We start from the raw sequence: 113,177 nt of genomic DNA, 5'->3' as shown, positions 1-113,177 counted from the left end.
CGCAGAACAACGGGGTCTTGTCACCGGTGATCTGCATCGGCACGATCGGGTCGTATTCCCCCTCGCCATCCGCGGCCCCGTCGAGGTGAGCGGCCAGGGCACGCACGGTGGGGGCCCGCAGCACGGTGATGATCTGCAGGCCGTCCGCGCCGAGGCGCTGGGCGACCAGGGAACGCAGACGCAGGATGTCGAGTGAGGTGCCACCCAGGTCGAAGAAGTTGGCGGTGACACTCATCCGGTCGGGGTCGGTGTCGAACATCTCGGCGTAGATGCCGACGAGGACTTTCTCCGTGTCGCCCTTGGGCGCGGTATAGCCGCCGAGTCGACGCAGAAGCAGGTCGTCGACGACGCCCTTCACCTCGTCGTACGCCCCTGCCTCCAGCCGCTTGCGCATCAGCGCGCGCTGGATCTTGCCGAGGCTCGTCTTGGGGAAGGCGTCCTTCGGCAGCGGCAGGATGAGTGCGGGCCGGAAACCCCAGTGCATGACGACGCTGCTGCGCACCGCGCTCAGCACCCGGTACAGGGCGAGCTCGTCGCCGTCGGCGCACTCCGGATGGAAGGCGACCACGAGTTGCTCGGTGTCGCTGCCGGGGGCGCGGGTGGGGAAGGCGGCGACAAACGAGGGGGCTACGTCGTCGAGGCCTTCGAGCAGTGTCTCGATGTCGTGGCTGAAGTAGTTGACGCCATTGACGATGACGCTGTCCTTGGTGCGCCCGACGAGGGTGAGCCGACCGTCGTCGATCCTGCCGAGGTCACCGCTGCGAAACCAGCCGTCCGGGGTGAAGGCGTCCCGTGTGGCCAGCTCGTTGTTGTAGTAACCAGCCGTGATCATCGGGCCGTTGAGCTGGAGCTCGCCCACCCCGCCCTCAGGCAGTTCGCGGTGCGTCTCGTCGGCGATGCGGATGCGCAGCCCCTCGACGGGCCGTCCCAGGTTGGCGAACTCCTGCCCCTGGTCGGCGGCCGGGAAATCGACGGAGTAGATGCTGCCGGCGCAGGTCTCCGACATGCCGAATGCGGGCCACAGGGCGTCAGCACGCAACCCGTACGAGGCGAAGCGGCTGAGGAAGGTCTCGCCGGTGGTGCGGACGACGGCCTCGCCGCCACTGATGACGTGCCGTAACCGCGACAGGTCGATCTCGTCGCCGTTCTCCTCGTCGAGCCGGTCGGCCTGCGGGTTGATCAGCCCAACAGGAAGTTGGGGGTGAAGGTCATGGTGACGCCGAAGCCGGAGATGATCCGCAGGAAGTTCAGCGGCTCCTGGAGCACTACGGGCGCTTCGACGTGCAGTTGGGTGCTGCCCGCGTACAGGGGCAGCAGGTGGCATTCGAGGAGGGCGGCGACATGGTCGAAGGAGACCCAGTTGAGGCTGATGTCCTGGGCAGTCAGCCCGTGGTAGCCGTTCTTGGCGGCCATGGAGGCGAGCAGGTTGGCGTGGCTGAGCATCACGGCCTTGGAACTGCCGGTGGAGCCGGACGTCAGCACGAGGACGGCGTCGTCCTTGGGATCGGCCTCGTGGAAGGAGTCCGCGGGGTGCTCGGCGCGCAGATCCTCCAACGGGACGACGGACAGGCCCTTGGCACGCGGGAGTTCGGCGGCGAGGGTGGCACTGGTGACGATCAGCGGATGTCCGAGGAGGGTGTCGACGTGCGTCAGCTGGGCCGCCCACCGCTCCGGGTCCCCGCCCAGGGCGGCCATCGGGCAGGGCACGAACCCGCCGAGCTGGCAGGCCCAGAACGCGGCGAGGAACTCCTGCGGTTTCTCCAGGAGCAGGACGACCTTGTCCCTTGGCGCGAGGCCGCGTTCCCGAAGGCCGGTGAGGACCGAGCGGGCCTCGTCGAGGAGGCCGGAATAGCCTTGCAAGGGTGCGTCCTGGTCGTCCGCGCCCCGCGGGTAGCGCAACCCGGACTCCATGTGGTCCCGGGCGGCGTCGCACAACAGGTCCACGATGGTCCGCGTCCTCGTCACGGCTGTGGTCATGCGGGATGCCTTCTTCCTCTTCGTCGGCCGTCGTGCCCGGGATCGCCGGAACGGCATGCCGAACGGTGTACGGAAAGTCGTTCGGACGTGCTGGTGAGTCACGCACGGCCGCGCACGGATGAGGCGGCGGCGAGAGCGGCCGGGAAAGCAGGGAGGCGGCGCGGCGGGCGCGGCCCTCGCCAGAGAGCAAATAAACGGAAGGGTCAGATCCGATTTTCGCCGGCTGATTGGGCAAGCACCTGTTCATGACCCCCCGCCGGCCAGGCCAGTCCCCGGAGCCACGACATCGGGGCTCCGAATGCGCGCCAAGAATAAGAACCGACGGTCGGGCTTGTCAAAGAGCTAAAGAGGAAGCAGAAAGTGCCGGAAAAAGGGAAAAAAGCCCGCCAAACCTCACTGAACGTGAGGGAGAACACACTGGCCGGACGGAGTTCTGCGGAAAATCAACAAAGGAGTCCCATTTCCGACCTGCGCGTCATCGATCCAGGAAACTTGCCCGTCACATTGCGACTTCCGGATGCACCACAAAATAGCCCTGTGACGTTTTTCCTGACGGAGGGCGTAAGCAATCGAGACATGTATCGAAAGGGGCAGCGCGACATCCAGATCCTCCCCTTCCGAGCGTGTGTGACGGACCCTCCGGGCTTCGACGGCTACGCCTGCGCCTGCGCCTGCGCTTGCGCTTGCGCTTGCGCTTGCGCTTGCGAGGAGATCAGCTCCAGGTGGCCCAGGTCGTGCAGGTCGTGCAGGTCGAGGATCTGGAGGCAGAGGCGCCGGGAGCCGGCCTCGGCGTAGCGGCCAGTCGTCCCGACGACCTCGGCGGAGGATCCGGCCAGGCCGTTGGACCTCAGCTCGTCGGCCTCGCGGCCGATCCCGGCGGGTCGGTTGAGCTACCCCGAGTTCCGCAGAGTCCGCCGGTCACGGTTTCAAGCGGTCACCAGTCCCACTTCTGGACTCCGCCAGCGGTTTTGCAGTGCCTGTACTCGCGCTCAACCCCCGCTACGCCTGGGCCATCGCCAACCGTGGATTAGTGCACCGGCTGGCAGGCCGCCACGGCCCAGCACGCCGGGATATCGAGCAGGCACTCGTCATCGCACCGGAAAGGGCGGAGTATCTGCTGCAGAGAGCGATGCTCATCAGCAAAGTCGACGGGGTTCGCGCTGCGGCCGACGCCTGGCGATCCGCATCTCAGTGCTCGATGGATTCCAGCGATGAATACGGCTTACTCGCAGCCTTCTTGGCCGCCCTCTCGGCGGGAGCGTCGGATGAAGCGAACACCACGTTCCAACGGTTCATCAGCCAGCACCCCAATTCCAACACCACAACCGACGCAGTGCAATATCTGCAAGAACTCGCTGGCTGTCCCCGCGTGCCCCAGGACAATGTCGACCGCTACCGTCGTACGCTCGCGAACCGCTTGATCGAATTGCGGGCATAGCCACCCCCTCCGCCGCCGAAGGGCACGACCTCGACCAAGACCTCGGACCTCCTCGAATCCAACGACGGATCTGTCACTACTCACGCCCAGCGGCGCCGCCGGTCCCGCCTTTCCTGAAGACGCCGTGCAGCGGCAATGGGGCTCTGCCTGCGCCCGCAGGCAGAGGCTCACGCTCCCCCGACTTCCAAGCACTGGTTCAAGCCGAACCTGCCGACTGGCAAGGACCTCTCAGGTCCAGGACTCAGAAACGAATCGTCATTTGGTGCGGCCGGACATCCCGCCTACAGTCCCCCTACCTTCCACTACCCGAGGAACGACAGGCGAACCTGACGGTTGACGTTGTCCTTATTGGTATCCACCAGGCACACCGACTGCCACGTCCCCAGTTCCAGCCGCCCGGCGATGACCGGCAGGGTGGCGTGGGGTGGGACGAGGGCGGGGAGGACGTGGTCGCGGCCGTGGCCGGGGGTGCCGTGGCGGTGCTGCCAGCGGTCGTCGGCGGGGAGGAGGGTGTGGAGGGCGGCGAGGAGGTCGTCGTCGCTGCCGGCGCCCGTTTCGATGACGGCGATGCCGGCCGTGGCGTGCGGGACGAAGACGTTCAGGAGACCGTCCCGGCCGGCCGCCGCCTCACGGAGGAACGCCTCGCAGTCGTGGGTCAGGTCGACGACCCGTTCGCGGGAGCCGGAGGCGATGTTGAGGACTCGGGTGGTGAAGGCATCGGACATGCCACCATTTTCGCGCACCCTGGGGGCGCTGCGCGGAAGCCGACCGTCCGCGCCGGGAGCGTCTCACTCGGTGATACGTGACATCCACATCGCGAGACGCCATTGACCGTGTGCGGACCGGCTGGCTAGCTTCGCCGCATGTTGCGTTCGGTCATGCTCACTTCGCGCGGTCACATCGACCTGCTGCGGGTGGCCTCCGCCGCGTGTTGTCGCGGCTGCTGACGCCTCTTCACCCCCTTTTCCCCTCGGCCTGCGCACCACCCCACCCGCACGTCTGACCAGCCGGGTTCGCCGAGCGATCCGTCGACCGGTCGACGGCGCGGTGGCAGCGCACGGTCACCCCCACCGGCGTTCTCCCCCGAGGCCCCGAGGCTCTGAAGGTCGCGAAGGTCGCGAAGGTCGCGATCAGCACCCTCGGTATGTCGTTGTTCGCCGGAACTCCACGCCTTCCTCGGCCTGATCGTCCACGCCTTCCGGGGCCTGATCGCCGACTTCGTCGTCCGCTCCTTCGAAAGGCTGCTGCCGCATGGCGACCGACGTTCACCGGCCGGTGACCACGAAGAGGGTTCACCCGGCCCCCGCGATCACCCCCACCCCGCCCACATCTCCCCTCACCCTCACCCTCACCTCTGCCTCTGCCGCTTCCGCGCCCTACGCCGTGCACGTCGAGGGACTGACCCGCTCCTTCGACGGCCGTGCCGTCATCGACGGTCTCCGACTCGACGTCCGGCCTGGCGAGTTCGTGGCCCTGCTCGGCCGCGACGGCTGCGGCAAGTCCACCCTGCTGCGCGTCCTCGCCGGGCTCGACCGCAGCATCGAGGGCACGGTCCTGGTGCCACGCCGCAAGGCCGTCACGTTCCAGGCACCGCGGTTGACGCCGTGGAAGAGGGTGTGGCGGAACGTCCTGCTCGGTCTGCCGGGCAGACCGGAACGCTCCCTCGCCGAGCAGGCGCTCACGGAGGTCGGCCTGGAGCATCGCTCCGGCGCCTGGCCCAAGACGCTCTCCGACGGAGAGGCCCAACGCGCCTCCCTGGCAAGGGCGTTGCTCCGCGATCCCGATCTGTTGCTGCTCGACGATCCGTTCGGCGCCCTCGACGCGCTCGGCCGGATCAGGGCACGGCGCCTGCTGGGCGAGTTGTGGCAGCGGCGCGGCTGCGCGGTGCTCCTGGTCACGCACGACGTCGAGGAGGCGGTGCTGCTCGCGGACCGCGTCCTGGTGATGGACGACGGTGCCATCGCGTACGAGACGCCGGTCGACCTGGACCGGCCCCGCGACATCACCGACCCCCGCTTCGCCGAGCTGTGCGGACAGCTCCACGAACGGCTGGGCCTCGACACCACCGCCGAAGCCGCGTGAGTTCACCACCGGCTGGCCGCGCCCCCGGCGAAGGCCCGACCGACCTCCGCGCGAGCGGTGACAGCCGTACGCTCGTCGACCGGCACGTGGATGTGTGTGTCCGGCCTCGGGAAGATCCGCGCCCCCTCCACGGTTGGTAGAAGCGTGAACAACACGCGTGAGGTCGAGGTGGTCGTCATAGGCGCCGGCCAGGCAGGTCTGGCCGGCGCCTATCACCTGCGCCGGACCGGTTTCGAGCCGGAGCGCGACTTCTTGGTGCTGGACCACTCCCCCGGCCCGGGCGGCGCCTGGCAGTTCCGCTGGCCGTCGCTGACGTACGGCAAGGTGCACGGGATGCACGCGCTGCCGGGCATGGAACTGACCGGGGCCGATCCCGCGCGACCCTCCGCCGAGGTCGTCAGAGAGTACTTCGACTCGTACGAGCACGCCTTCGACCTGCGGGTACGGCGTCCGGTGGACGTCCACGCGGTGCGTGAGGGGGCGGGCGGACGGCTGCTGGTGGAGACCTCGGACGGTGGGTGGTCGACGCGGGCGCTGATCAACGCGACGGGCACCTGGGACCGGCCGTTCTGGCCGCGCTATCCCGGTCAGGAGACGTTCCGGGGGCGGCAGTTGCACACCGCCCAGTACCGGGGGCCCGAGGAGTTCGCGGGGCTGCGGGTGGTCGTGGTGGGCGGGGGCGCGTCCGGGACGCAGCATCTGCTGGAGATCGCCCCGTACGCCGCCGCGACGACGTGGGTGACGAGGCGTCCGCCCGTGTTCCGCGAGGGGCCGTTCGACGAGGGCGCGGGACGGGCGGCCGTCGCCATGGTGGAGGAGCGGGTGCGGCTGGGACTGCCGCCGAAGAGCGTCGTGTCGGTGACGGGGCTGCCGCTCAACGACGCGGTCCGGCAGGGCATCGCGGACGGCGTCCTGGACCGGCTGCCGATGTTCGACCGGATCACGGCCGACGGAGTGAGGTGGGACGACGGCCGCCGTGTGGACGCCGACGTCATCCTCTGGGCGACCGGCTTCCGCGCCGCCGTCGACCATCTGGCGCCGCTGCGGCTGCGCGAACCCGGCGGCGGCATCCGCGTCGACGGCACCCGCGCGATCGCCGACCCCCGGATCCATCTGGTCGGCTACGGCCCCTCGGCGAGCACCATCGGTGCCAACCGCGCCGGGCGTGCGGCGGTCCGGGACATCAGGCGACTGCTGGCGAACGAGCGGGCCGCCGCCGTCTGACGTCCCGATCCGACCCGGCAGGATGTCAGCGGAGCGCCGGTGAGGGAGGCGGGGTGCTCGCCTCGGCGGTCGGCGACGGCTTCTTCCGGTTCTGGTTGAACTCGGCGACGTTGCGCAGGTGTTCCTGGTAGTTCGCCGTGAAGCGGGTGTCGCCCGGCTTGACCGTGACGAAGTACAGCCAGTCGCCCGACGTCGGATTGACCGCCGCGCGCATCGCCGCCTCGCCCGGGTTGGCGATCGGCGTGGGCGGCAGGCCCATGCGCCGGTACGAGTTGTAGGGACTGTCGATCTTCGTGTCGCCGACGGTGGTGTCCAGCGTGGAGCGGTTCAGCGCGTAGTTGATGGTGGAGTCCATCTGTAGCGGCATACCGCGCTCCAGACGGTTGAAGACGACCCGGGACACCCTGCCCATGTCCTCCTCGGAGGCCGCCTCGGCCTGGATGATGCTCGCGATGGTGACCGCCTGGTAGACGTTCATCGCGTTGCGCTGCGCCCCGGCCGTGACCTGGCCGCCGTTGAACTTCTTGTTCGCGGTCTCGACCATGCCCGTCAGCAGGGACTCGGGGGTCGACTTCTCCCGCAAGGGGTACGTCGCCGGGAAGAGGTAGCCCTCCGGGTTGCCCTCGGCGTCGTCCGGGAGCATCAGTTTGGCCTTGACCAGGGACTTCTTGGTGGATCCTGCGGGCAGGGCGAGGGCCTTGTCGACGGCTTCGTAGACCTGGCCGGAGCGCCAGCCCTCCGGGATCACCAGTGACGTCGGGCGCTCGGCCGCGCCGCCACCGCCTTCCACGCTCAGCAGCGGCACCGCCACGGCGGTGGCCGCCACGACGGCTCCGGTCGCGATGAGGGCGGCCCGGCCCCGGCGCGTCAGTCGAATCGTGCTCCGTGGCGGAGTGTTCATCTGCATGCGGGCACGTTAACCCGCATACCACCTCAAACCCGGCATATCTTCATCTTGTCGGTTCCAGTTTCGGCGCCTCCGGCACCTCGCGGCCCGGCGTCAGCCGCGCGTCCCGCCGTACGAGCGCCGCGTACCGCCCACCGCTGCGCAGCAGTTCCTCGTGTGTACCGCGTTCCACCACACGGCCGGAGTCCAGTACGACGATCTGGTCGGCTTCCCGGACGGTGGAGAGCCGGTGGGCGATGGTGACCGTGGTGCGGTTGGCGGACAGCGCGTCGATGGCCTGCTGCACCGCGTGCTCGGTACGGGTGTCGAGAGCGCTGGTCGCCTCGTCGAGGATGAGGACCGGCGGGTCGCGCAGGATGGTGCGGGCGATGGCGAGGCGCTGCTTCTCACCGCCGGAGAAACGGTGGCCTCGTTCGCCGACGACCGTGTCGTAGCCGTCGGGCAGGGCCGCGATGTGGTCGTGGATCTGGGCCGCCCGCGCCGCCGCGTGGAGCTCCTCGTCGGTGGCGTCCGGTTTGGCGAAGCGCAGGTTGTCGGCGACCGAGGCGTGGAAGAGGTACGTCTCCTGGGAGACGACACCGATACCCCGGGCCAGTGTGTCGAAGTCCAGGTCGCGTACGTCGACCCCGTCGAGGGTGACCCGGCCGCCCGTGACGTCGTACAGCCGCGGCACCAGGCAGCCGAGCGTGGACTTGCCGGCGCCGGTCGGCCCGACGACGGCGAGGCTGCCGCCGGCCGGGACGGTGAGGTCGATGCCGTCGAGGATCGGGCGCCCTCTGCCGTGGCCTCCCCGGTTTCCGTCGACGCCGTGCTTGGCGTCGACGCCGTGCTTGCCCTCAACGCCGTGCTTGCCGTCGTCGCCGTGCTTGCCGTCGTCGCCGTCGTAGCGGAACTCGACGTTCTCGAAGCGGATTTCGCCCTTGACCTGGTCGAGATGGACCGGGCGCTCGGGTTCGGTGATGTCGATGGGCAGGTCGAGGTACTCGAAGATGCGCTGGAAGAGCGCGAGCGAGGCCTGGATCTGTACGCCGGTGGACAGCAGGCTCACGGTCGGCCGGAACAGGTTCTGCTGGAGCGAGACGAAGGCCACGAGCGTGCCGACCGAGACGGACGGACCACCCAGCTGGAGCGCGATGCCGGCGGTCCAGTAGATGACGGCGGGCATGGCGGACATGACGACGGTGATGACGGCCATGCGCCAGCGTCCGGCCATGTTGACCCTGACCTCCAGGTCGACGAGCCCTTCGGACTCCTCGGCGAAGGACTTGGTGAGCGAGTCGGCGCGACCCATCGTGCGACCGAGCAGGATGCCGCTCACGGACAGCGACTCGGTGACCGTCGCGGCCATGGCGGCCATCTGGTTCTGGCGCTGGGTGGTGATCTTCTTGCGTTCGTTGCCGACCCGGCGGCTTATCCACACGAACAGCGGCAGCAGGAGCAGGGTGACCACGGTGAGCCGCCAGTCCAGGGCGACCATGGCGATGACCGTGGCGATCACGCTGGTGGTGTTGGAGACCAGGGAGGTGGCCGTCGAGGTGACGGTCGCCTGCATGCCGCCGATGTCGTTGGCGATGCGGGACTGGACCTCGCCGGTACGGGTCCGGGTGAAGAAGGCGAGCGACATGCGCTGCAGCCGTCCGTAGACGGCGGTGCGCAGATCGTGCATGACCCGCTGGCCGACGGTCGTGGAGATCAGCGTCTGCAGGACACCGAAGATGCTGGTGAGGACCGCGCTGAGGATCATGCCGAGCGCGAGCAGGCTCAGCAGGCCGGTACGGCCCTCGGGGATCGCGGTGTCGAGGATCTCCTTGAGGAGAAACGGTGTGGCGACCGACGCGAGCGACGCGGCGCCGACGAGCAGGCCGACGATGGCGAGTCGACCGCGATAGGGGCGGAAGAGTTTCAGGATGCGGCGTACCTGTCGGGGCTGGTCCTGCGAGTGGCCGGACGGCCCCCAGGTGGGTTCGTGGTCGGGACGCATGGGCTCCTACGGGAGGTGAGACGGGTGAGGAAGGTTCCGCGAGATGGACTCGCGGAGCTTAGCTCATTGTTACCTATGCTCACAATGAACATGGTCCTGATATTGTTCCCGTATGACCACCCCAGACGCCGACGGGCTGCTCGCCGAGCAGTTGCTGCTGCTCACCCGCCGTGTGCACCGCATCCAGAAGCGCCACCTCCAGCAGAGCGGGTTGGAGATCACCCCGGCGCAGTCCCGGCTGCTGCGCGCCCTTGCCCACTACGACACGCCGCCGCGCATGGCCGATCTGGCGGAGCGGCTGGAGGTCGTCCCCCGGGCCGTGACGACCCTGGTCGACGCGCTGGAGGAGAGCGGCCGGGTACGTCGGGTGCCCGATCCCACCAACCGGCGGGTGATCCGGATAGAGGTCACCGACGAGGGCCGCAAGGTGCTGCGGGAGCTGCACCATGCGCGGCGTTCGGCGGCGGAGGAGATCCTGGCGCCGCTGGCGGACGATCAACGCGGAGTGCTCGGGGGGCTGCTCGACACGTTGATCGACGGGGCACCGGCGGCGGAGCGGCGCTGCTGAACGAGCGCACGCGAAGGGGCCCGGCGCAGAGTGCTGCGCCGGGCCCCTTCATCATGGGGGAGAGCGGAGAAAGAGAGGTCAACTCACTTCAGGCGCAGGCTCCTTCGCCTCCACCTTGGAGAGCGCGGGAACCTCTGCCTTCGCGGGCGCCTCGGCAGTCGTGACGGGGGACTCGGCAGTCGTGACGGGAGACTCGGCCGGCCGGTCCCCGTCTCCGGAGGGCTCGTCCTCTTCCTCCACGAACTGGATCTCCCCGTCGAGCATCTTCTTCGCCCGTTCGGTGTCCAGTGCGCCCTCCCACTTCGACACCGCGAAGACGGCCACGCAGTTGCCGAGGAGGTTGGTGACGACGCGCATCGAGTCCATGATGCGGTCGACGCCGAGGAGGAGCGCGACGGCTCCGGCGGGGATGGCGCCCAGCGAGGAGGCGGTCGCCGACAGGGCGAGGAAGGCCGAACCGGGTATACCGGCCATGCCCTTGCTGGTCAGCATCAGGACCAGGATGACGGTGATCTGCTGGCTGAGACTGAGGTCCACCCCCACGGCCTGCGCGATGAACAGTGTGCCGATGGAGAGGTAGATGGACGCGCCGTCGAGGTTGAACGAGTAGCCGGTGGGCAGCACGAGGCCCACGGCGTCGTCACGGGCGCCCGCCTGCCGCAGCTTCTGCATCATGCGCGGCATGACGCTCTCGCTGGAGGCGGTGCCCAGCGCGAGCAACATCTCCGCGCGGGTGTAGCGGACGAACTTCCACAGGCTCAGCCCGGTCACCAGCTTCAGCGCGACACTCAGCAGCACGAGGAAGACGAGGGCTACGGCGTAGCAGAGGATGATCAGTTTGGCGTAGGTCTTCATCACGCCGAGGCCGTACTCGCCCACGAGGTGGACCATCGCGCCGAACACGGCGAGCGGTGCCAGCTTCATGACGAAGCCGACGATCGCGAAGATGACCTCCTGAACCTGCTCGATGGCGGGCAGGATCTTGGGCACCTTGGTGTGGCCGAGGTGCAGCAGCGCGGCGCCGACGAGGCAGGCGAGCACGAGCACCTGGAGCAGCGAGTTCTCGGCGAACGCGCCGACCGCGCTCTGCGGCAGCGCGTTCAGGATGAACTCGCCGGTCGTCGGCAGTTCGCCGCCGGCGGTCTTCGCGTCGACCGCCGAGGTGTCGAGCTTCGAGGGGTCGACGTTCATGCCCGAGCCGGGGCCGACAACGTTGGCGGCGATCAGACCGATGAGCAACGCGGCCGTCGAGGCGACCTCGAACCAGATCAGGGCCTTGAGCCCGATCCGCCCGAAGGCCTTGAGATTGCCGGCCTTGGCGATGCCGACGACGACCACGCAGAACACCAGGGGCGAGATGACCGTCTTGATGAGGCGGATGAAACCGTCGCCGAGCGGCTGGAAGGTCGTGGCCGTGTCGGGCCACAACCTTCCGACGACGATTCCGAGCACAAGCGCGACTCCGACTTGTGCGAACAGTGAGGTACGCAGCATGCGTGCGACGCGTCGCGGCAGGGACGGTACGGACTGCGGCACGGGCACTCCTCCGAGGGGATTTTCTGACATGCGGAAAAGCACTTCCGCGCGGATCACTATCGGGGAGTTCTCGCTCGTGGGGAAGACCGCCATGTTTCGCCGATGTAAATCATCGAACAGACTTCACATCGCACGCATTCGTCGTCAACAGCCCATCCGGTCCTCCGTCAGCACTCCCTGTACGGAGACCAGCGAACGGTCGTAGCACCCGTTCGATCCGTACGTCCGGTAGCGCTCACTCGTCGTCCCGACCGCATGCCGCTGGTCACGCGGCACGGACGCCGTGTACGTGGCGTCACCCGTGTAGGTGTCGTCGAGCCGGGACCACGCCGTGCGCCGCCCGGCCCGCGTCTCGGTGACCGTCGCACGGTCGCCCAGCGTGAGCACGGTCCGCAGCCGGTCGCCGACACCGAGCGTCGTCGTTCCGTCCATCGTGTACGACCGCTGGACACGCGTCGTCCGAGCCGGTCCGCGTCCGCCCTCGTCGACGGTGACCGTCTCGTCGTCGCTCCACCTCGCGTCGAGCGCGTCCGGGTTCTCGCCGTCCGACCAGGTGTGCGTGGAGATGTTGGCGAGACTCCGGCGGACGGTCGTCGTCACCCGGCCGCGCGAGGTGTCGACATACCCGGCGACTGTCAGCCGGTGACCGCCCTCGGTGTCGAGGCGGTGCTCCGCGCCGGGGGTGTACGTGGACGAGTTCGCGAGGTCGCCCGCCTGGACCTTGGTCAGGGCGCCGGTGACATGCGCTCTCTTCGCGTCCTGCCAGACGAGGACGTTGACCGGGGCACTCCAGCCGGTCTGCCCCTCGGGCACGCCGACGACGGAGACCTCGATCCGGTGCGGTCGGCCGTCGTTGAGGAGACCCGCGAAGGGGGTGAGGTCGTAGCGGAGGGGCTGGACGTCGAAGGCGCGGGGGCCCGGGACGACGTACCAGAGGAAGGGGTTGGACCAGCCGCCGGTCCACACATTGGGGAACGGCGCGGCGATTCCGGCCAGTTGCCCGTCCACAGAGATCCGCACCTCGCGGTACGGCCCCTCGTCCGCCTTGCAGGAGTACGGCGCCTCCTCGGGCACCGTCAGATACCAGTACTCCTCGCAGCCACCGCCGGACCCGGTCGCGTACACCTCGGCGACGACGCGCTCACTGTTGCGCGGGGTGGTGAGAGTGCTGCCGTCCTGGAGGGTGAGGACGCGGTCGGGGACGGTCTTCGCCGTCTCCGCGTCGGGCCGGCCCGCATGGAAGGTCAGCGTGACCTTGACGTCGAGGATGCCGGTGTACGTGTCGTCGACGACGTTGCCGATGAGCATCTCCACGGGCTGCTCGGTGCGCAGGGTGTGGGCGTACCGGGTGACGTCCTTCTCCACGGACCACTCGATGCCGTCGGGCGAGGGCTGCGGAGTGGATGTCCGGAACACCTCGACGCCGCCGATCCGCAGATGACCGAGGCGGTCGAACTGGCGGCCCCTCACCTTGCCGTCGAGCCGCAGGACGACCTTGCTCCACCTCTTCCCGCAGTCCCCCGGTGGCGTGTAGGTCCCCCGGTACGGCGTGAAGTCCTTGAACTGGGCCTCGGCGACCGTCACTTCGCACGACCTGGTGTTCTCGGGTCTGGTGACGGGCGGGGCGGCGGTGATCGGGTCGTGCCAGTCGGTGCCGAACTCGGCGGGGACGTCGGCGGATTGGGCGGGGACGGCGGACTGGGCGGGGAGGTCCGCGGATTGGGCAAGGACGTCGGCGGACTGGGCGGGGGTGGCCCCCAGGAGGGTGCTCGCCAGGAGGGTCGCTCCGGTGAGCATGGACATGATGATCCGGCTTCTCATGGCCGGAGTTCTACGGGGAGTGGGCACCCCGCCGCAATGAGATCTCCGGCCACAAGAGTGCGCGGAAGTGCCTGGCGAGCGCGCGACGGTTCCCTGCGCCTCAGGCCTTCAGCTCCGCCTTGTCCCCCATGACGATCACCGGGTGCCGGGCCGGGTCAAGGGTGCGCAGCAGGTACTCCATCCCCGACTTGGGCAGGCTGACGCAGGCCGAGGTGCCGCTGCCGTGGTCCATGTGCAGCCAGATGCTGCCGCCCTTCGACTGGCCCTCGGGGCGCGTCGGGTCGATCGGCGCAGTGCCCTTGACGCGGTTGTAGTCGATGGCGATCACGTAGTCGAAGTCGTGCCAGTGCGACTTGGCCCAGTAGTGCGGCGCCTGGAACGACGCCGACCGGCTGTACGGGAGCTTGGCACCCGGGTCGCCGAGGACTCCTCCCGCGTCGCTGAGCGTGAACACCCCTACGGGGCTGCGTTTGTCGCCCTCCCGATGGTCGGTCGTCCAGCCCTTCTTGCCGTTGTGACCCTCCCAGCTGCGGGTCTTCTTCCAGGTGGAACCGCTCTTCGTGTACAGCACGACCGTGGCGTCGGCATCGTCCTCGCCCTCCCCGTAGACGGCCACGACCTGGCGGGACTCGGCGGGGATCTGCTTCTGGAGACGGTCGCCGACGTCCGGGATACGGGTCGGGTCCACGGTTCGCGCCTCGGCGCGGCCGGTCTTCTGCCCGGACTTCGTGCCGCCCGTGTCGGCCTTGACTCCGTCGCTCGCGCCGCCCGGACCTCCGCACGCCGCCACGGACATCACCAGCGCGCCACAGACCACCGCCGCGAGCCGGACGTGCACCGTGCCCCTCATCGCACCCTCACTGTCCGAACAGCCCGCACCCACGTCGCTCACCACGCCGGTTCGTCCCCGCCTCGTACCGCCTATTCGCATGCGGTCCATCGTCGCACCGCGCACCGGACGCAGCTGCCCGCCGCCCCGCCCGCGGGGCCTCGGACAGGTGGTCCAGGCCGAAACTTTGCCCGACGCCGGAAAACCGTTTGCTTCCGACCACGCCGCGACGCGAACCTTTCACGGCTGGCCGTCGGCCCTCGCCGCCCCTTTTCTCCCCACTTCCCCCCACCCTGACACGAGCCTCTGGGACGTCATGCAGATTCAAGACCTTCCGTACAAAGACCCAGGTGTACCGGACGCGCGGTCGGGTCCCCGATTCCTGTGGTGGCTCGGTCGGAATCAGCTCGGCGGACAGTTCAAGGCGCTGGCATGGGGGTTGCTGCACTTCACCTCCGTGGCCGGGCTGCCGTTCTGCGTCGGCTTCGCCATCCAGGCCGTGGTCGACCGCTCCGGCTCCCGGCTCGCCCTCGCGGGCGTGCTGCTGGTGCTGTGCGGGTTCACGATGGCGCTGGGCGACACCTTTCTGCACCGGTCGGCGGTCACCAACTGGATCACGGCGGCCGCGCGCGTCCAGCAACTGCTGGCCCGCAAGACGGCCCAGCTCGGCTCGGCGCTGACGCGGCGGGTGGCGGCCGGTGAGATCGTCGCGGTCTCCACGGGCGATGTCGAGAGGATCGGCTGGTTCGTCGAGGCCGTCTCCCGGTTCACCGCCGCGGCCCTCACCGTGGTGCTGATCTGTGTCGGTCTGGTCGTCTACCAGCCCGCGCTCGGCATCATCGTCGCCGTGGGCGTCCCCGTCCTCGCCCTCTCCGTGCTGCCGCTGCTGCCCCGCGCGACCCGGCGTGCCGACTTCCAGCGCGAGAAGGCGGGCCGCGCCACCGAGCTGGCCTCCGACACCGTCGCGGGCCTGCGCGTCCTGCGCGGCATCGGCGGCGAGGAGCTGTTCCTCGACCGCTACCGCCGGGCCTCCCAGGAGGTTCGCCACGCCGCCGTCCGCAGCGCCCGTATGTGGGCCCTCATCTCCGGCGTCCAGGTCCTGCTGCCGGGGCTGCTGATGATCGCGGTCGTCTGGCACGGCGTGGGTCTCGCCCGCGAGGGCCGGATCACGATCGGCGAACTGGTCACCGTGTACAGCGCGGTCATGCTCCTGACGTATCCGCTCCGGCACTTCGAGGAGATCGCGATGGCGTACTCCTTCTCCCGTCCGTCCGCCAAGCGGGCCGCCGGGGTGCTGTCACTGGAGCGTGCCACGGACACCGAAGGGTCGCGCGAGGCCACCGTGCCCACCGGGGACCTGTACGACCCGGCGACCGGGCTGCTCGCGCCCGCGGGATGTCTCACCGCGGTGGTGTGCGGCGACCCGGACGCGGCCGGACGACTGGCGGAACGGCTGGGCGGCCATGCCACCGAGGAGGGCACCTCCGTGCTCCTCGACGGCGTACCGCTCGACGAACTGCCCCTCGACTCAGCCCGCACGGCCGTCCTCGTCCAGGACAAGGACCCGGTGCTGCTCTCCGGCACGCTGCGCGACCTCCTCGACGTCCCCGCCTCGGGCGAGGTCACCGCCGAGGAGGCGCTGGCCGCCGCACAGTGCGGTGACGTGCTGGAAGCCCTGATCCAGGGGTCGCTCGACGCCGAGGACCCGTTGGACGCACGCATCACCGAGCGCGGCCGGTCCCTGTCCGGCGGCCAGCGCCAGCGGCTCGCGCTGGCCCGGTCCCTGATCACGGACCCGGGCGTACTGGTCCTGGACGAGCCGACCTCCGCCGTCGACTCGCACACCGAGGCCCGCGTCGCCGACGGCATCCGGTCACTGCGGGCGGGCAGCACGACGGTCGTCTTCACCTCCTCACCTCTCCTCCTGGACCTCGCCGAACGCGTCGTCCTCGTGCACGAGGGCAAGGTCACGGCGGTCGGCCTGCACCGCGACCTCGTCCACAAGGAACCCCGATACCGGGCCGTCGTCACCCGCGAGACCGACGAGGAGACCACCCCGGCCGACGGGCCCGGGGGACAGGCGGGGATGGCCGACGGCGCGCACGCGACAGCGGCAATGACCGGCGGGGCGCACGCGAAGGACGCGACAGCCGACGGGGCGGAGGCGAAGGACACCGTGACGGCCGTCGGGCCGGAAGCGAACGACGCCATGACGGCTGGTGGGCCGGAGGCGAACGACGCCTCGGCCGGCCGACCCGACGGGAAGGCCGTTCCGGCCGCCGGGCCCGCCAGAAAGGCTGCCTTCGCGGGCCCGCCGCCGGACCGCAAAACCACCCTCAGCGATGTGCTGAACGAACTGGAAGAGATCGAGGAGACCGCATGATCGGCGTGGCGCCCCCGGCCTACGATCCGGCCGCCCCGACGACGGCGAACACCCTGCCCGTCGGCGCCCCCGCGACCGTACGCTCCTACGTGGCCGAACTGTTCCGTCGGCACCGCAGGGCCTTCGTCCTGCTCATCACCGTCAACACGATCGCCGTCGTGGCCTCGATGGCGGGCCCCTACCTGCTCGGCACCCTCGTCGAACGCGTCTCCGACGAGGCGCGGGAGCTCCATCTGGAACTCACGGCGGCGGTGTTCGTCGTCGCCCTCGTCGTGCAGGCCGTTTTCGTCAGGGAGGTGCGGCTGCGCGGCGCCGTGCTCGGTGAGCGGATGCTGGCCGACCTCCGTGAGGACTTCCTCGTACGGTCGGTCGGACTGCCGCCGGGCGTCCTGGAACGCGCCGGTACGGGTGACCTGCTCTCCCGCATCACCACGGACATCGACCGGCTCGGCAACGCCATGCGCGAGGCAGTGCCCCAGCTGGCGATCGGCGTGGTGTGGGTGGCCCTGCTCATCGGCGGGCTCGCCGTGACCGCGCCCCCACTGGCCCTCGCCGTACTGCTGGCCCTGCCGCTGCTGGTGCTCGGCTGCCGCTGGTACTTCAAGCGTGCCCCCTCCGCCTACCGCTCGGAGTCCGCCGGGTACGCCGCCGTGGCCGCCGTGCTCGCGGAGACCGTGGACGCCGGCCGCACGGTCGAGGCCCACCGTCTCGGCACGCGCCGCATCGACCTGTCGAACCGACGCGTCCGGGAGTGGACCGCCTGGGAGCGGTACACGCTGTGGCTGCGGTCGGTGCTCTTCCCGGTGATCAACCTCACGCACACCACGGTCCTCGGCTCGGTCCTGATCGTCGGCGGGGTGTTCGTCCTGCAGGGGTGGATCGGGCTCGGCCAGCTGACCACTGGCGCGCTCATCGCCCAGATGCTCGTCGACCCGATCAACCTGATCCTCCGCTGGTACGACGAGCTGCAGGTCGCCGAGGTGTCGCTGGCCCGACTGGTCGGTGTACGGGACATCGAGCCGGACGCGGGGGACCCGGCCGTGGCACCCGAAGGCCGTCATGTCCACGCCGACCGGGTGCACTTCGGGTACCGCGAAGGCGTCGACGTGCTGCGCAAGGTGTCCCTGGAGGTCGCGCCCGGCACCCGGCTCGCCCTCGTCGGCCCGTCCGGCGCCGGCAAGTCCACTCTGGGCAGGCTCCTCGCCGGGATCTACGCACCCCGCGACGGCCGCATCACCCTGGGTGGCGCCGAACTGTCCCGGATGCCCGCCGAGGACGTCCGCTCCCATGTGGCACTGGTCAACCAGGAGCACCATGTGTTCGTCGGCTCCCTGCGCGACAACCTGCTCCTCGCCCGCACGGGTGCGCAGGACGCCGAGCTGTGGGCGGCGCTGGGCGCGGTCGACGCCGATGCCTGGGCACAGGCACTGGACGAGGGGCTGGACACCGAGGTCGGCTCGGGCGGGTTCGCGCTCACGCCGGCGCAGGCCCAGCAGATCGCGCTGGCCCGGCTGGTCCTCGCCGACCCGCACACGCTGGTGCTGGACGAGGCGACCTCGCTCCTCGACCCGCGCGCGGCCCGCCATCTGGAACGCTCCCTCGCCCGCGTCCTCGACGGCCGCACCGTCGTCGCCATCGCCCACCGTCTGCACACCGCCCACGACGCCGACATCATCGCCGTCGTCGAGGACGGCCGTATCAGCGAACTGGGCAGCCACGACGAACTGGTCGAGGCGGACGGCGCGTACGCGGCCCTGTGGAGGTCGTGGCACGGCTGACCGGCACACAGGCGTGGCCGTCGCGGATGCGATGCCCCTCGGCGGGGAGTCCCCGGCCGGAACCGGGGCCACAGGTGGTTGCGGGACCGCACGGGCCGCTCCCTGCGGCCGGGCCCGGAACGGACCCGGCCATGACGGGCGGCGGCCGGGTGGTCCGGCGGCCTCCGGCCCCCTGCCGTTGCGCGGTGCCGAACGCGAGTGGAAGGCTGGTGGTGGGCACTGATTCGGGGGACGCCCGTGAACCGCCCGGTTCGCGGGGTTCGGGCCGTCGCCCAGCGGTCCGCGCGCCCACCGTCGCCGAACGGTGGCACCGGGCCCGTCCCACCACTGGAGGTACCCGTGGACAGAGCCGGCGGTTGGGGAGACGACGTCTACCAGCCAGACGGATCCGAGATCCAGGACGACGCGGGGCTGCTGGACGCCGAGGACACCCTGGTCGCCGATGGTGTGGCCGACCCCCTCGACCGGGGCTGGTCCCCACCGGAGCGGCCATGGGCGGTCGAGCACACCGGTGTCACCGCGGCGGAGCGCCTGCGCGGTGAGACCCTGGAACAACGCCTCGCCGAGGAGCTCCCGGACATCGCCTACCCCGACGGAGACGGTATCGGCGACTCCCAGGACACCGACGGCGAGCCCCTGGACAGCGAGGTGGGCGACCTCCGCTCCGGCCGTCTCGTCGCTCCCGACGAGGGTGCGCACGAGGACGAGGAGAGCGGGCTGATCGCCAGCGACGTGGGCATCGACGGGGCTGCCGCCTCCGCCGAGGAGGCGGCGATGCACATCGTGGACGAGGGTCCGCCGTCCGGCTGACCCGGTTTCGAAGGGCTCGGCCAGGGCCGAGCGGCGCGTCAGATGAAGTTCAGCGCTGCCGCCGCGCCCACTCCCCCGAGCACCATGAACACCGGCATCAGCACCCGCAGCTCCACCCAGCTGCCGGCCCGGAAGCGCATGGCCTTCGGCGGGCCCAGGGGATACCAGCGCTTGCGCCCGATCGGTATCGGCCACAGAACCGGGCAGCCCGACACGGTCAGCGAGTCCCCGATGTCGTGCACCAGCGCGCCGAGCACGATCGGCAGCCCGAGCCACAGGTACTCCTGGCCCGGCTGTGTGAACAGCCAGTCCGCCCCGTTGCCCGGCTTGTCCAGGACACCCGCGAGGATCCAGGCACTGGTCGCGGCCAGCAGCCACACCAGCACATCGCTGCTCGAGCCCCGGGCCGCCCGCCACAGCAGACCCTCGATGGCCAGCACCATGTGCACGAAGAGGAGGGCCAGCACCGCCCAGCGGCCCCCCGTGATGGCGATGGCGGAGGCACCGGCGCCCAGCAGCGCTGCCCACAGCCAGGTGTGCGTGAGCGTGCGGTGCCCGCCGGAGCGGCGCGGGTCGCCCTGCTTCCTGGTCGCCTTGTAGACGGCGTACGAGAGCTTGTCGACGATCTCGCACACCCAGCGCGACAGTGGACCGAAGGAGCGCGAGATCGTGGCCGCCTTGTGGTCCAGGTCCGGGGCGAGCGCGGCACCCGCGCAGATCAGCGCACCGACCAGGAGGACCGGCCAGGGCATCGTGTGCCCTGCGGCGGCCGCTGCCGCCCCTACGCCGAGCCAGGCCGCGGCTCCCGACAGTGAGTGTGCTGGTCCCATCATGGCGGTGCCCCGTCCCATTCCGTTCGTGCCGCTGTCCAGGCGCCTTGAGTCGCTGTCCAGTTGTCCAGGTGCGCTGACATTCCGTCGGCGCCACAGCGTAGCGTTCGCGATCTTCCGTCCGGCATCCGATTCCCCCATCGGCCGCGCGTGCAGGCAAGATGGGGGCGTGACCCTCATCGATCAGCTGCCGCGGACCGCCGACCCCGACGCCCTCTACGAAGCCTTCGAGTCGTGGGCCCAGGAACGCGGTCTCACGCTCTACCCGCATCAGGAGGAGGCGCTCATCGAGGTGGTCTCCGGCGCGAACGTGATCGTGTCGACGCCCACCGGCTCCGGCAAGAGCATGATCGCGGCGGGCGCGCACTTCGCGGCCCTCGCCCGCGACGAGGTCACCTTCTACACGGCCCCGATCAAGGCGCTGGTCTCGGAGAAGTTCTTCGAGCTGTGCAAGATCTTCGGCACCGAGAACGTCGGCATGCTCACCGGCGACGCCTCCGTGAACGCCGACGCCCCCGTCATCTGCTGCACCGCCGAGGTGCTGGCGTCCATCGCGCTGCGCGACGGCAAACACGCCGATGTCGGCCAGGTCGTGATGGACGAGTTCCACTTCTACGCGGAGGCCGACCGCGGCTGGGCCTGGCAGATCCCGATCCTGGAGCTGCCGCAGGCCCAGTTCATCCTGATGTCGGCGACGCTCGGCGACGTCGCGATGTTCGAGGGGGACCTCACCCGGCGCACCGGCCGCCCCACCTCGGTGGTCCGCTCGGCGACCCGCCCGGTGCCCCTCTCCTACGAGTACGTGCTGACCCCGCTGACGGAGACGATCACGGAGCTGCTCGCCACCAAGCAGGCTCCCGTCTACATCGTGCACTTCACACAGGCGCAGGCCGTGGAGCGGGCGCAGGCGCTGATGAGCATCAACATGTGCACGCGGGAGGAGAAGGACCGGATCGCCGAACTGATCGGCAACTTCCGCTTCACCACCAAGTTCGGCCGCAACCTCTCCCGTTACGTGCGGCACGGCATCGGTGTGCACCACGCCGGCATGCTGCCCAAGTACCGGCGGCTGGTGGAGAAGCTGGCCCAGGCCGGTCTGCTGAAGGTCATCTGCGGCACGGACACGCTCGGCGTCGGTGTCAACGTCCCTATTCGCACCGTGCTGTTCACCGCTCTCACCAAGTACGACGGCACCCGGGTGCGGACGCTGCGTGCCCGTGAGTTCCACCAGATCGCGGGCCGCGCCGGGCGGGCCGGTTTCGACACCGCGGGCTACGTGGTGGGGCAGGCGCCCGAGCACGTCGTCGAGAACGAGAAGGCGCTCGCCAAGGCTGGCGACGACCCGAAGAAGCGCCGCAAGGTGGTCCGCAAGAAGGCGCCGGAGGGGTTCGTCGGCTGGACCGACAGCACCTTCCAGAAGCTCATCGTCTCCGACCCGGAACCACTCACCTCCCGCTTCCGCGTCACGCACACGATGCTTTTGTCGGTGATCGCCCGGCCGGGCAACGCCTTCGACGCGATGCGCCATCTGCTGGAGGACAACCACGAAACGCGGAAACAGCAGTTGCGGCACATCCGCCGCGCGATCGCGATCTACCGGTCGCTCCTCGACGGCGGCATCGTCGAGAAACTCGACGAGCCGGACGCCGAGGGCCGCATCGTCCGGTTGACGGTCGATCTCCAGCAGGACTTCGCGCTCAACCAGCCGCTGTCCACCTTCGCGCTGGCCGCGTTCGAACTGCTGGACCCGGAGTCCCCGTCGTACGCCCTCGACATGGTCTCCGTCGTGGAGTCCACGCTGGACGATCCGCGGCAGATCCTCGCCGCCCAGCAGAACAAGGCGCGCGGTGAGGCTGTGGCCGCGATGAAGGCGGACGGGGTCGAGTACGAGGAGCGCATGGAGCGGCTCCAGGACGTCAGCTACCCCAAGCCCTTGGAGGAGCTGCTCTTCCACGCGTACGACACGTACCGCAAAAGCCATCCCTGGGTCGGTGACCATCCGCTGTCGCCGAAGTCGGTGATCCGCGACATGTACGAACGGGCCATGACCTTCACGGAGTTGACGTCCCACTACGAGCTGGCGCGCACCGAGGGCATCGTGCTGCGCTACCTCGCGGGCGCCTTCAAGGCCCTGGACCACACCGTCCCCGACGACCTCAAGTCGGACGACCTGGAGGACCTGATCGCCTGGCTCGGCGAGATGGTGCGCCAGGTCGACTCCAGCCTCCTCGACGAGTGGGAGAAGCTGGCCAACCCCGAGGAGATGACGGCCGAGGAGGCCCAGGAGAAGGCCGACCAGGTCAAGCCGGTCACCGCCAACGCACGCGCCTTCCGTGTCCTCGTCCGCAACGCCATGTTCCGCCGTGTCGAGCTCGCCGCCCTCGATCACGTGGGTGAGCTGGGTGAGCTGGACGCCGAGTCCGGCTGGGACACCGAGCGGTGGGGCGAGGCGATGGACAAGTACTGGGACGAGTACGAAGAGCTCGGCACGGGCCCCGACGCCCGTGGCCCCAGGCTGTTGATGATCGAGGAGGAGCCGCAGAACGGGCTGTGGCGCGTCCGGCAGACCTTCGCCGACCCGAACGGCGATCATGACTGGGGCATCAGCGCGGAGATCGACCTCGCGGCTTCGGACGCAGAGGCACGCGCCGTCGTCAAGGTCACCGACGTCGGTCAGCTGTGAGCACTGGAGAGGCCCGTACATGACGACCAACCCCGCCGAGCGGCTCGTCGACCTGCTCGACCTGGAGCAGATCGAGGTCAACATCTTCCGTGGGCGCAGCCCGCAGGAGTCCCTGCAGCGGGTCTTCGGCGGCCAGGTCGCCGGCCAGGCACTGGTCGCCGCCGGACGCACCACGGAGGGCGACCGGCCGGTGCACTCGCTGCACGCGTACTTCCTGCGGCCGGGCCGTCCGGGGGTGCCGATCGTGTACCAGGTCGAGCGGGTTCGCGACGGGCGGTCGTTCACCACGCGCCGGGTCACCGCCGTGCAGCAGGGCCGCACGATCTTCAATCTGACCGCCTCCTTCCACAAGCCTGAAGAGGGGAGCTTCGAGCATCAGCTGCCGCCGGTCCGCAAGGTGCCGGACCCCGAGTCGTTGCCGACGGTGTCCCAGGAGATCACCGAGCATCTGGGCGCGCTCCCGGAGCAGTTGGAGCGCATGGCCCGGCGTCAGCCCTTCGACATCCGGTACGTCGACCGGCTGCGCTGGACCGCCGAGGAGGTCGAGAACGCCGAGCCGCGCAGCGCGGTGTGGATGCGGGCCGTGGGGCCTCTGGGGGACGACCCGCTGGTGCACACCTGCGCGCTGACGTACGCCAGCGACATGACCCTTCTGGACGCCGTCCGTATCCCGGTCGAGCCCCTCTGGGGGCCCCGCGGCTTCGACATGGCGTCGCTGGACCACGCCATGTGGTTCCACCGGCCGTTCCGCGCGGACGAGTGGTTCCTGTACGACCAGGAGTCGCCGATCGCGGTGGGCGGCCGCGGGCTGGCCCGCGGCCGTATCTACGACCTGGAGGGACGTCTGCTCGTGTCGGTCGTCCAGGAAGGGTTGTTCCGCAAGCTCGGCGCCTGACCGGCAGGTCAGTGATGTCCGCGCAGGAGCCAGCCCAGCAGGCCGCGTCGCCCCTCGGGAGCCGTGCCGGCCGTCGGCCGCGGTTTCCCGGGTCGGCGCCCGCCCCGGGGCAGGTGGGGTGCCGGTCGCGCTGCCGCCACCGGCGTCTCGTGCCGGGCGGTGTCCGACGCCGGCACTTTGCGGCGGGGCCTCGGTGCGAGTCGGTGGGCGCGGGCCTCGACGAGGGACTGCCGGAGATTTGTCCGCAGCCATTCGATCTCATCGGGGTCGTCCGCCGTCATGATCCACGCGGTGATCTGCGCGGCGGGAGAGTCGGGCGGCCCGTGGTCGGCCCGTGCGGGCCGGTGGCGGTTCAAGTGAGCCCGCTCGTAGGGGTCCTGGACGATCTCAGCGACCTGGATCGGATCGAGCAGGGCGGCCGGAGCGGCAGCGCGCCGCCAGGGGTCCTCGGCCTGCCGCAGCAGGAATCCGAGATGGCGCCCTCGCCAGTTCCGGGGGCGTAGGTCCAGCCCCGCCTCCAGCTGACGCCTCAGGTCCTCCGGCATACGACCCGTCAGCCATCGGGCGTTCTTCTCCTCGGCCACGAACTGCCTCAGTTCGGACGCCAGATAGAGCCAGACCACGGCTCGGTAGCGGTTGAGGTAGTACTTGACCGGCGTGACCAACCCCAGCCGTGCGAGACGCATGAACCGGGACGCCGGCACGCCGAGGATCTGGGAGGCCGTGTGGGAACCTACGGCGTCGACCCGTTCCCGGAGTGCTTCCGGAAAGCCCCTCTCGGCACGGAGCCGGTCGATCTCCGCCCGTGCGATCCGACGGTCTCCGCCTCCCTCGTCGACGACTGTTCGTAGGCATCCCAGTTGTACGGCGAGGTCGAGTTCGCTTCGTTTCAGGCCCAGTTCGCGGGCGGCGCGGCTCAGCGTGACGGTGCGGCCGGTCGCCCCGGCCGGTGCCGGGGCGGCGCTCGGCGTGGTGAGTGTGCCGGGCTCGGTGGTCGTGCCGGGCGTGGCGGATGGCGTGATGGTGTCGCCGGACATGGTGGTTCTCCCCCGTGTGGTGCGGTGCTCGCGCCGGTCTCGCGCTCGCCTCGGGAAAAACCGTAGCCCGTTCGCCGAAAGTCGTGGCGGGCCTGTGGACAACTCTGCCCGCAACGGCGAAAGCAGCAGGTCAGCGATCCATCGCGGCCGAGCGTTCGGGCTGGCGGGCGTCCACTCGGAGGTGTTCGCCGACGCGGTTCACGAGCAGCGTCATCTCGTAGGCGATCTGTCCGATGTCCGCCTCCGCGGCGCTGAGCACGCAGAGGCAGCTGCCCGGTCCGGCCGCGGTGACGAAGAGCACCGCGTCGTCGAACTCGATCATCGTCTGTCGTACGTCACCGGCTCCGAAGTGGCGGCCCGAGCCCTTGGCGAGGCTCTGCAGTCCCGACGAGACCGCGGCGAGATGTTCGGAGTCCTCGCGCCGCAGGCCGGTGCTCGCCGCGGTGACGAGTCCGTCGTTGGACAGCACCAAGGCGTGCCGTATGGGTTCCACGCGCTCGGTCAGGTCGTCCAGCAGCCAACCGAGTCCCGCGTTCTGCACCATCGTTCCTACTCCCCGTTTCGTCGTTCCCCCCTGGCAAGGAGGATCCGACGATTCAGCCTTCCCCACCGCTGGCGTCGGAGCAAGCAGGATGGGGACATGGCAAGGAAGATGACCGACAAGGAATGGCGGCCTTTCTTCCCGAACAGCGACAACGGGCGCTTCCCCACCCGAAACAGCGGTGTCGAGCGACGGAAACCGGCCAGGTACGGACGTGTTGGCGCCGGTTCAGCCCACGGAGTCGAGCAGCCGGGCGGTGTGCATCCGTCCGGCGTATTCGACGAGCCGTATCAGTACTTCCTTCCCGGAGTCGCGGTCCCGGGCGTCGCAGAGGACCACGGGAGTGCCCGGGTCGAGGTCTAGGGCGCGGGAGACGTCGGGGGCGTCGTACGCGCGGGCTCCCGAGAAGCAGTTGACGGCGACCACGAACGGGATGTGGCGGTGCTCGAAGTAGTCCACGGCCGGGAAGCAGTCCTGGAGCCGCCTCGTGTCCGCGAGGACGACGGCGCCCAACGCCCCTTGTGCCAACTCGTCCCACAGGAACCAGAACCGGTCCTGGCCCGGTGTGCCGAACAGGTAGAGCGAGAGCCCGGACCTGATGGTGATGCGCCCGAAGTCCATGGCGACGGTGGTGGTGACCTTCTGGTCCACCCCGTCGGTGTCGTCCACCGACTGGCCCACCTCGCTCAGGAGTTCCTCGGTGCGCAGGGGCCTGATCTCGCTGACCGCGCCGACCAGGGTGGTCTTGCCCACGCCGAATCCACCGGCGACGAGGATCTTCAGTGCCAGGGCGCCCGTGTCGCCCTCTGTCTCATCGGAGTGCTCGGAGACCATCGATCACTTCTCTCGGGAGTGTCGGCCGCGGTCGACGTCGGTTCGGCTGTGAGGAGTCAGCATCATGGCAACTGCCGTTCCTTCGTGGGGCGTTGGACCGGTATTTCATGTCACCGACCGCTTGTGCTCGTTCGGTGCCGGATTGGATGCGCGAGTCGGTACGGGCTGGGCCCATGCGCTTGTCCGTCTACAGCGCCTTGAGCCCCTCGATCACCTCGCGCAGGATCCGCTCGTCCGGCAGCTGCGCGGGGGGAACGGGGCGACTGACGGTCACGCGACCCAGTTCCAGGAGGTCGCCGAGGAGTACCCGCACCACGCCGACGGGCAGGTCGGTGCCCGCGGCGAGTTCGGCGACCGACTGGGTCTCGGTGCGGCACAGTTCGGCGAGTGCGCGGTGTTCCGGGCCGAGTGAGGTGTCGTCGTCGGCACCGGGTGCGCCGGTGTAGAGCGAGACCAGTGCGATCAGGTCGAAGCGGGCCCCGTTCGGGCCGGGGTTGGTGCGGCCGCCCGTCATGGCGTAGGGGCGAACGAGAGGCCCGGCCTCGTTGTCGTACCACCGGCTGCCCGGTGGTTCGTGCGAAGCGCCTGTGCTGCCTTCGGTCATGAGGACGGCCCGTCCCTGGTTCATCCGGCCGCGGGCGGGCGCGCGCCGGCGCGGGTCGGTGTGCAGAGGTGCTCGCCGACGCGTTTCACCAACCGTGCCATCTCGTACCCCACCAGGCCGATGTCGGCCGTGACCGAGGTGAGGACGGCGAGGCAGGAGCCGTCGCCGGCGGCGGCCACGAAGAGGAAGCCGTCGTCCATCTCCACCATGGTCTGGCGTACGCCGCCGACACCGAAGTGGCGGCCCGTGCCCTTGGCGAGGCTGTGGAAGCCGGAGGCGACGGCGGCGAGGTGATCGCCGTCCTCGCGCTTGAGGTCGCTGGAGGCGCCGACCGCGAGTCCGTCGTTGGACAGCACCACGGCGTGCCGTACCTCACGTACGCGCAGCACCAAGTCGTCCAGCAGCCAGTCGAGTTCACCGGGCCGCTCGGTGGCCCTGGTGCTCGGGTCCTGGATCATGCGGGGTCTCCTTCACTGCTCTCGCCACGCGTCGCGGGACCGTGGGTGACGCCTGAGCCGGGTGTTCTGCCGCCGCCTCGTGCCCAGCCGTCGCGGTAGGCCGCCATGCGGTCTCGTACGAGTTCCGGGGTGCGTTCGTCGTCGGCCCGGGAGGTTGCCGTCGGCGCGGGTTGCCCGGTGCGCTGTTCGCGCAGCTGGGGTGCGAGGTGCGCCTGGCGTACGCGGCGCGGCAGTTCGTCGGTGCCTTCCGGTTCCGGCGGGTGGCGGTGCGGCCGCAGCGTGGTGACGCCGGGCGGCGGCTCGGGCGGGCTGTCCGCCGTGGTCTGCCCGGCGGAGGGGACGGGGGCCATGAGGGCGCGCCGGTCCACGGACTGTTCGACGGGTTCCTGGTGCGGGGCGGCGGCCACGCGGGCGTACTCGCGTTGCTCGGGCTGCGGCCGTACTTCGGCGGTGGCGCGGGGGGAACGTTCCGGCGCGCCGCTGTGGAGCAGACTGGTGGGCAGGAGGACCACCGCTGTGGTGCCGCCGTAGGGCGAGGTCCGCAGGTGGACCTTGATGCCGTGGCGGGCGGAGAGGCGGCTCACCACGAACAGGCCGAGCCGGTCGCTGTCGAACAGGTCGAGGGCCTCGGACTGCTCGATGCGGCGATTGGCATCGGTGAGGGTCTCCTTGCCCATGCCGAGCCCCCGGTCCTCGACCTCCAGGGCGTATCCGTTGCCGACCGGTTCCCCGGTGATCCGCACGCGCGTGTGGGGAGGCGAGAACTGGGCGGCGTTCTCCACGAGTTCCGCCAGGAGGTGGGTGAGGTCGGCTACCGCGGTACCGGAGATCTTGGCCTCGGGGAGTTGCCGTACCTCCACGCGCGCGTAGTCCTCGATCTCGGAGACGGCCGCGCGGACCACGTTCGTCAGTGCGACGGGCAGGCGCCAGGCACGCCCCGGAGCGGCTCCGGAGAGGATGATCAGGCTCTCCGCGTGGCGTCGCATACGCGTGGTGAGGTGGTCGAGGCGGAAGAGGTCGCTGAGTTCGTCGGGGTCGTCGGAGCGGCGTTCCATACTGTCGAGCAGACCCAGTTGACGGTGCACGAGGATCTGGCTGCGGCGGGCGAGATTGACGAAGACGCCGGAGATGCCGCCGGCGAGTTCGGCGCGCTCGACCGCCGCGTGGAGGGCCGCTCGGTGCACGGTGCCGAGGGCTTCGGCGACCTGACCGGCCTCGTCCTCGGCGGGTCGTCCCGGCGGAGCCTCGGTGTCGACGTCGATCTCCTCTCCGGCGCGCAGTCTCCGCATGGCGTGGGGCAGTTTGCGGCGAGCGATCTCCAGGGCGTCGTTGCGCAGGCTCACCAGCTCGACGACCAGGCCTCGTCCGATGCGTACGGAGATGACGAGGGACGCGGCGACGGCGGCGAGCCCGAGGAGCACCGCGGCCCCCGCCGGGGTGAGCAGGGCGCGGGTGAACGGGTCGGCGCGCTGGGCGACTTCGCGTCCGGACTCGGACTCGATGCCGCGCATGCCGTCCCGCACGCGCGCGTGGGCGGACTTCCAGGTTGCTTCGGGAGCGGCGTGGAGCGCTTGGGCTCCGGGGTGGCTCGCGAGCACCTCGTCCTCGACGGCACGCAGGCCGGCGTAGGCGCTTCCTCCGGCGAGTTCCCGCCAGGCGGCACGTTCGGGCCCACGCAGATCGACACCGGCTGCTTCGGTCAGGGTGCGGCGGGTGGCGACGGCGCCGGTGAACAGGCGCAACCGCTCGCGGTCGAGGGTTCCGGCCAGGTGGGCTCCGGCCAGGACCGCGTCCTCCTGCGCCAGTGCCTCTCCCGCGCGGGCGAACTCGAGCAGTACGCGCGCGTCGGAGTCCAGGTCGGCGTCCTGGATGCCGGTGAGCGCGCCGTCCACGCCGAAGGCCGTGGAGATGGTCGTGGTGTACCGCTCGTACGTCTCGGTCCAGCCGCTGCCGCGGTCGAGCACCGCCGTTCGCAGCGCACGCAGTCGTTCGGCTCCGGTCACGAAGCCGGCGAGGCGTTCGGCCGCTCCTGAGGGCAGGTCGGTGCCGTCGGCGATGGTGTGTCGCTCACCCAGGCGCAGGGCGTCGACCGCCCGGTCGGTGCGTTGCGACAGGCTCAGCAGCGCGCTCTCCCGCTCCGCGGAGGGCCCTGTGGCGTAGCGTACGGCGGCCACGCGCTCGGCCTGGAGCGCCGCGACGGCGTCGGCCACGGGACCGCGTACGGAGGCGTCGACGCGCTGCGCCTGACGGATGCGGGCGACGTCCTGGGCGGTGGTGACAGTGGCGTACGCCCACAGGGCGAGCAAGGAGACGACGGGCACCATCAGCAGGCAGACGATCTTGGCCCGGACGGTGCGGGGGCGTATGTGCCATCGCCCCGCGCGTGTGGGCGGCCCGGTCGTCGGGGCGCCGGTCTCGTCGGAGTCGAAGCGCTCGTCGGCGGGAGGTCCGGCGTGGGCGCGGCGGCCGCGTATCGCGGGCTGGGGCGGCGTCTCGGCGCCGGCTGTCGGGGTCCTGCGGGGTGTACGCATGGCCTCCTCGATCGGAGTGTGGTGCGGGGCCGGCCTCGAAGCCCGCCACCGCGCGCGGCTAGTGGGCGGCGGAGTTCTCGACCGGCCGCTGGGCCGACGCGGATGCCTCGCGCTCCCCGGCCGTCGGCGACAGCGCGACGAACGCCGAGGTGAGGAAGAGGTAGGACCCGAGGCCGACGGCGAGGGGGAAGATGAACTGCATCGCCGTGGCCCCGGGCAGGACCGCCCCGGACGGAGCGACCTCCACACGCACCGCCCACATCGCGGTGTAGTGCATGCTGCTCACCGCCGCGCCCATGACCAGGGACGCGACGGTGACCGCGATGGGCGACTCGATGTTGAGGGCCGCCCAGAGGGCGGCGGTCGCGGCGACCACGGCGATCACGACGGAGAGCGCGACGAGTGCCGGGTCGTAGGTCACGTCCCCGTGCAGCCGAACGGCCGCCATGCCCAGGTAGTGCATGCTCGCGACGCCCAGGCCGGTGGTGAGCCCGCCCAGGAGGAGCGCCCGGCCGCGGTCCTGGCTGTAGCCGACGGCGAAGACTCCGGCGCAGACCACGATCATGGCGACGAGGAGACTCAGGATGGTCAGTGGCACGTTGTAGCGGATCTCGGTACCGCTGACGCCGAAGCCGAGCATCGCCACGAAGTGCATGGTCCAGATGCCGGTGCCGATCGCCGACGCCGCGGTGACGAGCCAGTTGCGGCGCGACCTGCCGGTCGTGCCGAGCGCGCGGACCGTGCAGCGCAGGCCGAGCGCGGCGCCGATGGAGGCCATGACGTACGACAGCGCGGGGGTCAGCAAGCCGAAGGTGGCGTGGTCCAGGTGTCCCATGGCTCCGGGACGCTAGTGGGGGCACGGGAGCACGGAAGGGGCGCATTTCGAAAGGTGCTGGAATGTGGCGCATATATGCAATGGAACGATCGCCTGCCGCCCGAACGTGTGCATCACCTGCTGGGCTGTTCCGGTGCGGGATCATGCGGAGCATGAGCGACGACCACACACACGTCCAGGAGTTCTTCACCGCACGGGCAGCCCTCTGGGACGCCCGGTTCCCCGACGACGGGCCCGCCTACGCCGCGGCGGTCGCCGAGCTCGGTCTGAGCGCGGGCGACCGGGTACTCGACGCGGGATGCGGCACGGGACGGGCCCTGACGCCGTTGCGCGCCGCCGTGGGGCCTTCCGGAGTGGTGCTCGGAGCCGATCTGACACCCGCCATGCTGGAGGCCGCCGTACGGGCCGGACGGGACCGCGACGGGCAGCTGCTGCTCGCCGACGTGGCGGGGCTGCCGTTGCGTACGAAGTCACTGGACGCGGTGTTCGCCGCGGGGCTCGTCGCCCACCTTCCGAACCCCACCGAGAACCTACGGGAGCTGGCGAGGGTGGTCCGGCCCGGCGGCACGCTGGCGCTCTTCCACCCCATCGGCCGGGCGGCGCTCGCGGCGCGTCAGGGGCGGCGGATCACCCCGGAGGACATGCGTGCCGAGGCGAACCTCGGTCCGCTGCTGGCCGGTTCGGGCTGGCGCATGACGTCGTACGCCGACGAGGACAGCCGTTTCCTCGCGCTCGCCGCGCGCGTCGGCTGAGCCCCGGCACCGTCCAGGAGGGCCCCGCCGCGCAGCATCCTGAAGGTGATGTTCGCAGGGCTTCACCCCGTCCTCCCCCTTCTGCGGCCGCGGCTCCGCCTCTACGTTGAGGAGGACGTGCCAGGACACCGACACGGGGGTATGTAGCCCACATGTTCGAGAGCGTTCGCAAGTCCTTCGGCAGATTCGTCGACTCGCTGCACAACGAGAGCACCGCACAGGAGGCGAAACGCACGCACAACCTGTTCGAGGCGGCCGCCGCCTACATCTCGGCCTGCGCCGAGGACGACCAGGAGCAGATCGACGAGACCGTGACCTGGGTGTCGCCCGAGGCCCTGTCGTTCGGGGTCAGCGAGCTGGCGTGCCGGGCGGTCATCGCACTCGCCCGGGAGCGGGACGAGTCTCCGCAGACGGTCGCGCGGTCACTTCTGGGGCTGCCCGCCGCCTGAACGAGTGAGGGTCTCCGGTCGATTCGCCCCTCCCCACCCGGAGACCGCAGCTCCGCACGGGGTTCGCGCTCGTGACAAGGGCCTGCCGGGCGCATTAGGGTGCGCCGACGGACGAGCGAGAGCGATGGGAGGCCCGCATGGCCGGGACGGACGACGACGCCGTCACCGCCGGGGACGACGACGCGCTATATGTGCTGACGGCGGTGCTGCTCACGCCCGCGAACTTCCCCAGTGTGCTGGGCGACGACTATCCGGAGGCCTGCGCGGCCCTCGGCCTCGCACCGCTTGCCGACGGGTACGGAATCGTCCTGGGACAGGACGGTGAGGGTGCCCGGTGGACGGTGGCCGTGGACGACGTGTCGCTGGTCGCCGTGGCCATCGCGTCGTGGGACTGCGGCATGGAGTACGACCTGTCACCCGACGAGAACTCGGTCGTGGCCGCACTGCCCGGCTGGCCCCTCGCGGTAGCCGTGGCGGCCCCGGGGGTGCCCGCCCCGCACGACCCCGACCCGGAGGTCTCGGACCTGCCCCCGCTGAGCCCGCCGGACACCGGCACCTGGGGGCCCGCCCAACGGCGTCTGGGCGCCGACGAGATCGCGCTGCAGTGGGCCAGGTGGCGGGAGCAGATCGGCGACTCCGCGTTCGCCGGGCAGGACGGCGCGAGCCGGGCGGCGACCGGCGACGCGACGCAGGCCGGGGCGGGGACCGATACCGGTAAGGCCGGGGGCGTCCCCGGCACGGGCATTCGCCGCGTTCTCGCGGAGGCACGCGCGTACGTGGAGTCTCCGCCGCCCCTCGGGCGCGTCCGCTCCTCGTTCGCCCCGGGCGACGCCCGGACCCTTCGTGCCGACGGTCCCGGCTGGTCGCTGGTGGCCAGGACCGACGACATCGCGTTCGTCCTTCTCGACGAGGAACCCGGCGAAGTACTGCCGGTGGGCCGGGGGCCGGAACTGCCCGGCCTTCTGGAGTCCCTCGACAAGATCGCCGTACGTCCGAACTGAGCTCATGACGCCGCACCGGCCCGCGCGAGCGGGCCGGTGGCGCCTCAGCGACCGAGCTCCTTGCGGCCGACCCGACGCAGCCTGCGGCGCTGTGAGGGGTCCAGCGCGAGGTACGCGGCCGTGGGGATCCCCAGGACTATCAGGAGATTGGCCCAGAAGGGGAAAGGCAGCAGGATCAGCAGGACGATCCCGATTGCCGCACCCCCCGCGACGATCTTCGTGCTCTTCGACATCCCTGTCGCCTCCTTCGCGGCCACTGCCGCTCTCTGTCATGAAAACGGGAGCGGACTCCCCGCAGTTCCGGACCACGACCCTGAGACGTCCCTGAGTCGAACCCCGTACAACCCTGAGATGCCCCGACCACCGAGCGGGAAAAGTGACCCACATCACTTCGAAGCATGCCCGTCGGAGGTTGAAGTGATGTATCATCGGCGATTCCGCCCACAGTAGTCAAATTTGAGGAGTTCGGTATTCCTGTGCCGCCGATTCCCGTGGCATCCCTCTTCGAGGTCTCCGAGCTGACCCGCTGCCGCGCCGTCTTCGTGGCCGCGGACCCCGGGCGCACCGGCCATGTCGTCTTCTGGCGACCGGACGGCTCCGAACCGCCCCTGGTCGCGCCCGGCTCTCCCGGGGAGCTGACGGTCGTCCTGCCCGGCGGTGAGGGCGTCGACCAGGTGACGGCGCCCGCCGTGTCGCTCCCGGTGCTCGCCGCACTTCCGGTGCTCACACGCGCGCGAGCCACCAAGGCCGCCGACCGGTCGACGGCGTTCTGGGGCGCGGCCGCCGTACTGGCGCTCCAGTTCGCCGCGCGCGGGCTGCTGTTGCCCGGCGTGACCGCGAGCGGGCATGACGCCTGGCGTGCCGGCCCGCTGCGTGCGGAGGACGTGGACCGGGTCAGGGACCTCGCCGCCGCGATGCCGCCCGAGGCACATGCGGTGCCGGTCGACCACCGTGAGCCGTTGCGGCTGCCCGACCCGGAGCGCCTGCTGCACGCCTTCCTCGACGCCGTCGTGGACTCGCTGCCCCGCTCCCCCGCCGCGAGCGTCGCGGCGGGCGGCCCGGCCTTCTCCGCTCAGGAGCCCCAGTACGTGCCCGAGCAGCGCGCCTGGGCCGCCGATGTCGCCTCCGGGCACGACGCGGGGGTCCGCGTCTCGTTGCGCGTCGAGATCCCCGGGCTCGCCTCCGTCGACGCCGACGAGTCGGGCGGGACGCAGCTGCCGTTCCGCGTCGTCCCGCAGGTCCACAGCGTGAGCGACCCCGCGCTCGTCGCGGACGCCTCCGCCGTGTGGGCCGGCGCCGAGCCCTTCGGCCCACGCGCGCGGATGGACGCCCTGCTGGCGCTGCGCCGCGCGGCCCGCGTCTGGGCCCCGCTCACCCCACTGCTCTCGGCAGCCGTGCCGGACGCCGTGGAACTCGCCGACGAGGAGGTCGCCGATCTGCTCGGCGAGGGCGCCCGGGTGCTGGCGGCGGCAGGCGTCGACGTGCACTGGCCGAAGGAGCTCGCACGCAAGCTGACCGCCCGCGCGGTCATCGGCCCACCGGACGAGGAGCAGGGCCCTGACAAGGCCGCGTCGGACACCCCGTCGCACCTGTCGTCCGACGCGCTGCTCGCCTTCGACTGGTGGTTCGCCCTGGGCGACCAGCGGCTCACCCGGCAGGAGCTGGACCTGCTCGCGGAGGCGAATCGCCCCATGGTGCGGCTGCGCGACCAGTGGGTCCTGGTGGACCCGGAGGAGATCCGCCGGGCCCGTGCGCAGCAGGACCGCAAGGTGTCGCCCGTCGACGCGCTCAGCGCCGCTCTGACGGGCTCGACGGAGGTCGACGGCCGGATGGTCGACGTGCGGCCCACTGGGTGGCTGGCGACGCTGCGGGAGCATCTTTCGAACCCTGAAGGGCAGGAGCCGGTCGGGCAGCCGTCCGGGCTCGCCGCGACACTCCGCGACTATCAGCTGCGTGGCCTCAACTGGCTGGCCCGGATGACCTCCCTGGGCTTCGGCGGCTGTCTCGCCGACGACATGGGCCTCGGCAAGACCATCACCCTGATCGCTCTGCATCTGCACCGGCAGTCGGACGCCTCGTCGGCGGGGCCCACCCTTGTGGTCTGTCCGGCCTCGCTGATGGGCAACTGGCAGCGGGAGATCGAGAAGTTCGCACCAGGTCTGCCGGTGCGCCGCTTCCACGGGGCCCGGCGCGGCCTGGACGGGCTCGCCGACGGGGAGTTCGTCCTCACCACGTACGGCACCATGCGGCTCGACGCGCCGCGCCTCGCCGACGTGCCCTGGGGCATGGTCGTGGCGGACGAGGCCCAGCACGTGAAGAACCCTTATTCGTCCACGGCGAAGGAACTGCGCACGATCGGGGCACGCGCGCGTGTGGCGCTCACCGGCACTCCGGTCGAGAACAACCTGTCCGAGCTATGGGCGATCCTCGACTGGACCACTCCGGGCCTCCTCGGCAGACTCGGCACCTTCCGCACCCGGTACGCGCAGGACGTCGAGGGCAGCCGGGATCCCGTCGCGGCGGAGCGACTCTCCCGTCTCGTACGGCCGTTCCTACTGCGTCGCCGCAAGTCGGACCCGGGCATCGCGCCGGAGCTCCCGCCGAAGACCGAGACCGATCGGGCCGTGTCGCTGACCAGGGAACAGGTGGGTCTGTACGAGGCGTTGGTCCGCGAGACCATGGCGGAGATCGCCGGTGCCGACGGCATGGAACGGCGCGGACTGATCGTGAAGCTGCTGACCGGTCTCAAGCAGATCTGCAACCATCCCGCCCAGTTCCTCAAGGAGGAACGGCCCCGGATCCCGGGCAGATCCGGGAAGTTGGAGCTGCTGGACGAACTCCTGGACACCATCCTCTCCGAAGGGGCGAGCGTTCTGGTGTTCACGCAGTACGTCCGGATGGCACGGCTTCTGGAACGTCACCTGGCGGCGCGCGGTGTGCCCACACGGTTCCTGCACGGCGGGACACCGATCCCCGAACGCGAGGCGATGGTCGAACACTTCCAGGAGGGCGAAGTGCCCGTCTTCCTCCTGTCGTTGAAGGCCGCCGGCACGGGGCTGAACCTGACCCGGGCCGAGCACGTCGTGCACTACGACCGATGGTGGAACCCTGCCGTCGAGGCGCAGGCCACGGACCGGGCGTACCGCATCGGCCAGACGCGGCCGGTGCAGGTGCACCGGCTGATCACGGAGGGAACTATCGAGGACCGCATCGCGGACATGCTGCTGCGCAAACGGGAACTGGCCGACGCGGTGCTGGGCGGCGGCGACTCGGCGGTCACCGAGTTGTCCGACGCCGAACTGTCCGACCTGGTGGAGTTTCGAGGGGGCGCACGATGACCGACCGTACAGAACCCGACGACGAACGCACGTTCGCGGCGCCGGCTCCTGTGAGCGGGCGGGGTTTCGCGCAGACGTGGTGGGGCCGGGCCTGGTTGAAGGCACTGGAGGACGCGGCGTTGGACGGGGAGCATCTGCGGGCGGGGCGCCGGCTAGCGCGCACGGGGGCCGTGGGCGCGGTGTCGGTTCGCCCCGGGCGCGTCACCGCCGTCGTCCAGGACCGCGACGGCACCGCCCACCGCGCCGACGTCCTGCTCCAGGAGTTCTCCGAGGACCACTGGGACCGCTTCCTGGGCATGGCGGTCGAGCGGGCCGGGCACATCGCCGCCCTGCTCGACCGCGAGATGCCGCCGCATCTGGTCGAGGACGCCGCGACCGCTGGAGTCGAACTGCTGCCCGACCTCGGTGATCTGGAGGCGGAGTGCGACTGCGGAGCCTGGGACCACTGCGGTCATACCGCGGCCCTCTGTTACCAGGTGGCCCGACTGCTGGACCAGGACCCGTTCGTCCTGCTGCTGATGCGGGGCCGCGCCGAGCGTGCGCTCCTCGACGAACTCCAGGTGCGCAGCATCGCCTCCGCGGGGGATACCGAAGGGCAGATGACGCCCGAAGATCTCCGGGACAGGCGTCAGGACGGGCTGGACGCCGCCGAGGCGTTCGCGGCGGGCGAGATCCTTCCGCCGCTCCCCGAGCCGCCCCGACCGCCGGTGGAGCCGGGCCGGCCGGCCTCACTGGACACCGAGGCACCGCCGGCGCCCGGGGTGGACCCGGCCGCGCTCGAGTTCCTGGCGGCGCAGACGGCCCGGGAGGCCCATCGGATGCTGGCCGACGCTCTCCGCCCCGGACACGGGCAGCAGCCTCTGGACGGCGAGTTGACGCTCCTTCAGGACGCGGTGCGGCTGGCCTCCGGTGATCCGGGACCGGGCATCGGGGCGCGGCTCGGCCGGGGTTCCGAGCGTGGCCGGGAAGGGCTGGCGCTCGCCGTCCGTGCCTGGCGGTACGGCGGGGTGGCCGCTCTCGCCGTACTGGACGGGGAATGGCACGTACAGGCGGAATCGCTCGCACGCGCGCGTGCCGCGCTGGAGACGGCCTGGGACGAGGACGAGCGGCCTGTACTGCGGTCCGCGCACAACCGTTGGACCGTGGCCGGCGGCTCGGCCCAACTGCGCCTGGGCCGGGACGGCCGCTGGTGGCCCTACCGCAAGGAGCGGGGCCGGTGGGCGCCCGCCGGCCCCGCAGCGCACGATCCGGCGACGGCGCTGGCTATGGTCAGCGCCGAGACCGACGCCTGAGGCCGCTCCTGGAGCGAGTGGGCTGCTCTTCGGTGCGCGCCGCATTCGGACGCCGTAACGCGTGCCTGAGCCGCATTGGGTCCACGCGTGTGGAGCCACATGGGGTCCACGCGCGTGTGGGGCTCCTCGCCCCAGCCCCGTGGTTCGGCGACCTTCCTCATTCGCCGCCGTCGGCAGGGGCCGGAAAGAGCGAGCCGAGGTCGCTGGGAAACTCGCTCGGGAACTCGCTGAGCACGTCACTCGGCAGATCGCCCGGGAAGCCCGAAGGCAGCGTCGGAAGGTCGCTGGGCAGTTGGGACGGGAGGCTCAGCGAAGGGGTGGGTGAAGGACTCGACCCGCGGCCGGTCTCGCCCGGCGGCCGGTCGTTCGGCGATCCCTCGCCCCCGGTGACCGCCAGCACCACGGCGACGACGGCACCCAGGGCGATGATCACGGCCGACACGATGAACGCGAGGTGGCGGCGCCCGCCGGGGGGAGGCCCTCCGGGCGGATCGGGTGGCTGCCGGCCACCACCCTGCCCTGTCGGAGGCAGGCCACCACCCTGTGACGGCGGACCGAAGCCCCCGGGTGGTGGTGTGTGTTCCCCGGGACCACCCGGCGGCGGGCCGTAGCCCCCTGACGGCGGCCCGAACCCTCCGCCGTTGGACGGCGGAGTACCGCCCGGCGGCATGCCCATACCGACAAGAGTCGCCGCACAACGGCCAAGGCGCGAGCCCTGCGCGGGAGTTGATACGGACTCATGCCATGAATCGCATGATCCCGGAGAATTCCGTGCAGAAATCGACCGAGGGAGGCGCAGGGGCAGCCGAGACCGAGACCGGCCGGGGACATGGGGAGGCCCCTTCCGCGCCGACGGAAAGAGCCTCCCACGCGCGCGTGATCAGCCGCGCGCACCCAGCAGGTGGTCCATCGCCAGCTGGTCGAGCTGCTCGAAGGCCATGCCGCGAGCGGCGGCGGCCTCGGCGTCGAACTCCTCGAAGGCCGTACGGTCCGCGAGCAGGGCCTGCAGGCCGTCGGCGACCGTGGGCTGGGCCAGCTGGTCCAGCCGTGCGGCACGCAGGGCCTCCTGGACCGCCGGGTCCGCACGGAAGGCGGTCGCACGCTCCTTGAGGATGAGGTAGTTGCGCATGCAGCCCGCGGCCGACGCCCACACGCCGTCGAGGTCCTCAGTGCGCGGCGGCTTGAAGTCGAAGTGCTTGGGGCCCTGGTAGCCGGCGGTCTCCAGGAGGTCGACCAGCCAGAAGGCTGAGCGCAGGTCGCCCGCGCCGAAGCGGAGGTCCTGGTCGTACTTGATGCCGGACTGACCGTTGAGGTCGATGTGGAAGAGTTTGCCTGCCCACAGGGCCTGGGCGATGCCGTGCGTGAAGTTCAGCCCCGCCATCTGCTCGTGGCCGACCTCGGGGTTGACGCCGTACAGCTCCGGGCGCTCAAGGCGCTCGATGAAGGCCAGGGCGTGGCCGACCGTGGGGAGCAGGATGTCGCCGCGCGGCTCGTTCGGCTTGGGCTCGATCGCGAACTTCAGGTCGTAGCCCTGGGCGGTCACGTACTCGCCGAGGAGGTCGAAGGCCTCCTTCATGCGGTCGAGGGCGTCACGGACGTCCTTGGCGGCGCCGGACTCGGCACCCTCGCGGCCGCCCCACGCGACGTAGATCTTGGCGCCCAGCTCGACCGCCAGGTCGATGTTGCGGATCGTCTTGCGCAGCGCGTAGCGGCGGACGTCGCGGTCGTTGGCGGTGAACGCGCCGTCCTTGAAGACGGGGTGCGTGAACAGGTTGGTGGTGGCCATGGGCACGGTCATGCCGGTCGTGTCCAGGGCCGCGCGGAAGCGCTTGATGTGCTCCTCGCGCTCACTGTCCGAGGACCCGAAGGGGATCAGGTCGTCGTCGTGGAAGGTCACGCCGTAGGCGCCGAGCTCCGCCAGACGCTGCACCGACTCGACCGGGTCGAGGGCGCGCCGGGTGGCGTCGCCGAACGGGTCCCTTCCCTGCCAGCCGACGGTCCACAGGCCGAAGGTGAACCTGTCGTCGGGGGTGGGCTGGTAGTTCATGCCGCGGCTCCTTGCGCTCCGACTATTTCGTCATGGCGATTTACAAATTAGTATGCGGACGTGTCTCCGGGAAGGCAAGATGTCGCCGGACGGAGACACCGGCCGCGTCAGCGGCAGTCACGAGCCGTGTGAGAGGAAGAGCCCGATGTCAGCAGCCGAGGGTCCGCTCGTCGTCGGTGTGGACTCGTCCACACAGTCCACCAAGGCGCTGGTCGTCGACGCGTCGACCGGACGGGTGGTGGCGAGCGGGCAGGCGCCGCACACCGTGTCCTCCGGTGCGGGCCGGGAGAGCGATCCCCGCCAGTGGTGGGACGCGCTGCGCGAGGCGCTGCACCAGTGCGGGGATGCGGCGCGAGAGGCCTCGGCGGTCTCGATCGGCGGCCAGCAGCACGGCCTCGTCACCCTCGACGCCCAGGGTGAGCCGGTCCGTCCGGCGCTCCTGTGGAACGACGTACGCTCGGCACCGCAGGCCGCTCGTCTGGTGGAGGAACTGGGCGGCGCGAAGGGCTGGGCGGAACGCGCCGGCAGTGTGCCGGGCCCGTCCTTCACCGTCACGAAGTGGGCCTGGCTGGCCGAGAACGAGCCCGAGGCGGTCCGCGCGACCGCCGCCGTACGCCTGCCGCACGACTACCTCACGGAGCGCCTCACCGGTCAGGGCACGACCGACCGCGGCGACGCCTCCGGCACGGGATGGTGGGCGTCCGCGACCGAGGCGTACGACGCGGAGGTCCTCGACCGGGTGGGGCTGGACCCGGCACTGCTGCCCCGTGTGGTCCGGCCGGGCGAGGTCGCCGGGACCGTACGGGACGCCCACGATCTGCCCTTCGCCAAGGGCACCCTGGTCGCCGCCGGTACGGGCGACAACGCGGCGGCCGCACTGGGGCTCGGGCTGCGCCCCGGCACCCCGGTACTGAGCCTCGGCACCTCCGGCACGGTGTACGCCGTCTCCAAGCACCGCCCCGCGGACCCGACCGGCACGGTGGCCGGCTTCGCCGACGCGCACGGGGACTGGCTGCCACTGGCCTGCACCCTGAACTGCACCCAGGCCGTCGACCGGGTCGCCGCCCTGCTGGGCCTGGACCGCGAGGCCGTGGAGCCGGGCACGAGCGTCACCCTCCTCCCCTACCTGGACGGCGAGCGCACCCCGGCCCTGCCGCACGCCTCGGGCCTGCTGCACGGACTGCGCCACGACACGACCGGCGGACAGCTGCTCCAGGCCGCGTACGACGGCGCCGTCCACTCGCTGCTCGGCGCCCTCGCCCTGGTGCTCGACGCCGACGCGGACACCTCCGCGCCGCTGCTGCTCATCGGCGGGGGCGCGCGGGGCACTGCCTGGCAGCAGACCGTGCGCCGCCTGTCGGGGCGTGCCGTGCAGGTCCCCGAGGCCAAGGAACTGGTGGCGCTGGGCGCCGCCGCGCAGGCCGCAGGACTGCTCACCGGCGAGGACCCGGCCGCGGTCGCCCGCCGCTGGGACACCGCCCGGGGGCCGGTACTGGACGCCGTGGAGCGGGACGAGGAGACACTCGCCAGGATCTCCGGGGTACTGTCCGACGCGGCACCGCTGATGGAGCGTGCACCGGGCGGCAGCTGACCATGCCAGGGGCGTCCGACCAAGCCAGGGGCGTCCGAAGTGGGAAAATCCGATTCCGGCATGATCTGACGGGACACCCACCTGGACACACCGACGGAAGCCGGGGGAGGCATGACCGCACCACTGCACGAAACCCACACGGGCGGCTCCGGCCGTCGCCTGCCCGACAACCAGCAGGGCATGCGCCGCCGCAACCTCTCCCGGGTCATGCACTCCGTCAACGCCGAGGGACCGCTGTCCAGGGCCGCCGTCGCCTCGCGCATCGGCCTGACGCGGGCCGCCGTGTCGACGCTGGTGGACGAGCTGATCCGCTCGGGACTCCTGGAGGAGCTGGGCCCCGAGCGACCCGGCCGGGTCGGACGGCCCGGCTCGGCGCTCGCCCTCAGCGGGCGCGGCCCTGCAGGAATCGGCGCGGAGATCGGTGTCGACCACCTCTCGGTCTGCGCCGTGGACCTACGCGGTGACGTACGGGCCCGAGCGGTACGGCACGGCACCAACCGCGGCCGGTCGCCCGAGCCGGTCATCGGCGACCTGACCGAGCTCGTCCGGCGGGTCGTCGCCGAGGCGGAGAGCGAGGGCCTGTGGCCGGCGGGGCTCGCGGTCGCCGTGCCCGGACTGGTGGCGAGCGACGCCCGGACCGTGGTCCGCGCCCCCAACCTCGACTGGCACGACACGGACCTGGGCACCCTGTTGCCCGGCGGTATGCCGGTGACCGTGGACAACGAGGCCAACTTCGGCGGCCTCGCCGAACTCTGGCTCGGCGACGACACACCGCCGGACTTCCTGCACGTCTCCGCGGAGATCGGCATCGGTGGCGCGGTCGTCGTGGACGGCCGGCTGCTCCGCGGGACACGCGGTTTCGCGGGCGAACTGGGGCATGTGCCCGTACGCCCGGAGGGCCCCGACTGCGCGTGCGGTGGACGCGGCTGTCTGGAGCAGTACGCCGGTGAGGAGGCTGTGCTGCGGGCGGCGGGGCTGGAGCCGGGCGAGCACCATGTCGAGTTTCTCGCGGAGCGGGCCGCGGCCGGTGACAAGGACGTGCACCGGGCCCTGCGCGGCGCCGGCACGGCACTGGGCATCGCGCTGACCGGCGCGGTCAATCTGCTGGATCCCGAGACCGTGGTGCTGGGCGGCGCCCTGGCCGCACTCGCGCCCTGGTTGCTGCCCTCGCTGGAGCGGGAGTTGGCTCGCCGGACAGCCGGTCCGCCATGTGCCGTGACCGTGTCCCGGCTGGGCTCCGAGGGACCACTGCTGGGTGCGGCCCACTCGGTGGTGCGGGCTGTGCTGGACGACCCGGCAACGGTCGGGGTACGGCCGTAACGCGATCGGCACGCCTCACCGTTTCATGGGCCTCCGCGGCCACTTCCCCCTTCCGGGTGACGAAGTTATCCACAACTCACTGCTTTTCCACCGTTTTCCACACGCTTGGACGGGCCGACCGGTAATCGCCGTACCGTTTTTCACGTGAGGCGCAGCCATTCGACCTGCGGACGCGTCTTCGAGTGACGACGTCCCAGCGGAATCCCAACCCCCTGAAAGGCGGACCCAGATGGAGCGAGCCAGGCCCTTGCCGAGCAGGCGACGGCTCTTGCGGGGCACCGCCCTCGCCGCGATCCCCTACGCGTTGCTCCCGAGCCCGCGGGCCGACGCCCACCCTCCGGCCGTCGACCACACGCCCGCCCGATGGGATCCGGCGAGCCCGGCCAACTACACCGCGGCCGACCGCCCGACCGGTCAGCCCGTCGACCTGGTGATCATCCACGTGACGCAGACGACGTACAAAAACACCCTGCCCATCTTCTGGAACCCGGCCAAACAGGTCTCCGCGCACTACGTGCTCAGGTCTGCCGACGGGCGGGTCACCCAGTGCGTCCGTGAGCGCGACATCGCCTGGCACGCGGGCAACTGGGAGTACAACGCGCGGAGCGTAGGCATCGAGCACGAGGGCTGGGTGGACCGGCCCGAGTACTTCACCGGTGCCATGTACGAGCGGTCGGCGGCGCTCACCTCGGCGATCTGCGACACGTACGGCATACCGAAGGACCGCGCCCACATCATCGGCCACCACGAGGTGCCGGGCACCGATCACACCGATCCGGGTCCGCACTGGGACTGGGACCGCTACATACGCCTGATCAACAGCGTCTGACGTCGTCCGGACCGACGCGGTGCGGCGGCCGGGGCCGACGCGGTCCGAGGGAGTCCGGCCGGGGAACGGGGTCGCGTGGCTTGTCGGGCGTGCGTGCGACGGTGACGATGGTCCCAGCCGTGTTGCTTCCGGGGAGGCCGAGTTGAGCGATCCATGGGTGGCCCTGGAGCCGGGAGCCGACCCCGGCGAGCGGGTGCGGGTGCTGCGCCGCGCCCATGAGGCGTTCACACAGCAGGGCACGGTGGCACGACCCGTGCGTTCCGTGGTGGCGGACTCCTGGCGTCGTTCGGCGAGGGCGGGAGTCGGACCGGAGGGCACCGCCCGCGTGGAACTGACGGACGGCGACCTCGGTTCCTACCGCGCGGAGCATCCGCTGGCCCGGGTGATGCCGTTGGTCCGCGAGTTGCTGGGCACGTTCGCGTCGGACGGCGAGCATCTGCTGGCCGTGTGCGATGCACAGGGCAGGCTGCTGTGGGTGGAGGGGGATGCCGCGACCAGACGGCGGGCCGACCGGATGAACTTCGTGCCGGGGGCGCGCTGGGCGGAGTCCGCTGTCGGAACGAACGCGCCGGGCACCGCGGTCGCCGTGGACCGGCCGGTGCAGGTGTTCGCGGCCGAGCACTACATACGGCGAGTGCAGCCGTGGACGTGCGCGGCGGCGCCGGTGCACGATCCACGCACCGGGCGGGTACTGGGCGCGGTCGACATCACGGGCGGCGACGGTCTGGCGCATCCGCACAGTCTCGGCTTCGTCCAGGCGGTGGCCAGGGCAGCGGAGTCCCAGCTCGCGCTGCTCACCCCGCCGGGGGCCTCGGCCGACGCGCTCGAATTGGCGGCTCTGGGCCGCGACGAGGCCCAACTCGTCGCCGGCGGTCGGAAGATCAGACTGAGCCGCCGGCACAGCGAGATCCTTGTACTGCTCGCCCGGCACCCGGAGGGACTGTCCGGCGACGAGTTGCTCTGCGCGCTGTACGAGGACGAGTCGGTGACGCCGGTGACACTGCGGGCCGAACTGGCCCGGCTGCGACGGTTGCTCGGGCCGGGGTTGCTGGGGTCGCGACCGTATCGGCTCACGGTGCCAGTCGAGTCCGATGTGGCGGTCGTGGAACGGAGGTTGGAGACGGGCGCGGTGACAGCGGCCGCGTCGGCGTACGGCGGCCCACTGCTGCCGGGTTCGCAGGCGCCGGCCGTCGCACGACTGCGGCACAGGCTCGCCGACGGGTTGCGCACCGCCCTGATAGCCCGCCGCGACCCCGACCTGTTGGCGGACTGGGCGCACGCCCCCTGGGGCGAGGACGACCTGCAGGTGTGGCGGGCACTCGCAGCCGTACGGCCGACTCCGGCGGTACGGTCCCGGCTGCGCGAGCTGGAATCGGAGCTGTCGGCACCACCGGGGTGGGGGCGCCTTCGGTGTCCCTGAGGAATGCTCTCGGGTGACGGCCGGGACCTTCCGGCGCGGCACCCCACAGTTGTTCGGCGGACATGGGGGCACGGGGCGGGGCGGCGGGGCGGGGCGGGGCGGGGCGGGGGCGCAACGTCATTGCAACATTCGGGTTTCTAGCCTCCTCGCGAGAGCCTCCCAACGGCGGGTGGCGCTTCTCGGGAGGCAGGTATTCATGACCCGTTTCGCAGCGCCCGGTACGGACGGCGCGGTCGTCTCCTTCGAGGCGCGTTACGACCACTTCATCGGGGGTGAGTACGTGCCGCCGGCTCGGGGGCAGTACTTCGAGAACCCGAGTCCGGTGAACGGGCTGCCGTTCACGGAGATCGCGCGGGGTACCAGCGAGGACGTGGAGCGCGCGTTGGACGCGGCTCACGCGGCCGCCCCTGGCTGGGGGCGCACGTCCGTGACGGAGCGTTCGGACGTTCTTCGGAGGATCGCCGACCGGATGGAGGCGAATCTGGAGCGGTTGGCAGTCGCGGAGAGCTGGGAGAACGGCAAGCCGGTGCGGGAGACGCTGGCCGCCGACATACCGCTCGCGATCGACCATTTCCGGTACTTCGCGGGGGCGATCCGCGCGCAGGAGGGTTCGCTGGCGGAGCTGGACGACGACACGGTGGCGTATCACTTCCACGAGCCGCTGGGTGTGGTGGCGCAGATCATCCCGTGGAACTTCCCGATCCTCATGGCGACCTGGAAGCTGGCGCCCGCGCTGGCGGCGGGCAACGCGGTCGTGCTCAAGCCGGCCGAGCAGACCCCGGCGTCCATCCATGTCTGGCTGAGCCTGGTGGCGGATCTGCTGCCGCCGGGCGTGCTGAACATCGTCAACGGGTTCGGGGTGGAGGCGGGCAAGCCACTGGCGTCGAGTCCCCGGGTGGCGAAGGTGGCGTTCACGGGCGAGACGACGACAGGGCGCCTGATCATGCAGTACGCCTCGGAGAACATCACGCCGGTGACTCTCGAACTCGGCGGGAAGTCGCCGAACATCTTCTTCGACGACGTGTGGTCGGCGAACGACGACTTCCGTGACAAGGCCCTCGAAGGCTTCACGATGTTCGCGCTCAACCAGGGCGAGGTGTGCACGTGCCCGTCGCGGGCGCTGGTGCAGCGCGGCAACTACGCCGAGTTCATGGAGGCGGCCGTCGCCCGCACCGAGCAGATCAAGACGGGGCACCCGCTGGACACCGACACCATGATCGGCGCTCAGGCCTCCAACGACCAGTTGGAGAAGATCCTCTCCTATCTGGACATCGGCCGGCAGGAGGGCGCGAAGGTCCTCACCGGCGGTGAACGCGTGGAGTACGACGGCGAGTTGAAGGGCGGTTACTACGTCCAGCCGACGATCTTCGAGGGCGACAACCGGATGCGGATCTTCCAGGAGGAGATCTTCGGGCCGGTCGTCTCTGTGACCTCGTTCAACGACTTCGACGACGCCATCAAGATCGCCAACGACACGCTGTACGGCCTGGGGGCGGGTGTCTGGACGCGGGACACCAACACCGCCTACCGCGCGGGCCGTTCGATCCAGGCGGGCCGCGTCTGGACCAACTGCTATCACGCGTACCCGGCCCACGCCGCGTTCGGCGGCTACAAGGGTTCGGGCATCGGCCGCGAGACCCACAAGATGATGCTGGACCACTATCAGCAGACGAAGAATCTGCTGGTGTCGTATTCGCCGAAGAAGCTGGGCTTCTTCTAGGCGCAAAAAAAGGGCGCCTGAGCTGGGAAAATGCCCGTCAGGCGCCCTCCGAAGCCTACACTTAGTGGTCTGGTTCGGAAGTCCTTCGGGGGTTGATCATGCTGCCGGTGCCACGGAGGATTGGTCGTGGAGATCGGCGGTGTGCCGGTCGAGCCGGGCCAGCAGATCGTCCAGGTCGGAGGTGGTGAACCTCCACTGGAACGGCTGTGCCGAGGCGTTGTAGCGGTCTTCGAACCTTCTGAGCCGGTCCCTGACCTCCGTGAGGCCGGTGAAATCGTTGGGCTGGACGACCTTGCGTTGCACGATGGAGAAGAAGATCTCGTCGGGTAGGACCGCTGCATTGCTGCAGCGGTCCCCCCTCAGAACCGGCCGTGCCCGATTTCCAGGCAACCGGCTCAAGCAAGCTCTATGGCTCGCGGGCTGGTCAGAAGTGCTGGCGACTTGCCGATGCCGGTGGTCAGCCGACGGTGGCAGTGGGTGTGGATCAGACGTGGGGCGGCGGATTTGTCCGGCTTGCCGTTGCCCGCATCAGCGATGATCGCGTGTTTCCGGATCGCCGTGCGGGTGACCTTGAGCCACTGTTCCCACTGGTCGGGAGTTTGCGGCTCGTGGTCGGCGTGCAGCAACAGCCCTCCGCAGACTGGACATCGGCCGTCCTGCTTCTGCAATAGATGCAGGGTGCCTTTGCCCAGCGGGAGTTTGCCGCGGCGACGCCGCTTGGCCCAGAAGTCGACCAGGGTGGGATCGTCGGTCGACGCCGTTCCTGGCACCATCCGGTGCCGGACGATCGGCGTCCAGGCGAACTTGTAGAGGTAGAAACCGCTGGTGCGGTCCCCGAACACCCACCTGTCATACCTGAACGGGTTGAACATGCCGAAGTACCGGTCGGTCACCCAGCGCTTCGACTTGTTCGCGTGAGAGAACTTGGCCCACTTGTAGACCAGCCTCCACACGTAGGCGTCCAGCGAGTTGAACGCCCGCTTGGACACCCCGATCCGGTAGTAGGCGGCCCAGCCCTTGATGATCGGGTTGAGCTTGGCGATCACCGCGTCGGCGTTGGCCCCTCGCAGGGCCAGCATCTCGGCGGCGAGCCGTTCCCGGATCCGCCACAGGGCCGCGTTGCTCGGCTTGGTCAGCAACTTGCCGCGATAGCGTCGGATGTTGAACCCCAGGAAGTCGCAGCCCTCATCGAGGTGGGCAACGCGCGTCTTGTCCTCGTTGAAAGCCAGTCCCCGGGGCGCGAGCCACGCGGCGAGCCGTGCCTTGACCTCCTCGGCTTGTTCCTGCGAGTGGCACAGGGCGAGGAGGTCGTCGGCGTAGACGACCAGAACCGGTGAGTCACGCGCCAAAATCGCGGCATCGCTGCCGAGAGTCTGGTAGCGGACTCCAGCGGCCTTTCCCATTCCATGCAAAGCGATATTCAACAACGCGGGACTGATCACCCCGCCCTGAGGAGTTCCTTCCAACGTGGGGGCGAACCAACCTTTCTCGACCACGCCCGCCTTCAGCCATCCGGCGATCATTCCCCTTCCGGGAAACGAACCCAGCGACGTGAGCAGATTATCGTGGTCGATCCGGTCGAATGCCGCTTTCAAGTCGGCGTCGAGCACCCACAGGCGCTTGGCGGTCTTGCCGCACGCCGTCGTGTGGATGGCCACAATCGCGTCATGACAGCCACGGCCGGGACGGAAGCCGTAGACCTTCGGTTCCAGCCGTGCCTCCCACTCGGGCTCCAGCGCATTCAGTGCCAGAGCTTGGAGGCATCTGTCAGCGATCACGGGAATTCCGAGCGGGCGCTGTTTTCCATTCGCCTTGGCGATATACACCCGCTTGACGGGCTTGGGTTTCCACGGGGCCGCGCCATGCTGGACCCAGTCGGCCAGCTCGGCCTTTTCCTGGGGCGGCAGGACGACTTTCCCGTCAACCCCCGCCGTCTTGCGGCCAGCGTTGACCTCCGTGACCCGCCGCACACTCACGAGTGCGTTGGCGCGGGAGCGGAGCATCAGCTTCTGCAGATTCCTGACCTTGGCCAGGTCTCCTGCCTGCGATGCCGTGAAGATGCGCTGCCGCAGACGCCGTACGTCGTCCTCGACCCTCCGCCAGTCGATCGACGGCCAGTCGGTGATCTCGCCCTCCGGTCCGTTCGCTATGCCGACGGCGGTCGCTGCGGCTTGCGCCGTCCCGGCCGCGTGTGTCGTCATGACGTCCAACTTTTCCTTCGGTTCCGGTGTCTTCGGTCTTCGTGCCTTCACAAGCTCACCAGACCCACGTCAGCACCCTTTCAGGTCGGGGTATCGGCCCCTATCCGGCCAGTTATGCGGGAACCGCCGACGGAGGTGTCGGCATGTGGTTCCCGGTTTCCTGCTGCCTTTCGGCCACCGGCATTCGCTTGCTGGGTCTTCCTGCGCCCGCTGGAGATTTGGGCCTTACTTGCGGTTGGCTTACCAGGCCAGAAACTTATTGCCTGGACTCCATCGGGGTTGTCACGTTCCGCATGAGAGAGGTGCTGCCGGGGAGGGTGCCCTCTGCACCCCGGGGACGGCGGTGCACTCCCGACCGGTCAGATATCTCCGGTCGGCGCCTGCCACTTTTCAATGGCCAGTCCCTATCTCCCGCTGAAACAACCCATCGGCGAGAGTGCTCATGACGAGGCATCATCAAGGGTTCATTCGCATTCACCCGTCCGGCATTTCCCGGCCTGTAATCCCCGGATGGAACGGGAATCCTTGGACCTTTCCTCAGGCTTCGCACCCCGCGATCACTCGCGACGCACGCTGAGGCGGGAACGAGCCCTGTGCACTGGCTCGGGTCTACACCTTCGACATCGTCGAACCTCCTTGGTGATTCCCACTCTTCTCAAGCGACTTCGTGTCGCACGACCTGGTTCAACCAGGAGGCGTGGACCGGGGTGTGCACCAGCACGGCGTTCGGGAACCTGGCGGCAAGGCGGTCGATGGATCTCTGACCGCGGTGCGAGGAGCCGTTGTCAACGACCCAGAAGACGCGTTTCGCGCTGGCGTAGGGCTCGCAGGTCATGACCTGCTTAAGGAGGTTCATGAACGGCACGATGCCGGTGGTCGCTTCGCAGCGCCCCAAGACCTCGTCATGGTCGCGATCTGGGTGCTGACCGAAGACTCGTCCGGAGCCGAGGTGGCGCTGGCCTTCCTGCGCCGCCACCCGCACCGGGTACGGGGCCTCGCCCTCCTCGCCACCAGGGGTACCGCAGACAGCGAGGAGGCGGTGGCCGAGCGCAGGGCGTTCGCCGACCTGATGCTCGACGACGCCGTTGCGCGACCGCGTGATCACCCGCACCACCCCCCTGCTCCTGGGGAGCACCACACGCGCCAGGCGTCCGAACAGCCTCACGGAGGTGATGGCGATGGCACGGGCAGCCCCGCCGAAGGCCCTCGCCTGGGCGCAACGCGCCATCGCGCGCCGCCCCGACTCCATGGACGTACTGCGCGCCACCGACATACCCGCGGTGGTCGTCACCGGCGCCGAGGACCTGCTCGTCGGCGCCGAGGAGGCGACGCGGACGGCCGCGGCCCTGCGCCAGGGGCGGCTGGTCGTCCTGCCGGAGGTCGGCCACCTCCAGCCGCTCGAAGCACCCGAGCGGATCAACACGATCCTGTCCGCACTGCTCGACGACGTCGCCACGGCGGACCGGAACAGGGAGAACGCATGCTGACGAAGGATCACGCGTCCTGGGGGTACACCGCGTCGACCGGCCTCGGCTTCACCAGCGGGGAGATCGTCGACGCGCACTTTGAGGCGTGCGCAACGCATTACCAGGCCGCCCTGGACCAGGCGGGCATCCGGTCCGGCTGGCATGTGCTGGACGCCGGGTGCGGCACGGGTGCCTTCCTGCCCTGGCTGGCCGACGTCATCGGCGCCGACGGCCGGCTGTCCGCGATCGACCTCGCCGAGGAGAACGTGGGGCTCGCCGCCGCCCGGATGAGCTCCGGACGGTCCGGACGTTCCGGGCGCTCCGTGGAGGCACGACAGGGAGACATCCTGAACCTGCCCTACGCGGACGACACCTTCGACGCGGTCTGGTGCGCGAACACCACGCAGTACCTCGACGACGAGGAGATCCTGAGAGCGCTGGGAGAACTGCGGCGCGTGGTACGGCCGGGCGGCATCGTGGCGGTCAAAGACCTGGACGCCGCCCTGATCACCGTCCGCCCTGCGGATCCCTTCCTCTTCACGGACTTCTTCCGTCGTGCCGCCGGAGCACCCGGCTATGCCCGCCAGCTGCTGCGCACCCGCGACCTCCACCGGTGGCTCGCCGCGGCCGGTCTGGTGTCGGTGCGGCAGCAGACGATGCTGATCGAGCACCACGCGCCCCTGGATCCAGCGGTGCTGAGGTTCTACTCCCTGGCCTGCGCCCGTATCGCCCAGCAGGCAGTCGACCTGGGCGTCGACGGGGACTGGCGGCCCTTCCTGGACCCGGAGAACCCCACCGGCCCGCTACGGCACCCGCACGGCTACATCAGCGAGGGCAACACCGTCGCCGTGGGAGTCGTCCCGCCGGCGCCCGCCCGCTGAGAGCGGGCCAGGCCCGCGCCACACCCCGCACCGCCGGTCAACGTCGTCGGGTGCGTGCCGTGAGCGACACGGTGGGATCGTCGACGAACAGTTACCCCCACCCTGGGCCGCGGTTTACGCAGGTCAACGTGTCGAACGCCCCGGCACCCTGATCGGTGGGCGTGACCGTCGGATTCTCGGTGTACGCCGCCCAGTCCAGCCTGGGATGGTGACTGCGTCGATCAGGGCCTGGAGTTCGGAGGGTGGGTCTTTGTCCGTCCAGGCTCGCCACCATCGGGGGGCGAACCACTGGTCACAGCAGAGGGAGAAGGCGCGGTTGACCAGGGTCTGGTGGCGGCGGATGGCCCGGTCGGAGCGGACCTGGAAGTCGGCCCGGCCGAGTTCGTCCTTGACCTGTTTGTAGCTCTGCTCGGGATCCACGGCCGCAGGCCGTAGCGACGGAACTGATGGCTGTTTCTCGCGCGGAGGCGGATCGCGGGCTTCACGCTGCCCGTCGGGAAGGTGGCCGCCTCCCGTACCGCAGAGCGCTGTCCAACTCTCAGGACGCGGCCACCCGTCGGAGGCCGTCGCTAGGACGGCGGTTCCGCCTCCGCCTGGGCGGTCCGTAGATCGGCGAGCAGTTCGGCCTGTCCGGCCAGTACGCCGGACAGGATGGTGCGCGCCACCCGCAGCAACTCCGCCACGTGCGGACTGGTGAGGGAGTAGTAGACGGCCGAGCCTTCCTTGCGGGTCACCACCAGGCTCGCCCGGCGCAGCACCGCGAGCTGCTGCGACAGATGTGCCGGCTCGATCCCCACCAGGGGCAGCATCTCCGCGACCGCGTACTCTCGCTCACTCAGGAGTTCCAGGACCCGGATGCGCGCCGGGTGCCCCAGCGTTTTGAAGAACTCGGCCTTCAGTTGGTACAGCGGTGTGCTCATTGTGCCGTCCCTTCCCCCACAGAACGGTACGGCCGTATCGGCCGGTCCTCGGCGCATCGAATCCACCTGCTCGTCACACACATGCGACCCATCCTCGCCCGCGACACCGGAGGCGCCGAATCCGCGCAGGGGAACCGGGCCGACGCCTCCACCGCAGCAGACCCAGTGATGACGACCTGAGCAATTGCCAAGATGAGCAACTCCACACATTATGCAAGGGAGGCTTGCGCGAGAATCATTCCGTCGTGTGGCGCGAGTGTCAGTCGGCGCATGCGACCCGCCTGCCGAATGAACTGCCACCCTGCAAAACGACGGACGCCCCCAGGAGCCCGATGTCCGGAGGCCGAGAGGATGCCGAGACCCTGCTCGGCGGTGCAGCAGCCCTGGATGGTCATGGTTGTTGACTTCCCTGCACGGTCAGCCTGTTGTTTCAGAGGGGGAGGGAGATCCAGATGCTCTTGCCCTTGCCGTCTGCGTCTCCACGGACGACCGCAGTGCCGCCCAGACCGAGGGTGAGCTCCATGACCGTGGCCAGACCGCCGGCACCGGCGACCGCGCCGAACAGGGGTGGCTGGTAGGGGTGTCGGTCGTGGACGGCGAAGGCCAGGCAGTCCTGGCCGGCCGCGTAGATGACGGTCACCTGTGGGGAGAGCTCCGCGGCGTGCCGGACGCTGTTGGTGACCAGCTCGCTGAGGATCAGCAGAGCCGGTCCGATGGTCGGATGGCGCAGGCTTATGCCCCATTCGACCAGGGCCTGCTCGGCGGTCTCCCGGGCCGTGCGGACCGCGGACGGCATCGTCGGCAGCGTGAGCACATGCCGGTAGGGCAGGGTTTCGAGCTGGGTACTCATCCCACCTCCGCACGGGCGAGACGGAATCCGGTCACCGTCTTGGGATGCAGGCGCGGCAGAGTGTCGTGTGGGCCGTGGGTCCAGCCGGGCAGTGTGCGCTGGTAGGGGGCGGCTTCATCGGGATCGGTTATCACTTCGGCCGGCCCGGCGACGGTGACGGTCCAGCCGGTGCCGGCCACCGCCCGGATCTCGTCGACCTGGTACGTCGCCGTCGTCGGAATCGCTGCCGCCGGGGCAGGGGTGCGCACCACCAGGCGGCCGAACTCCCAGGTGTGGCGGCCGGGCCGGACGACGGTCAGGTCCCGGTGCGTGTACACCAGTCGCCCCAGCGCACTGCCCTCCAGCAGCCACAGGGCCTCGGCATCGGAGACCTCGACCATGCGCAGGGGTACGGGCGACGTGCTCATCCGACGGTTTCCTCTTCTTCCTCGCTGATCGGCCGGGACTTCCGGGCGGGGAGGGGTGGCACGAGACCGGCGCGTTCCAAGGAGGCGCGAGCTCCCTCGATCGCCTCGGGCGTGGTGGCGTACTCGCCGCCCTCCCGGCACAGCGACTCCAGCGCGCCGACCGAGTACAGAACCTTGCGCTGGCCCGGTCGTATACCGGAAACCATGACCACGATGCCGCGCCGGTTGAGCTTGTCGACCGTGTCCTTGAGGACAAGGGCGCCGGTGGCGTCGATGGTGGTCACCCGGGACATGCGCAGGATGACGATGCGTACGTCGGCAACCTCGGCGAGTTCGAGGAGGAATCGGTGGGCGGCGGCGAAGAACAGCGGCCCGTCGATGCGGTACGCCACGATGTGCTCGGCCAGCAGCGCGTGTTCCTCGGCACTGTGGTCGGCCCGGTCAAGCGGTACCTGGTCCAGGCGGGCCTGTTTGGCCACGGCGCGCAGGGCCAGGGCGCCCGCCACGAGCAGGCCGATGATCACGGCGTAGACCAGGTCCAGGGCCAGGGTCGCGACGGCGGTCAGTACGAGGATCAGCGCGTCCGAGCGGGTGGCCTTCGCCATCGCCCGCAGCGAGCCGACCTCGACCATGCGGATCGCCGTGGCGAGCAGCACGCCGGCGAGGGCAGCCAGCGGGATCTTCGCGACCAGAGGCGCCGCCGCGAAGACGATGACTGCGAGGATCACGGCGTGGGTGAGGGCGGCGAGGCGGGAGCGCGCGCCCGTACGGACGTTGACGGCCGTACGGGCGATGGCTCCGGTCGCGGGCACCCCGCCGAAGAGCGGGGCGGCGATGTTGGCCAGGCCCTGGCCGAACAGTTCGCGGTCCGGATCGTGCCGTCGGCCGACCGTCATGCCGTCGGCCACCGAGGCCGACAGCAACGACTCCAGGGCGGCCAGGGCGGCGACCGCCACCGCCGGGGCGAGCAGCGGGCTCAGACCGCCGAGGTCGAGGAAGGACAGTGACGGCGCGGGCAGCCCGGGCGGCAGGTCGCCGATCGGCTTCGCCTCGTCCAGCCCGGCGGCCTGCGCCACCACGGTCGCGGCGACCACCGCGACGATGGAGAACGGTACGGTCGGCCGCCACCGGGCCCCGGCCAGCATCACCACGGCCACCGCGAGCGCGAAGCCGACCGCGGTCCCGTTCGGGTGCCGTAGGAACTCCTCCGCGGCCCGCCAGGTCACCACCAGGACGCGGTCGCCCTCCGGCTTGGGCACCCCGAGGGCGTTCGGCACCTGCTGCAGCCCGATCACGCACGCGATGCCGAGCGTGAACCCCTCGACCACTGGGGCAGGCACATATTGCATGTACTTGCCGGCCTTCAGCGCCGCCAGCGCGACGAGCATCACACCGGCCATCAGCCCGACGGTCAGCACCCCGGACGGTCCGTGCTCGGCGACGATCGGCACGAGTACGACCGTCATCGCGCCGGTCGGACCGGAGACCTGGAGGTTCGACCCGCCGAAGAGCGCGGCGATCGCGCCCGCGACCACCGCGGTCGCCAGCCCGGCCTCCGCCCCCAGCCCGGAGGAGACCCCGAAGCCGAGCGCGAGCGGCAGCGCGACGATCGCCACGGTCAGCCCGGCCAGCAGGTCCCTGCGCGGGCCGCTCCGCATCTCCGCCAGACCGGCGCGGCCGGGCAGCAGCGCGGCGAATCGGGCCCTCACATGGCTGAACAAGAGGCTCATCGCGCGGCGACCCCGGCTTCCCGCAGCTCGGACAGCTGCTCGTTACGGCCGGCCGGCATCTCCGTGAGGATTCTCCGCGCGGCCTTCATCGAATCGGCGACGTGCCCGCCGGCCAGCTGCTGTGACAGGTTGGAAGGCTCCACCCCTACGGCGGCCAGCAGGTCCCGTACCGGCATGGGCCCGTCATGCAGCAGCTCCAGCACCCGTATGCGCACCGGATGCCCCCGCATCCGGAAGGACTCGGCCTGGTACAGCGGAACGAACACTCCCCCTCGACTTCCCCCTGGACAACACCCCACCCCGGGCCACGCCCGCCACAGCATCTTATCAATTGCGAAATCACGCAATTCAGCATCCCGTCGTACACTCGCCCGGTGACCGAGACCCTGCCGCCGTGCCCCGAGTGCTCCAGCGCGTACACCTACGAGATGGGCGCGCTCCTGATCTGTCCCGAATGCGGCCACGAGTGGTCGCCCGCGTCCGCGGCGCCCGCAGGCGGCACCGAGGGCAAGGTGATCAGAGACGCCGTCGGCAACGTCCTCGCCGACGGCGACACCGTCACCGTGATCAAGGCGCTGAAGGTCAAGGGCAGCCCGACAGGGATCAAGGCAGGCGCCAAGGTGCGCAACATCCGCCTCGTGGACGGTCTGGACGGTCACGACATCGACTGCAGGATCGACGGCTTCGGCCCCATGCAACTGAAGTCCAGCGTGGTCAAGAAGGCTTGACCCGACACCTCTGCACAGACCGACGTCGCACCCGCCCGCCGTCACCCGGTCACCGGCTCCGGACCGCAGTGACAGGGGGCGGGTCCTTGAGCAGCGAAGCGGGCTCATTCTGCCTAGGACGGCTCGGCCGCGGGCATCCCACCACGTCAGCAACCGCGACGCCCTGTTCTCGGTCTGTCAGGCCCGCGGGAGCCTCCCCGTCTCACCGGCGAGTCCGCCACCTCGGTCGGGCCCGGAGGACTCGGAGTGAAGGAGGTGACGGCTCGGTAGGCAACTCCCTCACCGCTCAGCGGACGTGATGTGGCGCCCGGTGACGCGCGTGGGCCGGATCGACACCCACATCTCGCGGTCGCCCCCCTGCCCACGGTGGGGTGTGGGCGTGATCGGCCGGCTCGCGCACCGCGTCGGGCTCGGTGACGGCCCGCGCGGGTCCGCCGACGAGCACGCTCCAGCCCTGGCTCATGCCTCGTCCAGATGATCGACCTCGAAGGCTGCCTCCGATCCCACGGCCGCCGCCGGGACCGAGCCCGGCGCGGTCCGGAACGCGATCACGTCGTCGACGGCCTCGTAGTTCACCGGGACCACCGCCGGACCGTCGGGTGTCGACACCGCGACGCGTCCCACCCCATGTGTGGAGAGCCTGGCACGGCGTTCATCGGGGTCGAGGTCCCGCAGCCGAGGGTGCAGGAGCGCCTAGCCCCGGCCGGGCGGCAGATCGACGCCACCCCCGCGCAGGGCGGAGAGGCTGGTGCCCAGTGCGTCGGCCAGGTTGATGAGACTGGCCGTGGTCGGGTCGGCCGGCTGTCCCTCGAGATACGCCAGGTATTCCGGCGCCATTCTGGCGCGGTTGGGCCGTCTCTTCCCGGGACAGTCCTCGGCTGGTGCGTTCGGCGGCGACGCGGCGGCCGATGTCACCGGGATCGGGCGGCCTGCCCGGCGGGGTCGCGCCGGGCACGGCGCTCCTCTGCCCGCCCGTCCGTTCCGCGGGTGGCCGGGGAGGTGTTCCATCCGTGTGGTGGAGTCCGACAATCTCGCCGTCGCGCCTGGTGACGCCAGTGGCAGGGCTTTCGACCACGAGTTGATCTCCGAGTTGAGCTCGCATGATCGCTGCCGTTTCCTCAGAATGCTTCTGTACCTCAACGTCCCACGCACGGGATGCGAGGCCCGGTGTTCCTGATGTCCGGGCAGCCTGTTCCGGGGGCCGGGCCGATCCCCCTTGGCACCGGCTTTCTCCGCCCGGGCCGACCCCTCCGCCCTGGGCGCCGGTCCGGCTGTGTCGTCGGTCATCCGCCTTATACCTGATCCGGCATCGGCCAGCCGGTCTCCCGGCGGGCCCACCGCTCGGTCGCACCGGCACCCATGCCCTCGATGTCACGCTGTGCAACGCCCAACAGCTGCCGGCCGAGATCGTGCATGGCCCTGCCCGCCGCCAGTTCGTCACCGATCTCCGGAACATCCCTGTCCGCGGGGTTGCGGTGGGCGGCCCCGTGCCCGGTGAGCTCCGTGGTGCCGGTGTGCAGAACCGCACGTGCCTTGGTCGTTCCCTCGTCCTCGAAGAGGTAGAGGCGGACCTTCCATTCCGCGGTATGTGCCATCACTGTCCTCCTCGTCCCGGTGCGGACCTCTGTGATCCGGACGCGCTCGGCTCGTGGGGTCGCGGGTCCTTGGTCGTCGTCAGGGACTCGTTCTCGATACGGCGCCGGACCTTCGCTGCGAGAGCGGTCAGTCGCACCGAGGTCGCCGCTCGCGGTGCGACGGGAGTCCGGATCCGGCGTGCCGCCGACGAGAGCCCGGCCAGGTCCGCGGCACATCTCTCCCCCATCTCCACCAGATCGGTGCGTGCGGCGGTGCGCCTCTCGTTCCGCATCACCGTCTCCAGCAACGGCAGGCTCTCGTCGGGGGGCCGCTCGTCACGGAGCCCGATCAAGTCGGCGTATCCAGGGCGGCGGAACACCTGCTTCTGGCCAGGGGCTGTCACCTTGGCCGAGGAGAGCTTCATCACCGGCCGGCCGTCGTACTCGACCATCTTGTAGGCGGAGTCCAGGAACGGGGCATCGGCCGAGACTCCGACACGGGTGCCGACGGCGTAGACGTCGATCGGTGCTCCGGAGCGGACCAGTTCGTCCACCGCGTACTCGTCGAGACCGCCGCTGGCGACGATCCGTACGTCCGCCAGCTCCGTCGCGTCCAGGAGGGCACGCGCCCGCAACGCCAGGGCTCCGAGGTCGCCGCTGTCCAGCCGTACCGCCGAGCCGGGCCCACGCTCCAGGTCTCGCAGCACCCGGGCCGCGACGCGGACACCATCCTCGGTGTCGTAGGTGTCGACGAGGAGCGTCACCGGGCCGGGGTGGGCGCGGGCGAAGGCGCGGAAGGCCGCCTCCTCCGTCCCGAACGCATCGATGTACGAATGAGCCACCGTACCAACGGCCGGCAGCCCCTCGGCGGTGGCCGCGGCGACGTTGCTCGTTCCCGCGAAGCCCACCATCGCGCTCAGCCGCGCCGCCTGGAAGCCCGCCTGGGGGCCGTGGGTACGCCGGAGGGAGAAGTAGTCGACGACCGGGTGTCCCGCCGCGGCCAGGACGTACCGTGCAGCCTTCGAGGCGACCGTCGTCCGGTGGCTGACCTGGTTGAGCACGTAGGTCTCGACCAGCTGCGCCTGCGGAAGCGGAGCGGTCACCTCCAGCAACGGTTCTCCGGCGAGGACAATCCGCTCCTCCGGTACCGCCTTCACCTGGCCGGTGAACTCCGTTCCGAGCAGCGGGGCCAGGTCGCGTGGAGGACGGTGCAGTGCCGAGGCGAAGGCGTCGACGTCCTCGGCTCCGACCCGGAAGCCGAGTGACGACTCCAGGCCGGCGGCCACCAGAAAACCCCGGTCCGGCGGCAGCTCGCGGACGAACAGGCTGAACGTCGCCGGGCCGCGCATCCCCTCCCGCAGGTACGACATCGCCATCGTGACCTCGTACAGGTCAGTGGTCGTCGCCGAGGACATCCGCGTCACCTCCTCCTGGACTCCGGTAGGGCGCCACGAGCTCGTTCACCTTCGGAACCGTGCGGACCACAGAGGCTCCACCAGGTTCCACTCGGTGTCCCACCGTGCGTACCGTCTGCGGTCCAGCGCCAGACGCATGCTCTTTCGCGCGGCGACGAAGACGACGTACGCGCCGACCGCCGTCATGGTGCCCAGCATCCAGCCGGTGGCCTTCGCGTCGCCCGCGGACATCGGCGGATCCTTGACGGTTCCTTCCCGGTCCACCCAGATCCGCATGGTGGAGCCCTCGGTCTCGTCCTGCGATACGTAGGCGGTTCCCGTCCGCCGTTCGCCGTCTGCGCCCGTCCAGCTGAGCCGCACCTTCTGCTTCTCGTCCGCGGCACCGTCCCGTGCCGCGTCGGGGGCCGGGGTCAGCCGGGCGGTGACCTGGTGCCGCTCCGCGGACTGGGCCTGGGCGGTGCGCAGCGTGGACCCGTACGCCGCCAGCCCCGCGCTCACCGAAGCGATCGGCAGGCCGAGGACGAGCACCAGGAGCAGGAAGCCGGACCACCAGGCGTCGATCCGGTCGGTCGTACGCCTCAGTGGGTTCGCGCCCTTGGGCGGGTGCTTGTGGTCCGGCCGGTGGGGACCGGACGCGTGCGGCGGGTCCTGTGCACTCATGGTCTGGCCTCCAGCTGTCGATGCTGGTCCGTCCCCCACGTCTGCCGCGCCCACCACGTTCCAACGGCGGCGGCTCCCGGTCACGAGGCCGAAGGTCCCCTGGGGCCGTCCAATCGACCCAACCGGCCCGTCACCGGTCCAGATCTGCGGAACGACCGCGACAGGACACGGCGCGTGATGTAGCAACGCGTGGTTGACCAGGCCCTACTGCAACCCGACGCGCCCATGCCGCCTGCGAGCCCCCACGGCAAGCAGACCAGCGCCGAAAACGGCCTCCAGGAGCGCCTGCCCGGCCGGGCCCTCGACCACCTCTCCGGTCACCGGGAACGTCCTGACATCGCTGCGTGGCGGCGACCATGCCGGGCGCCTCGTGATCCGCCGCAGCCGCGTGCAGGAGGTGGAGTGGCACCTCGGAGTGCCTCGCCCGCAGCCCGGTCCACAGCCTCAAGGCTCGACTCGGACCCGTCGATACCGACCACCGGGGAACCGCCATTGCTCCCGCCTCCTCCTCTTTCCGGACCTCACACCGATCCGCTCGCCGCCGCTCCGGGGACCGCAGACGCCACAAGGAGATCTGCGGTACTCCTCGTCGGAGAAGCGTCGTGCCCGACGCGCGTCGACGCACGGGGACGGCGGCACTCCGGTCTTCGGCCACGCTCACCACCCTTCCAGCTTCGTACGAGCTGGAGGCAGTCGCCATGGAACGAGCCCTCACCGTGGGCCTCGACGGCTCGCCGGAGAGCCTTGCCGCCGCCCACTGGGCCGCCCACGAAGCCGAGCGTCGCAGCCTCACCCTGCTCATGCCGGAGCCGACCCACGTCCCCGCGGAAATGGACCGGAACTATTGGGCGAAACGACTCGTGCACAACGCTCGGACGGAACTCCAGGCACACCACCCGGGCCTCACCGTCGTCAGCAACCTGGTCGCCGACGACGCCCAGGACACACTGCTCCAGGCGGCGTCGGAGTCGGAAATGCTCGTACTCGGCTCCTGGGGCCTGACTCCCGTGGAAAGCTACTTCCTCGGTGACGGAACGCACCCACGCCGAACTGGTGGCCCTGCACTGCCGGGTCCCGGACGAGACCACGGCCGCCCGCCTCGCCGCCCGCACCCCCGGAATATCCGACGCCGGCCTCGATGTCGCCACCGCCATGGCCGCCACGGAGCCGCCATGGACGGAAGCCGTCGCGGTCGACACGGGCGGCTCCCTGGAGACAGCGGTCGTCAAGGCACTGGCGGCCATCCGCCCGCACGCCGCCGAGCAGGCCCCGGTCCTGCGCCGCCCCTACATGGAGCCGGACCAGACACGGGTGCGTGCTGCGCCCGACCGCACTACCGGTGGCCGACCGCGGAGTCGCCCGGTCACGGCTTCGGGGCACCGTGCGCGACCGCATGCCTGAACGAGGTCTTCTCCCACGGCGCCCTCAAGGTCGTGCCGCACCGCGAAGAGGGCACCCCGGACGATGACCGGCCGCGACTCGCGCGCAGCACGACCACGCTCGGGTCATCACATCGCTCACCAGGCAGGGCCTGTCGGCCATGGCGTCCTCCGGGTGCTCGGATGCCGTCGTACGACATCCTCGGAGTCCGCCATCGCCGCTGTTCCCACGTGGGCCCGATGGCCCGGATCCGCTCGTCGGCTAGCCCTTCTCCACCGGCACGCGCCACATCAGCGAGGTACCGCCGTCGGCAGGTTCCGCCAGTTCGAGGCGGCCGCCCAGATGCTCGGCCCTCTCCACCATGTTGCGCAGGCCGCTGCGGCGGCCGTCGGACGGAATGCCGACGCCGTTGTCCGTGACCGACAACCGGACCTCCCGCCCGTCGGTCGCGAGCACGACATCCGCGCGGTCGGCTCGGGCGTGCCGGGCGATGTTGGTCAGGGCCTCGGAGAGGACGGCCACCACGTTGTCGGCGATCTCCTTCGGTACATCGGTGTCCAGGAGGCCTTCCATCCGCACGCTGGGGGCGAAGCCCACCACCGGTGCCGCTTCCCCCACCACCCGCACGGCGCGGGCCCTCAGTCCACTCCCCTCCGCTCCGTCGCGTGTGCGGAGGCCGAAGATCGTCGACCTGATGATCTTGATGGTCTCGTCGAGGTCGTCCACCGCCCGTGACACGCGTTCGGACGCCTCCGCGTGCTCGATGAAACGGCCGGCGCTCTGCAGGGTCATGCCGGTGGCGAACAGCCGCTGGATCGCCAGGTCGTGCAGGTCGCGGGCGATCCGGTCGCGGTCCTTGAGCACCACGACCTCTTCGGCCTCCAGACGGCGCTCCGCCAGTTCCATCGCGATCGCCGCCTGCGCCGCGAAGCCCCTCAGGAGGTCGATCTCCCTCTCGGTGAACGCCGTGTGCCCTGCCTCCCTCACCAGGAGGAGCACACCTCGTACGCCGCTCTCGCCCGTCCCGACGGGGACGGCCACGGCCGGACCGAGGCCGGAGAACCTCGGTGGTCCCGCCGAGACCCGTTCGTCGTGGGTGACGTCCGCGCTGGTGACGGCGGTCGCGCCGGAGAAGGCCTCGCCGATCAGGGTGCCGTCCATGGGCAGGACCAGGCCCCGGAGGGCATCGGCTTCCCGGCCGAGGGCGAGTTCCACGGAGAGCGCGTCCGTGTCCTCCATCGGCATCGCGACCACGGCCAGGGCGGCGCCGGTGATCTCCCGGGCCTGTTCGGCGATCAGACCGAGCACTTCGGAGCGCTCGCCGCCCGCCATCAGCCGGTGGACGATCTCCGCGTTCGCCCGCAGCCAGCGCTCCCGCAACCGGGACTCCGCATAGAGCCGGGCGTTGTCGATCGCGACTCCGGCGGCCACGGCCAGGGTGAGCGTGACCGAGACGTCCTCCTCGTCGAACTGGGCACCGCCCCGTTTCTCGGTCAGGTACAGGTTGCCGAAGACCTGGTCCCGGACCCGGATCGGAACGCCGAGGAAGGTGTTCATCGGCGGGTGATGGGGCGGGAATCCGTACGACGCCGAGTGCTCCGAGATCTTCACCAGGCGCAGCGGCTCCGGGTGGTGGATCAGCTCTCCCAGGATGCCGTGGCCCTCCGGATACGGTCCGATCCGGGCTATCTGCTCCTCGGACACGCCCACCGTGTGGAAGGCGGAGAGGCGCTTGCCGTCGGGCCCGATCACGCCGAGAGCCGCGTACTCCGCGTCGACCAGCACCGCCGCGGCCTCCACGATGCTGCGCAGGGCCGGCTCCAGATCCAGCTCCCGGCCGACCGAGAGCACCGCCTCCAGCAGGCTGTGCACCCGGTCGCGAGTGCCGCGGGCCGCGTCCAGACGGGCCTGCAACTCCTCCAGCAGCTCCTCCAGCCGCAGCTGCGGCAGCCGTACGCGGGCCTCTTCGGGGCTTCCCACCTGCTGCTCCTCCAGGTCCCCTGATACGACGGACCCCCACCGGTCCGGTCATCTGCCAAGTTAGTCGTCGGCAGCCTGGGGTGGTAGCGGATCCGGCCGAGTCGCCCTGCTGCCCGGTCAGGGCCAGGATTTCGGTCCCGACTGAAGATCGGCGTCTGCGGCAAGCATGGCGGCGCCCCCGAGTCCGTGGACTTCTTCCATGCCGCGGGGCTGGACTGCATCTCGTGCCCGCCGTTGCGCGGCCCGGCTGGAGGGCGGCCCGGCAGCTCTGCCCGTGAAGGAGGGCGGTGACGGCCGCTGAAAAGGCCCCCGGGGCGGAACCATCGGCCCTGTGGGGCACGGGTGATCCGAGGGACACTGAAGACAGGAGCGGCACCGATCCCCCGCGGTGCCGCTCCGTTCGTCCGCCTGAACGCTGTCAGTCGGGCGGTACGACCGCGACGGGCGCGACGGCGGGCTGAAGGACGCCGTGCGCCACCGGGGCGCGGGCCCGGGGAGCCCACTTGTCCTGCCACGGGCGGAGCACGTCGGCCGGTTCGTGTGAGGTCCTCCTTCTCCAGCCGTGGACAACGCGCGACCTTGTGTCACGCCGGACCGCGGCGCCGAACGCGAAGGCAAGGACGTGGTCGTCGGGGGCACACAGGTCCAGCCCCGGCACCACGTCGTGGTGTGACATGGCGCGACGACCGGCCGCTCCGCTCGGGCCACCAGCGCCGGAGTGGCGGTGAGCCGGCCGGGCCCTCGCCTCGCGCGGCAGGTGAGCGGATCGGCCGGCGCCCGGCGGAGGCACCGGCTCGCCCGCGAACGGCACGCAGGAATGCGGCTGTTGCTCCCCCGCGTGCACGACACGGAGGGGAAGCCAGTACATCCCTGGCTTCACGAGCGGCCCGGTCCACCGCCGCCAGGCCATCGTCCGAGCCGTCCGGACCGACGGTGACGGTACGGGCATGGGTGGCCTCCGTCGCAGGCGTGCCGCCGCAACAGATGTCCCGTCATACGTTCGGGACCACGACGACAGGGCAGTGCGCGCGGTGCAGCAGGGTGTGGGCGACCGGCCCGAGGCGTGTGCCGAGCACGGTCGTACGGTGGTGGGTGCCGATGACGACCACGGCGGCCTCGTGGGTCGCCTCCAGCAGGCCGTCCGCGGGCGCGGTGCGGACCGTCCAGGTCTCCACGTCGACAGCTGGGTACCGGTCCCTCAGGCGGTGAGGGCGTAGCGCGGTACGGCCTCCTCCGCCGTGGCGTCCCGGGTGAGCCGTTTCTGTCCCGGGCTGCGGGACGACACGAGGGAGGGCGGTTCGGGGGTGATGTGCCGATGGGTCCAGGAATGCAGGACGCGGAGCCTCGCACCGCGCCGCTCGGCCTCCTGGAAGGCTTAGGCGGCCGCCTGCGTGTCGGTGTCGCCCTCCAGACCGAGCAGCACGTCCTGCCCGTTGTCGCACGGGTGGTCCCCCGTACGACCAGGAGGGGGCCCTGTGCGAGCGCCGCCAGCCGCAGGCTCACCGAGCCGAACGCGGCACCGGTCAGCGGCCGAGGCCGCGTGTTCCCACGACGGTCAGCGCCGCGTCCGCGCTCTCGCGCACCAGCGCGGATACCGCTCCGTCTTCCGCGGCGACGGTTTCCACCGCGAGATCCGGATACCGCTGCCGTACGCGCGACGCGGCGGAGGACAGGACCGGTGCGGCTTCGTCGCGGTCCTCGACCGCGTACACCACACGTAGGGCGGTGCCGTGGCGTACGGCCTCCGCTGCGGCCCGGTCCAACGCCCGTACGGAGACCAGGGAGCCGTCCACTCCGACGACTGTGTGATGGAGAGTCATGGCCGTACTTCCCCTCTGTCGGCGACCGTCCGATGGAGGCAGCCGGCCTGAGGGGCCCCGCCTCTTCGAACGATGGTCGCCGTGCGCCGCCTCACGGGGCAGCAGCCGGGAGGGCCGGTGAAGAAGCCGAACGGCCCTGTTTCCAAGGGCCGTTCGGTCCATGCCGGGGAACCCGGTCGACGGGGTTCGGGACGGAAGTCCGAAGCCGGGTGGCGTCAGACCGCCGGGACGGCGACCTCCTTGTGCGGCTGCTCGCCGAGCACCACCTTGAGGGCGCCGGTGTCGGCGGCCCGGGCGAAGACGTCGTACGCCTCCTCCATGCGGTCGAGCGGGAAGGTGTGGGTGACCAGCTGCGCGGTCGGCAGGCGGCCGGCGGCCGCCATGCGCAGCAGGGTGGGTGTGGAGTAGGTGTCGACCAGGCCGGTGGTGATGGTCACGTTCTTGATCCACAGGTTTTCGAGGTGCAGCGTGGCCGGCTTGCCGTGGACGCCGACATTGGCGACGTGGCCGCCGGGGCGCACCATGCGCGTGCACATCTCGAAGCTCTCCGGGACGCCGACCGCCTCGATGGCCACGTCCGCGCCGAGCCCGTCGGTCAGATCGGCGATCAGTTGCTCGGGGTCCTCACGGGCATCGGCCACGGCATCGGCGCGGAGCCGCTTGGCGGCGTCCAGCCGGGAGGTGGCCAGGTCGACGGCGACGATCCGCTCGGGGGCGAACAGACGTGCCGTGGCGATCGCCGCGAGGCCGATGGGGCCTGCTCCGACCACGGCGACGGTGTCGCCCGGGCGTACACGGCCGTTGAGCACGCCCACTTCGTAGGCGGTCGGGAAGATGTCCGCGAGCAGTACCGCGTCCTTGCTCTCGACCGCGCCGGGGAGCGCATGGACGGACAGGTCGGCGTACGGGACGCGGACGTACTCGGCCTGGGTGCCGTCGATCAGGTGGCCGAGAATCCAGCCTCCACCGCCCCGGCACTGGCCGTAGGCGCTCTCCCTGCAGTAGCGGCAGCGCCCGCAGGCGCTGATGCAGGAGACCAGCACACGATCGCCCGGACCTACGGTCCGGACGTCGCCGCCGACCTCCATGACTTCACCGACGGCCTCGTGCCCCAGGACCGTGCCGGGGTGCACCTCGGGCACATCGCCCTTGAGGATGCGCAGGTCGGTGCCGCAGATGGTCACGGCGTCGACCCGCACGATGGCGTCGGTGGGCTCCTTGACGGCAGGGTCCGGGATCTCCTCCCAGGCCGACTGCCCCGGGCCGTGGAAGACGTAGCCTTTCATTTCGCTCCTCACCGTCCTTCTTTCGAGTGCCGGGGTTGCCCCACACATCCAGCTTGTCCCTCGGCCGCACGCTTCGCTTGGGCCGTCCGGACCTCCCCGCCCACCGACGGGGCCCCTGTCCCATCGGTGGGCGGGCAGCGGGGAGGTCCTATAGGCCCTGGCGAACCAGGACAACAGGGACCGAACAGCCCTTCCATGCACCCTGTCGACACGGGTTGTCTCGTCCCATGGACGACAACCACACGAGGTCCACGCCGTACCGCACCCATCGCACCGTCGGTGGCACGACCGTCATCACTCTGCAGGGCGAGCTCGACGTCGTGACGGCGCCCTCGCTCGCGGCCCGCATGGACGCGCTGACCTCCGGTCCGCGCCCCGACCTGGTGATCGACCTGCGCCCGGTCTCCTTCATCGACTGCGCCGGGCTGGGCGTGCTGTGCAGGGCGCGGAACCGGGCGAAGGCCCGGCAGGGTCGGCTACGGCTGGTCACGAACAGTTCCCCGTTCCTGCGGATCCTGCACCACACCGGACTGACCGGCGTTTTCGACATCCGCTCCCGACTGTCCGAGGAGGCGGCCGGGTCGCCGGTCTCCGACTCCGACTCCGCTTCGGCCGACTGAGCCCCGGCGTCGGGCCCTGGCATGGGGTCGGGCGGGCCAAGTGGCGCCTTGGGCTCAACGGTCCCTTCTCGCTGTGGAGTTGGTCCCGAACAGCCCTACGGCGAGCCCTCTTCGGCTCATGCCGCAAGCGCGGTCCGGCCTGTCACCGTCGGAAGGTCACCACGACGAGAAGGTACGGACCGGTGCCCAGTGGCACGTACGCGAAGAGGCCGCGGCGGTGGCGGTGGCGGTGGCGCCGCGGCGCCGCGACGACCTCGCGGAGGCCTGGATCGTGCTCGCCGTCCGGACGGTGGTCGTCGTGGGCGGCACCATCGCCGGGCTGGTGACGGCCCATGCCGCGAGTGAGGTGTTCGCGCGGCAACGGGTCGAGCGGCAGTCCGTCCGTGCCGTCGTCCTGAACGACGTCCCGCGCACCGCCACTGCGCCCGGCGGTGCCACGGGGCGGAGGATGGCCGCTGTGCGCTGGACGGCACCCGACGGCTCGCCCCGTACGGACCGGACCCTGGTGACCACCGGCCTCAAGGCCGGGTCCAAGGCCGTGGTCCGGCAGGACGGCAAGGGGTGTCTTGTCCCCGACCGACGGATCCGACAGTGGCGGCGGTCGAATCGGGCGTCCTGGGGATCCGCGGCCGGAATCGCCCTCGCAGGCCTCGTGTCCGGTGCCGGCGCCGTCGCCCGATGGCGGCTCGATCTCCGTCGCATCGACCGGTGAGGCCGGGAGTGGGATCCGGTCGGGCCGGAGTGGGGCCACAAGACCAGCTGAGAGCAGCACGGATGGTTGGGCTCCGGGTCGGGGATGCGGCCCGGAGCTTCTTCGGGACCTGAAAGGTGGACTGAGAGGGAACCAGTGGACTGAGAGGGAACCAGTGGTCCTCGCCTGCGTCGCCCCGTCCGCGCGCACCCCTTCCGCGGTCGACTGGGCCCGGACCGAGGCACGGCTGCGCGGCCGGGACGGTCGACCACCAGTTCAGTGGGCGGGAGACCGGCCCTTAATTGAGCCCTCTCGTTGCGGGTGTCGGGGCCGATCCCATGGGCCGGTTCCTTCCTCTGCTCCTACAGGGGTTTTCAGGTGCTCCAGGTCCAGTCGGCGACCTCGGGCAGGTCGGTGCCGTGCTCGCGGATCCAGGCCTGGTGGCGGGTGCGGGCGTCGGCCATCTGCTGGCGTACGGCGGCGGCACGGACGGCGAGGCCGGGGACGCGGTCAATGACGTCCATGACCAGGCGGTAGCGGTCGAGGTCGTTGCGGACGACCATGTCGAACGGTGTCGTGGTGGTGCCGGACTCCTTGTAGCCGCGTACATGCAGGTTCTTGTGGCCGGTGCGGCGGTAGGCGAGGCGGTGGATCAGCCACGGGTAGCCGTGGTAGGCGAAGATCACCGGCTTGTCGGTGGTGAACAGGCCGTCGTACTCGAAGTCGCTCATCCCGTGCGGGTGTTCCTCACGCGGGAGCAGCCGGGTCATGTCGACGACGTTGACGACGCGGACGGCGAGCTGCGGCAGGTGGCGGCGCAGCAGCTGGGCGGCGGCCAGCACCTCCTGGGTGGGAACGTCCCCGGCGCAGGCGAGCACGGCATCCGGTTCGCCGCCGTTCTCCGTGCCGGCCCATTCCCAGATCCCGGCGCCCCGCGCGCAGTGGGCGCGGGCCTGCTCGATGGACAGCCAGTCGAAGCAGGGCTGTTTGCCGGCCACGATCACGTTGACGTAGTCGCGGCTGCGCAGGGCGTGGTCCGCCACCGACAGCAGGGTGTTGGCGTCCGGCGGCAGATAGACCCGTACGACCTCGGGGCTCTTGTTGAGGACGTGGTCGACGAAGCCCGGGTCCTGATGGGAGAAACCGTTGTGGTCCTGCCGCCACACGTGCGACGTCAGCAGGTAGTTGAGGGAGGCGATGGGCGCACGCCAGGGCAGTTCCCGTGACGTCTTCAGCCACTTGATGTGCTGGTTGACCATGGAGTCGACGATGTGGACGAACGCCTCGTAGCAGGAGAACAGCCCGTGCCGGCCGGTGAGGAGGTAGCCCTCCAGCCAGCCCTGGCAGGTGTGTTCGGAGAGGATCTCCATCACCCGCCCGTGCCGGTCCAGGTGTTCGTCCACCGGCAGGCGCTCGGCCTGCCAGGCCTTGCCGCTGGCGTCGAAGACGGCCTGGAGCCGGTTGGAGGCGGTCTCGTCCGGGCCGACGATCCGGAAGTCCCGGCGCAGGCGGGTGTCGTTCATGACCTGTTCCAGGAGGTCGCCGAGGACCCGGGTGGGCTCGTGCAGCGTCGTGCCCGGTTTGTCGACCGGTACGGCGAAGTCGTCGAGGGACCGGATGGGCAGGTCGCGGACGAGGAGCCCGCCGTTGGCGTGCGGGGTGGAGCCAAGCTGCCTGGAGCCCTCGGGGACACAGGCGAGGACGTCGGCGACAGGCCGGCCGGCCGGGCCGAACAGTTCGGCGGGCCGGTACGAGCGCAGCCAGGCCTCCAACTGCCGCAGATGGTCCGGGTTCTCCCGAACACCGGCCAGCGGAACCTGGTGCGCGCGCCAGGTGCCCTCGACGGGCACCCCGTCGACCTCTGCGGGGCCGGTCCAGCCCTTCGGCGTGCGCAGCACGATCACCGGCCAGTGCACCCGCTCGGCGACACCGTCCTCGCGGGCCGTCCGCTGCATCAGGGCGATACGGTCCAGTGCCTCCTCGAAGGCCCTGGCCATCGCGCGGTGCACCTGCGCCGGGTCTTCACCGGTCACATGGATCGGCACATGGCCGTATCCCCGCAGCAGCTCGTCCAGCTCGGACTCGGGAAGGCGGGAGAGCACCGTCGGGTTGGCGATCTTGTAGCCGTTGAGGTGGAGGATCGGCAGGACCGCTCCGTCGTGCACCGGGTCGAGGAACTTGTCGGAATGCCAGGCGGCGGCCAGCGGCCCGGTCTCCGCCTCGCCGTCCCCGATCACGCACGCCACGAGCAGGTCGGGGTTGTCGAACGCGGCGCCGTACGCGTGCGCCAGCGAGTAGCCGAGCTCGCCGCCCTCGTGGATGGAGCCGGGCGTCTCGGGTGCGACGTGGCTGGGCACCCCGCCGGGGAAGGAGAACTGCCGGAACAGCCGTGCCATGCCCTCCGCGTCGCGCGGCACGTCGGGGTAGGTCTCGCTGTAGCTGCCCTCCAGCCACGAGTTGGCGAGCACGGACGGCCCGCCGTGCCCGGGGCCCCAGACGCACAGCGCGTCGAGACCGCGCGCCTTGATCACCCGGTTGAGGTGGGTGTACACGAGGTTGAGTCCGGGAGAGGTGCCCCAGTGGCCGAGCAGCCGGGGCTTGATGTGCTCGGGGCGCAGCGGCTCGGTCAGCAGCGGGTTGGCCAGCAGGTAGATCTGTCCGACGGTCAGGTAGTTGGCGGCCCGCCAGTGGGCGTCCAGGGTGCGCAGTTCGTCATCGGTCAGTACGGTGGCGTTCTGGTGTTCGACCTTGGTCATGGGTGACTCCGGAACTCATCGACGGGGATCATGGGGCGGTGGAGGCGGCATGGCCGGCAAGAAGACGACGAAACTGCCGCGCGCGGTGTACGAGACGGAACTGCTGCGTCTGCAGACGGAGTTGGTGAAGCTGCAGGAGTGGGTGCGGGCGGAGGGCGCCCGGCTGGTCGTGGTCTTCGAGGGGCGCGACGCGGCGGGCAAGGGCGGCACCATCAAGCGGGTCGCCGAGCACCTCAACCCGCGCGTCGCCCGGATCGCGGCGCTCCCCAAGCCGACGGAGCGCGAGCGCACCCAGTGGTACTTCCAGCGGTACGCCGAGCATCTTCCGGCCGCCGGGGAGATCGTGCTGTTCGACCGGTCCTGGTACAACCGGGCCGGTGTCGAGCACGTGATGGGCTTCTGCACGAAGGAGGAGCACCAGCTGTTCCTCCGCCAGTGCCCGGTCTTCGAACGGATGCTGGTCGAGGACGGGATCCTGCTGCGCAAGTACTGGTTCTCGGTGAGCGACACCGAGCAGCAGGAGCGGTTCCGGCGCCGTCTGGAGGACCCGCTGCGTCGCTGGAAGCTCTCGCCTATGGACCTGGAGTCGATCACCCACTGGGAGGCGTACTCCCGGGCGAAGGACGAGATGCTGGTGCACACCGACATCCGCGAAGCGCCCTGGTACGTGGTCGAGAGCGACGACAAGCGCCGGGCGCGGCTGAACATGATTGCCCACCTGCTCGACTCTGTGCCGTACCACGAGGTCCCGCCACCGGTGCTGGACCTGCCCGCGCGCCCGGCGTCGACCGGCTACCAGCGTCCGCCGCGCGATCTGCAGACGTACGTCCCCGACCACGCGGCGAGTCTCTGACCAGCCGGTCACCGCGCTCACTCCGGCTCGGGCACGATCACGACCGGGCAGGCGGAGTGGTGCAGCACCCCGTGCGTCACCCGGCCGAGCTGGAGTCCGAAGTGCCGCTGCCGGCGCTTGGCTCCGACGACCAGGAGGTCGGCGTCGCGCGAGGCGTCGACCAGCACGTTCCGGGCGTGGCCCTCAGCCGTGCGGCGGTGCAGTACGACATCGGCGGGGGCGTCCTGAAGCGCCGACTCCAGAGCCTCCGCCGCCCGCTGCTCGTGCAGCCGCGCGGGCTCCCCGGTCAGCTGGGGGTACCCCCGGACGGAGTCCGGGGGAGGATGGTCGATGGTCTCGTGCGCGGGGCACCGCCAGGCCCGTACGGCATCGACCCGCGCCCCACGTCGCCGCGCCTCCTCGAAGGCGAAGCGCACCGCCGCCGAGGACGTCGGCTTCTCCCCCACGCCGACGACGACGCGGCCGTGCGTCGCGGGCAGGGCCTGGTTGTCGTGGCTGCCGCGTACGACGATCATCGGGCAGTGCGCGTGCGCGGCCACCGTCAGGCTCACCGAGCCCAGCAGCGCTTCCGTGAGGGCGCTGCGGCCCCGGGTGCCGGTCACCAGCAGGGAGGCGCTGCGGCTCTCCCGCAGCAGCGTGTACTCGGGTTCCTCGGGCAGCACATCCGTGGTGATCTTCACCTCGGACCGGCGGAGGCGGGCTCGCCGCGCGGCGCTCTCCACGATGTCCTCGGCCCGAACCCGCTCGGACGGCTTTTCCAGGTCCTCGGCGAGCTGAGCGCCCTCGTACCGCTCCCACAGCGATGCGTACACCAGGCGTAGCGGTGCCCCGCGCAGGGCCGCCTCGTCGGCCGCCCAGTCCACGGCCCGCAGGCCGGCCTCGGAGCCGTCGACGCCGACGACGATCGGCAGGTCCATCGCCATCTCCCTCACCGTCCCGCACCGAGGTCGAACACGATCCGGGCCTTGACCTGGCCGCGCAGCACCTCGTCGATGGATTCGTTGACGGAGGCCAGCGGTCGGGTCTCGGAGATGACCCGGGTCCGGCCGGCCGCGTGCAGCTGGAAGACCTCGGCGAGGTCCTGTCGGGTGCCCACGATCGAGCCGATGACGCTCGTACCGTTCAGGACCGTGTCGAAGATCGGGACCTGGACGGTGCCGTGGGCGGGCAGGGCGACCATGACGAGCTTGCCGCCGCGCCGCAGCCCCGCGTTGACGGCCGCGAAGGCCGCTTCGTTCACCGCGAGCGCGATGGCCGCGTGGGCGCCGCCGTGCCGCTTGAGGACCTCGCCGACGTTCTCCTTGCGGGCGTCGATGACGATGTCGGCACCGAGTTCGGTGGCGAGTTCGAGCTTCTCGTCGGTGACGTCGATCGCGGCCACCGTGGCTCCGGCGATCTTGGCGTACTGCACGGCGAGGTGGCCGAGTCCGCCGATGCCGGAGATCGCGACCAGCTGCGCGGGCCGCACCTCGGCGACCTTCAGTGCCTTGTACGTGGTCACGCCGGCGCAGGTCAGCGGGGCGGCGTCGACGGCGGTGACGCCCTCGGGCACCACCTGCGCGAAGTCGGCCCAGGCCAGCATCTTCTCGGCGTATCCACCGTCGCAGCCGTAGCCGGTGTTGATCTGCTGCTCGCACAGCGTCTCCCAGCCGGACAGGCAGTGCTCGCACCGTCCGCAGGCCCTGCCGAGCCAGGGCACGGCGACCCGTTGCCCGACGCTCAGGTGGGTGACGCCGTCGCCGAGCTTCTCGACGAGGCCGACGCCTTCGTGACCGGGGACGAACGGCGGGTCGGGTTTGACGGGCCAGTCGCCGTGGGCGGCATGGATGTCGGTGTGACACAGCCCGGACGCCTCGACCCGGACACGGACCTGGCCGGGGCCGGGCTCGGGGTCGGGGCGTTCCTCGATGACCAGGGGCTCGCTGAATGCTCGTACGACCGCTGCCTTCATGGTTGCTGCTCCTCGGGGTGGGTCACGGGGTGAGGTCAGTGGTGGGGGACGACGGCGACGGGGGCGGTGGAGTGGTGCAGGACGGCGTGCGTGACGGGGCCGATGTGGGCGCCGAACGGATTACGGCGGATGCGGCGGCCCACGACGACCAGCGAGGCGTCGCGGGAGGCGTCGACGAGATGGTTGCCGGGGGTGCCGTAGTGGGATTCCTCGGTGACCTCGACGTCCGGGTGCTTCTCCCGCCACGGGCGCAGCATCTCGGTCAGGGCGGTGGTCTCGCGGCGGGCGAGGGCCCCGTGGAGTTCGAGGTCCACTGAGAGCCCGTAGGCGTAGTACGGGGGCGGGTTCCAGCCGTGGACGACCCGCAGGGACGTACGACGGCGGCCGGCCGCCGCGAACGCGAACTCGATCACTTCTTCGTCGGGACTCTCGATGTCGAAGCCGAGGACGACGTGCCGGAACGGGGTCGCGGCGGACGGGATGCCGGCCGGGTCCATCTCGTGCTCGTCGGCGGCCTGTTCGCCGGCCCGGACGAGGACGACCGACCGTTCGGCGTGCGCCAGCGCGGAGAGACCGACCGAGCCGACCATGAATCCGCTGATCCCGCTCAGACCGCGCGAGCCCAGCACCAGCAGCTCGGCGTCCTTCGCCGCACCCGCCAACACCTCGGAGGGGTGGCCGGACAACTGCTCGGTGGTGACGTCGACACCGGGGGTGGCGCACACGGAGCCCTTCGGCCGCCTCGCGGGGAATTCGCTCGGGCCAGTGCTCATGGGTCTCCGCGCCCAACAGTGGCGCCTGCGCGATGGGATCCGGTACGGGCTCCCAGACATGGACCAGCTTCAGCGGCAGACCGAGCAGCCCTGCCTCACGGGCCGCCCTCCCCCACTGCCTTAAGGGCGTGGGAGGTGCCCCCATGGCCGCCGCGCGGCTCTCGCGCGACCCGTCGAGGCCGACGGTGATGGTGCGGGTCATGTTCTCCACCTTCCGAATGCGCTGAATCGGGGTCCCGGTTCAGCATCGTTCTTGGACGAGGCCCATGGCAGGGGCCGCAGGTCCCTGCCATGGGCCGACCGGCCCTTTCCGGTGTCGGGTGCGGCGGACCCAACGGCGAGCCCGCCACGCCTCCGTGGTCAGCGCAGCCAGCGGCTGTCGCGGACGAGCGGGAGCCCGGCCCAGACCTTGCCGAGGCCCAGGGTGTTGCCGGCCGAGACGGCGGCCAGGGCTAGAGGCGGCCTCCAGGCCGAGGTGACTGAACAGGGCGATGGCGGCCGCCGCGGAGATCGCGCCGAGCACCGACCGGCCACTGGCGTTGAAGGCGCCGAAGTTGTCCGGGTCGATGAAGAACAGCCCGAGGGTGGCCATGAAGACCAGCGGGACGAACTTCAGCACGGCCGTGACCACCTGCGCCGATGTTGCGGACCCCGGACAGGTTGATCGGCGCCGGAATCCAGAGCCCGATCAGCGCGATCGACATCGAGACCCGCGTCCTGTGCCCGGTGTTGACAAAAACCTCGACGTAGCCGACCCACGCAACCACGACGGCCGCGTTCCCGGCCCACGCGGTGATCCAGTGGGACCAGGCGTTCAGGAAGCCTGTGAACTCACCGAACGCCTCGCGGGCGTGGACGTACGGTCTGCCGTCGGCCGGCACGCGCTTCGACAGTGCGCCGAAGGTCAGCGCCAGTGCGAGCGCGCCCAGCGTCACGGCGATGAAGGCGACCAGGGAGACCGGCCCGTACGGGGCGAGCGCGGACGGCAGAGCGAAGACTCCGGTGCCGATGACGCTGCGATCACGAGCGCGGAGGCGGCGGGCAGGCCAAGAGCCTGCTTGGGTGCTTCCCGCTCGCGGCTGGGGGCGGATCCGGGCATGGCTGTGCTCCTTGAACGGGTGGCTTGCGAAGGTGTCGATCCGCGATCGAGGCTTCCGCCTCGTACCGGCGTCGTGGCAGCGGCCGGACGGCCCACGCAGGTTCCGAAGGTCCCGGACCGAGAGGCCCGCCCCAACTCCTCGGCCCCACCCCACGAGCCGGTGTTCCGCAGCCCTGCCTCCGGTACCGAACGGCCCGTGCGATGGACCGGGTGGCCCATGGCCGGCACCGACGCCCCGGAACACCCTGGTGAGGGAAGTCCGTACACCCGGCAGCGGAGGCACGTCATGAACGCTCCCCCCACCCCCAGCATGCTGCGCACACTGTCCGCCGAGCACCGTCAGCGGCTCATGCGCGTCGCCCGGGAGGTGTCCGTCCCCCAAGGAACACGTCTGTTCGAGGAGGGTGGACGCGCCGACCGCTTCTGGATCATCCGCACCGGCACGGTCGAACTCGACATGCGGGTGCCGGGCCGACGGGCGGCGGTCATCGAGAGTCTCGGGCACAACGAACTGGTCGGCTGGTCCTGGCTCTTCGCACCTCACTCCTGGCACATGGGCGCCGCGGCGACGACACCGATCCGGGCCTACGAGTTCGACGCGACCGCCGTCCGGTCCATGTGCCAGGACGACCCCGCCCTGGGCAACGACGTCAGCCAGTGGGTGGGGCAGGTGTTGGCGCACCGTCTGCGCTCGGCCCGGACACGTCTGCTGGACCTGTACGCCCCGTACGGCGCCGGCAGCGTCATCTGAACGCGCCCGGAACGAGACACGAAGAAGTGGCCATGCACGGCACCCCGCACATCGTCAGCGATGTCATGACCCACACGGTCGCCGCGGTCGGTCGCGGGGCGACCTTCAAGGAGATCGTGCGGCTCATGCAGGACTGGAAGGTCAGCGCCCTGCCCGTCATCGAGGGCGAGGGCCGCGTCGTCGGTGTCGTCTCCGAAGCCGACCTCCTGCCCAAGGAGCAGTTCCGCGACAGCGACCCCGACCGGTACACCCAGCTGCGCCGCCTGTCCGATCTGGCGAAGGCCGACGGGGTGGCCTCGGAAGAACTGATGGCCTCCCCCGCCCTCACCGTGCACCCGACGCCACGTCGGCCCAGGCCGCCCGCACCTTGGCCCGGGCCAAGGTCAAGCGGCTCCCGGTGGTCGATGCCGTGGGGATGCTCCAAGGCGTCGTCAGCCGAGCCGACCTGCTCAAGGTCTTCCTCCGCACCGACAAGGAGTTCACCGAGGCGGTCCGCCGCGAGATCGTGTCCTACCTCTTCCCCACACCGGCCTCATCCGTGCGCGTGGAGGTGCGGGACGGCGTCGTGAAGCTCGTCTGCCACATCCGCGACACCTCGCTGGTGCCGGTGGCGACACGGCTGGTGCCCGCTGTGGAGGGGGTCGTGGACGTGCGGTTCGAGTTCACCGGTCCCGGTGAGCCGACACAGGCGCCCGTGGACGGCACCGACGGCGTGCGTCCTGCGTGACCGCCGGACCGCGACGGCGCCCGTGGCGCCGGCCGGTCCCCTCCTTACGGTCGCCGTCACCGGGTGGCCCTTGCGAGTGGGGCCGACCGGCCCTGGTGCGTCCGGTCCGGGCGGGTAATGATCGTCACCATGGACAACCCGCAGTCTGTCCTCCACCGGGGAACGAGGGGCCGTGATGCCTGAGCCACGCACTTTCGACGAGCAGAACCCGATCCGTGTGTTTCTGCTGGACGATCACGAGGTCGTCCGCCGGGGCCTGGCCGACCTGCTCGACTCCGAGCCGGACATCTCGGTGATCGGCGATGCCGGCACGGTCGAGCGCGCTCTCGTTCGCGGCCCGGCGCTGCGCCCCGACGTCGCCGTCCTCGATGTGCGTCTCCCCGACGGCGACGGCATCTCGGTCTGCCGCGAGCTGCGCAACCAGATGCCGGAGCTGGCCTGTCTGATGCTGACCTCGTTCGACGACGAGGAGGCTCTGCTCGACGCGATCATGGCCGGCGCCTCCGGCTACGTCCTCAAGCAGATCAAGGGCTCCGACCTCGTCTCGGCGGTGCGCACGGTCGCCTCGGGCCAGTCGATGCTGGACCCCGCGACCACGGCCCGTCTGATGCGCTCGCTGCGGGCCGAACCCGTCGCCACCCCCGCCGTACCGTCCGAGCTGGCGAGCCTGTCCCCGCGCGAGAGGGACATCCTGGCGCTGATCGGCGAAGGCCTCACCAACCGCGAGATCGGCAAGAAGCTCTATCTCTCCGAGAAGACCGTCAAGAACCACATCTCCCGCCTGCTGGCCAAGCTCGGCGTACAGCGCCGGGTCCAGGCCGCGGTCCTCGCCTCCCATCTGGAACAGCCGGAGACAGGCGAGCCACGAACGAGGTGACTCCCCCGCACCAGGACCACAACCGGTACGGCCACCAGTAGCGACCGCTGGAAGGAGCTGAGCTGCGGGGTGTCCTTGAACCGGGGGCTGAGCGGGCTGAGCGGGCTGAGCGGGCTGAGCGGGCTGAGCGGGCTGAGCGGGCTGAGCGGGGCCTGGGCCCAGAAGTGCACGGCGAAACCGACGGTGGACAGGGTCGGCATCAGCCATGCCCGGCCCGGGTATCGACGTCCCTGACACCGCACCGCTGCTCTCCGTCGTCGACGACTGGAATGGTGCCCGTCCCTTCCCATGCGCTTGTACGGCGGCGATGCCGGGCGCACGGAGGAACAGCAGACTCTGGCCTGTGGAGCGGCCCGCATCCGCTGTCCGTATTGTGCGTCGCGCCGCATCGGCCATCAGGCCCTGGCCAGACAGTCCTCAAGTTCACTCCCGGACACCACGGCCGATCTCCTCCCGCGGCCACTCGGGGACTCAGAAGAGGCCGACCGGCCCTACCCATGTTCGATTGGCGCACTGACGATGGGCTGATGGTTCAGAACGATGCCTTTCGCGCTCTCGACAGGCAGGAGTGCATCCGCCTGCTGGCCAAGGTGCCGGTCGGCCGCGTGGTGTACACCCGGCAGGCGCTGCCTGCGGTCCTCCCGGTCAACTTCGCCCTCGACACCGATGCCTCCGTCCTGCTGTGCACGTCGGCGGCCTCCGACCTCGTGCGCGCGATCGACGGCGTCGTGGTCGCTTTCGAGGGGGACGAGTTCGACCCGGCCACCCGGTCCGGCTGGAGCGTCGTCGTCACCGGGCGGGCTGCGGTGGTGACCGACCCTGCCGAGCACGAACGCCTGTCCCGGAGCGGCCCCTCCTCCTGGATGCCGATGCGGGGCGAGGTCTTCGTGCGGATCGCCTGCGAGTTGGTCACTGGACGCGAACTCGCCGGGGCACGTGCCGCCCTGTGAGGGCGGGCCCGCAGCACCTCGATGCGCGACGAATGCGAGGCACACGCCGGAGCGCTCCGCGCAGCAGTACACCGGCAGGCCGCCCTGGCAGCCGTCGACCGCCTGAAACTGCGAAGCCGCCCGGTCGGAACGCACGGTCCCTTCGCGTCACTGGCAGCACTAATGCGCCACCCGGTGAACCCATCGTTCAACTGCCGAGTACCCGGGGACGGTCCGGATCTCTGTCCGAGATCAAGATCCGGACCATTCCCGGGCCAAGTCGCCACCCACCGCGGACGGCGGACTCGTATCCGCAGCTCAGAGCAGGCGTCTCGCGTGTACCACCAGCAGACGAAGAATCTGCTGGTGTCGTATTCGCCGAAGAAGCTGGGCTTCTTCTAGACGCAGAAAAAGGGCGCCTGACCTGGGCAAATGCCCGCCAGGCGCCCTCCGGGGACTACTCTTAGGCAACGAGTCGAAATACGGCTCTGCTCCCGATATTTCCCACCGCTGTCCCACCTCTGACCAGCTGTTCCGGGATATATCCGGGCCAGATTCCGGCTGACGTGCCTTCAACGGCCGCCGGCCCCCGATTCCTCCCAATGCCTCATCGACTCCTCGATCAGCCGGTTGGCGTGGTCTCGTGTTTCGGCAAGAAACTTGGCGTAGTAGCGGAACAGGACATGGATGCTCTGCCCGGCTCGGCGCGCGCACTCGGCGGGGTCGACGCCGGAAGCCAGCCAGAACGAGATGCCGGCGTGGCGCAGGCCGTAGGGGCGCTTGGCCAGTTCGAGGGTCTGCTCCTCAAGAGTGAGGACAGCCTCGCGGGCTCGTCCCCATGTGATGCCGTACACCGAGGGCTCGATGTAGTTCTCGGCCGCGTTTCGGAACACACGCCCGTCGGTTGCGACGCCGAAGTGCTGTATGTGCTCGCGCAGCATCTGGACGAGTACGGGAGGTATGGGTACGGGGCGCGTGGCCTTGGCCGCGCGCCGTTTCAGCGAGTGGATTTCGTGGACAGTACCGTCATCGGTCCACTCCTTGCCGGCAGTCACCACACCGCCCTTGAGGTTCAGCAGGCCCCAGCCGCTCGGCGGCAGACGGCACTGGGTCTGCTTCAGGTGAATGACCTCTGCCGGGCGCATGGCGGCGTAGTACATGCAGCCGAAGAAGGCGTACAGATGAGGGCCCTTGCCGGGCAGGGCCCTGACGGCTGCGAGCAGTCGGGCGACCTGGGCCGGATTTGGCACGCAGTCGGGGTCGACCTCGTCCGCGACCTCTGGCGCCGTCCAGCGAAGACCGTTCAGCGGATCGTGCGAGAAGTATCCGCGTTCAACGGCTGCCCCGAAGACCTCGTTGACTGCGGCCTTCTTCCGTTTCGCAGTCTTCGCGGCGGCTGCCGTGCCGTCCACCTTGCGGCAGAGGGCGTCCAGCCCGCGGCGCAGTACGACAGGGTCCTCCAGCTCACTGACAGGCAGCGAGCGTCGCTGCAGCCAGTCCAGCGCGGCCTGCCACTCTTCGCGCGGCCGGGACTTCCAGGCGTTCTTGTTGAAGGCCCACGAGTACAGCGCCCGCCGTAGTACGTGCGGTTCTTTGTAGAGAGACCCCGGCTCGACAAGGGCCGGGGTGATGGTCGCCAGGGCGTCAGCCAGCGTACGGCGGGTATTACCCGAGGTACGGTCCCACCGGTGCTCGATGTATCCGGCCGGCCTGCCGGAGAAGGCCACCTGGTACCTGGCCACCAACCTGCCCCACCCCGACGCACCTCACGCCGCCACCAGCACCGCACCCGCCCGCCGACCTCGCCGAGATCGTCCGCCTCTACGGCCTGCGGCCGTGGATCGAGCAGAGCTACAAGCAGATCAAGGACGAACTCGGCTGGGCCGACTTCCAGGTCCGCTCCGACCGCGCCATCCGCCGCCACCAGACCCTGGTCAACTGCGCCTTCTCCTTCTGCTGGGACCAGTGGTTCACCTCACCCGGACCCCTGGATGCCAGCGCGCCGGACCCGTGCCCCGAAGAGGGGCCAGAGAGGGGGACCAACCGGACCCCACCAGCCCCAACAGCCCTGCTGGCCCAGGGCCTTACGGGCCATCCGCTCCTGGCTCACCCCCGCCGTCACCCTCAACCGATGGTGGCGAGCCTGGACGGACAAGGATCCGCCCTCCGAGCTCCAAGCCCTGATCGACGCGGTCACCACCGGACACGGCATTGACCTCTGGAGACCCTCGACGCCCGCCTGGCCCAAGCCCACGGCGGAGAGCTCGGCCACCTGGACTTCCTCCAGGTCCTGTGTCAGGACGAGATCACCCGCCGCGAGACCGTCGCCTTCCAACGCCGTCTGCACCGCGCCAAGTTCGAGCAGCAGGTGACCTTGGAGGAGTTCGACTTCACCGCCTCCTCCAAGCTCCCGGCCGCCCAGATCCGAGATCTGGCCGCTCTGTGCTGGCTCCATGCCGGGGAGTCCGTAATTTTGTTCGGGCCGGTCGGTGTCGGCAAGACCCATATCGCCCAGGCCCTGGGGCACCTCGCCGTCCGCCAGGGCGCGAACGTCCACTTCGCCAAGACCAGCCGGATCGTGGCCGAGCTCGCCGGCGGCCACGCGGACCGCACCTGGGACAAGCGCATGCGCGAGCTGATCCGCCCCGACGTCCTGATCCTCGACGACTTCGCGATGCGCCAGATGACCGCCGCCCAGGCCGACGACTTCTACGAGCTGGTCAGCGAGCGGCAGGGACGATCCCTGATCATCACCAGCAACCGGGCACCCAGCGACTGGTATCCCCTGTTCCCCAACCCCGTCGTCGCCGAATCGCTCCTGGACCGGCTGATCAACACCAGCCACCAGGTCATCATGAACGGCCCCAGCTACCGCCCCAACAAGCGCCCCAGGAACCCCACCGACAAGAACGGAACGGCGACCGCGAAGGACAGCTGACCGCAGGAGTTTTCCGCTCGGCGCCTGAGCGCTGAGGCCCAGGCGTCGAGCTCCGCCCAGGTCTCCGGCGCTAGTCGATATTGATGTTGAAGTTGAAGTTGGAGACACTGCCGTCGGCGGTGGTCAGAGTGACCGGACCGAACGTGATGATCACGGCGGAGTTGCCTCCCGGGCCCCGGTAATAGCCGGTCGCCTCGGTGACCCGAACAGCCAAGGCCACAAGCGTCCCAGCGGCCTTCTCATCGGCCTCGATCTTCGGCTTGGCGAGAGCGGGATGCCCGTTGTCTTCTGCCCAGTCCCGGAAGCTGCGGGCGTCACGGCTCATGTCGGGGAGGATGCTCTTGTTGGCCCAGGCCCACAGCCACGAGCCCGAGCCGGGGCTGAAACTGCCGAGGATCTGCGCGGGTGCTGTCGCCGTCTTGTCAGGGAAGGTCCAGGTGATGATGCAGGTGGCCTCGCAGCTGCTGAAAGCGGCGTGCTTCGCTCATCTGCATCGGGGACGTACTCACTCCGTGTTCTCCTCCTTCGGTGAGGGAACGGTCCGCAGCCGGTCGGCCACGACGGCATAGTGGGACAGGTCGATCACGACCCGTTCGGCGGGATCACCAGCGGCGGCCTGCTGGCCGCGCGGCCGCTCGGCTTCCGCCCGTGCGGCGTCGGAGGGCGGTCTGCGGACCTTGTTCTTGCAGGGAGCCCGGTCCGAGAAGGAGGCCAGGACCTCACGTTCGAGCGCGACGACGTGTCCGGCATCCCGCACTGTCTGGCCGGCTCCGCGCGGCGCGCGGCGGTGGCGGTGGCGGTGGCGGTGGCGGTGGCGGTGGCGGTGGCGGTGGCGGGCAACTACAGCCCATCCGGCGGTGGCGATGTCGAGATGGCTCTCACCGAGCCGGTGCAGGACCCTGCCCTGGGTGCCGGCGGGTCCCGGCGGGACGGAATACAGATTCCCGTCGAAGGAAACGAGGCACTGCGGGCTCACGGGCCGCTCGACCTCCAGCTCGGCCGGCAACGGCCGGACCGGGACGTCGAGCAGCATTTCAGCGGCGGCAAGCTCACCGACGGTGACCTTGATGCCGTCCACCGACCGGCGGCGTTCGTCCATGCGGACGGCGAGCTTCTCGATGCCGGACTGGGCTTGGACGACGGTCAGCGCGTCGGGAACCGTGCGCCACCAGCGTTGGGCTGCCGAGTGGTTGGCCTTCTCGACGACGCCCTTGCGGTTGCCGCGTCGGTGAGGGCAGATGTCGACTCCGACGCCGTAGTACTTCGCGACCGCGGCGAAAGACGCGGTGACCTGCCCGCTGGAGGGGTAACAGACCGTGGCCATCCGGTCGAAGCGCCACCGCCTCGCGGTCCCGCCCAGCTTGCGGACCGCCTGGTCGAGGGCCTGGACCAGGTGCGGAAAGTCCTCGGACTCCGCCAGCACCGCCCGCCACCGGCCCGAATGCGCGAGCGCCCCGACCAGCACGTGAGCGTGCTCGCCCACTCCTCATGACTCCGGCGCATCCGGAAGCTCCAGCCAGTCGAACTGGATCTCCTCGCCCGGCGGATGCGCGATCACCGCCACATTCCGGCCCGTCGCGGCATGACACGGCTCGCAGTGCGGCCGGACCTGGTAGCGGCGAAGCGCACGGGTGAAGGTCGAGTAGCCGCCCTCATCAGCCCAAGTCCCTGACCTCGTCGAACTGAGTGGAGGCCCACAAATGCGGATCATCATCGAGCCGCTGCCGACAGTACTGCAGGAAGGGTACGAAGGCGTCCGGGCTCTGACGTCGTTGGCCAGGAACCTGATCGCCGTTCAGATAGGCGCGGATCGTCTTGCGGTCACGTCCCAGATGTCGCGCGATCGCCGAGATCGTCCAACCCTGACGACGCAGTGCGTGAGCATCCACGTCTTCCTCCCGCGTAAGCATCCAGGCCCCCGAACAGGCCGAACTTGCGCACGCAGGCTCTCCACGACACACCGATCCCAGTTCGACACGCCGGGCGAGATCACACGATGAGTAGGGAAATCGCCTGAGCAGGTTTGCCCGATCCAGGAGCGGCGGATCGGAAGAGCGCGGTTCTACTCGCACCCCACGCCGAGCCCTCCGATATGTTCTTCCGGGCTCGCGCCAGCGGTCCCACACGTATTCGAGGGGGAAACGTGCCAGGTGAGCGGCTTGATGCGGAGTGGGTCCGGTCCTGGTGGGAGCAGGCCGATGCGGCGCTGACGAAGCTGATGCAGTCGTTCCTCCCGACGCACGGGTTCCCACCCGGCCATAACGCCGTGATGCTCGCAACTGACGACAGTCACGCGGCGACGAGCGCACTCGTGGACCTCACGCCGATCCCCTCAGATCTGACCACGCTCTACTGCGTGATCAGCGAGGCTTCTCTGCCCGATGTCGACAGCGGGTACTTCATCCACTCACCAACGTCGGTGGCCGAACACTTCCGTGAGTACGGCCCCGCTCCGATCGACGGCGAGTGGATCGCACCGGTATTCGCAAGCGACGGCGGGGGCCATCTGTTCGCGATCGGAGGCGGCGGTCAAGTCTGGAAGGCCAGTACTGCCTCGTTCGACGACTGCGATCTCGTCGCGGCCAGCTTGCAGGAGTTCCTCGAACAGCTCGGCCGAAGGATCACGAACCAGCTCTGATCACCGCCGATGAACAAACCGGCACCCTGCCCCGCGGAGGTCATCGCATTCCGCAGCTGGGAATCGTGAGCAGGTGTGGGGTCATCCCTGAGCAGGGGGCGGCCAGATTCCAAAGAGTGCCATCAGGGCTCAAGATCTCCGGATGCCGTACCGGCGAGGTCTGGAAACACGGCGGTCGCAACCCGGCGGGGCCTCCCGCACGGCCACGCCGTGAGCATCAGCAACCGGCACCGGGCGCACCCCCGACCGCGCGTGCAGACCCGAGCCGGTCTCCTGCCGCACCATGTCCGCGACGCCGTGCTCCTGGAGCCGCTTGAGGACCTTCGCTCCGGCCTCAGCCGTGCAGCCCAGCAGCCGCGCGACCGTCGCCGCCGTACGTCTGGAAGAAGCTGGGCTTCTTCCAGACGTACGGAGAAAGGCGCCTGACCTGGGTTTTCACCCGTCAGGCGCCTTTCACTCAGCCCGCTCTCGACCGAGCCCGGTTTGCGTGCTAACTCCGAATTCCTCCCACTGCTGTACCCATCCTGACCAGTACCTCCGGACCAGTCACGGACCAAACCCCCGCTTCAGCCCTCGGGGGCGTCACCTTGGCTGACGCTCTGCCACTCGTTGATGGACTGCTCGATGAGGCGGTGCGCCTGCTCTCGAAGGCCGTCGAGGAACTTGGCGTAGAGGTGGAAGGGAACCTCGATGCTCTGGCCGGCGCGGCGGGCGCATTCGGCCGGGTCCACCCCGGAGTAGAGCCAGAACGAGATCCCGGCGTGCCGGAGATCGTAAGGTCGCTTGGCCAGACGTGAAGTCCGCTCGGTACGAGTCGGAGCGTGTTCCCGGGCCCGCGCCCACGTGATGCCGTATGCGGAAGCGTCCACGTAGTTGCCAGCCTGGTTCCGGAAGAGTCGGCCGTCGGCTGCCACGTCGAACCGTTTCACATGGGCACGCAGCATGCGTACGAATTGCGGCGGGATGGGAACAGGCCGCGTCGCGCTTGCCGCACGACGCTTGAGCGAGTGCACTTCGTGCACCTCGCCGTCGTCGGTCCACTCCTTGCCGGACGTGACAACCCCGCCCGAGAGGTTGAGCATCCCCCATCCTGTCTTCGGCACGTGGCATTGATCGATCCGAAGATGGATGACCTCAGCTGGCCACATAGCCGCGGCTGTCAGCACACCAGTCAGCAATTCGTCACCCTGGGAAGGGAGTTCGGGGGAGGCTATGTCGATGACCGTGGCCAGGTAGAGCCGGCCCTCCTCGGTCGGGATATAGGTGATGTCACCGCACCAGCGAGCGTCCAGGGCCGTGACATCAGGCCGGAAGTCCCGGTCAACGAGGTCGGGCTTGATAGCGGCTCGTGGATCGGGATCGTTGTCAGGTGCCGCCGTCTGCGGTGTCGGCCCTGCAGGCCGGCGGCCCGCATCAGCCGGGCGACGCGGCGGCGGCGTCCGGAGCCCTCCCGCTTGAGTACGGCATGCACGCGCGGGGCGCCGTAGGTGCCACGCGAGCGTTCGTGCACGGCCGTGATCTGTTCGGTCAGCTCGGTGTCACGGACCGCCCGCGGGCAGGGAGTACCGGTGCGGCGGGCGTAGAAGGCGGTTCGGGAGACCTGCAACAGTTCACACGCACGCTTGACGCTGTGGCCGCTCTGCTTCTCCGCCTCGATGAACGGGTGCACCGTCACCGGGTCTCCTTCGCGAAGAAAGCCGTCGCACGCTTGAGGACCTCCACGTCCTCGCGCAGTCGGCGGTTCTCCCGCCGCAGCGCGGCCAACTCCTCGCGTTCACTGCTGGTCAGCCCGTCGCGCTCGCCCGCGTCGACCTCGGCCTGGCTCACCCACAGCCTCACCGCGGTCTCGGTCAGATCGAAATCCTTGGCGATCCGACCGACCGAGCGGTCACCACGCCGGCACAACTCGACGATCTCGGCCTTGACCTCCGGCGTGAACGAACGGCGAGGCCGAGGCTTCTTCTTCCCCATGCTCTCCATGATGGCCATCCTCCCGGGGCTGAACCCCTGATCTCGGATGTCCGTCAAATCGGATCAATCCCAGGCTTCTGCTTTGAGGAGGTCGAACGACGCGCCGAAGTGCCTGACGTCGCTGAAGTCTCGCACTCATAGACTTGCACCTGACGTTAGCGTGAGGTTCTAACGTGGCTGTTGTCGGGCCCATCAGGGAGCTCCCGACGACGCATACCGACGTGAAGGACCACCCCCCATGGACATCGCCAACTCCGTCGCTCTCGTCACCGGTGCGAGCCGCGGCCTCGGCCGCCACTTCGTCACCCAGCTGCTGGAGCGGGGAGCGACGAAGGTGTACGCCACCGCGCGCAACCCCGAGAGCGTTGATCTGCCCGGGGCGGAGGTGCTCGCGCTCGACATCACCGACCCGGTCTCCGTCGCCGCCGTGGCGGAAGCCGCCTCGGACGTGACGCTGCTGGTCAACAACGCCGGCATCAACACCATGAACGAGCTGGTCAGCGGTGACCTGGACGAGATCGAGCTGGAGATGGACACCGCCTACTACGGCCCGTTGCGTATGATCCGGGCCTTCGCTCCGATCCTGAAGGCAGGTGGCGGCGGGGCGATCGTCAACGTCCTGTCGGCGGCGTCCTGGGTCCCTTCCGAGCACTGGGGCGCCTACCACGCGGCCAAGGCCGCTGCCTGGAGCCTGACCAACAGCGTCCGCCTCGAACTCTCCGGCCAGAACACACTGGTGGCCGGCGTGTATATGGGGCCGACCGACACCGACCTGGCCCGGGGACTGTCGTTCCCGTTCGACTTGAACGACCCCGCCGACGTCGTCAGGGCCGCGCTCGACGGGGTCGAGGCGAATCAGTCCGAAGTCATAGCCGACCCGCTCTCCGCACAGGTCAAAGCACAGCTCGCCCTCGACCCCGCCACGATCTACACACCGGCCGCGACCACCGCCTGACATCCAGGGATCGCTCCCCACGGCGCGACGGTCCGCAACCGAGAAGCGCGCCCTCCACTCCCCCAGCTCGCAGAGCGAAAAGAAGGCCCCGCCATGAACACCCCCACCTCGTCCAAGCCCAAGGCACTGATCGTCATCCCGTCGGCAGCTGTCCTGCCGCTCACCGAACCGGCAGGCCACCCCGGCGTATCCACCGGGTTCTACCTGGTCGAACTGGCGCAGATCCTCAAGGAATTCGGCGACGAGTACGACTTCACCTTCGCCACCCCCGGCGGGATCGTCCCGCAGCTCGAGATCAACGGCCTGGCCCTGTCGATGCACGCCGCGGCCAAGTTCAGCTCCGCAACGGTCTCGGCCACCGCGGCCCAGGCCTTCCGCTTCGATGTCGACACCTTCCGCGCCAAACGGCCTGGGCTCGTCGCCCGCCGGGACAGCGAACTCGCCCTCTCCCACCGCTACCTGGGCCGCCTGCCCGTCTCCGAGGCGCTGCCCCACAGCGACAAGGAAGTCGTGCAGCTGCGCGACGACCTGATCAAGTCGATGCAGGACCTGCCGGAGCACACCTACCCCTCCGTCGAGCAGCTCGTGCACAGACACCGCGACCCCGAGGACGCCTTCGACCTGGGCGCCTTCGACTTCGTGCACATGCCCGGCGGCCACGCTCCCATGGTCGACTTCGTCGACAACCCCTGGATCGGCGAACTCCTGCACACCCTGCGGGAGAACCAGGTGCTGATCTCACTGATCTGCCACGCCCCCATCGCCATGGCCTCGGCCAAGTACCGGGTGAGCCCCGACGGCACCGTCGTCACCAACCCCCAGCACGCCTTCAACGGCGTGCGGGTGACCACGGTCGCCAAATCCGCCGAACACTTCGTCCTCAGCAACGGCTACCTCAAGATCCCCGGCAAGAAGGTACGGATGGGCTACTTCATCGACGAAGCCCTCAGGAACGCCGGCTACCAGGTACAGACGACCACCAACCCGACCGCCATCAAGGTCATCTGGGAGGAAGACGTCCGCCTGCTCACCAGCAACGGCCCCCAGGCCATCGACGAGCACACCGCCCGCCTGCGCACCCTCCTGCCCCGCCACTGACCATCCCTCTGTGTTCGGGCGCTGCGTTGCTACGAGGAGCAGCGGCTCCTCGGCGCCACGCGCACCGGCGGCGGGCAGCGGCAGTACCCGGAGGGCGCGGTCGCCCGGGTCAGGATGATCCAGCCCACCCGCACCACAGCCACCCCGTACCGGCGGCATTACCGCCGGTACCGCCTGAGGCGGCCCCCACCGTCGCCTCGCCGGCGTGGTCGACGCCGTCGGCACGGGTACGCACTGGACGCCCGGACAGCCGGTCATCGCGTTCAGTCACGGCCTGCCCCTGGGCCTGAACCGGGGGCAGGCCGAGTACGTCGTGGTTCCTCCGCAGGCGATCGCCGCGGCGCCCGCGGGTGTCGACACGGTCCACGCCGCCACCATCCCCTTCAACGGCCTGACCGCGGCCCAGTCCGTCGAACTCCTCGGCATCCAGGCGGGCCAGACCGTGCTCATCACCGGTGCCGAGGGGGCGGTCGGCGGCTATGCGGTGCAGCCGGCGAAGCGCCGGGGACCATGGTCATCGCGAGTGACCTGTGCGATGCTCACGACGCTGTCCGGCCTGGCGGCGGTGGGAGACCTGGCGTTGCGCGTGGCCGTGACCTACCCGCTGCGGGAGGCCGCACGGGCTTACGCGCGCATGACCAGGGGTGGGCTCAAGAGACGTGTCGTCCTCACCATGGACGAGCGTGACGCCCTCTCGTGCGGTACCGGTCGCATCGGCACGGGGTCGCTGCGCGCGGAACCTCGCCCGCCTGCAGTCACGGCCTCGCTACGGTGCCGGTCGGCACTCGGGATGTGGGCCTGCTGCTCACCAAGTCGGTTCACCACCACATACCGGGCGCTCCTCACCCGGTGGCGCCCTCTCACATCGCGGTCGCCCGACGATGCGCGGCACAGTCGTGGCACAGCCCGGCCGAGGGCGCGTCCCGCACCCAGCGGGCCGCGGAGTGCTGATGGCCGGGTTGCTCAGATGGCGGGAGTGGAGTCGGGGGCAACCGCCTGTACCGGTCTCGACTCCGGCTCCGGCTCCGTCTTTCGTCGGCCGGGCGTGTGGTTGAACAGCAGGTTGAGCAGGAACGCCACTACGGTCGCGCTGGTGATGGCGCTGCCGCCGATGATCTGCACCCAGGTCGGGAAGGCGTGGTAGATCAGCGGGGCCATCACGGGCAGCATGCCCACGCCGATGGAGACGGCGACGATCAGCAGGTTGTTGGTGCCGTCGAACTCCACCTTGCGCAGGGTGTTGATGCCGACGGCGGTGACCGTGGCGAACATGACCAGCCCGGCCGCGCCCACCACCGGACCGGGCAGCGAGGCGACGACCTCGCCCATCTTGGGCACGAGTCCGAGCAGTATGAGGATGCCTCCGGCGACGGCGGCGACGTACCGGCTGCGGACCTTGGTCATGCCGACCAGGCCGACGTTCTGGGCGAAGACCGTGTCAAGGAAGCCGTTCATGACACCGCCGATGACGCCGGAGACGCCGTCTGCGGCCAGGCCGCGGGCCAGATCACGCCGGGAGAGCGGGCGGCCGGTCATCTCGCCCACCGCGAGCATGTCGGCCGTGGACTCGGTGAACGTCACCAGCATCACCACGCACATGGAGATGACCGCGGCGACGGGAAACTCCGGGGCGCCGAAGTGGAAAGGCGAGGCGACACCGAGCCAGTCGGCGCCGCCGACCGCGGAGAAGTCCGTCAGCCCCATCGGGATGGCGACCAGGGTGCCGCCGATCAGGCCCAGCAGCACGCCGATCTGGGACAGCAAACCGCTGGTGAAGCGACTGACGAGCACGATGAAGAGCACGATGCCGCCGGCCAGGGCGAGATGCGAGGGCGCCGCGTAGTCCTTGGCCGTTGAGTCCAGCCCTGCGATCAGCCCGGCTGCCACACCGATCAGGGAGAGCCCGATCACGGTGATGACGGTGCCGGTGACCAACGGCGGGAAGAAGCGCACCGCCCGGGCGAAGGGCACGGCAACCAGCAGTCCGAAGACGCCGGCCGCGATCATCGATCCGTATACCGCCTGCATGCCGTACTCACCCGCGATGAGGATCATCGGGGTCACCGCGGTGAACGTGGCACCGGCGACGACCGGCAGCCGCACACCCAGCACCTTGCCGATGCCCAGCGCCTGCAGCAGCGTCACCAGGCCTGCCACCAGCAGGTCAGCGTTGATCAGCAGGCCGATGGTGGACGTGTCCAGCTTGGCCGCGGCTCCGAAGACCAGCGGGACGGTGACGCAGCCGGTGTACATGACCAGCACATGCTGTAGACCGAGCAGGCCCAGACGGGCGGGTGGCAGGACCTCGTCGACGGGGTGGCGGGTGGCTCTGCCGTCGGCGGATTCGGGCGCGGATGGATCAGGGGCCTGTGACACGGGGGCCTCCGAGGCGGAGCGGAGAAGGGGAGGGGGAGACGGCGGCACCCAAGAAGGCACCTCGGCGCTGGACAGCCGGTGAGGGCTCAAGGCCGTGCCGTCCTTCGTGCACGTAGTGGCGCACGACGCGTCAGAACGCGAAAAGGGCGGCGTGTACCGGGGATCAGAAGTAGTCAGCCAGCAGGCAAAGCTACCTCGAGGTCATGAGCAGCTGGCGCGGCACGCTCAGACCCGAAAGCCCTCAGGGTCACGTTGGCCACCGTGCGCGACGCGGCCCCGCGTCCACGCCGACTGGTGGACACGGCACCGGAGGTCAGCGAGACGCCCGCATACGAGATCCATCACGCCACCTCCCTGATGTCCGGATTCATCGTGCTCGCAGCGAGAGTGACGCACCGCCGTGACGTCGACGTTCCATAGCCGTTAACAGCCCATTGCCCCGCATGGTGCCGAAGCGTGCCGGAACCGGGCAAGCCCCTGGATGCATGCAGTTCTTCAGATCCTGTGGATGGGGCCCTTGATAGCGGCCCGTCGGGATTCCCCACTGGCGGCCAGTTAGCGGGGAGTTGTCTGGCCGCCAGTGACCACTCCGCGTGAGCGGGTCCGCGTCGGCTTGCCACGGTGGAGCCCTGGCCTCACCGGGCCGCGATGTGCGCCGCCCCGAACAGGCGCTTGGCCATGCCGAGGCGTTCATACGTGGCGATGGCCGGCGCGTTACCGGTGAGCACCATGAGCGCGGCGCGGCCGTGCTGGTTGACGAGGGCGTCCACGACGAAGCCGCGCAAGACCGCGTCCGCGGGCGGCGGGGTGGGTGACCACCCCGCCCATGAACCCGCACCCGGCCGCGGACCACGCGTCCGCCGCCACCGCCAGCGGCTTCGCCCCGACGCTGCTGTCCACCTCGCCGACGGCTCCGGCCCAGCGGCGCATGCCCGCGCGTCCCGGCTGCGCGTAGGAGTCAGGGAAGAAGCGGTCGAACAGCGAGGTCGTCTCCTTCTCCTCGCGGGCGTTCAGCCACCGCACGCCTGCGGCGGCGGCACCGGATGGGGACGTGGCCTCCATCCAGAAGAAGTTGTGGACCGGCGCCAGGTTGGGCAGCTGCCGCACCAGCGCATCGATCAAGGCAGCTTCCCCCAAGACTCGGTAGGACGGGCCGATCTCCTCCAGGATCCGCCGCACCAACACGGCCACGTCGGCACCGCCGCCCTTGACCGCAAGCCGGTCCTGTTGAGGGTTCGGGCTCGCCACCGCCAGCGCCGCGCCGTGGCACCAGGCCCGTACCCCCGGCCCCAGGCCGTCACCGCCTTGTCCCTGGGCGGCCCAGACCGGATGTCCGTCGCCGGCCGCGGCCTGCTCGATATCGCTGAGCCGTGCAAGTTCCTCCATACGCCGTGCTTACCAGGCGTTCTTGGAAGCCCGCTGTGACCCAGCCCTCATCGATCACCGACTGTGATCACGTATCTGGCCGTACCTGGGGAATGTGAAGTGCCCGCATGTCATGTGCGCGGTGAATCTCGAGCCAGTCGGCAACAAGGTCTGGTGCTTCACCCGTCCAGCCTACGCGCGAAGGCCCTGTCGGTCCTGCTGAACGAAGTCAGCGACCGGGGCTCATGGAGCGCGAGCGCGTGACCTTCTTCGCCGGTGTGCCGACGATGTACTGGGCGCTGCTGAACTGCGAGGACGCGGACCGGTTCGACCTGGCCGGGATCGTGTCGACGACCCGCAGGCCGGACACGTCCAGCACCCGTAGTTCGGGGTCGAGCGGTCGTCTCCGCCACCAACATCGGGGACGGACCCGCGCCCTACGGAGTGGGACAGCACCCGTATCTGACGGTCGGCACAGCGCACGCAGAGCCGATCGCGCCGGTTCGGGAACGGAGTTCGAACTCCCCCAACCTCCCCGGATGATGAGGTCCTTGGTGCGATCCACGATGTAGAGATAGCCGTCTGCATCGCGCCTGCCGACGTCGCCGGTGGTGATAGGTGATCTCCTGCTCGGTGAGCAGGACGTTCAGCGCCGGCCTGAGCATGCTCGCCAACTTCATGTGGCTGCCCCATGCTCCGGTCTGGGCGCTCGTCCTCCTCGTCATCGACGGTTTCGTCCTGTGAAGCGGCTCGTCATGTCGCGCACCGGGTACGACACACGGCCCAGGCGGATTCAGTCCGTTCAGGCGAAGTTGACGCTCCGACACCCGAAGATGAACGTTTCCGCAGGTCAGAGACCTGCGGAAGTGGGGCGGGTGGGACTCGAACCCACGGCTGGATGCCATCGGATCGTGGACGGACCGCGAGATCGCAGCCCACCGGCCGGCGGTCGTCACCTGCACCGCGCTCAAGAAGGCGTACCGCGAGCCTGACCGGATGGGGATGGATTCATCTGGCTCTGGGGTCGTCACTTGTGGGCGCCTGATGTCCAGAGGGCGGTGCCGTCGTAGTCGTAGATGACGAGTCGGACCCTTGCCGAGAAGCGGAGTCCCCTGCAATCGCGCTGAGGCTCCAGCCTCGTCGCATACTCGCCGCTGTCCCGCATGACACCATTCGGACCCGGCACTGCTGCTCTGCCACAGTGCGTCAGTAGCCGGTGCCGCGCTTGACCTGGTTCCGCTCGATCCCGTGGGTCGCCCCTTTGTCGTCCAACGTGCGGCAGGCGTCGGCAATGTCCTGGGTCAGGCGATCGATCTGCTCACGGCTCAGGGTCTCCTTGACCAGGGCGCGCAGGATCTTCACCCGCTCCGCGTTCGGCGGAAGCGTGTAGGCCGGCACCATCCAGCCCCGTTCGGCCGAGAGCTGCCAGGCGATGTCGGACTCGTCGTAGGCGTGCTTGCCTGCGAGACGGAAAGCGACCAGGGGCAGCTGTTCGAGGTCGCTTCCGATCACTTCGAAGCGGCCGCTGCTGCGCAGGTTGTCCGCCAGCGCGCGGGCGTTCTCCTGCATGATCTTCATGACGTAGGTGTAGCCCTGTCGACCGAGCCGCACGAAGTTGTAGTACTGCGCGAGCACCATCGACGCACCGGTGGAGAAGTTCAGGGTGAACGTCGCGTCGGTCTTGCCCAGGTAGTTCTCGTAGAACACGAGGTCCTTGGCCAGGTCGGCCTCCTCGCGGAAGACCAGCCATCCGATGCCGGGGTAGACCAGGCCGTACTTGTGTCCCGAGACGTTGATCGAACGGACCTGTTCGAGCCGGAAGTCCCATGTGGAGTCGGGGTAGAGGAAGGGCCATACGAATGCGCCGCTGGCGCCGTCGACGTGGATCGGGATGTCGAGGTCCCGCTCTTTGCGGATGTCCCGCAGGAGCTTGTCGATTCCGACGACATCGTCCTTGTGGCCGGTGAACGTGGTGCCGAGGACGGCGACGACGCCGATCGTGTTCTCGTCGAGGTGGGGCTCCACGTCTTCAGGGCCGATTGTGTACTTACCCTCGGCAAGCGGCACGATCCGCGGCTCGACGTCGAAGTAGCGGCAGAACTTCTCCCACACAACGTGGACGTCTCCCCCAAAAACCAGGTTGGGCCGGTCGGTCGACAGGTTCGCCGCCTGGCGGCGCTCGCGCCACTTCCACTTCAGCGACAGCGCGCCGAGCATGATCGCCTCGGACGAGCCCTGGGTCCGGCATCCGGTCGTCCGGCCCGGCGCGTGGAACAGGTCGGCGAGCATGCGCACGCAACGCTGCTCGATCTCGGCGGAAATGGGGTACTCCGCATGGTCGATGAAATTACGGTGGAGGTTCTCGGCGATCAGCCGTTGCGCCTCCGGCTCCATCCACGTGGTGACAAACGTGGCGAGGTTGCGCTGCGGGTCGCCCTCCATGGCGAGATCCACATCCACGAGCCTCATCGCGTCTGTCGCGGCCATACCTTCCTCGGGGAACGTCTCCGAGGGGGCGGGCGCGATCAAGAATCGATTACCGAAAAGAGCCGAGTCATCACGTTTAGTCATTGGACGATTCAAACAGCGTCGGAGTCCGCCGCGGGCGAGGGACACACCATTGACCAGATGGACCCCATGCCCCGCAAGCCGCAACCTCACCAACGCAGGCCCTCCCCCGCGGGCCGTGAAGGCGCCGGACCGTTCCGGGCCGGCGCGCCGCCGTCTCATCTGGTGGGGGCGCGGCGTCCTCAGCCGCCCGCGAAAGCGCCGGGTGAGCGTCGGATGTTGCCGCGGTGGTGGCGGTCGTGGCCCCAGGAGCATGCGTCGAGGTAGCGGCCGCGGGCATCGCGCGGGTGGCGGTGTCGGAGCGTTCGACCCCCTCGGGCTGTCCCGCCCGGGCACCATGGTGCAGCGACGGCTCGGCGGGACGGCGTTTCGCCCCTCCTCGGTCCTTCCTGAGGTTCTAGGCTCTGCCCGTGGGGCAACCTGAGCAGCAGGCCGAGGGCGCGGGACCGTTCACCACCCGGCTCACCTGGAACCTTCCCGACGGCGGGACCGCTGTGTGGGATTCCCGGCTCGCGCGGCGGCGTGGAGTGCTCTCCGTCCGTCCCCTCAGTGCGGCGGCCACTCGTCACATCCCTGCGGACGCCGCTTCCCTCGCCCGGCTGCGCCGACTCAACGCCATCGCCGTGACCGCCTTCGTCATCGGCGGGGCCTTGTTCGCGGCCGGAGCGGCCGACGCCCAGTTCGGCTCCGGCGACGCTACCAAGTGCGCCTCGATCTACTTCGCCGGCGGCCTGTTCTTCACCACCGGCGGCTACGTCTCGCTGCTCCAGGTGATCAACGCACCCCGCCACGTCGCCGGCGGCGAAGGACGGTTGACCACCCGCCACTGGCGATGGTGGAGCTACGAGCCGACGCGGGTGGACTGGCTGAGCGCATTCGTCCTCTTCGCGGGCACACTCGTCTTCGCCGTCGACCTGCTGGACTCCTTCTTGCAGGGCCTGACCGTCCAGCAGGTCAACCGGCTCATCTGGACACCCGACGTGATCGGCTGCATCCTCTTCCTGATCTCCGGCCACCTGGCCTTCGTCGAGATCTGCCACGGCCGGCTCTGCGCCCGGCTGCACAACCTCGGCTGGTGGATCGTCGCCGTCAACCAGCTCGGATCCGTCCTGTTCATGGTTTCAGCGCTCGCCGCCTACACCCGCCCCGCCACCGGCAGCCTCATCAACGCCGACATCGCCAACTGGGGCACTCTCACCGGCGCCCTGTGCTTCTGCCTCGCAGGGATCCTCCAACTCGGCGAACACTCATAGAGCGCCGCACCAGCACTGGCTCAGTGCTCGTCGCATGGGACGTCACAGGCCGCCTCACGTTCGAGCGGTTGCAGAACGGGCCGCCCCGGCGCGTGCCGGGGCGGCCCGGGCAGCGGAAGAGTGGCCGGTCCACTTCTTCGCGTTCGATCGGTTGCGACTGTCCGGGACAGACACGACCTCTGAGCCGTTCGACCACCGAGCCCGACGTCGTGCGGGAGCGGCTGACGTGGGCGTCGCTTGGGGGGGGGCCGGCCAGCCGCCTCGCGAGCGGATCGCGGACCTGACCGCAGCGAGTCCAGCCGGTCACCACGCGTTCGTCGGGCTCGGTGATCTCCTCGGGCTCTACCCATGGCTCCTGGCCGAGGAGCTCATGCTCACGGCACCAGGCGTCGTTGTAGACGGTCGCCAGGTAGCGGTGCGGTCCGTCGGGGAAGACCGCGGCGATCCGGGTCCCCGGCGGGTACGTCCGCGCTGCCCACCCGGCGACGAGGGCGACGGCGCCGACGCTCCAGCCGCCAAAGGTGTAGTGGCGGCGGGCCAGTTGGCGGCAGGCCCACACACTCGACCCCGGCGGCCCGACCGCCGTCGAGTGATCCCGGAGGGGCCGTTCTCTGTTCGGGCCGTTTTCCGGACCAGCCCAGGGAGCTCGACGGCACCGCGGTCACTGACTGCCGATCCGTCAGTGGGGAGAGTCCACAGAAGTCCGTCGCCGTTGACGAGCAGGCGTCCGTTGGGCGTCCAGTTGGGTGCCTCGTACAGGCGGTCGTGCGACTCGTACACGGTGTGGACGGCCCTCGTCGCACGGTCCCAGACACGAATGCGGGCGCGCTGACCGCTCCGCAGCCGCCGTGGGGGAACCTGCTCGCTCATGCGCTGCCTCCGTGGGCCAGGTGGGCGCGGATACCTTCGACGATGAGGTCGTGATCCTCCTGCGAGGACAGACCGAATGCGGTGGCGGCCGCGACGACGCCGACGTCCCGGACCCGAATGGGGAACGAGCCGCCCGTGACCGCGTACTCCGCACCCAGCCATCCGATCGCAGCGGGGTCGACCTTCGCGGCAGACAGCCGGGCATCCACCAGCGCGCTGCTGGCCTCCGTGCGCAGCACGAGCACAGCCTTGCGGGCGATCCACGTGTCCTGATCGGGCGTGATGCCCGGCAGCACGGCGCGGAACAGGATCAAGCCGGGCCGCCGTATGTCGATGCCGACCGCATGGCCGGCCTTCTTCGCGATCGCGGTGATGCACGGGCCCAGTCGCCAGGCATCAGCATGGTCGAAAGAGTCGAAGACCAGCTCCTTTAGCCGCGGGCATCGACCGCCGCAGCATCCCGCCCGCTCCGCGGTCACCTGGCGCACCGGCCTCGGACGGCCGAGCCGATGTCCCGTGGCGCGGCCGTGTGGTGGGGCGGGAAGCCGTCGAGTGGTTCCGGTTGTTACTCGCGGAGCATCGCGCCGCCGTTGACCGACCAGACCTGTCCGTTGATCCACTCGCCGTCGTCGGACAGGAGGAAGGCCACTGTGCCGGCCAGGTCTTCCGGCTTGCCGAAGCGGGTGCTGGGAAGCGTCATGCGGGTGAACTCCAGCGCCTCCGGGCTCAGAGCCATCTTCTGCGCGGATTCGGTCAGGACGACTCCGGGAGACACGCAGTTGCAGCGGATGCCCTGCTTGCCCCAGCGGGAGGCGATGTGCCGGGTGAGTGCGTTGATCCCCGCCTTGCTGGTCTGGTACGCCGCGCGCTGGTGGTCGCCCACGTGCGCGGCGAGGGAGGAGGTGTTGACGATGGCGCCGCCGCCTTGTTCGAGCAGCAGGGGAAGGACCGCGCGGCTGGTGAGCGCGAAGCCGATCAGGTTCACTTCCAGGGTGCGCCGCCATACGGCCGGGTCCATGTCGAGCAGGTCGCCGTCACGGCCCAGGGTCTCCGCCGAGACGTCGGCGGCGACGTTGTAGAGGCCGTCGACTCCGCCGAGTTGGGTGACGGCGGTGTCGATGAGTGCACGTACCGAACGCTCATCGGCGAGGTCGAACTCGACGGCGAGAGCCGTTGCGCCGGTATCGGTGAGGCGCTTGGCGGTGGCCTCGGCCGCGTCGATGTCGACGTCACCGACCACGACCGCCGCGCCCTCGGCCGCGAGCCGCTCGGCGGTGGCCGCGCCGATCCCGGACGCACCTCCGGCGACGACGATGCGCTTTCCGTTGAGTCCCTTCATTGCACTACTCCTTGTCTTTTCCGGCGCTGCAGCGGTCGTCGGCTGTCCACGCCTCGTGGGTATATGCGGGTCTGATGTCGACCTGTGATCTCAAAATAGGGGCGGTTTTCCGCGCTCTCAGCCCCCTGCGGGCGGAACCCGGCGGGGCCGATTGGTCCTGCGGTACTAAAGGGCCGCCTGCTCGCTCTCACTGCATCGTGCTCGGAGTGCATTCCTGGAGGCGTGACGTCGCCCGTCGGCGACACCCGCCACAGCTCGGGGAGGTGGCGCCCGGTCACCGGCAGCCACGATCGCTGGTCGCAAGAGCGAGGAGCGGCGTCACGCTCCTGGGCGGGTCACTGCGTTTCGCGTGAGAAGGCCGCGACGATGGTGCGGGCCAGCTCGTCACCGGCCGCGGCGCTGCCGAGCCGCTGCTCGTCGAGCTGGTCGAGTGCGGCGACGACGAGCCCGCCGTAGGCCGCGACCAGCCACTCGGGCGACAGGTCGCCGCGCAGCTCGCCGGCCTGCTGGCGGTCGGCGACGTACTTCTTGAACTCGACCGTGTTGGTCAGGTTCTGCCGTCTGTCGCTGGAGGCGATCAGGAACCGGTAGCGGTCACCGAAGGCCATGATGTCGCCGCTCAGTCGGAGCAGTACGTCGAGGGCGGGGCCGCTCTCGCGCAGGCGCCGCGCCATCAACTCGTCCACCTCGGCGACGACATGGGCGTGGATCGCCTCGACGAGTTGCTCGCGGGTGGCGAACCATCGGTACATCGTGGCCCGTCCGATGCCGGAGGCGGAGGCGATCTCCGTCATGCTCGCGCCGGGGTTCTCGGCGAGTGCCGTAGCCGCCGCCGACAGCACGTAGCGCCGCGCCTGCGCGCGAGGGCCGGGCATGTCGTCGGTGTGAGGCGAGCGGGGCATAGGCATCAATCCTACGGTGACGGAGCGAGCCGGAGCAGCTGACCTGGGCTTGCCGACGACCTGGGCATGTCGTTGATCGGACTGCCCGGGCCGTACGAGGACGCGGCCGGCGTGGCTGGGGAAGCCGACCTCGCTGGGAGGCATACCGTGCGCTCTCACTCGCGGAGCAGTCCGCCGCCGTTGACCGACCAGACCTGCCCGTTGATCCACTCGCCGTCGTCGGAGAGGAGGAAGGCCACGGCGCCGGCCAGGTCTTCCGGCTTGCCGAAGCGGGTGCTGGGCATGGCTTGCTGCGCCATGGCCATGGTCTCCGCGTTCTGGGCCGTCTTCTGCGCGGATTCGGTCACGACGAGTCCGGGTGATACGGAGTTGCAGCGGATGCCCTGCTTGCCCCAGCGGGAGGCGATGTGCCGGGTGAGTGCGTTGACCCCCGCCTTGCTCGTCTGGTACGCCGCACGTATGTGGTCGCCGGCATGCGCGGACGCGGAGGAGGTGTTGACGATGGCGCCGGCGCCTTGTTCGAGCAGCAGGGGAAGGACCGCGCGGCTGGTGAGCGCATAGCCGATCAGGTTCACTTCGAGGGTGCGCCGCCATACGGCCAGGTCCGTGGCAAGCAGGTCGCCGTCGCGCCCCAGCGTTTCCATGGACAGGTCGGCGGCGACGTTGTAGAGGCCGTCGACTCCGCCGAGTTGGGTGACGGCGGTGTCGACGAGGGCGCCTATCGAACTCTCGTCGCCGAGGTCGAACTCGACGGCGAGAGCCGTTGCGCCGGTATCGGTGAGGCGCTTGGCGGTGGCCTCGGCCGCGTCGATGTTGATGTCGCCGACCACGACCGCCGCGCCCTCGGCCGCGAGCCGCTCGGCGGTGGCCGCGCCGATCCCGGAGGCACCTCCGGCGACGATGATGCGCTTTCCGTTGAGACCTTTCATGACACAGCTCCTGTCCTGGATGATGCGACATTCCCGTCTCTGAATGAGACGCTACTATCTCAATATGAGACGCACAAGTATCACTGCGGGGTCGCGCCCTGCGCTCGCCCACCGCGTTCCGAGGACGAGAGCGCCGTTGGTCCCGCAGGACTAACCGGCCCTGCGGGATTCCGTCCGCAGGGGGGCGGGAGCGCGTAAGGCCGCTCCTAGCTTGGGATGGCGGGCCACTGGGGCCCCGGTTGACGCCATGTCTCTTCCTTCCTGGAGGTACTCCGTGGCCACCTTCCTCTACCGGCTCGGCCGGTTCTCGTTCCGGCGGGGACGTCTCGTCCTGGTGCTCTGGCTCGTGGCCCTGGTCGCCGTCGGCATCGGCGCCGCGGCCTCCTCCGGTTCCGCCTCGGACAGCGTCAGCGTTCCGGGAGCACAGTCACAGAAGGCGCTCGACCTGCTGGAGAAACAGTTCCCACAGGCTTCGGCCGACGGTGCCACCGCACGGGTCGTCTTCGAGGCGCCGAGCGGGCAGAAGCTGACCTCCGACGCCAACAGGACGCAGATCGAGTCCCTGGTCGCGAAGCTGGAGAAGTCACCGCAGGTCGCGACCGTCAGCGCCCCCTTCGCCAGCGGGCAGATCAGCCGGTCGGGCACCATCGGCTTCGCCGGGGTCACCTACAAGGTCGCCCAGGGCGACGTCAGCGACGCCGCCCATGACGTCCAGAAGGCGGTCGTCGATCAGGGCGAGAAGGCCGGCCTGACCGTGAGCCTGGGCGGCGACGCGGTCAGGGGCGAGGCCCCCGGCATGCTGACCCAGACGCTCGGCACCTCCATCGCCGGCATCGTACTGATGATCACCTTCGGCTCCCTGGTCGCTTCCGGCCTGCCTCAGCTCACCGCGGGAGTCGGCGTCCTGGTGAGCCTCTTCTCGATCACTGTCGCCGCCCGGATCTGGGACGTCGCCTCCGGGGCGACCGCCCTGGCGCTGATGCTGGGGGTCGCCGTCGCCGTCGACTACGCCCTGTTCGTCGTCTTCCGCTACCGCGACGAGATCCGCGCCGTCCGCGACCCCGAGGACGCGGCGGGGCGCGCTCTGGGCACCGCCGGCCCCGCGGTCGTCTTCGGCGGCCTGACCGTGATCATCGCACTGCTCGGGCTGAGCGTCATCGGCGTCCCCGCGCTCACCTCACTGGGCTTGGCCTGCGCCTTCGCCGTCGCAGTCGGCGTGCTGGTCGCGCTGACCCTCCTCCCCGCCGCCCTCGGCCTCGCCGGGCCGCAGATCATGAAGAACAACCTGCAGACCCGTCGCATGAGGGCACAGGAGCGTGGCGAGGGCGAGGCCATGGGCGTGCGATGGGCCAAGTTCGTCACCCGCCGTCCGGTCAAGGTCCTCGTCGCGTCGGTGATCGGTCTCGGCCTGCTCGCTCTCCCCGCCACGTCCCTGCGCCTGGCCATGCCCGACGACGGCATGAAGGCGTCCGGCAGCACCCAGCGCGTCGCCTACGACACCCTGAGCGAGGGCTTCGGGCCGGGCTTCAACGGCCCGCTGACCGTGGTCGTCGACGCCCGCGACAGCAACGCCCCCACGGCGGCCGCCGACGAGGCCACGACACTGCTGAACCAGATGGACGACATCGCCGACGTCCACGGCGCCGTGTTCAACCCTGCCGGCGATGTCGCGCTGATCAGCGTCGTTCCGGACAGTTCCCCGACCAGCCAGGCCACCAAGGACCTGATCTCCGAGATCCGCGATCGCGGTACCGAACTGCACGCCAACACGAACGCCGACGTGATGGTCACTGGTGCGACCGCCGTCGATATCGACGTCTCCACCAAACTTGCCGACGCCGCGATCCCCTATCTCGCCGTCGTCATCGGCCTGGCGCTGCTCCTGCTCCTGCTCCTCTACCGCTCGATCGCGATCCCGCTCAAGGCCGCCCTGGGCTTCATCCTCAGCACCGTCGCCACCATGGGCTTCCTGGTCTGCGTCTTCCAGTGGGGCTGGTTCGGACTCGACCAGACCTCACCCCTCAACGGCCTCCTGCCCATCCTGCTGATCAGCGTTCTCTTCGGACTCTCCATGAACCACGAGCTCCTCCTCGTCACCCGCATGCGCGAGGAGTACACCCGCGGAGCCCGCCCGACACAGGCGATCGTCGCAGGCTTCCGGCACAGCGCCCGGATCGTCACCGCCTCCGCGGTCATCATGATCGCCGTGTTCGCCGGGTTCTTCCTCGTTCCAGACGACATGGATCTGATCAAGCAGATCGGCCTCGGACTCGCCGCCGCCGTGTCTTTCGACGCCTTCGTGGTCCGCATGACCATCGTTCCGGCCGTGATGGCCCTGCTCGGCCGCCGCGCCTGGGCCCTGCCCAAGTGGCTGGACCGCGTCCTGCCCGACGTGGACGTGGAAGGCGAGAAGCTCCGCCGGGCGCTGGACACCGCGCCGGTCGACACCGAGCGGTCGCACCCAGAGCTGGTGGGCGCGGCGGCCCTGGTGGGCGCCGGACCGGGGCTCTCTGCGAGCTCGGCCGAATACAGCGCCACCCTCGCTCTCACCGGCGTCGACAACGACAAAGAGACCGAGGCTCCCGCACCTGCCCGGCATGCCCGCGTCCCGGCACGAGGACCGTCCTGGCTCAAGCGGCGCGGCCGACGCGGCGACGACGACGCGACCACCACCACCGTCGACCCGCCCCAGCAGCAAGAACCGACAATGAGGACATCAATGAAGAAACTTCCCTGGAGGAAGTGACGGAAAACGGCCGCCCCGGCCGTCTCGCCAGCCCCGCCCGTCGGTCCGGTTCCCCCGCGGACCGGCGGGCGGCTCCGACATCTCGTGGAGACAAACACCGTGAACGCACCGAGCGCCCGCGCTCAACCCGTAGACCCGGACGACCTCCAGGTCCTGAAGAACCTGACCGGGGACCCCGAGCAGCGTGTGATCGTCTCAGTGCTCTCCAAGCTCGCGAGATGGAGGCGAGCCGACCGGGCCCACTCCTGGGTCCGCCACTGGGGCGTCCCGGTCTTCTGCGCAGGACTCGGCGTGAGCTCCTTGGCCAACCCCTACAACACCGCCCCCGTCCCGCTGCAGTTGGTCCTCCTGGTCGCGTTCTGCGTTCCCCTGCTGTGGCGGGAACGCCACCCCATGCTGGTCTACGTGGTCGTCACCGCCGTCGCCGTGGCAACCCTTCCGCTGGGGGTGCTGACGGGCGCCGAGACCGCACGGGTCGTGGCCCTGTTCAATGTCGGCCGCTACTGCACACCACGGCAGTTGGCCATCGCCATAGGCGTAGCCACCGCCCAACTGGTCGCCTGGGCCGTCGTCTTCTGGCAAGGCCGTCAGCTGGAGTTCGCGACCCGTCCGGAGGTCGTGAGCCCGATGGCGGTGGCCGGTCTGATGGCCTTCGCCCTGCTGGGGCTGCTCACCCGGCTGGCCCACGCCTACGTCGTCGCGCTGCGCAAGGAGCGCGCCCGTCAGGCCCACCTCGCCGTCGCGCAGGAACGTGCCCGCGTCTCCCGCGAGATGCACGACATCCTCGGCCACACCCTCGCCGTCATCGTCGGCCTCGCCGACGGCGCCGCCGCGCTCGCCGCCACCAAACCCGAACGCGGCGCCCAGACCCTCCGCATCATCGGCGACAGCGGCCGCCAGGCCCTCGCCGAACTGCGGCGCCTGCTCTCCGTCATCAGCGAGGACTACGGCCGGCCACACGACGCACCGCTGGCCCCACAGCCCGGCCTCGCCGACCTCGACGCACTGCTGGAGCGCGTTCGCGCAGCAGGCCCCACCGTCGTCCTGGACTCCCAGGGCGACCTCACCCGCATGACGCCCGGCCTCCAGCTGTCGATCTACCGCATCGTTCAGGAGGCCCTGACCAACACCGTCAAGTACGCCGCCTCCGACACGACGGTCCACCTCCGCATCACCGCCGGCCCCGATGCCGTACACGTCACTGTCGACGACACAGGCCCGTCCCGCGCCCGGCGAGCAGAGCACCGGCCCCGTACCGGGGGCGGCCGGGGCCTGGTCGGCATGCGTGAACGCGCCGCCCTCTACGACGGCGAAGTCACCGCCGGCCCCAACGACCGTGGCGGCTGGACCGTCCAGGCGCTCCTCGTCCCCAATCCACCCTCCCCGGAGAGGCACCCCGCATGACCACCGTGCTCATCGTCGACGACCAGGCCCTGCAGCGGATGGGCTTCAGCATGCTCCTGGAGGCCCAGCCCGACATGACGGTCGTCGGCGAGGCCGCCAACGGCAGCGAAGGCGTCCGCATGACCGCCGAACTCCGGCCCGACGTGGTCCTGATGGACGTCCGCATGCCCGGCATGGACGGCATCGAGGCCACCCGCCGCGTCATCGAGTCCGGCGGCCGCTCCCGGGTCCTGGTCCTGACCACCTTCGACCTCGACGAATACGCCTACGACGCCCTGCGCGCCGGTGCCAGCGGCTTCCTGCTCAAGGACGCCCAGCCCGACGAACTCGTCGCCGGTGTCCGCGCGGTGGCCGCCGGCGACGCCGTCATCTCACCAGGCCTGACCCGCAAGCTCATCGACACCTTCGGCGACCGCTTCCCCGGCAACAGCCCACAACAGCAGCGCCGACTCGCCGACCTCACTCAGCGCGAACAAGAAGTCCTCACCGCCATCGCCACCGGCTGGACCAACTCGGAGATCGCCGAACGCCTTCACCTCGCCGAATCCACCGTCAAGTCCCACATCAGCCGCATCCTCCCCAAGATCGACGCCCGCGACCGCGTCCAGGCGGTGATCTTCGCCTACGACACCGGCCTCGTACGACCGGTGTGACCCGAGCAGCGTCCCGGTGAACTCGCGCCCGATCGGTGAGGGGTTAGCTGGAGATCCGATACTCCGTCAATTCGACGTACAGCTCCGCAATGGCGGGTGCGTCGGCGGCCGGCTCTCATGTGGTCAGCCATCGCCCAGCCGCCAATGCGGCGGGCTGACGGTCCAGGACGACGAGGGCAAGGCCACCCTCGTCGTGGAACGCGGACGATTAACTGTCCCGCAGGTCAGACTGCGTGGCCAGGACGCGTGGTACGGATTCGGCAGGCGGCATTGCCAGTGGCTGCCCGGTTGTCGATGCCCAGGCGCAGCTGGCCGCCGCATGTCTCTGGGCCCTCCTAGGCACATGGCCGGGTCGCCCGCACAGCCGACTTCCTGCGCCGGAGACCCCACATACACCGCTCTCAGCCGGGACGAGAACGTCGTGCCGCTGACCTCACACTCAGCACCGACGATCTCACCCGAATCGAAGAGATCCTGCCTCATGGCGCCTACGGTCCCCGCTTCATGGAAGCTCAGGACCCCAGCTGGGACTGACCCGGATCAAGACCCGAAACGCCGACAGCCGGGCGGCGTCCGCCATCCCCGCACTCTGCCGCCGGGCACGGCGTGAGCAGCCGCCGACGGGACCGGAGAATACAATCCTCCCGTCCCGTCGGCGGCGCTCCCCTCGGCCTGTTCACCTGCCTGACACGGTGCTGGTCACCAGGCGACCGGCAGTCGGTGGGGTCCGTAGGTGAGGGTGTTGTTCCGGAACTCGATCTGCTCCAGCGGCACCGCCAGCCGCAGCCCCGGCAGCCGACGCAGCAGCGCGGGCAGCGCGATCTGCAGCTCGACCCGGGCCAGAGGCTGACCGAGGCACTGGTGGGCGCCGTAGCCGAAGGCGAGGTGGCCGCTGGTGTTGCGGTCCGGGTCGAAGGTGTCGGGGGCGGCGGAGAAGGTCGCGTCGCGGTTCCCGGCGGGCAGGTTCACGGCCACGGCTTCGCCGGCCCGGACGAGCTGCCCGCCGATGGTCACGTCCTCGGTCGCGACGCGGTAGATCGCGTCCTGGACGATGGTCAGGTACCGCAGCAGTTCCTCGACCCCGTTCGCCACGACGGCGGCGTCGTCCGTGTCACGGATACGAGCGAGCCGGTCCGGGTTCTCCAACAGGGTCAGGGTGCCGAGGGCGATCATGTTGGCCGTCGTCTCGTGCCCGGCGACCAGCAGCGTGTTGGCGTTGACGACCACGGTGTCGCGGCTGATCTCCCCGGCGGCGACCCGCTGGATCTGTCGGCTGATCAGGTCGTCCTCCGGCTCGCGCTCCCTGCGCGCCACCAGCTCGTACATGTAGCCGGCCAGTGCCACGGTCGCGGCGCGCTTCTCCTCGTCCGAGGCGTCGGCCGTGATGATGGTGGCGCTGTGCTCCTGGAAGAACGCGTGGTCCTCGTAGGGCACGCCGAGCATCAGTGAGATGACCATGGACGGAATCGGGAATGCGTAGGCGCTCACCAGATCCGCCGGCTGCCCCTGGCTGATCATCTGCTCAAGGAAGCGATCGGCCTGCTCCTGGATCAGCGGGCGCAGCCGCTCCATCCGCTTGACGGTGAACTCGCCGGTGAGCATCCGGCGCAACCGGATGTGTTCCGGGCCGTCCATGCGTATGAAGGGCTGGGCCGCCTCGGGCCCGGCGCTGGACGGGACGGGAAAGCCGGGCGTACGGTCGTCCGCGCTGAGCCGCGGGTCGCTGAGAACCTCGCGGATGTCGGCGAACCGGCTCACGACCCACATCGGCCGGCCGCGCCACAGCGCCCGCCGGAGGCCCTCGCCCTCGCGCCAGTCCGCGTAGTCGGCCGGCGGATCGAAGGGGCAGCGCCCGGACCGTACTCCCGGGAACGGGGGAAGACCGGTGTGGTCGACCGGGTCGGTCGAGTTGGTCGTCGTAGTCATGGATCTCTCCTTGAAAAGGCATGAAGGGCTTGAGGGGTGTGGACGACTTCGAAGGCCGGCGGGTGGGGTGTCACTGGCGCGCTCGGCGGCGATGCCCGCCAGGTCGGCGCCGTCGGCCCGCGGATACGGTCACGCGGCGGCGGTGTCGGTGACGGCCGCTTCCCAGGCCGCGCCGGAGGCGATGAGGGCCCGCCAGGCGCGCAGGATCTTGGGTGACTTGCCCATGGCGAGCACGCCGGTGAGCCGGTCTCCCCGGCGGTAGGCCACGAGGAGCTGCCGCGCCGTGACATCGCTTTCCAGGACGAGTGCTTCATCGTGGTCGCGCAGATGGCCGTACGCCTGGACTCTGGTGTCGTACTGGTCCGACCAGAAGTACGGCACGGGGGCGAACGGCCGTGGCGCGTCCGGGTTGAGCAGGTTGTGGGCGACGGTGAGGGCCTGCTCGCCGGCGTTGGTGCGGTGCTCGACGCGCATCTTCGTGCCGAAGAGCGGGTTGTGCCAGCAGGCCACGTCCCCCACGCCGTACACACCGGGTGCGGCGGCACTGAACTCGTCGCACACGAGCCCGCCGCCGAGAGCGAGCCCGCTTCCGGCCAGCCATTCGGTGTTGGGCAAGGAACCGATGGAGACCAGGACGTCGTCGGCGGGCATCTCGCTTCCGTCGGCCAGCGCGACACCGGCGACCTCGCCACCGACGCTGAGCACTTCGCTCACCGCCGCGCCCGTGCGCAGTCGGACGCCATGGTGGCGGTGGAGTTGCGACAGGAACCACCCGGGCTCCTCACCGACCGCCTGCGCCATCGGCACCGCGTCGGCTTCCAGCAGGGTCACGTCCACGCCGAGCCCGCGCGCGACGGCGGCCACCTCGGCACCCAGGAACCCGGCGCCGACGATCACCAGCCGCCGACCCGCGCTCAAGCGGGTCTTCAACGCCAGCGCGTCGGTCAGGGTACGCAGTGTGTGCACCCCGGCCACCTGCTCGGTCCCGGGCAGCGGACGGGCTCGTACGCCGGTCGCCACGACGAGAGACTCGTACGGCAGCCGGGCGCCGTCCGCCAGCAGAAGCGTGCGCGCGGCCATGTCCAGCCCGGTCGCCCGCACCCCCAGTCGCAGGTCCAGATCGAGCGCGTCGATGTCCGCCCGCCCGCGCAGGGCGAGCCGGTCCGGCTCCCACTCCCCCTTGAGGATCTGCTTGGACAGCGGCGGGCGGTCGTACGGAAGGTGCGGCTCGTCACCGACGAGGGCGATCTCCCCCTGATGTCCCGCCCGGCGCAGCGCCTCCGCCGTAGCCAGCCCGCCCGCCGACGCGCCGACCAGCACGGTGCGACTCATGACGTCGTCACGTGGATGGCGGCGGCGGGGCAGGCCAGGGCCGACTCACGCACGACCGGGTGCAATACCGGATCGGGCGTCCCGTCGAGCAGCACGACCACGCCGTCCTCCTCACGCTGGTCGAAGACCTCGGGCGCGATCAGGACGCACTGCCCGGCGGCGACGCACTTGGGTTCGTCCACGGCGACGTTCATCTTCATGGCGGTTTCCTCTCTGGGTCGGCTGAAGCACTCCCGAGAAGCACGTTAGCCGACACTCGTCGGGAAACCAACATCTGTCGGCTAGATAGGATGGGGTCATGGCCACGACAAGACAGAGCACCCCTGTGGGTGACCGACGCGTGCGCCGCACGCACGCCGCCCTGCAGGGCGCGTTGATCCAGCTCGTCGAGGAACAGGAGCTGGGGCAGATCAGCGTCGCGGACGTGGCCGAACGGGCCGGGGTGAACCGCACGACGTTCTACGACCACTACCGGGACGTGCATGAACTGGCCGAAGCCGCCTGTACCTCGACGATCGACACCCTGATCGAGTCCGTCCCCGCCCTCGACTCCACCTCGGCCGAGTCGGACGCGGACCCCGCCAGTTCACTCGTGGCGTTCTTCGAGAACCTCGCCGACCACGCGGGCCTCTACCGCAGCCTGCTGGGACCCCAGGGCAGCGCCCGCGTCATCGATCACATCCGCAGCCGCGTCTCCACCACCGTCCACGTCGCCGTACGTGTGAACTCCGGTGCCGCGCCGGACAGTGTCGTGTCGGCGGACATCCCGCACGACGTACCCGCCGCGTTCACCGCCGGCGCGCTCCTCGGTGTGGCCACCGACTGGCTCCAGCGTGATCGCCCCCGCACACCGGCCGAGATGGCCGCACTCACCTGGCCGCTCCTCGTCGGCCGGCCCGCCTCCGGCGCCGAGCACACCGACGCGTGAGGCGACCTCCGGCCCGTCGGCCTCGGGAGGAATTCGCGGGAGGTCGTCGCGCACCGACGGCTGCTTGACCGGGCTATCACTTCGACGACCCGTTGGAACATGCCGTCAGCCTCGTCGCGCCGCCCTGGGCTGATGAGTGCCGATGCCGGTCCTGGAAGCAACCGGGGCTCCGACGCGGTGGGGTGAGATGCGCAGGCCAACTCGGCGCCGCGCAGTCTTCCGCATTGGCCCCGTTCGGCTCGGCAACCAGCAGACAGAAGCAGCAGGGGAATGCTCCGGCCGAACCGGGTTTCCCTCTGCCCGGCTCGGTGCGCGCACTCCGCGGGGTCGACGCCGGAAGCCGGCCAGAACGAGATGCCGGCAACCCAAAGGCGTCCGCGCTCCCCTCGCCCTCCCCACCGTCCCGGGGACGGATCGGCTGCGCGCGGCACTCGCCCCGGCGACCTGCTGGAACCATGCGTCGCGATCGCACAGGCTGGACGGCATGAACCCGCTGCGGGAGCCTCACCGCCGCCGATGATGGTGCCGCAGACGTCACGGCATCCCGTTGAACGCGGTCCTGGTCCGCTGACACGGACCTGCCTCGGAACCCCAGCGGCGTATGCCTTCCCCGACGTGCCGCACCGGCACGTCGGGGACGTGGCCCTCTTCCCGATGAGAGGAGTCGCCGGGCCGGCAGGGGTACCGGTTCGGGGCCCCGGAGGCCCGAGCCCGTGGGACTCGGTCCGGGCCGCGGAGCATGTTCACGGTCTCTGCCCGGGCCGTCGATCAGGCCGCCGTAGAAGACCGTGAGGCAGGTGCGCGTGCGCCGGCTACCGTGGTGAGAGCCGTGTCGCCGATGGTGTCCGCCACCTCCTTCCAGTCCGTGAGTGACATCGTGAGCGGTGGCAGCAGCTTCAGTACGTGTCCCTGGCCGGATGTCTCGGCTACGACACCCGCGTGGAACAGGGCCCGCCGCACCCCTTCGGCGGTCTCGGCGCGGGTGAATCCAAGTCCGCTCATCGCGCCCTTGCCGACGACTTCGGCGACGCCCGCCGGAAGGGCGTCGGTGATGCTCGTGAGGCTGGTGCGGATGGCGGCGGCCAGTTCCGCGGTGTGGTCGGTGAAGTGGGGGTCGGTCCAGTGGTCCAGGGCGGCTGAGCCCGCCACGAAGGCGAGGTTGTGCCCGCGGAAGGTGCCGTTGTGCTCGCCGGGCGACCACTGGTCGATTTCGCGCCGGATCAGCAGGGCCGCCATCGGCAGCCCCATGCCGCTGAGCGACTTCGACAGGCACACCAGGTCGGGGCGGAGTTCGGGGGCGTCCTCGAAGCTGAAGAAGGTCCCGGTGCGTCCGCAGCCCGCCTGGATGTCGTCCACGATCACCAACGCGCCTACTGAGTCGGCGAGTTCACGGATCCGGGCGAGCCAGGTACGGGGCGCCGTGTGCAGTCCGCCCTCGCCCTGGACGGTCTCCAGCAGGATCGCCGCGGGCGGTGCCGTCCGCGCGTCCGGGCCGAGGGCTTGTTCCAGGGCGGTGACGGGGTCGGTCCCGTCCGGGTGGGCCGCGTCGCCGTAGGGGAGGATCGTGACGTCTGTCAGGGCCACCCCCGCTCCGCCGCGCAGCAGCGGGGAGGTCGTGGCGGCCAGTGCTCCCAGGGACGCGCCGTGGAAACCTGCGGTGAAGGCGATCACCTCGGTGCGCCCGGTGACCTTGCGGGCCAGCTTCAGGGCGGCCTCCACCGCGAGCGTGCCTGCCGGTCCGGGGAACTGCACCACGAAGTCGCCGAGCCCGCGGGGCTCAAGGACGAGGCCGATGAGGCGTTCCAGGAAGTCGGCCTTGGCCGCCGTGTGCAGGTCCAGCGACTGCACCGGCCCGCCGGTCGCGAGGTAGGCCATCACCCGTTCGACGATCGCGGGCGGGTTGTGGCCGTAGTTGAGCGATCCCGCCCCGCACAGCAGGTCGACGTAACGGCGCCCGGTGCTGTCCCACAGGTGGTGCCCGGCGGCTCGTTCGAACACCACCGGGAAGTCGCGGCAATAGCTGCGTACGTTCGACTCGTGACGTTCGAACACCGTGACGGGTGTCCGGTCGGTCTCGGCCATGTCAGCACGTACCTTTCATCGATTCATCGGTTCATCCGTGTCGTAACGCCTCGCGGAACGAGGTCACTTGACCAGGACCGTTCCGTCACCAGGGCGGTGGTCGCGCGAGCGACGGAGATCGCTGAACGCGAACGTCCGCTGGAGCCAGCGGTCTTGGCCGTCGTAGCGCGGGGTGAACGCCGAACGGCCGTGCAGGGTGACGCGGTTGTCGACGACGGTGAGGTCGCCGGGGCGCAGGCGCACTGCGGTGTACGTCCGGTGGGTCACCTCGGAGAGTTCGGCGAGGGCCGCCCGGGCCTCGGGGGTCACGCCCCTGGTGGCCGCCTCGTCGATGCACCAGTCGGGGTCGTCCGGGTCGCCGGTGAGCACGGCGTGCGCCGTACCCTCGCCTGCGGGGCCGAAGGACGGCGGGGCCTCGGTGACGTACTCGGGCCTGCCGAGCGCCGCCCGGGTGCGGGGCGTCAACAGGGGCAGGACGCGGCGTACGCAGCTGGTACGCAGTTCGGCGAGGCCCTCATGGTCGGCCCTCAGGCACAGCAGCATGACGTAGTCGGGTCGATGGGGGTGAAAGGCGTTCTCGGTGTGGAAGGTGAGCTCGACCGAGCCGACGTTGCCCTGGACCTCCTCCTGACCGGGCACCGGCACCACGTCCTGGACCAGGGCCCCGGACTTCTCCGCCGCGAACGCCGCCGGATCGCCGAGCCCAGCCGCGAACAGCAGCAGGGTCGCCGCGGGCAGTGACGGGACGCGCTGTACCGAGCCCCTCACCATGGGGGTCGGCGGCAGGTCGGATGCGCCGATGGGCAGCCGCCTCAGGACAAGGGCGCCGTCCGGGCCGGAGTTCCTGCGGAACTCCCGTACGGTGCGCCGCACTTCGGTGGGACTGTCTTCCCAGGCACGGCGGGCGTGGCCCACCCAGGCCGGGTCGTCGACCCGCTCCCCCGCCCGGTCCAGCAGGCCGCTCGTCACCTGGGCCAGTGCGTCCAGTTCGGGGGCGCCGAGGCGCACCGTCCCGTTCCCGGCCGCCGGGCCGGCGGTCCACGTGGGCTCCGCCGGTGCCGTCGTCGATTCGACGCCAATCACGTCGTGTTCACTTCCGTTCCGTGCGTCGCGTGGCTTCGTGGGGTCGGTCAGGCGTCCATGGCGTCGACGAGGCTCTTGGGGCGCAGGTCGGTCCACTCGCGCTCGACGTACTCCAGGCAGGCGGTGCGGGCGTCCGGGCCGAAGACGGTCGTCCAGCCGGCGGGTACGTCGGCGAAGTCGGGCCACAGGGAGTGCTGGCCCTCGTCGTTGGCCAGGACCCGGTAGGTGCCGTCGGGGTTCTCGAAGGGGTTGCTCATGGCGGATCAGTTGCCTTTCCGGTCGTTGTCGGTGCGCAGGAGTGCGGCCACGGTCCGGCCGATGGATTCGGCGGACCGGCCGAGCAGGAGGTCGAGGTGGGCGACGTCGACGTCGTGGACGTCGATCCGTCCGGTGACGTGGGGCCGCCAGTCGGCGGGGTCGAGCAGGGGCTCGCCGGGCGCGCTGGGGCGGAGGGCGTGGAAGAGCACGACGTCGCCGTCGAAGACGCGGGGCACGTGCCGGAGCGTGAGCCGCCGGATGTGGGCGCCGACCCGCACCAGGTCCGCCCGCAGCTCCTGCGTGAGCAGCACCGGTCCGTCCTCCGGGATCGGCACGTGGTCCCGCAGCTCCTGCTCGGTCGGCTCGGCCCCCTCGTGATCGACGTGCGGGAGGTGGGTGTCGAGAAGGATCACCGCCTCGACCGTCTGCCCGGCCTCCCGCAGTTGTACGGCGACCTCGTGGGCGAGCAGTCCGCCCATGGAGCAGCCGAGCAGCCGGTACGGCCCTGACGGCCAGGCGGCGCGGATGAGTTCGACGTACCGCTGGGCCATCTCGCCGATGCTGCCGGGCAGTTCGTCGCAGCCGTCGAGTCCGGCGGCCTGGACGGCGTACAGGGGCGTGTCCTCGTCGAGGTGCGGGCCGAGGACCGCGTAGCACCAGCCGATGCCGTCCACGTGGTGCAGGCAGAACAGCGGGGTGCCGGAGGCCGAGGTGTTGCGCAGCGGCAGCAGTGGGGCCAGGGCGTCCGTGTCGCCGCCGTCGGTGGGAGCGGTGTCCAGTCGTTCGGCGAACGCGGCCGGCGTAGAGGCCTCGAACAGGGTCCGCACCGACACGCGGGCGCCCAGTTCGGCTCGGACCCGGGCGATGAGCCGCGTGCCGAGGAGGGAGTGGCCGCCGAGGGCGAAGAAGTCTTCGTCGGCGGAGACCTCGGGCACGCCCAGGACCTCGGCGAACAGTGCGCACAGCTGTGCCTCGCGTGGGGTGCGGGGCGCCCGGCCGGTGCCCGCGGCGGTGTCCGGCGGGGCGGGCAGCGCTCTGCGGTCGAGCTTGCCGTTGGCGTTCAGCGGGATCGCGTCGACCTCGACGAACGCGGACGGCACCAGGTACGCGGGCAGTGTCGCGGCCAGCCGGGCCCGCAGGTCGTCGGCGTCGAGTGGCTCGGCCTCGGGCACGAGGTAGGCGACCAGCCGCTGGTCCCCCGGACGGTCCTCGCGGGCGATCACGGCGGCGCGTGCGACCCCGTCGAGCGCGGTCAGCGCGGCCTCGATCTCGCCGGGCTCGATCCGGTAACCCCGGATCTTGACCTGGTCGTCGACGCGTCCGGCGTACTCCAGCACCCCGGCGCGGTTCCAGCGGGCCCGGTCGCCCACCCGGTACATCCGGGCGCCGGGCGGACCGTACGGGTCGGCGACGAACCGCTCGGCACTCTGGCCGGGCCGCCCGGCGTAGCCGCGGGCGAGTCCGGCGCCGGCGAGGTACAGCTCGCCCCACACGCCGTCGGGGACGGGCTGGAGGTGCTCGTCGAGCACGTACACGCGTGCGTTGCCGATGGGGCGGCCGATGGGCACCGGCCCCGCGCCCAGGCCGTCGTGCGGTTCGAGCCGGTGGACGACACAGCCGACGGTCGCCTCCGTGGGACCGTACTCGTTGATCACCACGGCCTGGGGGTGCCGGTCGCGCCACGCCCGCAGGGCGGTGCCGTCGAGTGCCTCGCCGCCGATGACCAGGTTGCGGGCGTCGCTGACGCGGTCGGGCAGCGACTCCAGCAGCCGCAGATGGCTCGGGGTGACCTTGAGCAGGGCAGGGGTCGGCGTGTCCTCGTCCAGTCCCGCGAACCGCACCCGGCCGCCGGTGACCAGCGGAGTGAACAGTGTGGTCACCGGCATGTCGAAGGCGA

At 70.2% G+C, this 113,177-nt stretch carries 102 protein-coding genes and 8 pseudogenes (2 of these 110 cut by a window edge); 45 read left to right on the top strand and 65 right to left on the bottom strand.

The features are described 5' to 3' along the window. The 3 genes and pseudogenes from OG622_RS42750 to OG622_RS42740 all read right to left on the bottom strand — a co-directional run. Positions 1 to 1,108: the 5' portion of an alpha/beta fold hydrolase gene (locus OG622_RS42750; RefSeq protein WP_371584401.1), read on the bottom strand. 779 nt of this gene lie to the left of the window's left edge; the window shows 1,108 of its 1,887 coding nt (coding positions 1–1,108); the start codon lies at positions 1,106 to 1,108; its stop codon lies beyond the left edge, outside the window. Positions 1,109 to 1,179: 71 nt separating this feature from the next. Next, entirely contained in the window at positions 1,180 to 1,977 is a 798-nt protein-coding gene (locus OG622_RS42745; protein WP_371582215.1) for an AMP-binding protein, read from the bottom strand. Between the two features lie 653 nt (positions 1,978 to 2,630). Then, positions 2,631 to 2,861: pseudogene (locus tag OG622_RS42740) on the bottom strand (hypothetical protein); the annotation flags it as partial. Positions 2,862 to 2,950: 89 nt separating this feature from the next. On the opposite strand from OG622_RS42740, the gene OG622_RS42735 reads away from it, so the two are divergent. Continuing rightward, the gene (locus OG622_RS42735; RefSeq protein WP_371582214.1) at positions 2,951 to 3,415 is read left to right on the top strand and encodes a hypothetical protein; all 465 of its coding nucleotides are present in this window, start codon (positions 2,951 to 2,953) and stop codon (positions 3,413 to 3,415) included. 302 nt (positions 3,416 to 3,717) lie between these two features. Here OG622_RS42735 and OG622_RS42730 read toward each other — a convergent pair whose 3' ends face one another. After that, a complete protein-coding gene (locus OG622_RS42730) occupies positions 3,718 to 4,140 on the bottom strand; it encodes a secondary thiamine-phosphate synthase enzyme YjbQ (protein ID WP_371582212.1) in 423 nt (140 codons plus the stop codon). 138 nt (positions 4,141 to 4,278) lie between these two features. Between OG622_RS42730 and OG622_RS42725 the strand changes: the two genes are divergently transcribed. The 3 genes from OG622_RS42725 to OG622_RS42715 all read left to right on the top strand — a co-directional run bounded on the left by OG622_RS42725 (position 4,279) and on the right by OG622_RS42715 (position 6,721). Next, the gene (locus OG622_RS42725) at positions 4,279 to 4,362 is read left to right on the top strand and encodes a putative leader peptide (RefSeq protein ID WP_371584400.1); all 84 of its coding nucleotides are present in this window, start codon (positions 4,279 to 4,281) and stop codon (positions 4,360 to 4,362) included. A 304-nt stretch (positions 4,363 to 4,666) separates the two neighbouring features. After that, entirely contained in the window at positions 4,667 to 5,497 is an 831-nt protein-coding gene (locus OG622_RS42720; protein ID WP_371582210.1) for an ABC transporter ATP-binding protein, read from the top strand. Between the two features lie 144 nt (positions 5,498 to 5,641). Then, positions 5,642 to 6,721, top strand: a complete 1,080-nt coding sequence (locus OG622_RS42715; protein ID WP_371582208.1) for an NAD(P)-binding domain-containing protein — start codon at positions 5,642 to 5,644, stop codon at positions 6,719 to 6,721. A gap of 25 nt (positions 6,722 to 6,746) precedes the next feature. On the opposite strand, the gene mltG is transcribed toward OG622_RS42715, so the two are convergent. Both mltG and OG622_RS42705 read right to left on the bottom strand, forming a co-directional pair. Then, complete coding sequence (gene mltG / locus OG622_RS42710) at positions 6,747 to 7,628, bottom strand: endolytic transglycosylase MltG (RefSeq protein WP_371582206.1); 882 nt, start codon at positions 7,626 to 7,628, stop codon at positions 6,747 to 6,749. Positions 7,629 to 7,671: 43 nt separating this feature from the next. Then, the gene (locus OG622_RS42705) at positions 7,672 to 9,609 is read right to left on the bottom strand and encodes an ABC transporter ATP-binding protein (RefSeq protein ID WP_371582205.1); all 1,938 of its coding nucleotides are present in this window, start codon (positions 9,607 to 9,609) and stop codon (positions 7,672 to 7,674) included. Positions 9,610 to 9,721: 112 nt separating this feature from the next. Here OG622_RS42705 and OG622_RS42700 point away from each other — a divergent pair, with 112 nt between their 5' ends. Beyond that, the gene (locus OG622_RS42700; RefSeq protein WP_371582204.1) at positions 9,722 to 10,177 is read left to right on the top strand and encodes a MarR family winged helix-turn-helix transcriptional regulator; all 456 of its coding nucleotides are present in this window, start codon (positions 9,722 to 9,724) and stop codon (positions 10,175 to 10,177) included. Positions 10,178 to 10,255: 78 nt separating this feature from the next. Here OG622_RS42700 and OG622_RS42695 read toward each other — a convergent pair whose 3' ends face one another. The 3 genes from OG622_RS42695 to OG622_RS42685 form a co-directional block, all read right to left on the bottom strand. Beyond that, positions 10,256 to 11,713: a cation:dicarboxylate symporter family transporter gene (locus OG622_RS42695; RefSeq protein ID WP_371582202.1), complete on the bottom strand. Its 1,458-nt coding sequence runs from the start codon at positions 11,711 to 11,713 to the stop codon at positions 10,256 to 10,258. A gap of 144 nt (positions 11,714 to 11,857) precedes the next feature. Beyond that, complete coding sequence (locus tag OG622_RS42690; RefSeq protein ID WP_371582200.1) at positions 11,858 to 13,534, bottom strand: peptide-N4-asparagine amidase; 1,677 nt, start codon at positions 13,532 to 13,534, stop codon at positions 11,858 to 11,860. Positions 13,535 to 13,634: 100 nt separating this feature from the next. Next, positions 13,635 to 14,384: a hypothetical protein gene (locus OG622_RS42685; RefSeq protein ID WP_371582198.1), complete on the bottom strand. Its 750-nt coding sequence runs from the start codon at positions 14,382 to 14,384 to the stop codon at positions 13,635 to 13,637. 295 nt (positions 14,385 to 14,679) lie between these two features. Between OG622_RS42685 and OG622_RS42680 the strand changes: the two genes are divergently transcribed. The 3 genes from OG622_RS42680 (at position 14,680) to OG622_RS42670 (ending at position 19,334) form a co-directional block, all read left to right on the top strand. Next, positions 14,680 to 16,746 (top strand): ABC transporter ATP-binding protein, encoded by a 2,067-nt coding sequence (locus OG622_RS42680; protein WP_371582196.1) that lies wholly within the window; start codon positions 14,680 to 14,682, stop codon positions 16,744 to 16,746. Beyond that, the gene (locus tag OG622_RS42675) at positions 16,743 to 18,524 is read left to right on the top strand and encodes an ABC transporter ATP-binding protein (protein ID WP_371582195.1); all 1,782 of its coding nucleotides are present in this window, start codon (positions 16,743 to 16,745) and stop codon (positions 18,522 to 18,524) included. The genes OG622_RS42680 and OG622_RS42675 overlap by 4 nt, the downstream gene beginning before the upstream one ends. A gap of 339 nt (positions 18,525 to 18,863) precedes the next feature. Further along, on the top strand, positions 18,864 to 19,334 hold the full coding sequence (locus OG622_RS42670) for a DUF5709 domain-containing protein (RefSeq protein ID WP_371582193.1): 471 nt from the start codon (positions 18,864 to 18,866) through the stop codon (positions 19,332 to 19,334). Positions 19,335 to 19,372: 38 nt separating this feature from the next. Here OG622_RS42670 and OG622_RS42665 read toward each other — a convergent pair whose 3' ends face one another. Beyond that, positions 19,373 to 20,167 (bottom strand): metal-dependent hydrolase, encoded by a 795-nt coding sequence (locus OG622_RS42665; protein ID WP_371582191.1) that lies wholly within the window; start codon positions 20,165 to 20,167, stop codon positions 19,373 to 19,375. Positions 20,168 to 20,333: 166 nt separating this feature from the next. Here OG622_RS42665 and OG622_RS42660 point away from each other — a divergent pair, with 166 nt between their 5' ends. Both OG622_RS42660 and OG622_RS42655 read left to right on the top strand, forming a co-directional pair. Then, the gene (locus OG622_RS42660) at positions 20,334 to 22,847 is read left to right on the top strand and encodes a DEAD/DEAH box helicase (RefSeq protein ID WP_371582189.1); all 2,514 of its coding nucleotides are present in this window, start codon (positions 20,334 to 20,336) and stop codon (positions 22,845 to 22,847) included. Between the two features lie 19 nt (positions 22,848 to 22,866). Further along, on the top strand, positions 22,867 to 23,742 hold the full coding sequence (locus OG622_RS42655; protein WP_371582188.1) for an acyl-CoA thioesterase: 876 nt from the start codon (positions 22,867 to 22,869) through the stop codon (positions 23,740 to 23,742). 8 nt (positions 23,743 to 23,750) lie between these two features. Here the strand turns inward: OG622_RS42655 and OG622_RS42650 are convergent, their stop codons facing one another. From OG622_RS42650 to OG622_RS42620, 7 genes are all read right to left on the bottom strand, one after another. Next, the gene (locus OG622_RS42650; protein WP_371582187.1) at positions 23,751 to 24,779 is read right to left on the bottom strand and encodes a DUF6397 family protein; all 1,029 of its coding nucleotides are present in this window, start codon (positions 24,777 to 24,779) and stop codon (positions 23,751 to 23,753) included. Between the two features lie 130 nt (positions 24,780 to 24,909). After that, entirely contained in the window at positions 24,910 to 25,323 is a 414-nt protein-coding gene (locus tag OG622_RS42645; RefSeq protein ID WP_371582186.1) for a roadblock/LC7 domain-containing protein, read from the bottom strand. 225 nt (positions 25,324 to 25,548) lie between these two features. Then, entirely contained in the window at positions 25,549 to 26,154 is a 606-nt protein-coding gene (locus tag OG622_RS42640; protein ID WP_371582185.1) for an ATP/GTP-binding protein, read from the bottom strand. Positions 26,155 to 26,341: 187 nt separating this feature from the next. Next, positions 26,342 to 26,758 (bottom strand): DUF742 domain-containing protein, encoded by a 417-nt coding sequence (locus OG622_RS42635; protein ID WP_371582184.1) that lies wholly within the window; start codon positions 26,756 to 26,758, stop codon positions 26,342 to 26,344. A gap of 20 nt (positions 26,759 to 26,778) precedes the next feature. Then, positions 26,779 to 27,216: a roadblock/LC7 domain-containing protein gene (locus tag OG622_RS42630; protein ID WP_371582183.1), complete on the bottom strand. Its 438-nt coding sequence runs from the start codon at positions 27,214 to 27,216 to the stop codon at positions 26,779 to 26,781. Beyond that, positions 27,213 to 29,747, bottom strand: a complete 2,535-nt coding sequence (locus OG622_RS42625; protein WP_371582181.1) for a nitrate- and nitrite sensing domain-containing protein — start codon at positions 29,745 to 29,747, stop codon at positions 27,213 to 27,215. The genes OG622_RS42630 and OG622_RS42625 overlap by 4 nt, the downstream gene beginning before the upstream one ends. Before the next feature lie 58 nt (positions 29,748 to 29,805). Continuing rightward, entirely contained in the window at positions 29,806 to 30,582 is a 777-nt protein-coding gene (locus OG622_RS42620) for an MHYT domain-containing protein (RefSeq protein ID WP_371582180.1), read from the bottom strand. Between the two features lie 152 nt (positions 30,583 to 30,734). Between OG622_RS42620 and OG622_RS42615 the strand changes: the two genes are divergently transcribed. The 3 genes from OG622_RS42615 (at position 30,735) to OG622_RS42605 (ending at position 32,784) form a co-directional block, all read left to right on the top strand. Continuing rightward, complete coding sequence (locus OG622_RS42615; RefSeq protein ID WP_371582179.1) at positions 30,735 to 31,334, top strand: class I SAM-dependent methyltransferase; 600 nt, start codon at positions 30,735 to 30,737, stop codon at positions 31,332 to 31,334. A 152-nt stretch (positions 31,335 to 31,486) separates the two neighbouring features. Next, the gene (locus tag OG622_RS42610) at positions 31,487 to 31,783 is read left to right on the top strand and encodes a hypothetical protein (RefSeq protein WP_371582178.1); all 297 of its coding nucleotides are present in this window, start codon (positions 31,487 to 31,489) and stop codon (positions 31,781 to 31,783) included. A gap of 137 nt (positions 31,784 to 31,920) precedes the next feature. Beyond that, positions 31,921 to 32,784 (top strand): hypothetical protein, encoded by an 864-nt coding sequence (locus OG622_RS42605; RefSeq protein ID WP_371582177.1) that lies wholly within the window; start codon positions 31,921 to 31,923, stop codon positions 32,782 to 32,784. 44 nt (positions 32,785 to 32,828) lie between these two features. Here the strand turns inward: OG622_RS42605 and OG622_RS42600 are convergent, their stop codons facing one another. Continuing rightward, positions 32,829 to 33,017, bottom strand: coding sequence for a hypothetical protein (locus tag OG622_RS42600; protein ID WP_037705135.1), 189 nt, complete (start codon positions 33,015 to 33,017; stop codon positions 32,829 to 32,831). Positions 33,018 to 33,260: 243 nt separating this feature from the next. Between OG622_RS42600 and OG622_RS42595 the strand changes: the two genes are divergently transcribed. Both OG622_RS42595 and OG622_RS42590 read left to right on the top strand, forming a co-directional pair. Next, the gene (locus OG622_RS42595; RefSeq protein ID WP_371582174.1) at positions 33,261 to 36,122 is read left to right on the top strand and encodes a DEAD/DEAH box helicase; all 2,862 of its coding nucleotides are present in this window, start codon (positions 33,261 to 33,263) and stop codon (positions 36,120 to 36,122) included. Next, the gene (locus tag OG622_RS42590) at positions 36,119 to 37,414 is read left to right on the top strand and encodes an SWF or SNF family helicase (protein WP_371582172.1); all 1,296 of its coding nucleotides are present in this window, start codon (positions 36,119 to 36,121) and stop codon (positions 37,412 to 37,414) included. Before OG622_RS42595 ends, OG622_RS42590 begins: the two co-directional genes overlap by 4 nt. 157 nt (positions 37,415 to 37,571) lie before the next feature. On the opposite strand, the gene OG622_RS42585 is transcribed toward OG622_RS42590, so the two are convergent. Further along, positions 37,572 to 37,847, bottom strand: a complete 276-nt coding sequence (locus tag OG622_RS42585) for a hypothetical protein (RefSeq protein ID WP_371582171.1) — start codon at positions 37,845 to 37,847, stop codon at positions 37,572 to 37,574. Between the two features lie 447 nt (positions 37,848 to 38,294). Continuing rightward, positions 38,295 to 39,461: a xylose isomerase gene (xylA, locus tag OG622_RS42580; RefSeq protein ID WP_371582169.1), complete on the bottom strand. Its 1,167-nt coding sequence runs from the start codon at positions 39,459 to 39,461 to the stop codon at positions 38,295 to 38,297. A 145-nt stretch (positions 39,462 to 39,606) separates the two neighbouring features. Here xylA and xylB point away from each other — a divergent pair, with 145 nt between their 5' ends. The 5 genes from xylB to adh all read left to right on the top strand — a co-directional run bounded on the left by xylB (position 39,607) and on the right by adh (position 46,341). Continuing rightward, positions 39,607 to 41,052 (top strand): xylulokinase, encoded by a 1,446-nt coding sequence (xylB, locus tag OG622_RS42575; RefSeq protein ID WP_371582167.1) that lies wholly within the window; start codon positions 39,607 to 39,609, stop codon positions 41,050 to 41,052. Between the two features lie 111 nt (positions 41,053 to 41,163). Next, positions 41,164 to 42,372, top strand: coding sequence for an ROK family protein (locus OG622_RS42570; RefSeq protein ID WP_371582165.1), 1,209 nt, complete (start codon positions 41,164 to 41,166; stop codon positions 42,370 to 42,372). Positions 42,373 to 42,601: 229 nt separating this feature from the next. Continuing rightward, positions 42,602 to 43,201, top strand: a complete 600-nt coding sequence (locus OG622_RS42565; RefSeq protein ID WP_371582163.1) for an N-acetylmuramoyl-L-alanine amidase — start codon at positions 42,602 to 42,604, stop codon at positions 43,199 to 43,201. Positions 43,202 to 43,343: 142 nt separating this feature from the next. Then, positions 43,344 to 44,621 carry a GAF domain-containing protein gene (locus OG622_RS42560; protein WP_371582161.1) on the top strand — a complete coding sequence of 426 codons (1,278 nt, stop codon included), beginning with the start codon at positions 43,344 to 43,346 and terminating at the stop codon, positions 44,619 to 44,621. 196 nt (positions 44,622 to 44,817) lie between these two features. Then, a complete protein-coding gene (adh, locus tag OG622_RS42555) occupies positions 44,818 to 46,341 on the top strand; it encodes an aldehyde dehydrogenase (RefSeq protein ID WP_371582160.1) in 1,524 nt (507 codons plus the stop codon). Between the two features lie 96 nt (positions 46,342 to 46,437). On the opposite strand, the gene OG622_RS42550 is transcribed toward adh, so the two are convergent. The 3 genes from OG622_RS42550 to OG622_RS42540 form a co-directional block, all read right to left on the bottom strand. Further along, positions 46,438 to 46,644 carry a hypothetical protein gene (locus OG622_RS42550; protein WP_371582159.1) on the bottom strand — a complete coding sequence of 69 codons (207 nt, stop codon included), beginning with the start codon at positions 46,642 to 46,644 and terminating at the stop codon, positions 46,438 to 46,440. Between the two features lie 92 nt (positions 46,645 to 46,736). Continuing rightward, entirely contained in the window at positions 46,737 to 48,542 is a 1,806-nt protein-coding gene (locus tag OG622_RS42545; RefSeq protein ID WP_371584399.1) for a reverse transcriptase domain-containing protein, read from the bottom strand. A 655-nt stretch (positions 48,543 to 49,197) separates the two neighbouring features. Then, positions 49,198 to 49,656 carry a hypothetical protein gene (locus tag OG622_RS42540; protein ID WP_371582158.1) on the bottom strand — a complete coding sequence of 153 codons (459 nt, stop codon included), beginning with the start codon at positions 49,654 to 49,656 and terminating at the stop codon, positions 49,198 to 49,200. A gap of 64 nt (positions 49,657 to 49,720) precedes the next feature. Between OG622_RS42540 and OG622_RS42535 the strand changes: the two genes are divergently transcribed. Both OG622_RS42535 and OG622_RS42530 read left to right on the top strand, forming a co-directional pair. Beyond that, positions 49,721 to 50,029: an alpha/beta fold hydrolase gene (locus OG622_RS42535; RefSeq protein ID WP_371582157.1), complete on the top strand. Its 309-nt coding sequence runs from the start codon at positions 49,721 to 49,723 to the stop codon at positions 50,027 to 50,029. Beyond that, the gene (locus tag OG622_RS42530) at positions 50,023 to 50,889 is read left to right on the top strand and encodes a class I SAM-dependent methyltransferase (protein ID WP_371582156.1); all 867 of its coding nucleotides are present in this window, start codon (positions 50,023 to 50,025) and stop codon (positions 50,887 to 50,889) included. The genes OG622_RS42535 and OG622_RS42530 overlap by 7 nt, the downstream gene beginning before the upstream one ends. Before the next feature lie 123 nt (positions 50,890 to 51,012). On the opposite strand, the gene OG622_RS42525 is transcribed toward OG622_RS42530, so the two are convergent. The 6 genes from OG622_RS42525 to OG622_RS42500 all read right to left on the bottom strand — a co-directional run bounded on the left by OG622_RS42525 (position 51,013) and on the right by OG622_RS42500 (position 55,062). After that, positions 51,013 to 51,309 carry a hypothetical protein gene (locus tag OG622_RS42525; RefSeq protein WP_371582155.1) on the bottom strand — a complete coding sequence of 99 codons (297 nt, stop codon included), beginning with the start codon at positions 51,307 to 51,309 and terminating at the stop codon, positions 51,013 to 51,015. Positions 51,310 to 51,458: 149 nt separating this feature from the next. Next, positions 51,459 to 51,809 carry an ArsR/SmtB family transcription factor gene (locus OG622_RS42520; protein ID WP_371582154.1) on the bottom strand — a complete coding sequence of 117 codons (351 nt, stop codon included), beginning with the start codon at positions 51,807 to 51,809 and terminating at the stop codon, positions 51,459 to 51,461. 430 nt (positions 51,810 to 52,239) lie between these two features. Then, positions 52,240 to 52,659, bottom strand: a complete 420-nt coding sequence (locus OG622_RS42515) for an ATP-binding protein (protein ID WP_371582153.1) — start codon at positions 52,657 to 52,659, stop codon at positions 52,240 to 52,242. Continuing rightward, positions 52,656 to 53,066 (bottom strand): pyridoxamine 5'-phosphate oxidase family protein, encoded by a 411-nt coding sequence (locus tag OG622_RS42510; protein ID WP_371582152.1) that lies wholly within the window; start codon positions 53,064 to 53,066, stop codon positions 52,656 to 52,658. Before OG622_RS42510 ends, OG622_RS42515 begins: the two co-directional genes overlap by 4 nt. After that, positions 53,063 to 54,796 (bottom strand): SulP family inorganic anion transporter, encoded by a 1,734-nt coding sequence (locus OG622_RS42505; protein WP_371582151.1) that lies wholly within the window; start codon positions 54,794 to 54,796, stop codon positions 53,063 to 53,065. The genes OG622_RS42510 and OG622_RS42505 overlap by 4 nt, the downstream gene beginning before the upstream one ends. Then, on the bottom strand, positions 54,793 to 55,062 hold the full coding sequence (locus OG622_RS42500; RefSeq protein ID WP_371582150.1) for an ArsR family transcriptional regulator: 270 nt from the start codon (positions 55,060 to 55,062) through the stop codon (positions 54,793 to 54,795). Before OG622_RS42500 ends, OG622_RS42505 begins: the two co-directional genes overlap by 4 nt. A gap of 108 nt (positions 55,063 to 55,170) precedes the next feature. On the opposite strand from OG622_RS42500, the gene OG622_RS42495 reads away from it, so the two are divergent. After that, the gene (locus tag OG622_RS42495; protein WP_371582149.1) at positions 55,171 to 55,524 is read left to right on the top strand and encodes a zinc ribbon domain-containing protein YjdM; all 354 of its coding nucleotides are present in this window, start codon (positions 55,171 to 55,173) and stop codon (positions 55,522 to 55,524) included. A 279-nt stretch (positions 55,525 to 55,803) separates the two neighbouring features. Here the strand turns inward: OG622_RS42495 and OG622_RS42490 are convergent. From OG622_RS42490 to OG622_RS42475, 4 genes and pseudogenes are all read right to left on the bottom strand, one after another. Then, positions 55,804 to 56,626, bottom strand: a pseudogene (locus tag OG622_RS42490) (pyridoxamine 5'-phosphate oxidase family protein). Positions 56,627 to 56,816: 190 nt separating this feature from the next. Beyond that, positions 56,817 to 57,119 (bottom strand): DUF1876 domain-containing protein, encoded by a 303-nt coding sequence (locus tag OG622_RS42485; protein WP_371582148.1) that lies wholly within the window; start codon positions 57,117 to 57,119, stop codon positions 56,817 to 56,819. Then, on the bottom strand, positions 57,119 to 58,513 hold the full coding sequence (locus tag OG622_RS42480; RefSeq protein ID WP_371582147.1) for a nicotinate phosphoribosyltransferase: 1,395 nt from the start codon (positions 58,511 to 58,513) through the stop codon (positions 57,119 to 57,121). The genes OG622_RS42485 and OG622_RS42480 overlap by 1 nt, the downstream gene beginning before the upstream one ends. Positions 58,514 to 58,558: 45 nt before the next feature. Then, a complete protein-coding gene (locus tag OG622_RS42475; protein WP_371582145.1) occupies positions 58,559 to 59,173 on the bottom strand; it encodes a hypothetical protein in 615 nt (204 codons plus the stop codon). Between the two features lie 698 nt (positions 59,174 to 59,871). Here OG622_RS42475 and OG622_RS42470 point away from each other — a divergent pair. Next, positions 59,872 to 60,216 (top strand): annotated as a pseudogene (locus OG622_RS42470) (universal stress protein); the annotation flags it as partial. Further along, positions 60,203 to 60,475 (top strand): annotated as a pseudogene (locus OG622_RS42465) (gluconate kinase); the annotation flags it as partial. The pseudogenes OG622_RS42470 and OG622_RS42465, both read left to right, overlap by 14 nt. A gap of 339 nt (positions 60,476 to 60,814) precedes the next feature. On the opposite strand, the gene OG622_RS42460 reads toward OG622_RS42465, so the two are convergent. Next, entirely contained in the window at positions 60,815 to 62,533 is a 1,719-nt protein-coding gene (locus OG622_RS42460) for a GAF domain-containing protein (RefSeq protein ID WP_371582144.1), read from the bottom strand. Between the two features lie 90 nt (positions 62,534 to 62,623). Between OG622_RS42460 and OG622_RS42455 the strand changes: the two genes are divergently transcribed. Further along, on the top strand, positions 62,624 to 62,824 hold the full coding sequence (locus OG622_RS42455) for a putative PEP-binding protein (RefSeq protein ID WP_371584398.1): 201 nt from the start codon (positions 62,624 to 62,626) through the stop codon (positions 62,822 to 62,824). A gap of 127 nt (positions 62,825 to 62,951) precedes the next feature. On the opposite strand, the gene OG622_RS42450 is transcribed toward OG622_RS42455, so the two are convergent. The 3 genes and pseudogenes from OG622_RS42450 to OG622_RS42440 form a co-directional block, all read right to left on the bottom strand. Then, on the bottom strand, positions 62,952 to 63,209 hold the full coding sequence (locus tag OG622_RS42450; protein WP_371582142.1) for a hypothetical protein: 258 nt from the start codon (positions 63,207 to 63,209) through the stop codon (positions 62,952 to 62,954). A gap of 316 nt (positions 63,210 to 63,525) precedes the next feature. Beyond that, positions 63,526 to 64,353: pseudogene (locus OG622_RS42445) on the bottom strand (universal stress protein). 215 nt (positions 64,354 to 64,568) lie between these two features. Beyond that, the gene (locus OG622_RS42440) at positions 64,569 to 65,639 is read right to left on the bottom strand and encodes a zinc-dependent alcohol dehydrogenase family protein (protein ID WP_371582141.1); all 1,071 of its coding nucleotides are present in this window, start codon (positions 65,637 to 65,639) and stop codon (positions 64,569 to 64,571) included. 227 nt (positions 65,640 to 65,866) lie between these two features. On the opposite strand from OG622_RS42440, the gene OG622_RS42435 reads away from it, so the two are divergent. Both OG622_RS42435 and OG622_RS42430 read left to right on the top strand, forming a co-directional pair. Further along, positions 65,867 to 66,259: an STAS domain-containing protein gene (locus OG622_RS42435; RefSeq protein WP_371582139.1), complete on the top strand. Its 393-nt coding sequence runs from the start codon at positions 65,867 to 65,869 to the stop codon at positions 66,257 to 66,259. Positions 66,260 to 66,377: 118 nt separating this feature from the next. Further along, the gene (locus OG622_RS42430) at positions 66,378 to 66,971 is read left to right on the top strand and encodes a hypothetical protein (protein ID WP_371582138.1); all 594 of its coding nucleotides are present in this window, start codon (positions 66,378 to 66,380) and stop codon (positions 66,969 to 66,971) included. 353 nt (positions 66,972 to 67,324) lie between these two features. Here OG622_RS42430 and OG622_RS42425 read toward each other — a convergent pair whose 3' ends face one another. Next, entirely contained in the window at positions 67,325 to 69,706 is a 2,382-nt protein-coding gene (locus OG622_RS42425; RefSeq protein ID WP_371582137.1) for a phosphoketolase, read from the bottom strand. Positions 69,707 to 69,755: 49 nt separating this feature from the next. On the opposite strand from OG622_RS42425, the gene ppk2 reads away from it, so the two are divergent. Continuing rightward, complete coding sequence (ppk2, locus tag OG622_RS42420) at positions 69,756 to 70,559, top strand: polyphosphate kinase 2 (protein ID WP_371582136.1); 804 nt, start codon at positions 69,756 to 69,758, stop codon at positions 70,557 to 70,559. A gap of 17 nt (positions 70,560 to 70,576) precedes the next feature. On the opposite strand, the gene OG622_RS42415 is transcribed toward ppk2, so the two are convergent. The 4 genes and pseudogenes from OG622_RS42415 to OG622_RS42400 all read right to left on the bottom strand — a co-directional run bounded on the left by OG622_RS42415 (position 70,577) and on the right by OG622_RS42400 (position 74,536). Beyond that, positions 70,577 to 71,482 carry a universal stress protein gene (locus OG622_RS42415; RefSeq protein ID WP_371582135.1) on the bottom strand — a complete coding sequence of 302 codons (906 nt, stop codon included), beginning with the start codon at positions 71,480 to 71,482 and terminating at the stop codon, positions 70,577 to 70,579. Positions 71,483 to 71,487: 5 nt separating this feature from the next. Further along, entirely contained in the window at positions 71,488 to 72,510 is a 1,023-nt protein-coding gene (gene adhP, locus OG622_RS42410; protein WP_371582134.1) for an alcohol dehydrogenase AdhP, read from the bottom strand. 35 nt (positions 72,511 to 72,545) lie between these two features. Further along, positions 72,546 to 73,485, bottom strand: a pseudogene (locus OG622_RS42405) (universal stress protein). 250 nt (positions 73,486 to 73,735) lie between these two features. Next, positions 73,736 to 74,536, bottom strand: coding sequence for an APC family permease (locus OG622_RS42400; protein WP_371582133.1), 801 nt, complete (start codon positions 74,534 to 74,536; stop codon positions 73,736 to 73,738). Between the two features lie 132 nt (positions 74,537 to 74,668). On the opposite strand from OG622_RS42400, the gene OG622_RS42395 reads away from it, so the two are divergent. The 5 genes and pseudogenes from OG622_RS42395 to OG622_RS42375 all read left to right on the top strand — a co-directional run bounded on the left by OG622_RS42395 (position 74,669) and on the right by OG622_RS42375 (position 77,687). Then, on the top strand, positions 74,669 to 75,133 hold the full coding sequence (locus OG622_RS42395; protein WP_371582131.1) for a cyclic nucleotide-binding domain-containing protein: 465 nt from the start codon (positions 74,669 to 74,671) through the stop codon (positions 75,131 to 75,133). Positions 75,134 to 75,165: 32 nt separating this feature from the next. Continuing rightward, positions 75,166 to 75,860, top strand: a pseudogene (locus tag OG622_RS42390) (CBS domain-containing protein). 175 nt (positions 75,861 to 76,035) lie between these two features. Further along, on the top strand, positions 76,036 to 76,737 hold the full coding sequence (locus OG622_RS42385; RefSeq protein WP_371582130.1) for a response regulator: 702 nt from the start codon (positions 76,036 to 76,038) through the stop codon (positions 76,735 to 76,737). A 69-nt stretch (positions 76,738 to 76,806) separates the two neighbouring features. Continuing rightward, positions 76,807 to 76,971, top strand: coding sequence for a hypothetical protein (locus OG622_RS42380; protein ID WP_371582129.1), 165 nt, complete (start codon positions 76,807 to 76,809; stop codon positions 76,969 to 76,971). Between the two features lie 293 nt (positions 76,972 to 77,264). Beyond that, positions 77,265 to 77,687, top strand: coding sequence for a pyridoxamine 5'-phosphate oxidase family protein (locus tag OG622_RS42375; RefSeq protein ID WP_371582128.1), 423 nt, complete (start codon positions 77,265 to 77,267; stop codon positions 77,685 to 77,687). A gap of 551 nt (positions 77,688 to 78,238) precedes the next feature. Here OG622_RS42375 and OG622_RS42370 read toward each other — a convergent pair. Continuing rightward, positions 78,239 to 79,408 carry an integrase gene (locus OG622_RS42370; RefSeq protein WP_371582126.1) on the bottom strand — a complete coding sequence of 390 codons (1,170 nt, stop codon included), beginning with the start codon at positions 79,406 to 79,408 and terminating at the stop codon, positions 78,239 to 78,241. 476 nt (positions 79,409 to 79,884) lie between these two features. On the opposite strand from OG622_RS42370, the gene istB reads away from it, so the two are divergent. Then, positions 79,885 to 80,604, top strand: a complete 720-nt coding sequence (gene istB / locus OG622_RS42365; RefSeq protein ID WP_371584397.1) for an IS21-like element helper ATPase IstB — start codon at positions 79,885 to 79,887, stop codon at positions 80,602 to 80,604. 70 nt (positions 80,605 to 80,674) lie between these two features. On the opposite strand, the gene OG622_RS42360 is transcribed toward istB, so the two are convergent. The 3 genes from OG622_RS42360 to OG622_RS42350 all read right to left on the bottom strand — a co-directional run bounded on the left by OG622_RS42360 (position 80,675) and on the right by OG622_RS42350 (position 82,493). Continuing rightward, on the bottom strand, positions 80,675 to 81,046 hold the full coding sequence (locus OG622_RS42360; protein WP_371584396.1) for a DUF6882 domain-containing protein: 372 nt from the start codon (positions 81,044 to 81,046) through the stop codon (positions 80,675 to 80,677). Between the two features lie 63 nt (positions 81,047 to 81,109). After that, entirely contained in the window at positions 81,110 to 82,087 is a 978-nt protein-coding gene (locus OG622_RS42355) for a transposase (RefSeq protein ID WP_371582125.1), read from the bottom strand. Between the two features lie 172 nt (positions 82,088 to 82,259). Next, a complete protein-coding gene (locus OG622_RS42350) occupies positions 82,260 to 82,493 on the bottom strand; it encodes a hypothetical protein (RefSeq protein WP_371582124.1) in 234 nt (77 codons plus the stop codon). 254 nt (positions 82,494 to 82,747) lie between these two features. Here OG622_RS42350 and OG622_RS42345 point away from each other — a divergent pair, with 254 nt between their 5' ends. Further along, on the top strand, positions 82,748 to 83,242 hold the full coding sequence (locus OG622_RS42345) for a hypothetical protein (protein ID WP_371582122.1): 495 nt from the start codon (positions 82,748 to 82,750) through the stop codon (positions 83,240 to 83,242). Positions 83,243 to 83,808: 566 nt separating this feature from the next. On the opposite strand, the gene OG622_RS42340 is transcribed toward OG622_RS42345, so the two are convergent. From OG622_RS42340 to OG622_RS42330, 3 genes are read right to left on the bottom strand one after another with little or no spacing between them, the layout of a single operon-like run. Further along, positions 83,809 to 84,420: a hypothetical protein gene (locus OG622_RS42340; RefSeq protein ID WP_371582121.1), complete on the bottom strand. Its 612-nt coding sequence runs from the start codon at positions 84,418 to 84,420 to the stop codon at positions 83,809 to 83,811. 32 nt (positions 84,421 to 84,452) lie between these two features. Further along, the gene (locus OG622_RS42335; RefSeq protein WP_371584395.1) at positions 84,453 to 84,911 is read right to left on the bottom strand and encodes an IS3 family transposase; all 459 of its coding nucleotides are present in this window, start codon (positions 84,909 to 84,911) and stop codon (positions 84,453 to 84,455) included. Between the two features lie 2 nt (positions 84,912 to 84,913). After that, positions 84,914 to 85,222, bottom strand: a complete 309-nt coding sequence (locus tag OG622_RS42330; protein ID WP_371582119.1) for a transposase — start codon at positions 85,220 to 85,222, stop codon at positions 84,914 to 84,916. Positions 85,223 to 85,451: 229 nt separating this feature from the next. Between OG622_RS42330 and OG622_RS42325 the strand changes: the two genes are divergently transcribed. The 3 genes from OG622_RS42325 (at position 85,452) to OG622_RS42315 (ending at position 87,953) form a co-directional block, all read left to right on the top strand. Further along, the gene (locus OG622_RS42325; RefSeq protein ID WP_371582117.1) at positions 85,452 to 86,168 is read left to right on the top strand and encodes an SDR family oxidoreductase; all 717 of its coding nucleotides are present in this window, start codon (positions 85,452 to 85,454) and stop codon (positions 86,166 to 86,168) included. Positions 86,169 to 86,261: 93 nt separating this feature from the next. Continuing rightward, positions 86,262 to 87,266 (top strand): DJ-1/PfpI family protein, encoded by a 1,005-nt coding sequence (locus OG622_RS42320; protein ID WP_371582115.1) that lies wholly within the window; start codon positions 86,262 to 86,264, stop codon positions 87,264 to 87,266. A 21-nt stretch (positions 87,267 to 87,287) separates the two neighbouring features. Further along, positions 87,288 to 87,953 (top strand): hypothetical protein, encoded by a 666-nt coding sequence (locus tag OG622_RS42315; RefSeq protein ID WP_371584394.1) that lies wholly within the window; start codon positions 87,288 to 87,290, stop codon positions 87,951 to 87,953. Between the two features lie 276 nt (positions 87,954 to 88,229). On the opposite strand, the gene OG622_RS42310 is transcribed toward OG622_RS42315, so the two are convergent. After that, positions 88,230 to 89,642: a nucleobase:cation symporter-2 family protein gene (locus tag OG622_RS42310; protein WP_371582113.1), complete on the bottom strand. Its 1,413-nt coding sequence runs from the start codon at positions 89,640 to 89,642 to the stop codon at positions 88,230 to 88,232. A 261-nt stretch (positions 89,643 to 89,903) separates the two neighbouring features. Here OG622_RS42310 and OG622_RS42305 point away from each other — a divergent pair, with 261 nt between their 5' ends. Further along, entirely contained in the window at positions 89,904 to 90,062 is a 159-nt protein-coding gene (locus OG622_RS42305; protein WP_371582112.1) for a hypothetical protein, read from the top strand. 294 nt (positions 90,063 to 90,356) lie between these two features. Here the strand turns inward: OG622_RS42305 and OG622_RS42300 are convergent, their stop codons facing one another. From OG622_RS42300 to OG622_RS42290, 3 genes are all read right to left on the bottom strand, one after another. Continuing rightward, a complete protein-coding gene (locus OG622_RS42300; protein WP_371582110.1) occupies positions 90,357 to 91,028 on the bottom strand; it encodes a GNAT family N-acetyltransferase in 672 nt (223 codons plus the stop codon). 208 nt (positions 91,029 to 91,236) lie between these two features. Further along, complete coding sequence (locus OG622_RS42295; protein WP_371582109.1) at positions 91,237 to 91,377, bottom strand: hypothetical protein; 141 nt, start codon at positions 91,375 to 91,377, stop codon at positions 91,237 to 91,239. An 836-nt stretch (positions 91,378 to 92,213) separates the two neighbouring features. Beyond that, a complete protein-coding gene (locus OG622_RS42290) occupies positions 92,214 to 93,623 on the bottom strand; it encodes a glutamate decarboxylase (protein ID WP_371582107.1) in 1,410 nt (469 codons plus the stop codon). A gap of 362 nt (positions 93,624 to 93,985) precedes the next feature. Here OG622_RS42290 and OG622_RS42285 point away from each other — a divergent pair, with 362 nt between their 5' ends. Next, the gene (locus OG622_RS42285) at positions 93,986 to 94,828 is read left to right on the top strand and encodes a hypothetical protein (protein WP_371582105.1); all 843 of its coding nucleotides are present in this window, start codon (positions 93,986 to 93,988) and stop codon (positions 94,826 to 94,828) included. A gap of 253 nt (positions 94,829 to 95,081) precedes the next feature. On the opposite strand, the pseudogene OG622_RS42280 reads toward OG622_RS42285, so the two are convergent. The 5 genes and pseudogenes from OG622_RS42280 to OG622_RS42260 all read right to left on the bottom strand — a co-directional run. After that, a pseudogene (locus OG622_RS42280) lies at positions 95,082 to 95,399 on the bottom strand (pyridoxal-5'-phosphate-dependent protein subunit beta); the annotation flags it as partial. A gap of 295 nt (positions 95,400 to 95,694) precedes the next feature. After that, positions 95,695 to 96,177: a heme-degrading domain-containing protein gene (locus tag OG622_RS42275; RefSeq protein WP_371582104.1), complete on the bottom strand. Its 483-nt coding sequence runs from the start codon at positions 96,175 to 96,177 to the stop codon at positions 95,695 to 95,697. An 86-nt stretch (positions 96,178 to 96,263) separates the two neighbouring features. Beyond that, positions 96,264 to 97,037 carry an SDR family NAD(P)-dependent oxidoreductase gene (locus OG622_RS42270; protein WP_371582103.1) on the bottom strand — a complete coding sequence of 258 codons (774 nt, stop codon included), beginning with the start codon at positions 97,035 to 97,037 and terminating at the stop codon, positions 96,264 to 96,266. 335 nt (positions 97,038 to 97,372) lie between these two features. Continuing rightward, a complete protein-coding gene (locus tag OG622_RS42265; protein WP_371582101.1) occupies positions 97,373 to 97,939 on the bottom strand; it encodes a TetR/AcrR family transcriptional regulator in 567 nt (188 codons plus the stop codon). Between the two features lie 155 nt (positions 97,940 to 98,094). Beyond that, positions 98,095 to 98,868, bottom strand: a complete 774-nt coding sequence (locus OG622_RS42260; RefSeq protein ID WP_371582100.1) for an SDR family NAD(P)-dependent oxidoreductase — start codon at positions 98,866 to 98,868, stop codon at positions 98,095 to 98,097. Between the two features lie 274 nt (positions 98,869 to 99,142). Between OG622_RS42260 and OG622_RS42255 the strand changes: the two genes are divergently transcribed. The 3 genes from OG622_RS42255 to OG622_RS42245 all read left to right on the top strand — a co-directional run bounded on the left by OG622_RS42255 (position 99,143) and on the right by OG622_RS42245 (position 103,671). Further along, positions 99,143 to 101,614, top strand: coding sequence for an MMPL family transporter (locus tag OG622_RS42255; protein WP_371582097.1), 2,472 nt, complete (start codon positions 99,143 to 99,145; stop codon positions 101,612 to 101,614). A gap of 99 nt (positions 101,615 to 101,713) precedes the next feature. Then, the gene (locus OG622_RS42250; protein ID WP_371582095.1) at positions 101,714 to 103,018 is read left to right on the top strand and encodes a sensor histidine kinase; all 1,305 of its coding nucleotides are present in this window, start codon (positions 101,714 to 101,716) and stop codon (positions 103,016 to 103,018) included. Further along, on the top strand, positions 103,015 to 103,671 hold the full coding sequence (locus tag OG622_RS42245; protein WP_371582094.1) for a response regulator: 657 nt from the start codon (positions 103,015 to 103,017) through the stop codon (positions 103,669 to 103,671). Before OG622_RS42250 ends, OG622_RS42245 begins: the two co-directional genes overlap by 4 nt. Before the next feature lie 699 nt (positions 103,672 to 104,370). On the opposite strand, the gene OG622_RS42240 is transcribed toward OG622_RS42245, so the two are convergent. The 3 genes from OG622_RS42240 to OG622_RS42230 form a co-directional block, all read right to left on the bottom strand. Next, positions 104,371 to 105,597 carry a cytochrome P450 gene (locus OG622_RS42240; RefSeq protein WP_371582092.1) on the bottom strand — a complete coding sequence of 409 codons (1,227 nt, stop codon included), beginning with the start codon at positions 105,595 to 105,597 and terminating at the stop codon, positions 104,371 to 104,373. 129 nt (positions 105,598 to 105,726) lie between these two features. Continuing rightward, complete coding sequence (locus OG622_RS42235; protein WP_371582090.1) at positions 105,727 to 106,929, bottom strand: NAD(P)/FAD-dependent oxidoreductase; 1,203 nt, start codon at positions 106,927 to 106,929, stop codon at positions 105,727 to 105,729. Then, positions 106,926 to 107,123: a ferredoxin gene (locus OG622_RS42230; protein WP_257569167.1), complete on the bottom strand. Its 198-nt coding sequence runs from the start codon at positions 107,121 to 107,123 to the stop codon at positions 106,926 to 106,928. The genes OG622_RS42235 and OG622_RS42230 overlap by 4 nt, the downstream gene beginning before the upstream one ends. A 104-nt stretch (positions 107,124 to 107,227) precedes the next feature. Here OG622_RS42230 and OG622_RS42225 point away from each other — a divergent pair, with 104 nt between their 5' ends. Next, complete coding sequence (locus OG622_RS42225; protein WP_371582089.1) at positions 107,228 to 107,857, top strand: TetR/AcrR family transcriptional regulator; 630 nt, start codon at positions 107,228 to 107,230, stop codon at positions 107,855 to 107,857. Positions 107,858 to 108,625: 768 nt separating this feature from the next. On the opposite strand, the gene OG622_RS42220 is transcribed toward OG622_RS42225, so the two are convergent. From OG622_RS42220 to OG622_RS42205, 4 genes are all read right to left on the bottom strand, one after another. Continuing rightward, positions 108,626 to 109,939 (bottom strand): diaminobutyrate--2-oxoglutarate transaminase, encoded by a 1,314-nt coding sequence (locus OG622_RS42220; protein ID WP_371582087.1) that lies wholly within the window; start codon positions 109,937 to 109,939, stop codon positions 108,626 to 108,628. 63 nt (positions 109,940 to 110,002) lie between these two features. After that, positions 110,003 to 110,947, bottom strand: a complete 945-nt coding sequence (locus OG622_RS42215) for a TauD/TfdA family dioxygenase (RefSeq protein ID WP_371584393.1) — start codon at positions 110,945 to 110,947, stop codon at positions 110,003 to 110,005. A 122-nt stretch (positions 110,948 to 111,069) separates the two neighbouring features. After that, positions 111,070 to 111,279 (bottom strand): MbtH family protein, encoded by a 210-nt coding sequence (locus tag OG622_RS42210; protein ID WP_371582085.1) that lies wholly within the window; start codon positions 111,277 to 111,279, stop codon positions 111,070 to 111,072. 6 nt (positions 111,280 to 111,285) lie between these two features. Then, positions 111,286 to 113,177, bottom strand: partial view of an amino acid adenylation domain-containing protein gene (locus tag OG622_RS42205; protein WP_371582083.1) — the 3' portion only. The gene runs 14,131 nt beyond the window's last position; the window shows 1,892 of its 16,023 coding nt (coding positions 14,132–16,023); the start codon falls outside the window, past its right edge — the gene reads right to left on this strand; its stop codon occupies positions 111,286 to 111,288.

This window comes from Streptomyces sp. NBC_01314, from assembly GCF_041435215.1.
Classification (GTDB): domain Bacteria; phylum Actinomycetota; class Actinomycetes; order Streptomycetales; family Streptomycetaceae; genus Streptomyces.
This window is presented reverse-complemented; position numbering and strand designations above follow the sequence as displayed.

What these genes read in the sequence shown, in the direction of transcription:
- OG622_RS42520 (WP_371582154.1), bottom strand. Translation starts at nt 51,809, where the DNA reads ATGAGCACACCGCTGTACCAACTGAAGGCCGAGTTCTTCAAAACGCTG.
- OG622_RS42605 (WP_371582177.1), top strand. Translation starts at nt 31,921, where the DNA reads ATGGCCGGGACGGACGACGACGCCGTCACCGCCGGGGACGACGACGCG.
- OG622_RS42530 (WP_371582156.1), top strand. Translation starts at nt 50,023, where the DNA reads ATGCTGACGAAGGATCACGCGTCCTGGGGGTACACCGCGTCGACCGGC.
- OG622_RS42435 (WP_371582139.1), top strand. Translation starts at nt 65,867, where the DNA reads ATGGACGACAACCACACGAGGTCCACGCCGTACCGCACCCATCGCACC.
- xylB (WP_371582167.1), top strand. Translation starts at nt 39,607, where the DNA reads ATGTCAGCAGCCGAGGGTCCGCTCGTCGTCGGTGTGGACTCGTCCACA.
- adhP (WP_371582134.1), bottom strand. Translation starts at nt 72,510, where the DNA reads ATGAAGGCAGCGGTCGTACGAGCATTCAGCGAGCCCCTGGTCATCGAG.
- OG622_RS42505 (WP_371582151.1), bottom strand. Translation starts at nt 54,796, where the DNA reads ATGAGCCTCTTGTTCAGCCATGTGAGGGCCCGATTCGCCGCGCTGCTG.
- OG622_RS42325 (WP_371582117.1), top strand. Translation starts at nt 85,452, where the DNA reads ATGGACATCGCCAACTCCGTCGCTCTCGTCACCGGTGCGAGCCGCGGC.
- OG622_RS42615 (WP_371582179.1), top strand. Translation starts at nt 30,735, where the DNA reads ATGAGCGACGACCACACACACGTCCAGGAGTTCTTCACCGCACGGGCA.
- OG622_RS42385 (WP_371582130.1), top strand. Translation starts at nt 76,036, where the DNA reads ATGCCTGAGCCACGCACTTTCGACGAGCAGAACCCGATCCGTGTGTTT.
- OG622_RS42745 (WP_371582215.1), bottom strand. Translation starts at nt 1,977, where the DNA reads ATGACCACAGCCGTGACGAGGACGCGGACCATCGTGGACCTGTTGTGC.
- OG622_RS42430 (WP_371582138.1), top strand. Translation starts at nt 66,378, where the DNA reads ATGCCGCAAGCGCGGTCCGGCCTGTCACCGTCGGAAGGTCACCACGAC.
- OG622_RS42570 (WP_371582165.1), top strand. Translation starts at nt 41,164, where the DNA reads ATGACCGCACCACTGCACGAAACCCACACGGGCGGCTCCGGCCGTCGC.
- OG622_RS42480 (WP_371582147.1), bottom strand. Translation starts at nt 58,513, where the DNA reads ATGTCCTCGGCGACGACCACTGACCTGTACGAGGTCACGATGGCGATG.
- OG622_RS42240 (WP_371582092.1), bottom strand. Translation starts at nt 105,597, where the DNA reads ATGACTACGACGACCAACTCGACCGACCCGGTCGACCACACCGGTCTT.
- OG622_RS42635 (WP_371582184.1), bottom strand. Translation starts at nt 26,758, where the DNA reads ATGACCGAAGGCAGCACAGGCGCTTCGCACGAACCACCGGGCAGCCGG.
- OG622_RS42610 (WP_371582178.1), top strand. Translation starts at nt 31,487, where the DNA reads ATGTTCGAGAGCGTTCGCAAGTCCTTCGGCAGATTCGTCGACTCGCTG.
- OG622_RS42425 (WP_371582137.1), bottom strand. Translation starts at nt 69,706, where the DNA reads ATGACCAAGGTCGAACACCAGAACGCCACCGTACTGACCGATGACGAA.
- OG622_RS42675 (WP_371582195.1), top strand. Translation starts at nt 16,743, where the DNA reads ATGATCGGCGTGGCGCCCCCGGCCTACGATCCGGCCGCCCCGACGACG.
- OG622_RS42640 (WP_371582185.1), bottom strand. Translation starts at nt 26,154, where the DNA reads ATGGTCTCCGAGCACTCCGATGAGACAGAGGGCGACACGGGCGCCCTG.
- OG622_RS42230 (WP_257569167.1), bottom strand. Translation starts at nt 107,123, where the DNA reads ATGAACGTCGCCGTGGACGAACCCAAGTGCGTCGCCGCCGGGCAGTGC.
- OG622_RS42225 (WP_371582089.1), top strand. Translation starts at nt 107,228, where the DNA reads ATGGCCACGACAAGACAGAGCACCCCTGTGGGTGACCGACGCGTGCGC.
- OG622_RS42705 (WP_371582205.1), bottom strand. Translation starts at nt 9,609, where the DNA reads ATGCGTCCCGACCACGAACCCACCTGGGGGCCGTCCGGCCACTCGCAG.
- OG622_RS42730 (WP_371582212.1), bottom strand. Translation starts at nt 4,140, where the DNA reads ATGTCCGATGCCTTCACCACCCGAGTCCTCAACATCGCCTCCGGCTCC.
- OG622_RS42235 (WP_371582090.1), bottom strand. Translation starts at nt 106,929, where the DNA reads ATGAGTCGCACCGTGCTGGTCGGCGCGTCGGCGGGCGGGCTGGCTACG.
- OG622_RS42545 (WP_371584399.1), bottom strand. Translation starts at nt 48,542, where the DNA reads ATGACGACACACGCGGCCGGGACGGCGCAAGCCGCAGCGACCGCCGTC.
- OG622_RS42565 (WP_371582163.1), top strand. Translation starts at nt 42,602, where the DNA reads ATGGAGCGAGCCAGGCCCTTGCCGAGCAGGCGACGGCTCTTGCGGGGC.
- ppk2 (WP_371582136.1), top strand. Translation starts at nt 69,756, where the DNA reads ATGGCCGGCAAGAAGACGACGAAACTGCCGCGCGCGGTGTACGAGACG.
- OG622_RS42320 (WP_371582115.1), top strand. Translation starts at nt 86,262, where the DNA reads ATGAACACCCCCACCTCGTCCAAGCCCAAGGCACTGATCGTCATCCCG.
- OG622_RS42395 (WP_371582131.1), top strand. Translation starts at nt 74,669, where the DNA reads ATGAACGCTCCCCCCACCCCCAGCATGCTGCGCACACTGTCCGCCGAG.
- OG622_RS42645 (WP_371582186.1), bottom strand. Translation starts at nt 25,323, where the DNA reads ATGGTGCAGAACGCGGGACTCGGTTGGCTGCTGGACGACCTGACCGAG.
- OG622_RS42590 (WP_371582172.1), top strand. Translation starts at nt 36,119, where the DNA reads ATGACCGACCGTACAGAACCCGACGACGAACGCACGTTCGCGGCGCCG.
- OG622_RS42625 (WP_371582181.1), bottom strand. Translation starts at nt 29,747, where the DNA reads ATGCGTACACCCCGCAGGACCCCGACAGCCGGCGCCGAGACGCCGCCC.
- OG622_RS42700 (WP_371582204.1), top strand. Translation starts at nt 9,722, where the DNA reads ATGACCACCCCAGACGCCGACGGGCTGCTCGCCGAGCAGTTGCTGCTG.
- OG622_RS42220 (WP_371582087.1), bottom strand. Translation starts at nt 109,939, where the DNA reads ATGGCCGAGACCGACCGGACACCCGTCACGGTGTTCGAACGTCACGAG.
- OG622_RS42515 (WP_371582153.1), bottom strand. Translation starts at nt 52,659, where the DNA reads ATGAGTACCCAGCTCGAAACCCTGCCCTACCGGCATGTGCTCACGCTG.
- OG622_RS42260 (WP_371582100.1), bottom strand. Translation starts at nt 98,868, where the DNA reads ATGAAAGGTCTCAACGGAAAGCGCATCATCGTCGCCGGAGGTGCCTCC.
- OG622_RS42485 (WP_371582148.1), bottom strand. Translation starts at nt 57,119, where the DNA reads ATGGCACATACCGCGGAATGGAAGGTCCGCCTCTACCTCTTCGAGGAC.
- OG622_RS42600 (WP_037705135.1), bottom strand. Translation starts at nt 33,017, where the DNA reads ATGTCGAAGAGCACGAAGATCGTCGCGGGGGGTGCGGCAATCGGGATC.
- OG622_RS42720 (WP_371582210.1), top strand. Translation starts at nt 4,667, where the DNA reads ATGGCGACCGACGTTCACCGGCCGGTGACCACGAAGAGGGTTCACCCG.
- OG622_RS42665 (WP_371582191.1), bottom strand. Translation starts at nt 20,167, where the DNA reads ATGATGGGACCAGCACACTCACTGTCGGGAGCCGCGGCCTGGCTCGGC.
- OG622_RS42210 (WP_371582085.1), bottom strand. Translation starts at nt 111,279, where the DNA reads ATGAGCAACCCCTTCGAGAACCCCGACGGCACCTACCGGGTCCTGGCC.
- OG622_RS42620 (WP_371582180.1), bottom strand. Translation starts at nt 30,582, where the DNA reads ATGGGACACCTGGACCACGCCACCTTCGGCTTGCTGACCCCCGCGCTG.
- OG622_RS42375 (WP_371582128.1), top strand. Translation starts at nt 77,265, where the DNA reads ATGGTTCAGAACGATGCCTTTCGCGCTCTCGACAGGCAGGAGTGCATC.
- OG622_RS42650 (WP_371582187.1), bottom strand. Translation starts at nt 24,779, where the DNA reads ATGTCCGGCGACACCATCACGCCATCCGCCACGCCCGGCACGACCACC.
- OG622_RS42510 (WP_371582152.1), bottom strand. Translation starts at nt 53,066, where the DNA reads ATGAGCACGTCGCCCGTACCCCTGCGCATGGTCGAGGTCTCCGATGCC.
- OG622_RS42725 (WP_371584400.1), top strand. Translation starts at nt 4,279, where the DNA reads ATGTTGCGTTCGGTCATGCTCACTTCGCGCGGTCACATCGACCTGCTG.
- OG622_RS42630 (WP_371582183.1), bottom strand. Translation starts at nt 27,216, where the DNA reads ATGATCCAGGACCCGAGCACCAGGGCCACCGAGCGGCCCGGTGAACTC.
- OG622_RS42265 (WP_371582101.1), bottom strand. Translation starts at nt 97,939, where the DNA reads ATGCCCCGCTCGCCTCACACCGACGACATGCCCGGCCCTCGCGCGCAG.
- OG622_RS42685 (WP_371582198.1), bottom strand. Translation starts at nt 14,384, where the DNA reads ATGAGGGGCACGGTGCACGTCCGGCTCGCGGCGGTGGTCTGTGGCGCG.
- OG622_RS42475 (WP_371582145.1), bottom strand. Translation starts at nt 59,173, where the DNA reads ATGAGTGCACAGGACCCGCCGCACGCGTCCGGTCCCCACCGGCCGGAC.
- OG622_RS42450 (WP_371582142.1), bottom strand. Translation starts at nt 63,209, where the DNA reads ATGTCACACCACGACGTGGTGCCGGGGCTGGACCTGTGTGCCCCCGAC.
- mltG (WP_371582206.1), bottom strand. Translation starts at nt 7,628, where the DNA reads ATGCAGATGAACACTCCGCCACGGAGCACGATTCGACTGACGCGCCGG.
- OG622_RS42440 (WP_371582141.1), bottom strand. Translation starts at nt 65,639, where the DNA reads ATGAAAGGCTACGTCTTCCACGGCCCGGGGCAGTCGGCCTGGGAGGAG.
- OG622_RS42415 (WP_371582135.1), bottom strand. Translation starts at nt 71,482, where the DNA reads ATGGCGATGGACCTGCCGATCGTCGTCGGCGTCGACGGCTCCGAGGCC.
- OG622_RS42270 (WP_371582103.1), bottom strand. Translation starts at nt 97,037, where the DNA reads ATGAAGGGACTCAACGGAAAGCGCATCGTCGTCGCCGGAGGTGCGTCC.
- xylA (WP_371582169.1), bottom strand. Translation starts at nt 39,461, where the DNA reads ATGAACTACCAGCCCACCCCCGACGACAGGTTCACCTTCGGCCTGTGG.
- OG622_RS42655 (WP_371582188.1), top strand. Translation starts at nt 22,867, where the DNA reads ATGACGACCAACCCCGCCGAGCGGCTCGTCGACCTGCTCGACCTGGAG.
- OG622_RS42680 (WP_371582196.1), top strand. Translation starts at nt 14,680, where the DNA reads ATGCAGATTCAAGACCTTCCGTACAAAGACCCAGGTGTACCGGACGCG.
- adh (WP_371582160.1), top strand. Translation starts at nt 44,818, where the DNA reads ATGACCCGTTTCGCAGCGCCCGGTACGGACGGCGCGGTCGTCTCCTTC.
- OG622_RS42535 (WP_371582157.1), top strand. Translation starts at nt 49,721, where the DNA reads ATGGCACGGGCAGCCCCGCCGAAGGCCCTCGCCTGGGCGCAACGCGCC.
- OG622_RS42330 (WP_371582119.1), bottom strand. Translation starts at nt 85,222, where the DNA reads ATGGAGAGCATGGGGAAGAAGAAGCCTCGGCCTCGCCGTTCGTTCACG.
- OG622_RS42690 (WP_371582200.1), bottom strand. Translation starts at nt 13,534, where the DNA reads ATGAGAAGCCGGATCATCATGTCCATGCTCACCGGAGCGACCCTCCTG.
- OG622_RS42245 (WP_371582094.1), top strand. Translation starts at nt 103,015, where the DNA reads ATGACCACCGTGCTCATCGTCGACGACCAGGCCCTGCAGCGGATGGGC.
- OG622_RS42300 (WP_371582110.1), bottom strand. Translation starts at nt 91,028, where the DNA reads ATGGAGGAACTTGCACGGCTCAGCGATATCGAGCAGGCCGCGGCCGGC.